Origin of the sequence: Escherichia sp. WS33, from assembly GCF_046486385.1 — a bacterium.
Lineage (GTDB): Bacteria > Pseudomonadota > Gammaproteobacteria > Enterobacterales > Enterobacteriaceae > ECMA0423.
The window spans coordinates 1-115,343 of the sequence record NZ_JBJQLJ010000014.1 but is presented as its reverse complement, the minus strand read 5'-3'; the positions used below and the strand labels follow the sequence as shown (position 1 = coordinate 115,343).

The 115,343-nt window shown below is 51.3% G+C and carries 108 protein-coding genes, 7 tRNA genes, 1 other RNA gene, 2 pseudogenes and 1 riboswitch (1 of these 119 running past the window's edge); of the genes and pseudogenes, 45 read left to right on the top strand and 73 right to left on the bottom strand.

Annotated features, from left to right (window positions below; genetic code table 11):
* A protein-coding gene (gene opgE, locus ACJHXA_RS13490; RefSeq protein WP_001054662.1) for a phosphoethanolamine transferase crosses the window boundary here: on the top strand, positions 1 to 525 show its 3' end. 1,059 nt of this gene lie to the left of the window's left edge; only the last 525 of its 1,584 coding nucleotides appear in the window; the start codon falls outside the window, past its left edge; it ends in the stop codon at positions 523 to 525.
* A gap of 48 nt (positions 526 to 573) precedes the next feature.
* Here opgE and ompX read toward each other — a convergent pair whose 3' ends face one another.
* Positions 574 to 1,089 carry an outer membrane protein OmpX gene (gene ompX, locus ACJHXA_RS13485; protein ID WP_001295296.1) on the bottom strand — a complete coding sequence of 172 codons (516 nt, stop codon included), beginning with the start codon at positions 1,087 to 1,089 and terminating at the stop codon, positions 574 to 576.
* A gap of 52 nt (positions 1,090 to 1,141) precedes the next feature.
* The gene (locus ACJHXA_RS13480) at positions 1,142 to 1,207 is read right to left on the bottom strand and encodes a protein YliM (protein WP_120795379.1); all 66 of its coding nucleotides are present in this window, start codon (positions 1,205 to 1,207) and stop codon (positions 1,142 to 1,144) included.
* Between the two features lie 234 nt (positions 1,208 to 1,441).
* Here ACJHXA_RS13480 and rhtA point away from each other — a divergent pair, with 234 nt between their 5' ends.
* The 6 genes from rhtA to ybiO all read left to right on the top strand — a co-directional run bounded on the left by rhtA (position 1,442) and on the right by ybiO (position 8,137).
* Complete coding sequence (rhtA, locus tag ACJHXA_RS13475; protein ID WP_001315365.1) at positions 1,442 to 2,329, top strand: threonine/homoserine exporter RhtA; 888 nt, start codon at positions 1,442 to 1,444, stop codon at positions 2,327 to 2,329.
* A 298-nt stretch (positions 2,330 to 2,627) separates the two neighbouring features.
* Complete coding sequence (gene dps, locus ACJHXA_RS13470) at positions 2,628 to 3,131, top strand: DNA starvation/stationary phase protection protein Dps (RefSeq protein WP_000100800.1); 504 nt, start codon at positions 2,628 to 2,630, stop codon at positions 3,129 to 3,131.
* Between the two features lie 403 nt (positions 3,132 to 3,534).
* Entirely contained in the window at positions 3,535 to 4,281 is a 747-nt protein-coding gene (gene glnH, locus ACJHXA_RS13465) for a glutamine ABC transporter substrate-binding protein GlnH (RefSeq protein ID WP_000843866.1), read from the top strand.
* A gap of 138 nt (positions 4,282 to 4,419) precedes the next feature.
* Positions 4,420 to 5,079 carry a glutamine ABC transporter permease GlnP gene (glnP, locus tag ACJHXA_RS13460; RefSeq protein WP_001159065.1) on the top strand — a complete coding sequence of 220 codons (660 nt, stop codon included), beginning with the start codon at positions 4,420 to 4,422 and terminating at the stop codon, positions 5,077 to 5,079.
* Positions 5,076 to 5,798 (top strand): glutamine ABC transporter ATP-binding protein GlnQ, encoded by a 723-nt coding sequence (gene glnQ / locus ACJHXA_RS13455; RefSeq protein WP_000569080.1) that lies wholly within the window; start codon positions 5,076 to 5,078, stop codon positions 5,796 to 5,798. The genes glnP and glnQ overlap by 4 nt, the downstream gene beginning before the upstream one ends.
* A gap of 116 nt (positions 5,799 to 5,914) precedes the next feature.
* A complete protein-coding gene (gene ybiO / locus ACJHXA_RS13450) occupies positions 5,915 to 8,137 on the top strand; it encodes a mechanosensitive channel protein (protein WP_001267250.1) in 2,223 nt (740 codons plus the stop codon).
* Here ybiO and rlmF read toward each other — a convergent pair.
* Complete coding sequence (rlmF, locus tag ACJHXA_RS13445) at positions 8,134 to 9,060, bottom strand: 23S rRNA (adenine(1618)-N(6))-methyltransferase RlmF (protein WP_001275941.1); 927 nt, start codon at positions 9,058 to 9,060, stop codon at positions 8,134 to 8,136. The genes ybiO and rlmF overlap by 4 nt on opposite strands.
* Positions 9,061 to 9,335: 275 nt before the next feature.
* Between rlmF and mcbA the strand changes: the two genes are divergently transcribed.
* The 5 genes from mcbA to ybiJ all read left to right on the top strand — a co-directional run bounded on the left by mcbA (position 9,336) and on the right by ybiJ (position 13,726).
* Entirely contained in the window at positions 9,336 to 9,596 is a 261-nt protein-coding gene (gene mcbA / locus ACJHXA_RS13440; RefSeq protein ID WP_000710619.1) for a DUF1471 family periplasmic protein McbA, read from the top strand.
* A gap of 263 nt (positions 9,597 to 9,859) precedes the next feature.
* Positions 9,860 to 12,142 (top strand): catecholate siderophore receptor Fiu, encoded by a 2,283-nt coding sequence (locus ACJHXA_RS13435; RefSeq protein WP_000430045.1) that lies wholly within the window; start codon positions 9,860 to 9,862, stop codon positions 12,140 to 12,142.
* A 41-nt stretch (positions 12,143 to 12,183) separates the two neighbouring features.
* A complete protein-coding gene (gene ybiX, locus ACJHXA_RS13430; protein WP_000990177.1) occupies positions 12,184 to 12,861 on the top strand; it encodes a PKHD-type hydroxylase YbiX in 678 nt (225 codons plus the stop codon).
* Between the two features lie 73 nt (positions 12,862 to 12,934).
* Positions 12,935 to 13,201, top strand: a complete 267-nt coding sequence (gene ybiI / locus ACJHXA_RS13425) for a C4-type zinc finger protein YbiI (protein ID WP_000146369.1) — start codon at positions 12,935 to 12,937, stop codon at positions 13,199 to 13,201.
* Between the two features lie 264 nt (positions 13,202 to 13,465).
* On the top strand, positions 13,466 to 13,726 hold the full coding sequence (gene ybiJ / locus ACJHXA_RS13420; protein WP_000849301.1) for a DUF1471 family protein YbiJ: 261 nt from the start codon (positions 13,466 to 13,468) through the stop codon (positions 13,724 to 13,726).
* Between the two features lie 102 nt (positions 13,727 to 13,828).
* Here ybiJ and ybiE read toward each other — a convergent pair whose 3' ends face one another.
* The 4 genes from ybiE to dinG all read right to left on the bottom strand — a co-directional run bounded on the left by ybiE (position 13,829) and on the right by dinG (position 18,320).
* Positions 13,829 to 13,888: a protein YbiE gene (ybiE, locus tag ACJHXA_RS13415; protein WP_211180490.1), complete on the bottom strand. Its 60-nt coding sequence runs from the start codon at positions 13,886 to 13,888 to the stop codon at positions 13,829 to 13,831.
* Positions 13,889 to 13,953: 65 nt separating this feature from the next.
* Positions 13,954 to 15,039 (bottom strand): hydroxycarboxylate dehydrogenase HcXB, encoded by a 1,086-nt coding sequence (gene hcxB / locus ACJHXA_RS13410; RefSeq protein ID WP_000443512.1) that lies wholly within the window; start codon positions 15,037 to 15,039, stop codon positions 13,954 to 13,956.
* Between the two features lie 140 nt (positions 15,040 to 15,179).
* Positions 15,180 to 16,142 carry a DNA-binding protein YbiB gene (gene ybiB, locus ACJHXA_RS13405; RefSeq protein WP_000386551.1) on the bottom strand — a complete coding sequence of 321 codons (963 nt, stop codon included), beginning with the start codon at positions 16,140 to 16,142 and terminating at the stop codon, positions 15,180 to 15,182.
* A gap of 27 nt (positions 16,143 to 16,169) precedes the next feature.
* On the bottom strand, positions 16,170 to 18,320 hold the full coding sequence (dinG, locus tag ACJHXA_RS13400; RefSeq protein WP_001307069.1) for an ATP-dependent DNA helicase DinG: 2,151 nt from the start codon (positions 18,318 to 18,320) through the stop codon (positions 16,170 to 16,172).
* A gap of 119 nt (positions 18,321 to 18,439) precedes the next feature.
* Between dinG and ybiA the strand changes: the two genes are divergently transcribed.
* Positions 18,440 to 18,922, top strand: coding sequence for an N-glycosidase YbiA (gene ybiA, locus ACJHXA_RS13395; RefSeq protein ID WP_001145128.1), 483 nt, complete (start codon positions 18,440 to 18,442; stop codon positions 18,920 to 18,922).
* Between the two features lie 231 nt (positions 18,923 to 19,153).
* On the opposite strand, the gene rhlE is transcribed toward ybiA, so the two are convergent.
* The gene (rhlE, locus tag ACJHXA_RS13390) at positions 19,154 to 20,518 is read right to left on the bottom strand and encodes an ATP-dependent RNA helicase RhlE (RefSeq protein ID WP_000007102.1); all 1,365 of its coding nucleotides are present in this window, start codon (positions 20,516 to 20,518) and stop codon (positions 19,154 to 19,156) included.
* Positions 20,519 to 20,746: 228 nt separating this feature from the next.
* Here rhlE and cecR point away from each other — a divergent pair, with 228 nt between their 5' ends.
* From cecR to ACJHXA_RS13365, 5 genes are read left to right on the top strand one after another with little or no spacing between them, the layout of a single operon-like run.
* Positions 20,747 to 21,418, top strand: a complete 672-nt coding sequence (gene cecR, locus ACJHXA_RS13385; RefSeq protein ID WP_001315358.1) for a DNA-binding transcriptional regulator CecR — start codon at positions 20,747 to 20,749, stop codon at positions 21,416 to 21,418.
* A 2-nt stretch (positions 21,419 to 21,420) separates the two neighbouring features.
* The gene (hlyD, locus tag ACJHXA_RS13380; RefSeq protein WP_000743444.1) at positions 21,421 to 22,416 is read left to right on the top strand and encodes a secretion protein HlyD; all 996 of its coding nucleotides are present in this window, start codon (positions 21,421 to 21,423) and stop codon (positions 22,414 to 22,416) included.
* Positions 22,409 to 24,145, top strand: a complete 1,737-nt coding sequence (locus ACJHXA_RS13375; RefSeq protein ID WP_000996092.1) for an ATP-binding cassette domain-containing protein — start codon at positions 22,409 to 22,411, stop codon at positions 24,143 to 24,145. Before hlyD ends, ACJHXA_RS13375 begins: the two co-directional genes overlap by 8 nt.
* Positions 24,138 to 25,271, top strand: coding sequence for an ABC transporter permease (locus tag ACJHXA_RS13370; RefSeq protein ID WP_000070131.1), 1,134 nt, complete (start codon positions 24,138 to 24,140; stop codon positions 25,269 to 25,271). The genes ACJHXA_RS13375 and ACJHXA_RS13370 overlap by 8 nt, the downstream gene beginning before the upstream one ends.
* A gap of 10 nt (positions 25,272 to 25,281) precedes the next feature.
* Positions 25,282 to 26,388, top strand: coding sequence for an ABC transporter permease (locus tag ACJHXA_RS13365; RefSeq protein ID WP_000469031.1), 1,107 nt, complete (start codon positions 25,282 to 25,284; stop codon positions 26,386 to 26,388).
* On the opposite strand, the gene ACJHXA_RS13360 is transcribed toward ACJHXA_RS13365, so the two are convergent.
* The gene (locus ACJHXA_RS13360; protein ID WP_000871982.1) at positions 26,350 to 26,760 is read right to left on the bottom strand and encodes a YbhQ family protein; all 411 of its coding nucleotides are present in this window, start codon (positions 26,758 to 26,760) and stop codon (positions 26,350 to 26,352) included. The genes ACJHXA_RS13365 and ACJHXA_RS13360 overlap by 39 nt on opposite strands.
* A 132-nt stretch (positions 26,761 to 26,892) precedes the next feature.
* Here ACJHXA_RS13360 and ACJHXA_RS13355 point away from each other — a divergent pair, with 132 nt between their 5' ends.
* From ACJHXA_RS13355 to ACJHXA_RS13345, 3 genes are read left to right on the top strand one after another with little or no spacing between them, the layout of a single operon-like run.
* Entirely contained in the window at positions 26,893 to 27,654 is a 762-nt protein-coding gene (locus ACJHXA_RS13355) for an endonuclease/exonuclease/phosphatase family protein (protein WP_001113351.1), read from the top strand.
* Entirely contained in the window at positions 27,651 to 28,898 is a 1,248-nt protein-coding gene (gene clsB / locus ACJHXA_RS13350) for a cardiolipin synthase ClsB (RefSeq protein ID WP_001532482.1), read from the top strand. Before ACJHXA_RS13355 ends, clsB begins: the two co-directional genes overlap by 4 nt.
* A complete protein-coding gene (locus ACJHXA_RS13345; protein WP_000045448.1) occupies positions 28,891 to 29,847 on the top strand; it encodes a YbhN family protein in 957 nt (318 codons plus the stop codon). Before clsB ends, ACJHXA_RS13345 begins: the two co-directional genes overlap by 8 nt.
* 35 nt (positions 29,848 to 29,882) lie before the next feature.
* On the opposite strand, the gene ACJHXA_RS13340 is transcribed toward ACJHXA_RS13345, so the two are convergent.
* From ACJHXA_RS13340 to moaA, 8 genes are all read right to left on the bottom strand, one after another.
* Positions 29,883 to 30,596 (bottom strand): Bax inhibitor-1/YccA family protein, encoded by a 714-nt coding sequence (locus ACJHXA_RS13340; RefSeq protein WP_001088641.1) that lies wholly within the window; start codon positions 30,594 to 30,596, stop codon positions 29,883 to 29,885.
* A 69-nt stretch (positions 30,597 to 30,665) separates the two neighbouring features.
* Positions 30,666 to 31,370 (bottom strand): Bax inhibitor-1 family protein, encoded by a 705-nt coding sequence (locus tag ACJHXA_RS13335; protein WP_001299026.1) that lies wholly within the window; start codon positions 31,368 to 31,370, stop codon positions 30,666 to 30,668.
* A gap of 144 nt (positions 31,371 to 31,514) precedes the next feature.
* Positions 31,515 to 32,219 (bottom strand): Bax inhibitor-1/YccA family protein, encoded by a 705-nt coding sequence (locus ACJHXA_RS13330; protein WP_000373624.1) that lies wholly within the window; start codon positions 32,217 to 32,219, stop codon positions 31,515 to 31,517.
* Between the two features lie 136 nt (positions 32,220 to 32,355).
* Positions 32,356 to 32,808: a molybdopterin synthase catalytic subunit MoaE gene (gene moaE, locus ACJHXA_RS13325; protein WP_000852287.1), complete on the bottom strand. Its 453-nt coding sequence runs from the start codon at positions 32,806 to 32,808 to the stop codon at positions 32,356 to 32,358.
* Position 32,809: 1 nt separating this feature from the next.
* Entirely contained in the window at positions 32,810 to 33,055 is a 246-nt protein-coding gene (gene moaD, locus ACJHXA_RS13320; protein WP_000598619.1) for a molybdopterin synthase sulfur carrier subunit, read from the bottom strand.
* Complete coding sequence (moaC, locus tag ACJHXA_RS13315; protein ID WP_000080885.1) at positions 33,048 to 33,533, bottom strand: cyclic pyranopterin monophosphate synthase MoaC; 486 nt, start codon at positions 33,531 to 33,533, stop codon at positions 33,048 to 33,050. Before moaC ends, moaD begins: the two co-directional genes overlap by 8 nt.
* Before the next feature lie 2 nt (positions 33,534 to 33,535).
* Complete coding sequence (gene moaB, locus ACJHXA_RS13310; RefSeq protein ID WP_000084639.1) at positions 33,536 to 34,048, bottom strand: molybdenum cofactor biosynthesis protein B; 513 nt, start codon at positions 34,046 to 34,048, stop codon at positions 33,536 to 33,538.
* A 21-nt stretch (positions 34,049 to 34,069) separates the two neighbouring features.
* A complete protein-coding gene (gene moaA, locus ACJHXA_RS13305; RefSeq protein ID WP_001315357.1) occupies positions 34,070 to 35,059 on the bottom strand; it encodes a GTP 3',8-cyclase MoaA in 990 nt (329 codons plus the stop codon).
* A riboswitch (molybdenum cofactor riboswitch) is annotated at positions 35,047 to 35,191 on the bottom strand. Its footprint overlaps the gene before it by 13 nt.
* Positions 35,192 to 35,455: 264 nt before the next feature.
* Here moaA and yvcK point away from each other — a divergent pair.
* Positions 35,456 to 36,364, top strand: coding sequence for a uridine diphosphate-N-acetylglucosamine-binding protein YvcK (gene yvcK, locus ACJHXA_RS13300; protein WP_001295302.1), 909 nt, complete (start codon positions 35,456 to 35,458; stop codon positions 36,362 to 36,364).
* Between the two features lie 191 nt (positions 36,365 to 36,555).
* Here yvcK and uvrB read toward each other — a convergent pair whose 3' ends face one another.
* From uvrB to bioB, 5 genes are all read right to left on the bottom strand, one after another.
* Entirely contained in the window at positions 36,556 to 38,577 is a 2,022-nt protein-coding gene (uvrB, locus tag ACJHXA_RS13295) for an excinuclease ABC subunit UvrB (RefSeq protein WP_000042533.1), read from the bottom strand.
* Positions 38,578 to 39,155: 578 nt separating this feature from the next.
* Complete coding sequence (gene bioD / locus ACJHXA_RS13290) at positions 39,156 to 39,833, bottom strand: dethiobiotin synthase (RefSeq protein ID WP_000044882.1); 678 nt, start codon at positions 39,831 to 39,833, stop codon at positions 39,156 to 39,158.
* Entirely contained in the window at positions 39,826 to 40,581 is a 756-nt protein-coding gene (gene bioC / locus ACJHXA_RS13285) for a malonyl-ACP O-methyltransferase BioC (protein WP_000246805.1), read from the bottom strand. The genes bioD and bioC overlap by 8 nt, the downstream gene beginning before the upstream one ends.
* Positions 40,568 to 41,722, bottom strand: coding sequence for an 8-amino-7-oxononanoate synthase (bioF, locus tag ACJHXA_RS13280; protein ID WP_000118822.1), 1,155 nt, complete (start codon positions 41,720 to 41,722; stop codon positions 40,568 to 40,570). Before bioF ends, bioC begins: the two co-directional genes overlap by 14 nt.
* On the bottom strand, positions 41,719 to 42,759 hold the full coding sequence (gene bioB / locus ACJHXA_RS13275; protein WP_000951213.1) for a biotin synthase BioB: 1,041 nt from the start codon (positions 42,757 to 42,759) through the stop codon (positions 41,719 to 41,721). Before bioB ends, bioF begins: the two co-directional genes overlap by 4 nt.
* A gap of 86 nt (positions 42,760 to 42,845) precedes the next feature.
* Between bioB and bioA the strand changes: the two genes are divergently transcribed.
* The 3 genes from bioA to ACJHXA_RS13260 all read left to right on the top strand — a co-directional run bounded on the left by bioA (position 42,846) and on the right by ACJHXA_RS13260 (position 46,105).
* Positions 42,846 to 44,135: an adenosylmethionine--8-amino-7-oxononanoate transaminase gene (gene bioA / locus ACJHXA_RS13270; RefSeq protein WP_001367048.1), complete on the top strand. Its 1,290-nt coding sequence runs from the start codon at positions 42,846 to 42,848 to the stop codon at positions 44,133 to 44,135.
* 58 nt (positions 44,136 to 44,193) lie between these two features.
* Entirely contained in the window at positions 44,194 to 44,670 is a 477-nt protein-coding gene (locus ACJHXA_RS13265; protein ID WP_000767389.1) for a kinase inhibitor, read from the top strand.
* Between the two features lie 151 nt (positions 44,671 to 44,821).
* Positions 44,822 to 46,105, top strand: coding sequence for a putative acyl-CoA thioester hydrolase (locus tag ACJHXA_RS13260; RefSeq protein ID WP_001091569.1), 1,284 nt, complete (start codon positions 44,822 to 44,824; stop codon positions 46,103 to 46,105).
* A 141-nt stretch (positions 46,106 to 46,246) separates the two neighbouring features.
* On the opposite strand, the gene ACJHXA_RS13255 is transcribed toward ACJHXA_RS13260, so the two are convergent.
* The 3 genes from ACJHXA_RS13255 to ACJHXA_RS13245 all read right to left on the bottom strand — a co-directional run bounded on the left by ACJHXA_RS13255 (position 46,247) and on the right by ACJHXA_RS13245 (position 51,252).
* Complete coding sequence (locus ACJHXA_RS13255) at positions 46,247 to 48,508, bottom strand: hydratase (RefSeq protein ID WP_000593936.1); 2,262 nt, start codon at positions 48,506 to 48,508, stop codon at positions 46,247 to 46,249.
* A 182-nt stretch (positions 48,509 to 48,690) separates the two neighbouring features.
* Entirely contained in the window at positions 48,691 to 50,124 is a 1,434-nt protein-coding gene (locus ACJHXA_RS13250; RefSeq protein WP_001036475.1) for an anion permease, read from the bottom strand.
* A gap of 75 nt (positions 50,125 to 50,199) precedes the next feature.
* Positions 50,200 to 51,252: a 4-oxalomesaconate tautomerase gene (locus ACJHXA_RS13245; protein ID WP_000723652.1), complete on the bottom strand. Its 1,053-nt coding sequence runs from the start codon at positions 51,250 to 51,252 to the stop codon at positions 50,200 to 50,202.
* A gap of 183 nt (positions 51,253 to 51,435) precedes the next feature.
* Between ACJHXA_RS13245 and ACJHXA_RS13240 the strand changes: the two genes are divergently transcribed.
* Positions 51,436 to 52,389 carry a LysR family transcriptional regulator gene (locus ACJHXA_RS13240; protein WP_000679973.1) on the top strand — a complete coding sequence of 318 codons (954 nt, stop codon included), beginning with the start codon at positions 51,436 to 51,438 and terminating at the stop codon, positions 52,387 to 52,389.
* Positions 52,390 to 52,429: 40 nt separating this feature from the next.
* On the opposite strand, the gene pgl is transcribed toward ACJHXA_RS13240, so the two are convergent.
* Positions 52,430 to 53,425 (bottom strand): 6-phosphogluconolactonase, encoded by a 996-nt coding sequence (gene pgl, locus ACJHXA_RS13235; RefSeq protein WP_000815435.1) that lies wholly within the window; start codon positions 53,423 to 53,425, stop codon positions 52,430 to 52,432.
* Positions 53,426 to 53,579: 154 nt separating this feature from the next.
* On the opposite strand from pgl, the gene ybhA reads away from it, so the two are divergent.
* Positions 53,580 to 54,398, top strand: coding sequence for a bifunctional pyridoxal phosphate/fructose-1,6-bisphosphate phosphatase (ybhA, locus tag ACJHXA_RS13230; RefSeq protein ID WP_000213425.1), 819 nt, complete (start codon positions 53,580 to 53,582; stop codon positions 54,396 to 54,398).
* Here ybhA and modC read toward each other — a convergent pair whose 3' ends face one another.
* From modC to acrZ, 4 genes are all read right to left on the bottom strand, one after another.
* Positions 54,399 to 55,457: a molybdenum ABC transporter ATP-binding protein ModC gene (modC, locus tag ACJHXA_RS13225; protein WP_000891683.1), complete on the bottom strand. Its 1,059-nt coding sequence runs from the start codon at positions 55,455 to 55,457 to the stop codon at positions 54,399 to 54,401.
* Positions 55,458 to 55,459: 2 nt separating this feature from the next.
* Positions 55,460 to 56,149: a molybdate ABC transporter permease subunit gene (gene modB, locus ACJHXA_RS13220; protein WP_000604034.1), complete on the bottom strand. Its 690-nt coding sequence runs from the start codon at positions 56,147 to 56,149 to the stop codon at positions 55,460 to 55,462.
* Complete coding sequence (modA, locus tag ACJHXA_RS13215; RefSeq protein ID WP_000101990.1) at positions 56,149 to 56,922, bottom strand: molybdate ABC transporter substrate-binding protein; 774 nt, start codon at positions 56,920 to 56,922, stop codon at positions 56,149 to 56,151. Before modA ends, modB begins: the two co-directional genes overlap by 1 nt.
* 166 nt (positions 56,923 to 57,088) lie before the next feature.
* Complete coding sequence (acrZ, locus tag ACJHXA_RS13210; RefSeq protein ID WP_000891515.1) at positions 57,089 to 57,238, bottom strand: multidrug efflux pump accessory protein AcrZ; 150 nt, start codon at positions 57,236 to 57,238, stop codon at positions 57,089 to 57,091.
* 128 nt (positions 57,239 to 57,366) lie between these two features.
* Between acrZ and modE the strand changes: the two genes are divergently transcribed.
* From modE to gpmA, 7 genes are all read left to right on the top strand, one after another.
* Positions 57,367 to 58,155, top strand: coding sequence for a molybdenum-dependent transcriptional regulator (gene modE, locus ACJHXA_RS13205; protein WP_001147439.1), 789 nt, complete (start codon positions 57,367 to 57,369; stop codon positions 58,153 to 58,155).
* A gap of 67 nt (positions 58,156 to 58,222) precedes the next feature.
* Entirely contained in the window at positions 58,223 to 59,695 is a 1,473-nt protein-coding gene (gene modF, locus ACJHXA_RS13200) for a molybdate ABC transporter ATP-binding protein ModF (protein WP_000096881.1), read from the top strand.
* Positions 59,696 to 59,955: 260 nt separating this feature from the next.
* Positions 59,956 to 60,972, top strand: a complete 1,017-nt coding sequence (gene galE, locus ACJHXA_RS13195) for a UDP-glucose 4-epimerase GalE (protein ID WP_001265438.1) — start codon at positions 59,956 to 59,958, stop codon at positions 60,970 to 60,972.
* Positions 60,973 to 60,981: 9 nt separating this feature from the next.
* The gene (gene galT, locus ACJHXA_RS13190; protein WP_000191530.1) at positions 60,982 to 62,028 is read left to right on the top strand and encodes a galactose-1-phosphate uridylyltransferase; all 1,047 of its coding nucleotides are present in this window, start codon (positions 60,982 to 60,984) and stop codon (positions 62,026 to 62,028) included.
* Positions 62,029 to 62,031: 3 nt separating this feature from the next.
* Positions 62,032 to 63,180, top strand: coding sequence for a galactokinase (gene galK, locus ACJHXA_RS13185; protein ID WP_000053415.1), 1,149 nt, complete (start codon positions 62,032 to 62,034; stop codon positions 63,178 to 63,180).
* Complete coding sequence (gene galM / locus ACJHXA_RS13180; RefSeq protein ID WP_000931389.1) at positions 63,174 to 64,214, top strand: galactose-1-epimerase; 1,041 nt, start codon at positions 63,174 to 63,176, stop codon at positions 64,212 to 64,214. The genes galK and galM overlap by 7 nt, the downstream gene beginning before the upstream one ends.
* Before the next feature lie 204 nt (positions 64,215 to 64,418).
* Complete coding sequence (gpmA, locus tag ACJHXA_RS13175) at positions 64,419 to 65,171, top strand: 2,3-diphosphoglycerate-dependent phosphoglycerate mutase (RefSeq protein ID WP_001295305.1); 753 nt, start codon at positions 64,419 to 64,421, stop codon at positions 65,169 to 65,171.
* A 157-nt stretch (positions 65,172 to 65,328) separates the two neighbouring features.
* Here the strand turns inward: gpmA and aroG are convergent, their stop codons facing one another.
* Entirely contained in the window at positions 65,329 to 66,381 is a 1,053-nt protein-coding gene (aroG, locus tag ACJHXA_RS13170) for a 3-deoxy-7-phosphoheptulonate synthase AroG (protein WP_001109196.1), read from the bottom strand.
* Between the two features lie 315 nt (positions 66,382 to 66,696).
* Here aroG and ACJHXA_RS13165 point away from each other — a divergent pair, with 315 nt between their 5' ends.
* Both ACJHXA_RS13165 and zitB read left to right on the top strand, forming a co-directional pair.
* Entirely contained in the window at positions 66,697 to 67,077 is a 381-nt protein-coding gene (locus ACJHXA_RS13165; RefSeq protein ID WP_000784351.1) for a YbgS-like family protein, read from the top strand.
* 113 nt (positions 67,078 to 67,190) lie between these two features.
* Complete coding sequence (gene zitB / locus ACJHXA_RS13160) at positions 67,191 to 68,132, top strand: CDF family zinc transporter ZitB (RefSeq protein ID WP_000951292.1); 942 nt, start codon at positions 67,191 to 67,193, stop codon at positions 68,130 to 68,132.
* Here the strand turns inward: zitB and pnuC are convergent.
* The 23 genes from pnuC to mngA form a co-directional block, all read right to left on the bottom strand.
* On the bottom strand, positions 68,129 to 68,848 hold the full coding sequence (pnuC, locus tag ACJHXA_RS13155) for a nicotinamide riboside transporter PnuC (RefSeq protein WP_000345410.1): 720 nt from the start codon (positions 68,846 to 68,848) through the stop codon (positions 68,129 to 68,131). The two genes, zitB and pnuC, sit on opposite strands and share 4 nt — an antisense overlap.
* 37 nt (positions 68,849 to 68,885) lie before the next feature.
* Complete coding sequence (gene nadA / locus ACJHXA_RS13150; protein ID WP_000115295.1) at positions 68,886 to 69,929, bottom strand: quinolinate synthase NadA; 1,044 nt, start codon at positions 69,927 to 69,929, stop codon at positions 68,886 to 68,888.
* Between the two features lie 248 nt (positions 69,930 to 70,177).
* Positions 70,178 to 70,303, bottom strand: a non-coding RNA gene (locus tag ACJHXA_RS13145) — RtT sRNA.
* Between the two features lie 30 nt (positions 70,304 to 70,333).
* Positions 70,334 to 70,409: transfer RNA gene (locus ACJHXA_RS13140), tRNA-Lys, on the bottom strand.
* 33 nt (positions 70,410 to 70,442) lie between these two features.
* A tRNA-Lys gene (locus tag ACJHXA_RS13135) sits at positions 70,443 to 70,518 on the bottom strand.
* A 146-nt stretch (positions 70,519 to 70,664) separates the two neighbouring features.
* Positions 70,665 to 70,740: transfer RNA gene (locus ACJHXA_RS13130), tRNA-Lys, on the bottom strand.
* Between the two features lie 3 nt (positions 70,741 to 70,743).
* Positions 70,744 to 70,819 (bottom strand) — tRNA-Val (locus tag ACJHXA_RS13125).
* 150 nt (positions 70,820 to 70,969) lie between these two features.
* A tRNA-Lys gene (locus ACJHXA_RS13120) sits at positions 70,970 to 71,045 on the bottom strand.
* 2 nt (positions 71,046 to 71,047) lie between these two features.
* Positions 71,048 to 71,123 (bottom strand) — tRNA-Val (locus tag ACJHXA_RS13115).
* Between the two features lie 35 nt (positions 71,124 to 71,158).
* A tRNA-Lys gene (locus ACJHXA_RS13110) sits at positions 71,159 to 71,234 on the bottom strand.
* Between the two features lie 164 nt (positions 71,235 to 71,398).
* Complete coding sequence (cpoB, locus tag ACJHXA_RS13105; RefSeq protein WP_000097580.1) at positions 71,399 to 72,190, bottom strand: cell division protein CpoB; 792 nt, start codon at positions 72,188 to 72,190, stop codon at positions 71,399 to 71,401.
* A gap of 9 nt (positions 72,191 to 72,199) precedes the next feature.
* Positions 72,200 to 72,721, bottom strand: coding sequence for a peptidoglycan-associated lipoprotein Pal (gene pal, locus ACJHXA_RS13100; protein ID WP_001295306.1), 522 nt, complete (start codon positions 72,719 to 72,721; stop codon positions 72,200 to 72,202).
* Between the two features lie 34 nt (positions 72,722 to 72,755).
* The gene (gene tolB / locus ACJHXA_RS13095) at positions 72,756 to 74,048 is read right to left on the bottom strand and encodes a Tol-Pal system beta propeller repeat protein TolB (RefSeq protein WP_001295307.1); all 1,293 of its coding nucleotides are present in this window, start codon (positions 74,046 to 74,048) and stop codon (positions 72,756 to 72,758) included.
* Between the two features lie 132 nt (positions 74,049 to 74,180).
* Positions 74,181 to 75,446 carry a cell envelope integrity protein TolA gene (gene tolA / locus ACJHXA_RS13090; protein WP_000030637.1) on the bottom strand — a complete coding sequence of 422 codons (1,266 nt, stop codon included), beginning with the start codon at positions 75,444 to 75,446 and terminating at the stop codon, positions 74,181 to 74,183.
* A gap of 64 nt (positions 75,447 to 75,510) precedes the next feature.
* Positions 75,511 to 75,939, bottom strand: a complete 429-nt coding sequence (tolR, locus tag ACJHXA_RS13085) for a colicin uptake protein TolR (protein WP_000090097.1) — start codon at positions 75,937 to 75,939, stop codon at positions 75,511 to 75,513.
* A 3-nt stretch (positions 75,940 to 75,942) separates the two neighbouring features.
* A complete protein-coding gene (gene tolQ, locus ACJHXA_RS13080) occupies positions 75,943 to 76,635 on the bottom strand; it encodes a Tol-Pal system protein TolQ (RefSeq protein ID WP_000131314.1) in 693 nt (230 codons plus the stop codon).
* Positions 76,632 to 77,036, bottom strand: a complete 405-nt coding sequence (gene ybgC / locus ACJHXA_RS13075) for a tol-pal system-associated acyl-CoA thioesterase (RefSeq protein ID WP_001098384.1) — start codon at positions 77,034 to 77,036, stop codon at positions 76,632 to 76,634. Before ybgC ends, tolQ begins: the two co-directional genes overlap by 4 nt.
* Before the next feature lie 149 nt (positions 77,037 to 77,185).
* Complete coding sequence (gene ybgE / locus ACJHXA_RS13070) at positions 77,186 to 77,479, bottom strand: cyd operon protein YbgE (protein ID WP_000034602.1); 294 nt, start codon at positions 77,477 to 77,479, stop codon at positions 77,186 to 77,188.
* Positions 77,479 to 77,592, bottom strand: coding sequence for a cytochrome bd-I oxidase subunit CydX (gene cydX / locus ACJHXA_RS13065; RefSeq protein WP_000270282.1), 114 nt, complete (start codon positions 77,590 to 77,592; stop codon positions 77,479 to 77,481). The genes ybgE and cydX overlap by 1 nt, the downstream gene beginning before the upstream one ends.
* 14 nt (positions 77,593 to 77,606) lie before the next feature.
* Positions 77,607 to 78,746 carry a cytochrome d ubiquinol oxidase subunit II gene (gene cydB / locus ACJHXA_RS13060; RefSeq protein WP_000568275.1) on the bottom strand — a complete coding sequence of 380 codons (1,140 nt, stop codon included), beginning with the start codon at positions 78,744 to 78,746 and terminating at the stop codon, positions 77,607 to 77,609.
* Between the two features lie 15 nt (positions 78,747 to 78,761).
* The gene (gene cydA / locus ACJHXA_RS13055) at positions 78,762 to 80,330 is read right to left on the bottom strand and encodes a cytochrome ubiquinol oxidase subunit I (RefSeq protein ID WP_000884361.1); all 1,569 of its coding nucleotides are present in this window, start codon (positions 80,328 to 80,330) and stop codon (positions 78,762 to 78,764) included.
* Between the two features lie 847 nt (positions 80,331 to 81,177).
* Positions 81,178 to 83,811 (bottom strand): mannosylglycerate hydrolase, encoded by a 2,634-nt coding sequence (mngB, locus tag ACJHXA_RS13050; RefSeq protein WP_000649001.1) that lies wholly within the window; start codon positions 83,809 to 83,811, stop codon positions 81,178 to 81,180.
* Positions 83,812 to 83,828: 17 nt separating this feature from the next.
* Positions 83,829 to 85,745: a PTS 2-O-a-mannosyl-D-glycerate transporter subunit IIABC gene (gene mngA, locus ACJHXA_RS13045; RefSeq protein WP_001054863.1), complete on the bottom strand. Its 1,917-nt coding sequence runs from the start codon at positions 85,743 to 85,745 to the stop codon at positions 83,829 to 83,831.
* Positions 85,746 to 85,913: 168 nt separating this feature from the next.
* On the opposite strand from mngA, the gene mngR reads away from it, so the two are divergent.
* On the top strand, positions 85,914 to 86,636 hold the full coding sequence (mngR, locus tag ACJHXA_RS13040; protein WP_000509897.1) for a mannosyl-D-glycerate transport/metabolism system transcriptional repressor MngR: 723 nt from the start codon (positions 85,914 to 85,916) through the stop codon (positions 86,634 to 86,636).
* A 103-nt stretch (positions 86,637 to 86,739) separates the two neighbouring features.
* Here the strand turns inward: mngR and sucD are convergent, their stop codons facing one another.
* From sucD to sdhC, 8 genes are all read right to left on the bottom strand, one after another.
* Positions 86,740 to 87,609, bottom strand: a complete 870-nt coding sequence (gene sucD / locus ACJHXA_RS13035; RefSeq protein WP_000025458.1) for a succinate--CoA ligase subunit alpha — start codon at positions 87,607 to 87,609, stop codon at positions 86,740 to 86,742.
* Positions 87,609 to 88,775 carry an ADP-forming succinate--CoA ligase subunit beta gene (sucC, locus tag ACJHXA_RS13030; RefSeq protein WP_001048602.1) on the bottom strand — a complete coding sequence of 389 codons (1,167 nt, stop codon included), beginning with the start codon at positions 88,773 to 88,775 and terminating at the stop codon, positions 87,609 to 87,611. Before sucC ends, sucD begins: the two co-directional genes overlap by 1 nt.
* Before the next feature lie 93 nt (positions 88,776 to 88,868).
* Complete coding sequence (odhB, locus tag ACJHXA_RS13025; RefSeq protein WP_000099834.1) at positions 88,869 to 90,086, bottom strand: 2-oxoglutarate dehydrogenase complex dihydrolipoyllysine-residue succinyltransferase; 1,218 nt, start codon at positions 90,084 to 90,086, stop codon at positions 88,869 to 88,871.
* Positions 90,087 to 90,100: 14 nt separating this feature from the next.
* Complete coding sequence (gene sucA / locus ACJHXA_RS13020) at positions 90,101 to 92,902, bottom strand: 2-oxoglutarate dehydrogenase E1 component (RefSeq protein ID WP_001181473.1); 2,802 nt, start codon at positions 92,900 to 92,902, stop codon at positions 90,101 to 90,103.
* 200 nt (positions 92,903 to 93,102) lie between these two features.
* Positions 93,103 to 93,819, bottom strand: a complete 717-nt coding sequence (gene sdhB, locus ACJHXA_RS13015) for a succinate dehydrogenase iron-sulfur subunit SdhB (RefSeq protein WP_001235263.1) — start codon at positions 93,817 to 93,819, stop codon at positions 93,103 to 93,105.
* A gap of 15 nt (positions 93,820 to 93,834) precedes the next feature.
* The gene (gene sdhA, locus ACJHXA_RS13010; protein ID WP_000775540.1) at positions 93,835 to 95,601 is read right to left on the bottom strand and encodes a succinate dehydrogenase flavoprotein subunit; all 1,767 of its coding nucleotides are present in this window, start codon (positions 95,599 to 95,601) and stop codon (positions 93,835 to 93,837) included.
* The gene (gene sdhD / locus ACJHXA_RS13005) at positions 95,601 to 95,948 is read right to left on the bottom strand and encodes a succinate dehydrogenase membrane anchor subunit (protein WP_000254365.1); all 348 of its coding nucleotides are present in this window, start codon (positions 95,946 to 95,948) and stop codon (positions 95,601 to 95,603) included. Before sdhD ends, sdhA begins: the two co-directional genes overlap by 1 nt.
* Complete coding sequence (sdhC, locus tag ACJHXA_RS13000; RefSeq protein ID WP_000263347.1) at positions 95,942 to 96,346, bottom strand: succinate dehydrogenase cytochrome b556 subunit; 405 nt, start codon at positions 96,344 to 96,346, stop codon at positions 95,942 to 95,944. Before sdhC ends, sdhD begins: the two co-directional genes overlap by 7 nt.
* Positions 96,347 to 96,726: 380 nt before the next feature.
* On the opposite strand from sdhC, the gene ACJHXA_RS12995 reads away from it, so the two are divergent.
* The 7 genes from ACJHXA_RS12995 to ACJHXA_RS12965 all read left to right on the top strand — a co-directional run bounded on the left by ACJHXA_RS12995 (position 96,727) and on the right by ACJHXA_RS12965 (position 104,792).
* A complete protein-coding gene (locus tag ACJHXA_RS12995) occupies positions 96,727 to 96,834 on the top strand; it encodes a hypothetical protein (RefSeq protein ID WP_001305582.1) in 108 nt (35 codons plus the stop codon).
* 205 nt (positions 96,835 to 97,039) lie between these two features.
* Positions 97,040 to 98,323, top strand: coding sequence for a citrate synthase (gltA, locus tag ACJHXA_RS12990; protein ID WP_000785834.1), 1,284 nt, complete (start codon positions 97,040 to 97,042; stop codon positions 98,321 to 98,323).
* A 390-nt stretch (positions 98,324 to 98,713) separates the two neighbouring features.
* Positions 98,714 to 99,280 (top strand): fimbrial protein, encoded by a 567-nt coding sequence (locus tag ACJHXA_RS12985; protein WP_000472422.1) that lies wholly within the window; start codon positions 98,714 to 98,716, stop codon positions 99,278 to 99,280.
* A 50-nt stretch (positions 99,281 to 99,330) separates the two neighbouring features.
* Positions 99,331 to 101,790: a fimbria/pilus outer membrane usher protein gene (locus ACJHXA_RS12980; RefSeq protein ID WP_001316936.1), complete on the top strand. Its 2,460-nt coding sequence runs from the start codon at positions 99,331 to 99,333 to the stop codon at positions 101,788 to 101,790.
* A 14-nt stretch (positions 101,791 to 101,804) separates the two neighbouring features.
* Positions 101,805 to 102,536: a molecular chaperone gene (locus tag ACJHXA_RS12975; protein WP_000143529.1), complete on the top strand. Its 732-nt coding sequence runs from the start codon at positions 101,805 to 101,807 to the stop codon at positions 102,534 to 102,536.
* Positions 102,533 to 103,594 carry a fimbrial protein gene (locus ACJHXA_RS12970; RefSeq protein WP_001272420.1) on the top strand — a complete coding sequence of 354 codons (1,062 nt, stop codon included), beginning with the start codon at positions 102,533 to 102,535 and terminating at the stop codon, positions 103,592 to 103,594. Before ACJHXA_RS12975 ends, ACJHXA_RS12970 begins: the two co-directional genes overlap by 4 nt.
* Positions 103,595 to 103,745: 151 nt before the next feature.
* A complete protein-coding gene (locus ACJHXA_RS12965; RefSeq protein WP_001297246.1) occupies positions 103,746 to 104,792 on the top strand; it encodes an AbrB family transcriptional regulator in 1,047 nt (348 codons plus the stop codon).
* On the opposite strand, the gene nei is transcribed toward ACJHXA_RS12965, so the two are convergent.
* Genes nei through ybgI form a run of 5 tightly spaced genes read right to left on the bottom strand, consistent with a single transcriptional unit; the run spans position 104,789 to position 108,688 of the window.
* Positions 104,789 to 105,580, bottom strand: a complete 792-nt coding sequence (gene nei / locus ACJHXA_RS12960) for an endonuclease VIII (protein ID WP_001114025.1) — start codon at positions 105,578 to 105,580, stop codon at positions 104,789 to 104,791. The two genes, ACJHXA_RS12965 and nei, sit on opposite strands and share 4 nt — an antisense overlap.
* A gap of 35 nt (positions 105,581 to 105,615) precedes the next feature.
* The gene (pxpA, locus tag ACJHXA_RS12955; protein WP_000687130.1) at positions 105,616 to 106,350 is read right to left on the bottom strand and encodes a 5-oxoprolinase subunit PxpA; all 735 of its coding nucleotides are present in this window, start codon (positions 106,348 to 106,350) and stop codon (positions 105,616 to 105,618) included.
* A complete protein-coding gene (pxpC, locus tag ACJHXA_RS12950; protein WP_000912716.1) occupies positions 106,340 to 107,272 on the bottom strand; it encodes a 5-oxoprolinase subunit PxpC in 933 nt (310 codons plus the stop codon). The genes pxpA and pxpC overlap by 11 nt, the downstream gene beginning before the upstream one ends.
* The gene (gene pxpB, locus ACJHXA_RS12945) at positions 107,266 to 107,922 is read right to left on the bottom strand and encodes a 5-oxoprolinase subunit PxpB (RefSeq protein ID WP_001188343.1); all 657 of its coding nucleotides are present in this window, start codon (positions 107,920 to 107,922) and stop codon (positions 107,266 to 107,268) included. Before pxpB ends, pxpC begins: the two co-directional genes overlap by 7 nt.
* Before the next feature lie 22 nt (positions 107,923 to 107,944).
* Entirely contained in the window at positions 107,945 to 108,688 is a 744-nt protein-coding gene (gene ybgI / locus ACJHXA_RS12940; protein WP_000798871.1) for a radiation resistance protein YbgI, read from the bottom strand.
* A 270-nt stretch (positions 108,689 to 108,958) separates the two neighbouring features.
* Here ybgI and dtpD point away from each other — a divergent pair, with 270 nt between their 5' ends.
* On the top strand, positions 108,959 to 110,440 hold the full coding sequence (gene dtpD, locus ACJHXA_RS12935) for a dipeptide permease DtpD (RefSeq protein ID WP_001032694.1): 1,482 nt from the start codon (positions 108,959 to 108,961) through the stop codon (positions 110,438 to 110,440).
* Between the two features lie 41 nt (positions 110,441 to 110,481).
* Here dtpD and phrB read toward each other — a convergent pair whose 3' ends face one another.
* From phrB to ACJHXA_RS12905, 6 genes and pseudogenes are all read right to left on the bottom strand, one after another.
* A complete protein-coding gene (gene phrB / locus ACJHXA_RS12930; protein WP_000207157.1) occupies positions 110,482 to 111,900 on the bottom strand; it encodes a deoxyribodipyrimidine photo-lyase in 1,419 nt (472 codons plus the stop codon).
* Positions 111,897 to 112,406 (bottom strand): YbgA family protein, encoded by a 510-nt coding sequence (locus tag ACJHXA_RS12925; protein ID WP_001076014.1) that lies wholly within the window; start codon positions 112,404 to 112,406, stop codon positions 111,897 to 111,899. The genes phrB and ACJHXA_RS12925 overlap by 4 nt, the downstream gene beginning before the upstream one ends.
* A 150-nt stretch (positions 112,407 to 112,556) precedes the next feature.
* A pseudogene (locus tag ACJHXA_RS12920) lies at positions 112,557 to 113,315 on the bottom strand (ISAs1 family transposase); the annotation flags it as partial.
* Between the two features lie 143 nt (positions 113,316 to 113,458).
* Positions 113,459 to 113,695, bottom strand: a pseudogene (locus ACJHXA_RS12915) (transposase family protein); the annotation flags it as partial.
* Between the two features lie 225 nt (positions 113,696 to 113,920).
* Complete coding sequence (gene ybfC, locus ACJHXA_RS12910) at positions 113,921 to 114,490, bottom strand: protein YbfC (protein WP_000832338.1); 570 nt, start codon at positions 114,488 to 114,490, stop codon at positions 113,921 to 113,923.
* Positions 114,487 to 115,343, bottom strand: an 857-nt coding sequence (locus ACJHXA_RS12905; RefSeq protein ID WP_001532430.1) for an RHS repeat-associated core domain-containing protein, incomplete at its 5' end; no start/stop codon positions are given. The genes ACJHXA_RS12905 and ybfC, both read right to left, overlap by 4 nt.

Genomic DNA, 115,343 nt, shown 5'->3' with positions numbered 1-115,343 from the left:
TCGCAACCGCAGCTGATTGTTCTACATCTGATGGGCTCACATCCGCAGGCCTGCGACAGGACACAAGGCAAATACGAAACCTTTGTGCAGTCGAAAGAAACGTCGTGCTATCTCTATACCATGACGCAAACGGACGATTTACTGCGCAAGCTGTACGATCAGTTACGCAACAGCGGCAGCAGCTTCTCGCTGGTTTACTTTTCTGACCACGGTCTGGCCTTTAAAGAGCGCGGCAAAGACGTGCAATACCTTGCCCATGATGATAAGTATCAGCAAAATTTCCAGGTGCCTTTTATGGTCATTTCCAGCGACGATAAAGCGCATCGGGTGATTAAAGCCCGCCGCTCAGCCAATGACTTCTTAGGTTTTTTCTCCCAGTGGACGGGAATTAAAGCGAAGGAAATTAACATCAAATACCCGTTTATATCTGAGAAGAAAGCCGGGTCGATATACATCACCAACTTCCAGTTACAGAAGGTGGATTACAACCATCTCGGAACCGATATTTTCGACCCGAAGCCTTAAAAACAAAAATCCGCCCCGAGAGGCGGATTTTTTATATCACCAAAGTGATTAGAAGCGGTAACCAACACCGGCAATCCAGGTGCCTACGTCAACGCTACGAATACGGCTCTGCTCGTAAGAGAAGTCCAGAGCAACGTTTTCCATCGGGTTGAACTGCAGACCAGCACCGTAGGAGAAACCGTAGTCGCTGGTGTCGTGTTTGTAGGTCGGGTATTCAGTGGTCTGGAATTTACCATAACCCACACCCACTACACCGTAGATGCTTGCCCAGTCGTTAATGCGGTAAGCCGGACCAGCAGTGATGCCGTAGTACTGGTTTTTGTTGTAGTCACCAGAGCTTGCAGTACGGCTTTTCTCGGTGTAAGTGAAAGAACCGATCACACCCAGCGGGCTGTTGTCTTCTTCATAGCGGTATTTCAGGTTGAAACCGCCCATTTTGTTCATTTGGCCCTGAGCGTCGCTCTGTGCGTAACCGCCAGTTACGGTAGAAGTCGCAGCTACGGAAGTACCTGCGGTGAAAGCCAGAACTGCGGCCAGTGCTGAAAGACATGCAATTTTTTTCATAACCACCTCAAATGTGATTCAAATAAGTCCTAAGTTTTAAATATATCAAAAATTAATGGGAAACTCTTCGCGATTTGTGATGTCTAACGGGCCATTTCATGTAACAGAACGTTTCCATACACCGCTATCCATCTAAATTTAAATCACTTTTTCAGAGAACTGCGTAAGTATTACGCATGTTTTCCCTGTCATTCATCCAGATTATTCCTAATCACCAGACTAATGATTCCATCAATCCTGGCGCATTTTAGTCAAAACGGGGGAAAATTTTTTCAACAAATGCTCAACCAGCATTGGGTATATCCAGTACACTCCACGCTTTACTTAAGTCTAGATATTTGTGGGAGAAAGGATGCCTGGTTCATTACGTAAAATGCCGGTCTGGTTACCAATAATCATATTGCTCGTTGCCATGGCGTCTATTCAGGGTGGAGCCTCGTTAGCTAAGTCACTTTTTCCTCTGGTGGGCGCACCGGGTGTCACTGCGCTGCGTCTGGCATTAGGAACGCTGATCCTCATCGCGTTCTTTAAGCCATGGCGACTGCGCTTTGCCAAAGAGCAACGGTTACCGCTGTTGTTTTACGGCGTTTCGCTGGGTGGGATGAATTATCTTTTTTATCTTTCTATTCAGACAGTACCGCTGGGTATTGCGGTGGCGCTGGAGTTCACCGGACCACTGGCGGTGGCGCTGTTCTCTTCTCGTCGCCCGGTAGATTTCGTCTGGGTTGTGCTGGCGGTTCTTGGTCTGTGGTTCCTGCTACCGCTGGGGCAAGACGTTTCCCATGTCGATTTAACCGGCAGTGCGCTGGCACTGGGGGCCGGGGCTTGTTGGGCTATTTACATTTTAAGTGGGCAACGCGCAGGAGCGGAACATGGCCCTGCGACGGTGGCAATTGGTTCGTTGATTGCAGCGTTAATTTTCGTGCCAATTGGAGCGCTTCAGGCTGGTGAAGCACTCTGGCACTGGTCGGTTATTCCATTGGGTCTGGCTGTCGCTATTCTCTCGACCGCTCTGCCTTATTCGCTGGAAATGATTGCCCTCACCCGTTTGCCAACACGGACATTTGGTACGCTGATGAGCATGGAACCGGCGCTGGCTGCCGTTTCCGGGATGATTTTCCTCGGAGAAACACTGACACCCATACAGCTGCTGGCGCTCGGCGCTATCATCGCCGCTTCAATGGGGTCTACGCTGACAGTACGCAAAGAGAGCAAAATAAAAGAATTAGACATTAATTAAATTTACATTTCTGCATGGTTATGCATAACCATGCAGAATTTCTCGCTACTTTTCCTCTACACCGTCTTTATATATCGAATTATGCAAAAGCATATTTATTCCGAAAATTCCTGGCGAGCAGATAAATAAGAATTGTTCTTATCAATATATCTAACTCATTGAATCTTTATTAGTTTTGTTTTTCACGCTTGTTACCACTATTAGTGTGATAGGAACAGCCAGAATAGCGGAACACATAGCCGGTGCTATACTTAGTCTCGTTAATTACTGGGACATAACATCAAGAGGATATGAAATTATGAGTACCGCTAAATTAGTTAAATCAAAAGCGACCAATCTGCTTTATACCCGCAACGATGTCTCCGACAGCGAGAAAAAAGCAACAGTAGAGTTGCTGAATCGCCAGGTTATCCAGTTTATTGATCTTTCTTTGATTACCAAACAAGCGCACTGGAACATGCGCGGCGCTAACTTCATTGCCGTACATGAAATGCTGGATGGCTTCCGCACCGCACTGATCGATCATCTGGATACCATGGCAGAACGTGCAGTGCAGCTGGGCGGTGTAGCTCTGGGGACCACTCAAGTTATCAACAGCAAAACCCCGCTGAAAAGTTACCCGCTGGACATCCACAACGTTCAGGATCACCTGAAAGAACTGGCTGACCGTTACGCAATCGTCGCTAATGACGTACGCAAAGCGATTGGCGAAGCGAAAGATGACGACACCGCAGATATCCTGACCGCCGCGTCTCGCGACCTGGATAAATTCCTGTGGTTTATCGAGTCTAACATCGAATAAATCCATCGCTGATGGTGCAGAACTTTAGTACCCGATAAAAGCGGCTTCCTGACAGGAGGCCGTTTTGTTTTGCAGCCCACCTCAACGCACTTATTTAGTGCATCCATCTGCTATCTCCAGCTGATTAAGTAAATTTTTTGTATCCACATCATCACACAATCGTTACATAAAGATTGTTTTTTCATCAGGTTTTACGCTAAATAATCACTGTGTTGAGTACACAATTTTAGCGCACCAGATTGGTGCCCCAGAATGGTGCATCTTCAGGGTATTGCCCTATAAATCGTGCATCACGTTTTTGCCGCATCTCGAAAAATCAAGGAGTTGCAAAACTGGCACGATTTTTTCATATATGTGAATGTCACGCAGGGGATCGTCCCGTGGATAGAAAAAAGGAAATGCTATGAAGTCTGTATTAAAAGTTTCACTGGCTGCACTGACCCTGGCTTTTGCGGTTTCTTCTCATGCCGCGGATAAAAAATTAGTTGTCGCGACGGATACCGCCTTCGTTCCGTTTGAATTTAAACAGGGCGATAAATATGTGGGCTTTGACGTTGATCTGTGGGCTGCCATCGCTAAAGAGCTGAAGCTGGATTACGAACTGAAGCCGATGGATTTCAGTGGGATCATTCCGGCACTGCAAACCAAAAACGTCGATCTGGCGCTGGCGGGCATTACCATCACCGACGAGCGTAAAAAAGCGATCGATTTCTCTGACGGCTACTACAAAAGCGGCCTGTTAGTGATGGTGAAAGCTAACAATAACGATGTGAAAAGCGTGAAAGATCTCGACGGGAAAGTGGTTGCTGTGAAGAGCGGTACTGGCTCCGTTGATTACGCGAAAGCAAACATCAAAACTAAAGATCTGCGTCAGTTCCCGAACATCGATAACGCCTATATGGAACTGGGCACCAACCGCGCAGACGCCGTTCTGCACGATACGCCAAACATTCTGTACTTCATCAAAACCGCCGGTAACGGTCAGTTCAAAGCGGTAGGTGACTCTCTGGAAGCGCAGCAATACGGTATTGCGTTCCCGAAAGGTAGCGACGAGCTGCGTGACAAAGTCAACGGCGCGTTGAAAACCCTGCGCGAGAACGGAACTTACAACGAAATCTACAAAAAATGGTTCGGTACTGAACCGAAATAATAACGCTACACCTGTAAAACGCACTGGCAGTTCCCTCTCCCCTATGGGGAGAGGATTAGGGTGAGGGGCGCAAACCCGCTCCGGGGCCATTAATTACCCTGAATTTGATTATTTACACCACGGTAACAGGAACAACATATGCAGTTTGACTGGAGTGCCATCTGGCCTGCCATTCCGCTTCTGATTGAAGGTGCCAAAATGACCCTGTGGATTTCGGTCCTCGGTCTGGCAGGCGGTCTGGTAATCGGATTGCTGGCAGGTTTTGCACGCACCTTCGGTGGTTGGATAGCCAACCACGTCGCGCTGGTCTTTATTGAAGTGATCCGCGGCACACCTATCGTCGTCCAGGTGATGTTTATCTATTTCGCCCTGCCGATGGCGTTTAACGACTTACGCATCGACCCATTTACTGCGGCGGTGGTCACCATCATGATCAACTCCGGCGCGTACATTGCGGAAATCACGCGTGGTGCGGTGCTGTCTATTCACAAAGGTTTTCGTGAAGCAGGACTGGCGCTCGGTCTTTCACGTTGGGAAACCATTCGCTACGTCATTTTACCGCTGGCACTGCGTCGTATGCTGCCGCCGCTGGGTAACCAGTGGATCATCAGCATTAAAGACACCTCGCTGTTTATTGTTATCGGCGTGGCGGAACTGACCCGTCAGGGGCAAGAAATTATTGCCGGTAACTTCCGCGCCCTTGAGATCTGGAGCGCCGTGGCGGTGTTCTATCTGATTATTACCCTGGTGCTGAGCTTTATTCTGCGTCGTCTGGAAAGAAGGATGAAAATCCTGTGATTGAATTTAAAAACGTCTCCAAGCATTTTGGTCCAACCCAGGTGCTGCACAATATCGATTTGAACATTGCTCAGGGCGAAGTCGTGGTGATTATCGGGCCGTCCGGTTCCGGTAAATCGACCCTGCTGCGCTGCATCAACAAACTGGAAGAAATCACCTCCGGCGATCTGATTGTCGATGGCCTGAAGGTTAACGATCCGAAAGTTGACGAGCGCCTGATTCGCCAGGAAGCGGGTATGGTGTTCCAGCAGTTTTACCTCTTCCCGCATCTGACGGCGCTGGAAAACGTCATGTTTGGTCCGCTACGCGTGCGTGGCGCGAACAAAGAAGAGGCGGAAAAACTGGCGCGTGAGCTGCTGGCGAAAGTCGGTCTGGCAGAACGTGCACATCACTACCCTTCCGAACTTTCTGGTGGTCAACAGCAGCGTGTGGCGATTGCCCGCGCGCTGGCGGTGAAGCCGAAAATGATGCTGTTTGATGAACCGACTTCCGCTCTTGACCCGGAACTGCGCCATGAAGTGCTGAAGGTTATGCAGGATCTGGCTGAAGAAGGGATGACGATGGTGATCGTGACCCACGAAATCGGTTTTGCCGAGAAAGTAGCTTCGCGGCTGATCTTTATCGACAAAGGCCGGATTGCGGAAGATGGCGATCCGCAGGTATTGATCAAGAACCCGCCGAGCCAGCGCTTGCAGGAATTTTTGCAGCACGTCTCTTAACTTCTCTGCCTCCCTTTCACCCGAAAGGGAGGCACACCAGATTCCTCTCATTTAAAATCGCCCCTCCCCCAGCATCTATACTTATCTTTTTGCTCTGTTTTCTCACTGGAGGAGTCATGCGGTGGATCCTGTTCATCCTCTTCTGCCTGCTGGGCGCACCTGCCCACGCGGTATCCATACCCGGCGTTACAACCACAACGACAACGGACTCAACGACTGAACCGGCCCCGGAACCGGATATCGAACAAAAAAAAGCGGCCTATGGCGCACTGGCGGATGTGCTGGATAACGACACCTCGCGTAAAGAATTGATCGACCAGTTGCGTACTGTCGCCGCGACGCCCCCTGCGGAACCGGTCCCGAAGATCGTGCCGCCGACGCTGGTTGAAGAGCAAACCGTGCTGCAAAAGGTCACCGAAGTCAGCCGCCATTATGGTGAAGCCCTTTCCGCCCGTTTCGGACAACTTTATCGCAATATCACCGGCTCCCCGCATAAGCCGTTTAATCCACAAACCTTCAGCAATGCGTTGACCCATTTTTCAATGTTAGCGGTATTAGTGTTTGGTTTTTACTGGCTGATTCGTCTGTGCGCACTGCCGCTGTATCGCAAAATGGGCCAGTGGGCGCGGCAAAAAAATCGCGAACGCAGCAACTGGCTGCAGCTTCCGGCGATGATTATCGGGGCGTTTATTATCGACCTACTGTTACTGGCACTGACATTGTTTGTCGGCCAGGTATTAAGCGACAACCTGAATGCGGGCAGTCGCACCATCGCTTTCCAACAAAGTTTGTTTCTCAACGCCTTTGCCCTGATTGAATTTTTCAAAGCCGTACTACGCCTGATTTTTTGCCCAAACGTGGCTGAACTGCGCCCGTTCACGATTCAGGACGAGAGCGCCCGTTACTGGAGTCGTCGCCTGAGCTGGTTAAGCAGTTTGATAGGTTATGGCCTGATTGTGGCCGTGCCGATTATCTCTAATCAGGTGAATGTACAGATAGGTGCGCTGGCGAACGTCATCATTATGCTGTGCATGACCGTCTGGGCGTTGTACCTGATCTTTCGTAATAAAAAAGAGATTACCCAGCATTTGCTCAACTTTGCGGAGCATTCGCTGGCCTTTTTCAGCCTGTTTATCCGCGCCTTTGCGCTGGTGTGGCACTGGCTGGCAAGCGCCTATTTTATCGTGCTGTTTTTCTTTTCGTTGTTCGATCCGGGCAACAGCCTGAAATTTATGATGGGTGCAACGGTGCGCAGCCTGGCGATTATTGGTATTGCAGCGTTTGTTTCCGGTATGTTTTCCCGCTGGCTGGCAAAAACCATCACTCTCTCGCCACATACTCAGCGTAACTATCCAGAGTTGCAAAAACGGCTGAATGGCTGGCTTTCGGCGGCGCTGAAAACGGCGCGTATTCTGACCGTCTGCGTGGCGGTAATGTTGCTGTTGAGCGCATGGGGATTGTTCGATTTCTGGAACTGGCTGCAAAACGGCGCGGGGCAGAAAACCGTAGATATCCTGATCCGTATCGCACTTATTCTTTTTTTCTCGGCGGTTGGCTGGACGGTGCTCGCCAGTTTGATCGAAAACCGGCTGGCTTCGGATATTCATGGCCGCCCGCTACCCAGCGCCCGTACGCGTACCCTGCTGACGCTGTTCCGTAACGCGCTGGCGGTGATTATCAGTACCATCACCATCATGATTGTGTTGTCGGAAATCGGCGTCAATATCGCGCCATTGCTGGCAGGTGCCGGGGCATTAGGTCTGGCTATCTCGTTTGGTTCGCAAACGCTGGTGAAAGATATTATCACCGGGGTATTTATTCAGTTTGAAAACGGCATGAACACTGGAGATTTGGTAACTATCGGGCCGTTGACCGGCACAGTGGAACGGATGTCGATTCGCTCCGTGGGCGTGCGCCAGGATACCGGGGCGTATCACATCATTCCGTGGTCTTCGATAACCACCTTTGCTAACTTCGTCCGCGGTATTGGTTCGGTAGTGGCAAACTACGATGTTGATCGCCATGAAGATGCTGATAAAGCCAATCAGGCACTGAAAGATGCGGTAGCGGAATTGATGGAAAACGAAGAAATTCGCGGGCTGATTATTGGTGAACCGAATTTTGCCGGGATTGTCGGCTTAAGCAATACCGCGTTTACACTGCGTGTTTCGTTCACCACGCTGCCACTCAAACAGTGGACGGTACGCTTTGCCCTCGACAGCCAGGTGAAAAAACATTTCGACCTGGCGGGCGTTCGCGCGCCAGTGCAGACTTATCAGGTGCTGCCTGCTCCGGGCGCGGCCCCGGCTGAACCGCCGCCGGGGGAGCCAACGCTTTAACGTTGGCGATTAACAAAACGGCGGCGCTGCTCGTCGTTCATAAAGGTCCAGGCAATAAAGCGACTCTGCTTTTGCCCCTGGGCCATCTCTTTTTTTACCACCTTCACCGCGCCCACGTCGGTCAGAGCACGATACAACGGCGGTAAGTTTTCACCACGAGATACCAGCGAGGTAAACCACATCACCTGCTTCGCGAAGCCTTTGCTCTCTTCAATCATCTTTTTGATAAAGGCGACTTCACCACCTTCACACCACAACTCCTGTTGCTGACCACCAAAGTTCAGTGCATCGTCTTTGTTCAGCCCCAGGTTACGGCGTTTACGCTCACTACCTGCCCGCGCTGCAGCGGCGGAATCGTGGAATGGCGGGTTACACAAGGTCGCGTCGTATTGCTCGTTTTTATGGATGATGCCGTTAAAAATTGCCCCACTCTCTTTTTGCCGACGCAGACGAATGGCGCGGTTAAGCCCCGGATTAGCACTGATAATCGCCTGCGCACTGCTTAACGCCTGGCTGCTGGTTTCACTACCGGTAAAACGCCAGCCATATTCATGTACGCCAATCAGCGGATAAATACAGTTCGCACCAACGCCGATATCCAGAATGCTGGCATTCGCTGGAATTGTTCCGCTTGCTTCAGCCAGTAAATCGGCAAGGTGATGAATATAATCCGCCCGGCCCGGTACTGGTGGGCAGAGAAAACCGTCGGGGATATCCCAGTTCGCTACGGCGTAAAAATGGGCCAGCAACGCCTTATTGAGCGCCTTCACCGCCAGCGGATTGGCAAAGTCTACGCTTTGCTCCCCGGCGGGTGTAAGCGTGAGGAATTGCCTGAGTTCAGGATTGACCTGACAAAGCGTGGCGAGATCGTAGCGGCTGTGATGACGGTTGCGCGGATGCAACCCCGGTTTCTGGGCGGACATAGCATTCTCCTTTAAGCAGCGGCGTAAGATACCCGCATAACGCGACAGGGTAAATATCTGGCTGCGTTTATCATTCCCCAAAACCTTAACATGGCTATGGTTTATGGCAATTCATCATAAAAATCAGCATTATGCATGTCATTGATTTGTCTTATTTTGTAAAAATATATCGTTCAAAAAATAAGCACATCTCTGTCAATTTTTTGCGTCATTTTCATCGCCCAGGCGACCTACACTTATCAGGCACTACCCGTTGTATTTATGAGGATGTCATTATGAAAAAGTGCCTCACACTACTGATTGCCACCGTCCTGAGCGGAATCTCTCTCACGGCTTATGCCGCGCAACCGATGAGTAACCTGGACAGCGGTCAGCTACGGCCCGCCGGTACCGTTTCGGCAACTGGCGCATCAAACCTAAGCGATCTGGAGGATAAACTGGCAGAAAAAGCGCGCGAGCAAGGCGCGAAAGGTTATGTCATTAATTCCGCAGGCGGAAATGACCAGATGTTCGGTACTGCAACCATCTACAAATAACCCCACCAACGTAACTGCATTCGCCTCTGGATGCAGTTTTCGCCTGTTTTGTAATCAAAAAACATCAAATATGAACGCAATGTAAATAAATGTATTTCTTTTTCGCGCAATGGGTGATAGAAAATCGCGCCAAGTGATAATGCTTATCAAAATTATTATCACTTGCACGAACACTATCACGAGATTAACAGTGGCATCGCATCCGCAGAGAGGCTTTCTCGTGGCAGTGAAAATTTCAACATATAAAAAAAGTCACCTGCAAAATGGAAAACAATCGCAATTTCCCTGCCAGACAATTTCATTCGCTCACGTTCTTTGCCGGTCTTTGTATTGGCATCACGCCTGTGGCTCAGGCACTCGCCGCCGAAGGGCAAACTAACGCGGATGACACGCTGGTTGTCGAAGCATCAACGCCTTCGCTTTATGCGCCACAACAATCTGCCGATCCGAAATTCTCGCGTCCGGTAGCGGATACTACCCGCACGATGACGGTGATTTCTGAACAAGTGATTAAAGATCAGGGCGCAACCAACCTTACCGACGCGCTCAAAAACGTCCCCGGCGTGGGTGCGTTTTTTGCGGGTGAGAACGGTAACTCCACCACTGGCGACGCCATTTATATGCGCGGTGCTGATACCTCTAACAGTATTTATATTGATGGCATTCGCGATATCGGCAGCGTCTCGCGCGACACCTTCAATACTGAGCAGGTCGAAGTGATTAAAGGGCCTTCCGGCACCGACTACGGGCGCAGCGCGCCGACGGGCTCGATCAATATGATCAGCAAGCAGCCGCGCAATGATTCCGGCATTGACGCCTCCGCCAGTATTGGCAGCGCCTGGTTCCGCCGCGGCACGCTGGACGTCAATCAGGTCATTGGTGATACCACTGCGGTGCGCCTGAATGTGATGGGCGAAAAAACGCACGATGCCGGACGCGACAAAGTCAAAAATGAGCGTTACGGCGTCGCCCCTTCTATCGCTTTTGGCCTTGGTACAGCGAATCGTTTGTATCTTAATTATCTGCATGTCACCCAGCACAACACGCCAGACGGCGGCATTCCGACCATCGGTTTGCCGGGTTATTCTGCCCCATCTGCGGGAACAGCGGCTCTGAATCATTCCGGAAAAGTTGATACTCATAACTTTTACGGCACGGATTCCGATTACGACGATTCGACCACCGACACCGCCACCATGCGTTTTGAGCACGACATCAACGATAACACCACCATTCGCAATACTACCCGTTGGTCGCGCGTAAAGCAGGATTACCTGATGACGGCGATTATGGGCGGGGCGTCGAATATTACTCAGCCCACCAGCGATGTGAATAGCTGGACCTGGTCACGCACGGCGAATACCAAAGATGTGAGTAATAAAATTCTCACCAACCAGACCAACCTGACCTCGACGTTCTATACCGGTTCTATCGGTCATGATGTCACTACCGGCGTGGAATTTACCCGTGAAACGCAGACTAACTACGGCGTTAATCCGGTGACGTTACCCGCGGTAAATATTTATCATCCTGACAGCAGCATTCATCCCGGCGGCCTGACGCGCAACGGCGCAAACGCCAATGGTCAGACGGATACCTTCGCAATTTACGCCTTCGATACGCTGCAAATCACCCGTGATTTTGAGCTGAACGGCGGGATCCGTCTGGATAATTATCATACTGAATATGACAGTGCCACCGCCTGCGGCGGCAGCGGACGCGGTGCCATCACCTGCCCAACTGGTGTGGCAAAAGGTTCTCCGGTCACCACCGTCGACACCGCCAAGTCGGGCAATCTGGTGAACTGGAAAGCCGGGGCGCTGTATCACCTGACGGAAAACGGTAATGTCTATATTAACTATGCCGTTTCCCAGCAGCCTCCGGGCGGCAACAACTTCGCCCTTGCGCAGTCTGGCAGCGGTAACAGTGCCAACCGCACCGATTTTAAACCGCAAAAAGCCAACACCAGCGAGATTGGCACCAAATGGCAGGTTCTGGATAAACGCCTGTTGCTCACCGCCGCGCTATTCCGTACTGATATCGAAAATGAAGTTGAGCAAAATGATGACGGAACTTACTCGCAATACGGTAAGAAACGTGTCGAAGGCTATGAGATATCCGTGGCCGGGAATATCACTCCCGCGTGGCAGGTGATTGGCGGCTATACCCAGCAAAAAGCAACCATCAAAAACGGCAAAGATGTTGCCCAGGATGGTTCCTCATCGCTGCCGTATACCCCGGAGCACGCCTTCACCTTATGGAGCCAGTATCAGGCAACCGATGATATCTCTGTTGGCGCGGGCGCACGCTATATCGGCAGTATGCATAAAGGTTCAGACGGCGCGGTGGGAACGCCAGCGTTTACCGAAGGTTACTGGGTCGCCGATGCCAAACTGGGGTATCGGGTTAATCGCAATCTCGACTTCCAGCTAAACGTTTACAACCTGTTTGATACCGATTACGTCGCCTCAATCAACAAGAGCGGCTACCGTTATCACCCGGGCGAGCCAAGAACCTTCTTGCTCACAGCCAATATGCATTTCTGATTCAGATGTGGGGCGCAGGCCCCACTTTTTGGAGAACTTGTATGATGTACCACATTCCCGGCGTGTTATCGCCACAGGACGTCGCCCGGTTTCGCGAACAACTGGAACAAGCCGAATGGGTGGATGGACGCGTCACCACCGGCGCACAAGGTGCGCAAGTTAAGAACAATCAACAGGTCGACACCCGCAGCACGTTATACGCCGCCCTGCAAAATGAGGTGCTGAACGCGGTTAACCAACATGCTTTATTCTTTGCCGCGGCCTTGCCGCGTACCCTTTCCACGCCGCTGTTTAATCGCTATCAGAACAATGAAACCTATGGTTTCCATGTGGATGGCGCAGTACGCAGCCATCCACAAAACGGCTGGATGCGTACTGACCTTTCTGCCACGCTGTTTTTAAGCGATCCACAAAGCTACGACGGCGGCGAACTGGTCGTTAATGACACCTTCGGACAACATCGGGTAAAACTCCCGGCAGGCGATCTCGTGTTGTATCCCTCCAGCAGCCTGCATTGCGTGACACCCGTAACCCGCGGCGTACGAGTGGCATCATTTATGTGGATCCAGTCGATGATCCGCGATGATAAAAAGCGCGCCATGCTGTTTGAACTGGACAACAATATTCAGTCGCTGAAAAGCCGCTACGGCGAAAGTGAAGAGATCCTGTCGCTGCTTAATCTTTATCATAATCTGCTGCGGGAATGGTCGGAGATCTGATGCTTGAACTGCCCGAGTTCGTCCCTGGATTAGCTACACTTAACTGTACAAGTATTGATATGGGGAGGTCGATATGGCATCCGGTTGGGCTAACGATGACGCCGTCAACGAACAGATCAACAGTACAATTGAAGATGCGATTTCCCGCGCTCGGGGTGAAATTCCGCGCGGCGAAAGCCTGGATGAATGTGAAGAGTGCGGTGCCCCCATCCCGCAGGCCCGTCGGGAAGCCATTCCTGGCGTGCGCTTATGTATTCATTGTCAGCAGGAGAAAGATTTACAAAAACCAGCTTATACAGGATATAATCGCAGAGGTTCGAAAGACAGCCAGTTACGTTAACTACAACTGGCGAGATGCATAGCGAGTATAATTTGTATTTTGCGTGGCATTCCGTGCCTTTAACGCTGCTGTGACTGCCACGCGGTATAAAACAAGTTCATAAGTACAACAAATAAATGGTTTATCAGTAGGTTAGATATCAATCAATTTATTTGAACAAGGCGGTCAATTCTCTTCGATTTTATCTCTCGTAAAAAAACGTGATACTCATCACATCGACGAAACAACGTCACTTATACAAAAATCACCTGCGAGAGATTAATTATGAAAACTATCAATACTGTTGTTGCTGCTATGGCTCTTTCAACTCTGTCATTTGGCGTGTTTGCCGCGGAACCGGTAACGGCATCCCAGGCACAGAACATGAATAAAATCGGCGTGGTTTCTGCCGATGGCGCATCCACCCTCGATGCCCTGGAAGCGAAACTGGCTGAGAAAGCCGCGGCAGCCGGTGCCAGTGGATACAGCATCACTTCCGCCACCAACAACAATAAATTAAGCGGTACTGCGGTAATTTATAAGTAATTCGTAGGACGGATAAGGCGTTTACGCCGCATCCGGCAACAGATGCCTGATGCGACGCTACCGCGTCTTATCAGGCCTACAAAATCCGAACCGTTGGACGGATCAGGCGTTTACGCTACGTCCAGCACAAGTATTTCCCTGTCTGTTTGCCGACAGACGCATATGCTCTAACCCTCATTGATCCTATATTACCCTTGTTTGCCCGTCCGTTACTGGACGGGCTTTTTTTAGCTGGCTAACTGCTGACAGAAAGCCTGCAACGTCTCTTCCGACATACCAATCTGCCGCGCCGCATCACAAATGGCCTGCCAGCTTCCCGCATCCAATGGAATCCCCTGCTCCTGCCGTTCGCGACGCGTGTTCACTTCCCACTCGCCCGGTAGCAAAATCGGCTTATCATCATCATGCGGCGAGGCTTTCACCCACTCGGCAAAGGCTTCGGTCTGCGCGCTACAATCCGGCGCGCCGAAGAGTTCCGGGTTGATGATGATAGTGGTCATGCAGTTAAGAATGGCATCGGGACTGGTTTGTAACGTTTCCTGATGCGTCGTTTTACCGCCGGAAAGCGCCCCGCCAAGAATTTCACACATCGCTGCAAGGGCGTAGCCTTTATGTTCGGCAAAGGTCAACAGCGAACCCAACGGCGACTCCTGCATTACCGCCGGATTGGTCGTCGGCACGCCGTTAACGTCAATCAGGCAACCTGGCGGCACGGGGACGCCTTTATGCCAGGCGACGCGGGTTTTGCCAAATGCAATGGCGCTGGTGGCGTAATCAAGCAACAGCGGGAAATTATCTTTACGAGGGAAAACCACACAGAACGGATTGGTGCCAAAGCGGCTGTCGCGACCGTGGAACGGCGCGACCATTGGAATACCGACCACGCTAACAAAGTGGATAGAGACAAACCCCGCCGCTGCACACTGCTCCGCCCAGTAACCGATACGGCCGATATGATGCGAGTTATGTAGCGCCACGGCGGCAATACCGTGCTGATGCGCTTTCTCAATCCCCAGCGCCATCGCTTCATGTGCCGCGACCTGACCAAATGCGCGATCGCCATCGAGCGTGACTGCCGCCCCCGCCTCTTTAACGATTTTGGCATGATGGTTAATTTGCAGATGCCCCTGACTCCAGGAACGCACATAGCTTGGGATCATGCCAATACCATGAGAATCATGCCCTGCCAGGTTTGCCGCGATTAAATGATCGGCCACTAATTTCGCTTCTTGTTCCTCGCTACCCATCTGACGAAATACAGCCTGAATAAAACTGTGCAGCGTCTGAGCATCAAAGCGATGACCACTTTCCATGGTTAACTCCTGTTTATGTTATGTGTTTGTTGTTTTTTTATGCTGCACGCCGGGCGTGGGAAGGTCAATAAAGATGCAGGAATTTCATATTGCGGTGGGGTAAAAGCCGGATGACATGGCTCATCCGGCTGAGAAAAGAATTAAAATGCCTGATTAACGCGCGCCAGGCCGTCGCTGATAGTTGCCGCTTCACCCGTAGCCACCAGGCAGCAAGCCATCTGGATTTTCAGCGATTCGGGAATCGGTTCGCTGCCAGCAAGGCAACGCTCAATCCACTGCGCCGTGGTTTCCGGATCTTTTGCTTGTGGCAGTAACTCGCTACCAGCAGTGTCCTGTTTTTCATACAGCACCCGCATCCCTTCACGGTCAATGAGATTGATCTGCGGGCAGCGCTGCGGATTAGCATACACTTCACCTTCAGTACCATGCATTAGTAGCGCCCGCCCGCCGATATCGCTAAAGAACTTCGCGACGCGTCCAATGTATTCCGGATGCGAAACGCTGGAAAGACGCAGCGCCTCACCTTCGGCAAATGGCGTCGCCAGTTTCGCCAGGGTATGTGCACTGTTACGCACGCCCATCCGCCAGCGCATCGCCAGTTGTTTTTCCAGCGGCGGGCAAAACGCGCCGACTGGCATAAACACCGGTTGATGTTCGTCGAGCTTCGCCTGCGCCTGCCCGCCGTGCAACGTTGGCGTAATACCCATCAATTCAAAAATGGTTTCAGTCAGCACGCGGGTTGGATCTTCGCTAACCCCGTGAACCACCACAGGAAAACCGAGTTTGTGCAGGAGAATCGCCAACAACGGCGTCAGGTTGGCCTGTTTACGCGCGCCGTTGTAACTGGGGATGACAATCGGCATCGGCTTGCCTGCAGGCGGCGTCAGCTTGATGGTGTGATTTTGCATGGCTTCGTAAAAGCCGAGCATCTCTGCTTCCCCTTCCCCTTTGATACGTAGCGCAATCAATACGCCGCCCAACTCAAGGTCAGGGACTTCACCATTGAGCATATGGGCATACAGACCGCGCGCAGTATCCCGGTCTAAATCGCGCGCGTGGTTTTTCCCGCGCCCGATCTCTTTAATGATTTTGCGATAGTCCATTTACGACTCCTTACCTGACTCACATCATTAACGCCGCCGACGGCGTGGGGATTTCGTTTTTTCTTTCTTTTTAACTATACCTTCAGGGACTTCCGGTTGCTCTATCGGAAATACCGGTAATGCATCCAGTAGTCGCTTGCCATAATTTTTGGTCAGCAAGCGTTTGTCGTAGATAACCACTTCGCCCCAGCAACCGTGGCTTCGAATCAGTCGCCCAACCTGCTGAATCAGGTTAAACGAGGCGCTCGGCAGGCTTTGCACCTCAAACGGATAGCGGTTGAGGCTTTTCAGCCATTCCCCTTCGGTGATCACCACCGGGCTGTCGATGGGCGGAAAAGCGATTTTGTGGATATGCACCTGGCTGAGCAGATCACCTTTCAAATCAAGCCCTTCGGCAAATGACTGTAAGCCCACCAGCACACTATGCTCACCGTTGGCAACGCGTTTGCGGTGCAGTTCAACTAAGCGATAACGCGGCTGATCGCCCTGCACCAGCAGCATCAGGCGTAAATCCGTCACATAGTCGAGAAAGCGCTGCATCGCCCGTCCGCTGGCAAACAGTACCAACATACCGAGATGTTTTTTGCTCTCCACCTGCTCACGGAAAAAGGCCGCCATTTCGGCAATATGCTGCTCTTCGTTGTCGATGGAAGGCTCAACGCGCATCCGGGGAATAACAATTTTGCCCTGTTCGCAGTGGTTAAAGGGGGAATCCAGCGCCACAAAACGGTCGCCCGCTTTCTCTTTCAGCCCGCTCATCTCCTGCAAACGCGAAAAACTGTTCAGCGAACGCAAGGTTGCGGAGGTGACAATAATGTGCGGAATACTGCGCCACAGCAGCCTTTCCAGCTGATCGCTGACACGTATCCCCACGCAGTGAAACCAGAGATGCAGCTGCCCTTCGCGCTCTTCCCGCGTCGCCCATTTGGTCACCGGCGCACCGGAAGATTGCGCCAGAGACGCCAGCCGCCAGAGTTTGCTTTGCGCCTCGAACATCCCCAACGCGCGGTTCATCTGCAAAATCAACCGATGCAGACGCACAATATCGTGGCTGCCGGTTTTCTCACTTAAATCGTTAAGAAATAACTCCGCCAGACCACGCAGCATCTCGGTGAGTTTTGCCAGCCGCTGGCAGATCTCCAGCACTTCATCAGGCAGTTCGCCCATCGCAAAACGGTGCTCTGCCTCCTGCCCGGCAGGCATGTAGAGATTGAGAATGTTGTTTAACGAGGCGATAAGCTCATACAACTCTTCACAATGCGCATTCAAACGTTCAGGGATCGCCAGCGGTGGGATGGTCTTCGGGCGAAACTGCTCCATGCAGGTAGCGACCAGTTTCGTGAACAAGTCCAGCTGTAGTCGATACCAGGGCGCGGTGATTTCGGCACTCATCTCCAGCGCATCCCGGGCCACATCTGGCAGGTGATGACCTTCGTCCAGCACCAGCAGCAGATTTTTCGGGTCAGGTAGTACGGCTTCGCTTTCCATCGCCGCCATCACCAGCGCATGGTTTGCCACCACCACTTCCGCTTCCTGAATCTCCCGACGAGCAACAAAAAACGGGCATTCACGATAGTAGTAACAGTTGCGGTTGAGGCAGCTGGCTTTGTCGGTACTTAAACGACGCCAGAGATCGTCATCTATAGCGATATCAGTATGATCGCGCAGACCATCCCATTTATAAGTGTCGAGATCGCCCTTCAGCTTCGCACAACGTTTTTGCTCTTCCTGATTATTTGGCGTCAGTTCGTCGTCAAGAAACGCCAGCAGATCCTGTTGCGTGGGCTCAGTGCTGGCGAGCGCCGTCAGATTACGCGGGCAAACGTAGCGCCCACGCCCAAAAGCGGCAGTGAATTTAAGATCGGGAATGATCTTTTTCAGCAGCGGTAAATCTTTGCTGTAAATCTGATCCTGCAACGCCACGTTGGCGGTACTCACCACCAGCGTTTTTTGCTCTTCGCGGGCAATGGCGATGCCGGGGATCAAATAGGAGAGCGTTTTCCCAACGCCGGTGGGGGCTTCAATCGCCAGATGCCGCCCTTCTTCTCCGGCCAGCGTTTTGGCGACGTCCGCAATCATCTGCCGCTGCGGCGCACGGGGAATAAAGTCGGGGATCTGTTCCTGAAGCGCCTTATACCAGGCGGCAATTTGCGCTTTAAGCGCGGCGGTTAATGCCATGAGAAAACCTGAAATACTGTATAAACAGCCAATATTGTGGCATTTTTCGGTTTTCAGGGGTAATGGTTTTTCTGTTTCTGGAAAGCGGCTCGCAATAACCACCAACATAATGCGGTTTAATGCCCGTTCGAGCACAAAGGATCCAACACGTCATGCAAGACACCATCATAAATTTCTACAGCACCAGCGATGACTACGGTGATTTTTCTAACTTTGCCGCCTGGCCCATCAAGGTTGACGGGAAAACCTGGCCCACCTCAGAACACTATTTTCAGGCACAAAAATTCCTTGATGAAAAATACCGCGAAGAGATCCGTCGGGTTTCTTCCCCTATGGTCGCCGCACGCATGGGGCGCGATCGTTCTAAGCCTCTGCGTAAAAACTGGGAGTCGGTCAAAGAACAGGTGATGCGAAAAGCACTTCGCGCTAAATTCGAACAGCATCCAGAACTGCGTGCGCTCTTGCTGGCAACCGCGCCCGCAAAACTGGTTGAGCATACGGAAAACGATGCTTACTGGGGAGACGGTGGTAATGGTAAGGGCAAGAATCGACTGGGCTACCTTTTAATGGAGTTGCGCGAACAATTGGCTATAGAGAAGTAACGTCTCGGTGGCTTATGGGCGGTAAAACAGATAAATTTTTTCCCGTGTTCTCAAATTGCTGACAAGTGCTTGTTGTGAAATGCCGGATGCGGCGTAAACGCCTTATCCGGCCTACAAAAGCATGCAAATTCAATATATTGCAGAGTTCACGTAGGCCTGATAAGCGTAGCGCATCAGGCAGTTTTGCGTTTGTTCATCAGCCTGATGCCGGGCATAGCCCGGCATAAAAGATTACTGCGCAGCGGTAGGTTTACGCGGACGGCGGCGACGTTGTTGTTCGCCTGCCGGTTTGGCATCGCCGAGGCGGCGAGACGGTTTTTCTGCAGGTTTCGCGCTTGCAGATTTTGCGCCACCTTCCCCACGGCGTGGTTGCTGTTGACCGCGACCACCACCTTGCCCACGACCGCCGCCGCCACGTTGCTGGCGACCGTTCTGGATCGGTTCGGCTTTGATTGACGGGTCCGGCTCATAGCCCGGAATCGCAATGCGCGGGATCTCTTTTTTCAGCAGTTTTTCGATATCACGCAGCAGTTTGTGTTCATCAACACACACCAACGACAACGCTTCTCCGGTGGCTGCGGCACGACCGGTACGCCCGATACGGTGGACATAATCTTCCGGTACGTTTGGCAGTTCATAGTTGACGACGTGCGGCAACTCTTCGATATCCAGACCGCGCGCAGCGATGTCAGTTGCCACCAGTACGCGAATGTCACCCGATTTAAAATCGGCCAGCGCACGGGTACGCGCACCTTGCGATTTATTACCGTGGATCGCCGCACTGCGGATGCCATCTTTATTGAGCTGTTCAGCCAGATGGTTAGCGCCATGTTTGGTACGGGTAAACACCAGCACCTGCTGCCAGTTCCCTTTGCCAATCATGTGCGACAACAGTTCCCGTTTACGTTTCTTATCGACAAAGTGAACGTGCTGTGTCACCTGATCAGACGCGGTATTGCGGCGTGCCACTTCGATTTCCAGCGGGTTGTGCAACAGTTTTTCCGCCAGGGCTTTAATATCGTCAGAGAAGGTCGCAGAGAACAGCAGGTTCTGGCGTTTCGCTGGCAGTTTTGTTAACACGCGACGGATATCGTGGATAAAGCCCATGTCGAGCATGCGGTCAGCTTCATCGAGGACGAGGATTTCAACCTGATCCAGCTTCACTGCATTTTGATGTTCCAGGTCCAGCAAACGTCCCGGTGTTGCCACCAGAACATCAACGCCGCCGCGCAGCTTCATCATTTGCGGGTTAATGCTGACACCGCCAAACACCACCAGCGAACGAATGTTCAAATATTTGCTGTAATCACGGACGTTTTCGCCAATCTGCGCAGCCAGTTCACGGGTCGGGGTAAGAATGAGCGCACGTACCGGACGACGCCCTTTGGCGTGCGGCTGGCGAGTGATCAGGTGTTGCAACAGCGGCAGCGTAAAGCCCGCTGTTTTACCGGTACCGGTCTGGGCGCTAGCCATCAGGTCGCGGCCTTCCAGCACCGCAGGGATCGCCTGCTGCTGAATAGGGGTGGGTTCACGGTAACCCTGCTCGGCAACGGCGCGCAGGATATCAGGGCTTAAACCCAAAGAATCGAAAGACATAACTACTCCGAACCGCCCCGACCGTTACCGGTGTAGTTTTCAGGGAGATACTGAAAAGGAAAATGACAAAAACCACAATGTCATGAGGGAGCGGAGTGTAGCAGTTTTTGTGACACAGCGCATAAATTATCCCTGTGACTGGCGTAGCCAAAATTCTTAGCCATACTGGACAACTCCCCTATGGAGTCATAATCTTAATCAATCATTTGATTAAGAATGGACTGTGCGATGAATAATCCTGCCATGACAATCAAGGGTGAACAGGCGAAAAAACAGCTGATTGCTGCCGCACTGGCGCAGTTTGGTGAATATGGAATGAACGCCACCACCCGCGAGATAGCCGCCCAGGCCGGGCAGAATATCGCTGCCATCACCTATTACTTCGGTTCGAAAGAAGATTTGTACCTCGCCTGCGCCCAATGGATTGCCGATTTCATTGGCGAGCAGTTTCGTCCGCACGCCGAAGAAGCCGAATGCTTGTTCGCACAACCACAGCCTGATCGCGCAGCTATCCGTGAACTGATCCTTCGCGCCTGCAGGAACATGATTAAGCTGCTCACCCAGGATGACACCGTCAACCTCAGCAAGTTTATCTCCCGTGAGCAGCTCTCTCCCACGGCAGCCTACCACCTGGTGCACGAACAGGTGATTAGTCCGCTACACAGCCACCTGACACGCCTGATTGCCGCCTGGACCGGCTGCGACGCCAACGATACCCGCATGATCCTTCACACCCATGCGTTGATTGGTGAGATTCTGGCGTTCCGTCTTGGCAAAGAAACCATTTTGTTACGTACCGGCTGGACCGCGTTCGATGAAGAAAAGACCGAACTGATCAACCAGACGGTGACCTGTCATATCGACCTGATTTTGCAAGGATTATCGCAAAGGAGTTTGTAGTGATGAAAAAACCTGTCGTGATCGGACTGGCGGTAGTGGTACTTGCCGCCGTGGTTGCCGGAGGCTACTGGTGGTATCAAAGCCGCCAGGATAACGGCCTGACGCTGTATGGCAACGTGGATATTCGTACGGTGAATCTTAGTTTCCGTGTTGGGGGGCGCGTTGAATCGCTGGCGGTGGACGAAGGTGATGCTATCAAAGCGGGCCAGGTGCTGGGCGAACTGGATCACAAGCCGTATGAGATTGCCCTGATGCAGGCGAAAGCGGGCGTCTCGGTGGCACAGGCGCAGTATGACCTGATGCTTGCCGGGTATCGCGATGAAGAAATCGCTCAGGCCGCCGCTGCGGTGAAACAGGCGCAAGCCGCCTATGACTATGCGCAGAACTTCTATAACCGCCAGCAAGGGTTGTGGAAAAGCCGCACTATTTCGGCAAATGACCTGGAAAATGCCCGCTCCTCGCGCGACCAGGCGCAGGCAACGCTGAAATCAGCACAGGATAAATTGCGTCAGTACCGTTCCGGTAACCGTGAACAGGACATCGCTCAGGCGAAAGCCAGCCTCGAACAGGCGCAGGCGCAACTGGCGCAGGCGGAGCTGAATTTACAAGACTCAACGTTGATAGCACCGTCTGATGGCACGCTGTTAACGCGCGCGGTGGAGCCAGGCACGGTTCTCAATGAAGGTGGCACGGTGTTTACCGTTTCACTAACGCGTCCGGTGTGGGTGCGCGCTTATGTTGATGAACGGAATCTTGACCAGGCCCAGCCGGGGCGCAAAGTGCTGCTTTATACCGATGGTCGCCCGGACAAGCCCTATCACGGGCAGATTGGTTTCGTTTCGCCGACTGCTGAATTTACCCCGAAAACCGTCGAAACGCCGGATCTGCGTACCGACCTCGTCTATCGCCTGCGTATTGTGGTGACCGACGCCGATGATGCGTTACGCCAGGGAATGCCAGTGACGGTACAATTCGGTGACGAGGCAGGACATGAATGATGCCGTTATCACGCTGAACGGCCTGGAAAAACGCTTTCCGGGCATGGACAAGCCCGCCGTCGCGCCGCTCGACTGTACCATTCACGCCGGTTATGTGACGGGGCTGGTGGGGCCGGATGGTGCAGGTAAAACCACGCTAATGCGGATGCTGGCGGGATTACTGAAACCCGACAGCGGCAATGCCACGGTGATTGGCTTTGATCCGATCAAAAACGACGGCGCGCTGCACGCCGTGCTCGGCTATATGCCGCAGAAATTTGGTCTGTATGAAGATCTGACGGTGATGGAGAACCTCAATCTGTACGCGGATTTGCGCAGCGTCACCGGCGAGGCACGTAAGCAAACTTTTGCTCGCCTGCTGGAGTTTACATCTCTTGGCCCGTTTACCGGACGCCTGGCGGGCAAGCTCTCCGGTGGGATGAAACAAAAACTCGGCCTGGCCTGTACCCTGGTGGGCGAACCGAAAGTGTTGCTGCTCGATGAACCCGGCGTCGGCGTTGACCCTATCTCACGGCGCGAACTGTGGCAGATGGTGCATGAGCTGGCGGGCGAAGGGATGTTAATCCTCTGGAGTACCTCGTATCTCGACGAAGCCGAGCAGTGCCGTGACGTGTTACTGATGAACGAAGGCGAGTTGCTGTATCAGGGAGAACCAAAAGCCCTGACACAAACCATGGCCGGACGCAGCTTTCTGATGACCAGTCCACACGAGGGCAACCGCAAACTGTTGCAACGCGCCTTGAAACTGCCGCAGGTCAGCGACGGCATGATTCAGGGGAAATCGGTACGTCTGATCCTCAAAAAAGAGGCCACACCAGACGATATTCGCCATGCCGACGGGATGCCGGAAATCAACATCAACGAAACTACGCCGCGTTTTGAAGATGCGTTTATTGATTTGCTGGGCGGTGCCGGAACCTCAGAATCGCCGCTGGGTGCAATATTGCATACGGTAGAAGGCACACCCGGCGAGACGGTGATCGAAGCGAAAGAACTGACCAAGAAATTTGGTGATTTTGCCGCCACCGATCACGTCAACTTTGCCGTTAAACGTGGGGAGATTTTTGGTTTGCTGGGGCCAAACGGCGCGGGTAAATCGACCACCTTTAAGATGATGTGCGGTTTGCTGGTGCCGACCTCTGGCCAGGCGCTGGTGCTGGGGATGGATCTGAAAGAGAGTTCCGGTAAAGCGCGCCAGCATCTCGGCTATATGGCGCAAAAATTTTCGCTCTACGGCAACCTGACGGTCGAACAGAATTTACGCTTTTTCTCTGGTGTGTATGGCTTACGCGGTCGGGCGCAGAACGAAAAAATCTCCCGTATGAGCGAGGCATTTGGCCTGAAAAGTATTGCCTCACACGCCACCGATGAACTGCCATTAGGTTTTAAACAGCGGCTGGCGCTGGCCTGTTCGCTGATGCATGAACCGGACATTCTGTTTCTCGACGAACCGACGTCCGGCGTTGATCCTCTCACCCGCCGTGAATTTTGGCTACATATCAACAGCATGGTAGAGAAAGGCGTCACGGTGATGGTCACCACCCACTTTATGGATGAAGCGGAATATTGCGACCGCATTGGCCTGGTGTACCGTGGGAAATTAATCGCCAGCGGCACGCCGGACGATTTGAAAGCACAGTCGGCTAACGATGAGCAACCCGATCCCACCATGGAGCAAGCCTTTATTCAGTTGATCCACGACTGGGATAAGGAGCATAGCAATGAGTAACCCGATCCTTTCCTGGCGTCGCGTGCGGGCGCTGTGCGTCAAAGAGACGCGGCAGATCGTTCGCGATCCGAGTAGCTGGCTGATTGCGGTAGTGATCCCGCTGTTGCTGCTGTTTATTTTTGGTTACGGCATTAACCTCGACTCCAGCAAGCTGCGGGTCGGGATTTTACTGGAACAGCGTAGCGAAGCGGCGCTGGATTTCACCCACACTATGACCGGTTCGCCCTACATCGACGCCACCATCAGCGATAACCGTCAGGAACTGATCGCCAAAATGCAGGCGGGGAAAATTCGCGGTCTGGTGGTTATTCCGGTGGATTTCGCCGAACAGATGGAGCGCGCCAACGCCACCGCACCGATTCAGGTGATCACCGACGGCAGTGAGCCGAATACCGCTAACTTTGTGCAGGGGTATGTCGAAGGGATCTGGCAGATCTGGCAAATGCAGCGAGCGGAGGACAACGGGCAGACTTTTGAACCGCTTATTGATGTACAAACCCGCTACTGGTTTAACCCGGCGGCGATTAGCCAGCACTTCATTATCCCCGGTGCGGTGACCATCATCATGACGGTCATCGGCGCGATTCTCACCTCGCTGGTGGTGGCGCGAGAATGGGAACGCGGCACCATGGAGGCTCTGCTCTCTACGGAGATTACCCGCACGGAGCTGCTGCTGTGTAAGCTGATCCCCTATTACTTTCTCGGGATGCTGGCGATGCTGCTGTGTATGCTGGTGTCGGTGTTTATTCTCGGCGTGCCGTATCGCGGGTCGCTGCTGATTCTGTTTTTTATCTCCAGCCTGTTTTTACTCAGTACCCTGGGGATGGGGCTGCTGATTTCCACGATTACCCGCAACCAGTTCAATGCCGCTCAGGTCGCCCTGAACGCCGCGTTCCTGCCGTCGATTATGCTCTCTGGCTTTATTTTTCAGATCGACAGTATGCCCGCGGTGATCCGCGCGGTGACGTACATTATTCCCGCTCGTTATTTCGTCAGCACCCTGCAAAGCCTGTTCCTCGCCGGGAATATTCCAGTGGTGCTGGTGGTAAACGTGCTGTTTTTGATCGCTTCGGCGGTGATGTTTATCGGCCTGACGTGGCTGAAAACCAAACGTCGGCTGGATTAGGGAGAAGAGCATGTTTCATCGCTTATGGACGTTAATCCGCAAAGAGTTGCAGTCGCTGCTGCGCGAACCGCAAACCCGCGCGATTCTGATTTTACCTGTGCTTATTCAGGTGATTCTGTTCCCGTTCGCCGCCACGCTGGAAGTGACTAACGCCACCATCGCCATCTACGATGAAGATAACGGCGAGCATTCGGTGGAGCTGACCCAACGTTTTGCCCGCGCCAGCGCCTTTACTCATGTGCTGCTGCTGAAAAGCCCACAGGAGATCCGCCCAACCATCGACACACAAAAGGCGTTACTACTGGTGCGTTTCCCGGCTGACTTCTCGCGCAAACTGGATACCTTCCAGACCGCGCCGTTGCAGTTGATCCTCGACGGGCGTAACTCCAACAGTGCGCAAATTGCCGCCAACTACCTGCAACAGATCGTCAAAAATTATCAGCAGGAGCTGCTGGAAGGAAAACCGAAACCTAACAACAGCGAGCTGGTGGTACGCAACTGGTATAACCCGAATCTTGACTACAAATGGTTTGTGGTGCCGTCGCTGATCGCCATGATCACCACTATCGGCGTAATGATCGTCACTTCACTTTCCGTCGCCCGCGAACGTGAACAAGGTACGCTCGATCAGCTACTGGTTTCGCCGCTCACCACCTGGCAGATCTTCATCGGCAAAGCCGTACCGGCGTTAATTGTCGCCACCTTCCAGGCCACCATTGTGCTGGCGATTGGTATCTGGGCGTATCAAATCCCCTTCGCCGGATCGCTGGCGCTGTTCTACTTTACGATGGTGATTTACGGTTTATCGCTGGTGGGATTCGGTCTGTTGATTTCATCACTCTGCTCGACACAACAGCAGGCGTTTATCGGCGTGTTTGTTTTTATGATGCCCGCCATTCTCCTTTCCGGTTACGTTTCTCCGGTGGAAAACATGCCAGTATGGCTGCAAAACCTGACGTGGATTAACCCTATTCGCCACTTTACGGACATTACCAAGCAGATTTATTTGAAGGATGCGAGTCTGGATATTGTGTGGAATAGTTTGTGGCCGCTACTGGTGATAACGGCCACGACAGGGTCAGCGGCGTACGCGATGTTTAGACGTAAGGTGATGTAACTTCTTATCTTTCGCCAGCAAAGACACTACCGCCGGGCCGGCAAGGATTGCCAGCCCTGCAATTGCCAGCAAAAAGTTGTTTTCCAGTACACGGGACAACAGCCACAGCACAATCAGCGCTGCGCCAAAATACCAGGTCGTGGTCAGCTCTTCCAGCACGTCTGCCACCTCACGCCAGCGTTGCTCGGGGTGGCGCTGAAACACCAACATCATCACTACCGTGACACAATACAGTGCGCATAATCCCACGCCGACGTGAACCAGAGTCTTACTCATCCAGCCCACCACCAGCAGCGCCACTACCAGTAAATGCAACATAATCTGCCAGCAACTTAGACCAGTTGCGACACGAACACGTTGTTGCCACTTCATGGCTTCTCTCCTGAAGAATTTATCTCTACTTACTCAGAGTACCGAACTTTACGGAAAATTCCGTAAGACCGCACCTTTTTGTGACGCCGACTACACTATTTCAATGAGATAAGAGGCAAAGACAGGAAAATTATGCCCGATCAAACACAACAATTTTCGTTCAAGGTGCTCACCATCAACATTCACAAAGGTTTTACCGCGTTTAACCGACGCTTCATTTTGCCGGAACTTCGCGACGCGGTGCGTACCGTCAGCGCCGATATTGTTTGCCTGCAGGAAGTGATGGGCGCGCACGAAGTTCATCCGCTGCATGTGGAAAACTGGCCCGATACCTCGCACTACGAGTTTCTCGCCGACACGATGTGGAGCGATTTTGCCTACGGTCGCAATGCCGTATACCCGGAAGGGCATCACGGCAACGCCGTACTGTCGCGTTATCCCATTGAACATTATGAGAATCGCGATGTTTCGGTCGATGGTGCGGAAAAGCGCGGCGTGCTCTACTGCCGCATTGTGCCACCGATGACCGGAAAAGCGATTCATGTGATGTGCGTACATCTGGGCCTGCGTGAGGCGCACCGTCAGGCGCAGCTTGCGATGCTCGCCGAATGGGTGAATGAGCTACCGGACGGCGAACCGGTATTGGTGGCGGGTGATTTCAATGACTGGCGGCAAAAAGCTAATCATCCGTTAAAAGTGCAGGCCGGACTGGATGAGATTTTTACCCGCGTCCACGGACGCCCGGCGCGCACGTTTCCGGTGCAATTTCCTCTACTACGACTGGACAGGATCTACGTCAAAAATGCCAGCGCCAGCGCGCCAACCGCGTTGCCGCTGCGGACATGGCGACACCTTTCTGATCATGCCCCTTTAAGTGCGGAGATTCATTTATGAAATGTAGCTGGCGCGAAGGCAATAAGATCCAGTTGCTGGAAAACGGCGAGCAATATTATCCCGCGGTGTTTAAGGCGATTGGCGAGGCACAAGAACGCATCATTCTTGAAACGTTTATCTGGTTTGAGGATGACGTCGGCAAACAGCTGCATGCGGCACTACTGGCAGCAGCGCAACGCGGGGTTAAAGCGGAAGTCTTGCTGGATGGCTACGGTTCGCCGGATCTCAGCGATGAGTTTGTCAATGAACTGACGGCAGCTGGCGTGGTATTTCGCTACTACGATCCCCGCCCTCGCCTTTTTGGTATGCGCACCAATGTGTTTCGCCGGATGCATCGCAAAATTGTGGTGATCGACGCGCGTATCGCCTTTATTGGCGGGCTGAATTACTCCGCCGAGCATATGTCCAGCTACGGTCCAGAGGCTAAACAGGATTACGCGGTACGCCTTGAAGGGCCGATTGTCGAAGATATTCTCCAGTTTGAGCTGGAAAACCTGCCTGGACAGAGCGCGGCACGACGCTGGTGGCGACGTCATCACAAAGCGGAAGAGAACCGCCAGCCGGGAGAAGCGCAGGTATTGCTGGTCTGGCGCGATAACGAAGAACATCGCGATGATATTGAACGTCACTATCTGAAAATGCTCACTCAGGCGCGGCGAGAAGTCATTATCGCCAACGCCTACTTCTTCCCCGGCTATCGATTTTTACACGCCTTGCGTAAAGCGGCACGGCGCGGGGTGCGGATCAAACTGATCATTCAGGGCGAACCGGATATGCCGATTGTCAGAGTCGGTGCGCGCTTGCTGTATAACTATCTGGTTAAAGGCGGCGTTCAGGTATTTGAGTACCGCCGCCGCCCGCTCCACGGCAAAGTGGCATTGATGGACGATCACTGGGCGACAGTAGGGTCCAGTAATCTCGATCCGCTCAGTTTGTCACTGAATCTCGAAGCAAATGTCATCATCCACGATCGTCATTTTAACCAGACGCTGCGCGATAATCTGAACGGCATTATTGCCGCAGATTGTCAGCAGGTCGATGAGACCATGCTGCCGAAACGCACCTGGTGGAACCTGACCAAAAGCGTGCTGGCGTTCCACTTTTTACGCCACTTCCCGGCGCTGGTTGGCTGGCTTCCGGCACACACACCACGTCTGGCGCAGGTTGATCCGCCCGCACAACCGACAATGGAAACGCAGGATCGGGTAGAAACTGAAAACACGGGGGTAAACCCTGATGAGTAAATCACACCCGCGCTGGCGCTTAGCAAAGAAGATCCTCACCTGGCTGTTTTTTATCGCGGTGATTGTGTTGCTGGTGGTCTACGCCAAAAAAGTGGACTGGGAAGAGGTCTGGAAGGTCATCCGCGACTACAATCGCGTTGCGCTGCTTAGTGCGGTCGGGCTGGTGGTCGTCAGCTATCTGATTTACGGCTGCTATGACCTGCTCGCCCGCTTTTACTGCGGTCACAAACTGGCGAAGCGCCAGGTGATGCTGGTGTCGTTTATCTGCTACGCCTTCAACCTGACGCTCAGTACCTGGGTCGGCGGCATTGGTATGCGCTATCGTTTGTACTCCCGACTAGGGTTACCGGGCAGCACTATTACGCGGATTTTCTCGCTCAGTATTACCACCAACTGGCTGGGCTATATTTTACTGGCAGGGATTATCTTTACCGCAGGCGTGGTGGAGTTGCCGGATCACTGGTATGTCGATCAAACTACGCTGCGTATTCTCGGCATTGGCTTACTGATGATTATCGCGGTTTATTTGTGGTTTTGCGCTTTCGCGAAGCACCGCCATATGACCATCAAAGGGCAAAAGCTGGTGCTGCCTTCATGGAAATTCGCCCTCGCTCAGATGCTGATTTCCAGCGTTAACTGGATGGTAATGGGGGCGATTATCTGGCTGTTACTTGGTCAAAGCGTGAACTATTTCTTTGTACTGGGCGTGTTACTGGTTAGTAGTATTGCTGGCGTCATCGTGCATATTCCGGCGGGGATCGGTGTGCTGGAAGCGGTGTTTATCGCACTACTGGCTGGGGAGCATACCTCGAAAGGGAGCATTATCGCCGCCCTGCTCGCTTATCGCGTCCTGTATTACTTTATCCCGCTGCTGCTGGCGCTGATCTGTTACCTGCTACTGGAAAGCCAGGCGAAGAAGCTACGGGCGAAAAATGAAGCGGCGATGTGAAGTTTAGTTAAGTTCTTTAGTATCTGCATTTACGACTAATGAAAAAAACGCGTATGCCTTTGCCAGACAAGCGTTATAGCTATCGCGGCAAGTATCCCAAAGAAGCCGATAAAATAGTAATAGAGTGTTAATGCACCTGTAACAGCGCAACGAACCGGACTCCACAACTCTTCACTATGGCATTTCCCCGCCAATTCAAGGAGCTTATTTCGTCCATGCGAGATAATGCCTGACCATAACACAATCATTAAGCAACTTATTACCCAAACGGGTCGTTCACTCATTAATGCGGCATTCATGATGATCACCAGGGCCAACCCTGTCAACGTCATCATAATGATAAAACGGTGAGAACCAGGATCAACATTAAATAATAAACCGGCCAGCATACTGATTAAAAACATCGCGCCCGCAGTGCTGAACACGACGATAATGGCAGGTACAGGAGCTAAACTTGCAACGACAATCGCCACCAAAGAGAGTAAAAACAGATATATTACGCCTGCGATGACGGCATTTATCTTGTTGATATCCTTACTTAAGCCATACATACAAACTAATAATAACCCTATGGCGACATACATTGTTGGTGAATCATATTTGGTTGCCGTAATTTCGAGATACTTAGCTCCCCAGGCCAGTCCTGCGGTTGCCACCAAACCTAAAGCGGTAATGAGCCATATGCTGTTTAATATCCTGGCTTCGTGCTGAAAATCATTAGTTATGTTATTTGCTGAGCGCGAATTCATTATTTTTATATCCTTAAGTTAAATATCATTATCTATTCCAATTAACGCAATAAAACTCGTCAATTCGCACTACCACACTAAACCATTAATAAATTCAAGAACTGTTACAGTAATTCTAAAGAGGACGCTTAAAATACTAAAATAGAGTGTTATTGCCCCAGGAACGATACAGCGAAGAGAACCTGAAATTTCAGAGGTGTCGGCAACACGGATCAAATCTTCCAGTGTTGTTGCTTCACAGGCAGCCGTAATGCCCCAGATAAAGACAGTCAAAATACTCGCTAACCACACGGAAAAACTGCTGGTAAGGATCAGGTTAACAACAAAAGCAATACTCAAACCACAGAAAATATATGAATATAACTGTCTGACTGGTGGGATAACCCTATTACTACAAGAGCAAATCAGCGCCATTGCGGCAAACATCCCTCCCGTAATTCCCATTACCGTCGCTATGCTCGAAAAGGTATAAAGGCTGGCGAAGAGAAAGCCAACAAGAAGGATTATTAGCAGATAGACCAGACATGCGCCTGATACATTCAGTCTTTTCAGGGCGTTGTTTAACCAGAGACCACCTATTATCAGCGCAGCCAAAGCGAAGACAAACGCACCTGGAGACTTTTGTGACGTAACCCAATGCAAATGCTGAAATATCCAGGCACAGCCTGCCGTAGCCCATACTCCAGCTGCTGTTAACCACCAAATGAGAAGCAGCATTTTGCTGAGCGAAGCACTTTTTTGCTGTAATTGAGTAGCAGTGGATTGTCTGTTCAAATGCGTTATCTGTCCCTGAAATTACGTAGTGGACATAGTCTGGCATTTGCCGCGATTCAGTTCTCATGTAAATGAGCGGAATAGTCTTTATAAAATCCGAAAAAAATCCCGGCTCCAGGCCGGGATCAGCAGGAAGAAGAGAATTTAACGGCGGTTGCCGAAGATCCGCAACAACATCAGGAACAGGTTGATGAAGTCCAGATACAAGGTTAACGCGCCAAGAATGGAATATTTGCGCAGGTTCGACGTGTCGCGGGTATCAATCTGCTCACCCATATTTTTCAGTTTCTGCGTGTCATACGCCGTCAATCCGACAAAGACAATCACGCCGATGTAGGTAACTGCCCACATCAATGCTTCGCTTTTCAACCAGAAGTTGACCAGCGATGCCAGCACAATGCCGATTAACGCCATAAACAGCATATTGCCAAAGCCACTTAAATCGCGCTTCGTGGTGTAACCGTACAGGCTCATTGCGCCGAACATCCCGGCAGTAACGACGAAAGTACTGGCGATAGAAGCAGCGGTATAGACAATGAATATACTGGAAAGCGTAAGACCCGTCAGCGCCGAATAAAGCATAAAGAGCATCGTCGTTACACCTGCGCTCAGCTTTTGAATCATCGCTGATAACACAATAACCAATGCTAATTGCGCGATGATCAGACCGATTAAAAAGACACGGTTAGTGAACAACAGCTCCATCACGGCCGCGGAATTAGCCGCATACCAGGCAACAAATGCGGTCAGCAACAAGCCAACGGTCATCCAACCATAGACTTGCGCCATATAAGTTTGCAAGCCAGCCCGGGGTTGTACGATTGAATCAGAACGTGGGAATCTGTCCATGACGATCTCCTGAAGATATAAGGAATATCTTAAGGATACTGCAAAATGATGAGGCTGTGCATCGACGCAGCGTAAACGTATGTACTGAGCGGTGAAATTGCCGGACGCAGCGGTGCCTTATCCGGCTAACAAAAAACTACCAGCGTTTTGCCGCCTGCTGATCGCTCTCCCGGGCTTCAACCCAGCGGTCGCCTTCCGGCGTGGCTTCGCGCTTCCAGAACGGTGCGCGGGTTTTGAGATAATCCATAATAAACTGCCCGGCTTCAAACGCACTGCTGCGATGCGCACTGGTGACACCGACAAAAACGATTTCATCGCCCGGCCATAATTCCCCGATGCGGTGAATCACAGTGACGCGCCCCAGCGGCCAGCGGTTACGCGCTTCATCAACAATTTCTGCCAGTGCTTTTTCAGTCATCCCCGGATAGTGTTCGAGGGTTAATGCTTTGACGCTGTCGCCCAGGTTATGGTTGCGCACCTTACCAGTAAAGGTGACTACCGCACCGTCTTCGTCACGCTCCGCCAGCCACGGGTACTCTTCTCCTACGCTGAACGGCTGCGGACCAACAACAATTTTGGTTTCTGCCATCTTAACCTCCGGTTACCGGCGGGAAGAAAGCTACTTCGTCGCCGTCAGTCAGCGGATGGTCAAAACTCACCAGCGTCTGGTTGACGGCAGCCAGTAATTTGCCATCTTCCAGCGCCAGCGCCCAGCGATCGCTCTGCGCAGCCATGTGCTGGCGTAACGCTTCAACAGTTGGGAAATCCGCAGCCACTTCGGTTGCATCTGTTCCCACCAACTCGCGCACCTGGGCGAAAAAAAGAACTTTAATCATCCGCTTCCACCTTAAAGTCACCCGACTTGCCGCCGCTCTTCGCCAGCAAACGTACCGGACCAATCACCATATCTTTTTGCACCGCTTTGCACATGTCATAAATGGTCAGCGCCGCCACGGAGGCCGCGGTTAATGCTTCCATTTCGACACCGGTTTTCCCGGTCAGGCGGCATAAGGTTTCTATACGCACCCGATTGTGCTCCGGCTCGGCCTGTAAATTGACTTCAACTTTGCTGAGCATCAGCGGATGACAGAGCGGGATCAGATCCCAGGTGCGTTTTGCCGCCTGAATACCGGCAATACGCGCAGTGGCAAATACGTCGCCTTTGTGGTGGCGACCATCAATAATCATCGCCAGCGTCTCGCTGCGCATGGTGACAAAGGCTTCCGCCCGCGCTTCACGCACGGTTTCCGCTTTGGCGGAGACATCCACCATGTGCGCTTCGCCAGCGGCGTTGATATGGGTCAGTTGCGACATACTTATTTCTTCAAATGTGGATGGAAATTACACGGACGCGTACGGGCATCCAGCTGCGGCGCGATGATATTTTCCCATGCGGTACGGCACGCTTTGGTCGAACCCGGCATGGCGAAAATCAGCGTTTTGTTGGCGACGCCCGCTACCGCACGAGATTGCAACGTGGAAGTGCCAATCTCTTCAAAAGACAACATCCGGAACACTTCACCAAAACCTTCAACTTCACGGTCGAACAACGGCAGCAATGCTTCGGGAGCCTGATCACCTTCCGTCAGGCCAGTACCACCCGTAATCAATACCACTTGTACATCGTCGCTGGCGATCCACGCAGATACCTGAGCGCGAATAGCGTAGCGGTTTTCTTTCACAATGGCTTTATCGACAACGTGATGGCCCGCTTCTTGCGCCGAATCGCGCAGATAGTGACCGGAGGTATCGTCTTCTTCACCGCGACGATTAGAAACCGTAAGAATAGCAATACGGGTCGGGATAAATTCAGTGCTTACCTGACTCATCTGATCTCTCCTTTTGACGTTTTAGCCGCCAATGTACGATAAGTTTTGCGTAATACCGGTGTTGTTTTGATGCAGGAAATGGGTCTGTTTCTTCTCCCGCAGCGCCGCTGAAATACGCGCTTCCAGCGCCTGTTGCTGGGTATCGTCTTCCAGCAGATCGCGCAGGTTAACGCCGCCTTCACCAAACAGGCAGAGATGGAGTTTACCAATGGAGGAAACGCGCAGGCGGTTGCAAGTGGCGCAGAAGTCTTTTTCATACGGCATGATAAGGCCAATCTCTCCGGCGTAATCTGGATGGCAAAAGACTTGCGCGGGACCGTCGCTGCGTTGACGTAATTGGTGGATCCAGCCGCGACGCAGTAGCTCGTCACGCAGAACCTGACCAGAGATGTGATGCTTACGGAAGAGCTCGCTGCCCTCGCCCGTTTCCATCAGTTCGATGAAACGCAGCTGGATAGGGCGATGCTGGATCCAGTTCAGAAAGGTGTCGAGCTGGTGATGATTAACATCACGCATCAGCACGGTATTGACTTTGACCTTCTCAAAACCGACCTCAAATGCAGCATCAATCCCCGCCATGACCTGGTTGAATTTATCCTGCCCGGTAATAGCGTGAAACTGGCGGGCGTCCAGACTGTCGACACTGACGTTAATGCCAGTAAGTCCCGCATCGCGCCAGTTCGCCACATCGCGTTCCAGACGGTAACCATTGGTGGTGACCGCAATCTGGCGGATAGCGTCGTTTTCCCGCACAGCGGCGATGATATCGGTAAAGTCGCGGCGTAAAGACGGCTCACCGCCTGTCAGGCGCACTTTTTCGGTGCCCAGACTGGCGAAGGCGCGCGTAACCCGGCGAATTTCATCGACGGTAAGAAAGCCTTTATTGGTGACGCCGCTCGGTTTGTAGCCATCCGGCAGGCAGTAGGTGCAACGAAAGTTACACACATCGGTAATCGACAGGCGCAAGTAGTAAAACTTACGCGCAAATGCATCAGTCAGTTGTGAAGCCATGTACACCTTTCCAGATACGGGAGGCGAAGTCATTTCTTCCTTCGCCCTGGTGGCAATCTTTACGAGCATTGTCACGGCCAAAGCACCGTATCAGTTGACCCAGGTGCAGAGGCTAGAGTGTTTAGTGGTTATGCCGATACTAGCGTGTAAATGAGATTTTTACCATCCACACTTTCGCTATGTAATCATGTATATAGCGTCATGATCGTGCTATTTCGCTACAGAATAAGGGAAAATGGCGGTTTTACTTTGATATACATCATCAGGGAGGCATAGCGTGCATCGTCCTTTAGAGGTAGAAGAAAATAGTTTGTATCCTCAATATTGGCAGGTTAATTGCTGTTTCCCCGCAATTTGCGCTACTGTAGCGCGGATAATCTGACTCCAGGAAACTATATGCGCAATCGTACGCTGGCTGATCTTGATCGTGTCGTTGCTCTCGGCGGAGGGCATGGACTGGGACGCGTTCTCTCATCACTTTCGTCTTTGGGTTCTCGTTTAACGGGTATCGTCACCACCACCGATAATGGTGGCTCGACGGGGCGTATTCGCCGTTCAGAAGGCGGCATTGCCTGGGGCGATATGCGCAACTGCCTCAACCAGCTGATAACGGAACCGAGCGTCGCCTCCGCGATGTTTGAATACCGTTTTGGTGGCAATGGCGAACTTTCCGGTCATAATCTCGGAAACTTGATGTTAAAGGCGCTGGATCACCTTAGCGTGCGGCCTCTGGAAGCCATCAATTTAATTCGTAATCTGCTGAAAGTGGATACGCATTTGATTCCAATGTCAGAGCATCCTGTTGATCTGATGGCGATTGACGATCAGGGGCATGAAGTTTACGGCGAGGTCAATATCGACCAGTTAACTACGCCGATTCAAGAGTTATTGTTAACGCCTAATGTACCCGCAACGCGTGAGGCGGTTCACGCTATCAATGAAGCGGATCTCATCATTATTGGGCCTGGCAGTTTTTATACCAGCCTGATGCCAATTCTGCTGCTGAAGGAAATCGCCCAGGCATTACGCCGCACGCCAGCGCCGATGGTTTATATCGGCAATCTGGGGCGTGAGTTGAGTTTACCTGCGGCTAATTTGAAGCTGGAAAGCAAGCTGGCAATTATGGAGCAGTATGTTGGTAAAAAGGTCATTGATGCGGTCATCGTCGGGCCAAAAGTGGATGTCTCGGCGGTGAAAGAGCGGATTGTAATCCAGGAGGTACTGGAGGCCAGCGATATTCCGTATCGTCATGACCGCCAGTTGTTACATAACGCGCTGGAAAAGGCGTTACAGGCTTTAGGTTAACGGAAATCCGAAGGAAAATTCCGGCTTCCTATTGAAGACAAAGTGCGCGTTGTTTATGCCGGATGCGGCGTGAACGCCTTATCCGGCCTACAAACCGCGCAAATTCAATATATTGCGGAGAAAATGTAGGCCTGATAAGCGTAGCGCATCAGGCTGTTTTCCGTTTGTCATCAGTCTTCTTCGCTATCCTGTTACGATGCCGCGATAAACAGCTCACGCAGCTGATGCAACTGGTCACGAATTTGCGCCGCTTCTTCGAACTCCAGATTCTGCGCGTGTTGCATCATCAACCCTTCCAGCTCATGGATTTTCTGCTGCAACGCTTTAGGCGACATATCCATCGGCACATTATCCGGCTCAACAATCGGTCGCGATTTTCCTCTGCCCTTCGCTTTGGTTTTAGCAATGTTCTGCCCCAACGCCAGGATATCGACCACTTTCTTGTTCAAGCCTTGCGGCGTAATGCCGTGTTCCTCGTTGTACTTCTGCTGTTTCTCGCGGCGACGTTCGGTTTCGCCAATCGCTTTCGCCATTGATGGGGTGATCTTATCGCCGTAGAGAATCGCTTTACCGTTAACGTTACGTGCCGCACGACCAATGGTCTGGATCAACGAACGTTCGGAACGCAGGAAGCCTTCTTTGTCAGCGTCGAGGATCGCCACCAGCGAAACTTCCGGCATATCCAGACCTTCACGCAGTAAGTTGATCCCTACCAATACGTCGAACTCACCCAGACGCAAGTCGCGGATAATCTCCATACGTTCGACGGTGTCGATATCTGAGTGAAGATAACGCACGCGCTCGCCATGTTCTTCGAGATATTCGGTAAGATCTTCCGCCATCCGCTTGGTCAGTGTGGTGACCAGTACGCGTTCGTTAATTGCCGCTCGCTGACGAATCTCCGAAAGAAGATCATCAACCTGTGTCGCCACCGGCCGCACTTCGATAATCGGGTCAAGCAATCCGGTTGGACGCACCACCTGATCCACCACATCGCCGCCGGATTTTTCCAGCTCGTAATTACCCGGCGTCGCCGAAACATAGATGGTTTGCGGCGCTAATGCTTCGAACTCTTCAAACTTAAGCGGACGGTTATCCAGCGCTGATGGCAGGCGGAAGCCGTACTCCACCAGTGTCTCTTTACGCGCCCGGTCACCGCGATACATGCCGCCAATTTGTGGAATGGTGACGTGAGATTCATCGACCACCAGCAGCCCATCAGCAGGGAGGTAATCAAACAGCGTCGGCGGTGGCTCACCCGGTCCACGACCGGAGAGGAAGCGCGAGTAGTTTTCAATCCCCGAACAGTAGCCCAGCTCGTTCATCATCTCCAGATCAAACTGGGTACGCTGGGTCAGCCGCTGCTCTTCCAGCAGTTTGTTGTTTTCCAACAGCACTTTGCGTCTGGCGGCCAGCTCTTCTTTGATCTCCTCCATCGCCTGTACGATGCGCTCGCGCGGTGTGACGTAGTGCGTTTTCGGGTAGATGGTAAAACGTGGAATAGTGGAAACAATCTGCCCGGTCAGCGGGTCAAATAACGACAATCGTTCCACTTCCTCGTCAAACAGTTCCACGCGAAGTGCAATGTCATCCGATTCTGCCGGGAAGATATCTATCACCTCGCCACGAACGCGGAAAGTACCACGCTGGAATGCTTGATCATTACGAGCGTATTGCAGCTCCGCCAGTCGGCGCAGAATCGCGCGCTGATCGATAATCATACCGACCGTGAGATGGAGCATCATCTTGAGATATAAATCAGGATCGCCCAGACCATAAATCGCGGAAACAGACGCCACCACAACCACATCACGCCGCTCCAGCATCGCTTTGGTGGCGGACAAACGCATCTGCTCAATATGTTCGTTAACCGAGGCATCTTTCTCAATGAAAGTGTCGGAACTCGGTACATAGGCTTCCGGCTGATAGTAGTCGTAGTAGGAAACGAAATATTCCACCGCGTTTTCCGGGAAGAACTCTTTCATTTCGCCATACAGCTGGGCCGCCAGCGTTTTGTTGGGCGCAAGTACCATGGTTGGGCGCTGAAGGTCAGCAATGACATTGGCAATGGTGAAGGTTTTCCCGGAGCCAGTCACGCCAAGTAACGTCTGGTGCGCCAGGCCATCTTCCAGCCCCTCTTCGAGACGTCGAATCGCCTCTGGCTGATCGCCAGAAGGTTTAAAAGCGGAATTCAGTTTGAACGGTTTACTCATGAGTCGCTACCTGAAGGAGTTGGGCGGGCAGGTATGTAATTTTACTCGTCGTACTTAATTATGCCAACAAATTATACTGGATAAAAAAACAGTTCATCACCATAATATTTCTGTTACAGCGTAAACTCCGCTGTCAATCATGAGCAAAATTTACTCTGTGGCGAGATAAAACTCCGGCCTTACCGGGTTATCCCCAAAGCAACGGCTTTTTTAACATTTGTCAAGATGAGTGATGACAGTTTTATGGCAAGAGATGCCTGTTCAGTGACTGCCATTGCATTTATCTAACCAGTTAAAAAATAAAAGATATTTCATTGAGCCGTCTTTAACGCCAATTCGCGTGCAAGCCGCGTATTCTCTCGCTTGCCTCGTGTTTTCTAACTCTAATACACATGGTTATCCACAGGAATAGTGGATAACTGTCTGCAGCCCCTATCCCCCGCCGCCTGGGCAATTCCCACATTCGCCGCATGATGCGGAAGTAAAATTTTTTTCGTGATTATTTTAGAATTTAATTGGTTAAATTGCAGTCAATCGAAGACGCAATCTCGCTCGCAATTTAACCAAATACAGGATGGCTACAACAAGGCAAGGTTTATGTACTTTCCAGTTGCCGCATTTTCTGGATTTTCTGCAAGCCAGGGGATCTCTCCCAGCAGCGGCGCGGGAATCATGCGGGTGAGCGTGGTCATATATTCAGCGTGACGTTTTCCAGGAGGCGTGACATCATTCGCCACCCAACCCGCCAGAGTCAGTCCGGCGTGTTGTATTGCCTGTGCAGTTAACATCGCGTGATTAATACAGCCAAGTTTCACACCAACTACCAGTATTACCGGCAGTTGTTCCTGTGTTACCCAATCTGCAAAAGTGAAAGTGTCAGAAAGCGGCGTAAACCAGCCGCCAGCGCCTTCCACTAACACCCAGTCAGCCTGTTGTTCAAGCGCGCGTAATCCGGCGCTCATTACCAATGATTCTATCGGCCTGCCCTCTTGCGCGCTGATGATGTGCGGCGAGGTGGGTTCTGCGAAGGTGTAAGGATTTACCGTTGCGTAATCCAGCTGCAGGCTGCTGTTGCGCTGTAACGCCAGCGCGTCGCTATTACGTAAGCCTTCCGGGGTCTTTTCACTGCCAGAGGCGACCGGTTTATAACCTGCCGTCCGGTAGCCTACTGCCTTTGCGGCTTGTAAAAGTGCACAACTGGCGACGGTTTTCCCCACTTCGGTATCCGTTCCGGTGACAAAATAACGTTTACTCACGAGCAATCACTCCCAAAAAAAGATGATACGTCAGAGGATATCGCCCCTGTTGTTGCGGCCAAGCCAGTTGCAATCGCTGCAACTGCGAACGCGTTAATATTCGCGGGTCGCGCCCTTCATGAAGATGCGTGGCACCAATGCCTTTCAGCGAACGCATGGCACTGAGCGCATCATCAAACCACAGCGTGATGGGCTGAATATGATGTTGATAATGCACGCCGTTCAGTGACTGTTCGATTTCATCTGGCGGTAAAAAGCGATTAGCATGCGGACGCTCGTCCACCGCCTGCCACGCCTGATGCAGTTCGGGTAACGATCCCTGCACCAGCGTGGTAAACGCCACCACGCCTCCGGGGCGCACCACCCGATACAGCTCGCGGAGTGCCGTGGATAAATTACCGCACCACTGCACTGCGAGATTGCTCCATGCAAGATCGAACGTCGCAGTCGCTAACGGCAGGGATTCGATATCTCCCGCCAGATAATGGTCTGCGGCATCCTTCTGGCGTGCCTGAACAAGCATTGGCGGCGAGAGATCTAAGGCCGTCACCTGCGCGTGACGTTCCCGCCAGTGGCGGCTCATCCAGCCAGGTCCACAACCCGCGTCCAGTACGTGGGTGTATTTACGCTGTGGGAGCATTGCCAGTAAGACGTCAGCACTCTGGCGCTGTAGATCTGCGTGTTGCTCATAGAGTGCGGCTGCCCGACCAAATGCCGCTGCAATGGCTTGTTTATTAACCGTTGCCATGCAGCACCTCCAGCAGACGGTCGATATCCTGCATTTCATGCGCTGCGGTTAGCGTTAAGCGCAGTCGCGCAGTACCAGCGGGTACGGTTGGCGGGCGAATCGCCGTGACCCAGCAGCCTTGCTGGCGCAGTTTTTCTGCCAGTTGTAACGCACGGCTGTTATCACCGACGATCAATGGCTGGATGGCGCTGCATGAATCAGCCAGCGTAAACGGCAAATCCTGTACTCCGGCACGAAAACGCGCAATGAGTGACACCAGTTTTTCGCGCCGTGCATCCCCCTCATCACGGCGAATGACCGCCAGTGACGCACGTAATGCCTGCGCCTGAGCGGGCGGCATACTGGTGCTGTAGATAAGGTGGCGGGCGAATTGCAGCAGATAATCCGCCACCGTACTGGAGCAAAGCACCGCAGCCCCACTGACGCCAAATCCTTTGCCAAAAGTCACCACCAGCAATTCTGGTTTTACCTTTTGCAGCCAGCAGCTGCCGCGCCCCTGCTCCCCGATAACGCCCGTGCCGTGGGCATCATCGACCATCAACCAGCCATTGTGCTGTTGCGTTACCTGCTGGATTTCCGCCAGTGGCGCAATATCGCCGTCCATGCTGAACACGCCTTCTGTCACCACCAGTTGCTGCCCCGGACAGGGGGAAGCAAGCAGTCGCGCCAGATGAGTGACATCGTTATGAACAAAACGGCGAAGCTGCGACGGGCTTAAACTGGCAGCCTCCAGCAATGAGGCATGGCTAAGCCGGTCAGCGACAATGCGGTCCTCTTTTGCCATCATCGCGGCAATGACCGCCTGATTAGCGGCAAAACCAGAGATAAATAGCAGTGCCCGCGAATAGCCCAGCCACTCGGCCAGTTCTTCTTCCAGCGCCTGATGCGCAACGCTATAACCGCTGACGTGACCGGAACCGCCGCTACCGATGCCAAATTGCTCCGCCCCCTGCTGCCAGGCACGGATAATTTGCGGATGATGGCTTAAACCTAAATAATCGTTACTGGAAAAGTTCAGATACTGGCGATCATCCGCCACCAGCCAGCGTCCGGCTCCTTGCGCCACTGGATAACGGCGACGCAGGGCATCGGCAGCACGCCGCGCATCGAGCGCCGCGTTGATTTTCTCCTGCCAGCTCATAATGCTGCCGCGTTGTAATATTCGTCGGTGTCCGGGGTCATCAGCGCCTGTTCAAGACGTTGCTGTTGTTCGTTATCCCCTGCCAGCACGGCAGTTTGCTGCGGATTTAGCCCCAGTTTGCGGAACAGTTGCAGGTCTTTATCTTCTTCCGGATTCGGCGTGGTCAGCAGTTTGCAACCGTAGAAAATCGAGTTTGCGCCTGCCATAAAGCACATCGCCTGAGTCTGTTCGTTCATCTGCTCGCGTCCGGCAGAAAGGCGCACGTAAGAGGTCGGCATCATGATCCGCGCGACCGCAATGGTGCGAATAAAATCAAAGGCATCGACATCATCGTTATCCGCCAGCGGCGTGCCTTTCACCTTCACCAGCATGTTGATTGGTACGCTTTCCGGCGGCGTCGGCAGGTTTGCCAGTTGCAGCAATAATCCGGCGCGATCTTTTACCGTTTCGCCTAAGCCCACAATGCCGCCAGAACAGACTTTGATCCCGGCATCGCGCACTTTTTCCAGCGTATCGAGGCGTTCCTGATAAGTGCGGGTGGTGATGATATTGCCGTAAAACTCCGGCGAGGTGTCGAGGTTGTGGTTGTAGTAATCCAGCCCGGCGTTCGCGAGGCGCTGCGCCTGAGATTCACTCAACGTGCCCAGCGTCATACACGCCTCCAGCCCCATCGCTTTTACCCCCTGCACCATTTGTTCCAGGTACGGCATATCGCGTTCGTGGGGATTCTTCCACGCCGCGCCCATACAGAAGCGCGTCGATCCTGCCGCTTTCGCTTTGCGCGCCGACTCCAGCACCTGTTCAACTTCCATCAACCGCTCGGCTTCCAGCCCGGTTTTGTAGCGCGAGCTTTGCGGGCAGTATTTGCAATCTTCCGGACAAGCTCCGGTCTTAATCGACAGCAACGTGCTGACCTGCACCTGACGTGGATCGAAATGCTGACGATGCACCTGCTGCGCTTCAAACAGCAGATCCAGCAACGGTTTTTCAAATAATTCTGTGACTTGCGACAATGTCCAGCGTGGGCGGTGAGCCATGGGGCTTCTCCAAAACGTGTTTTTTGTTGTTAATTCGGTGTAGACTTGTAAACCTAAATCTTTTCAATTTGGTTTACAAGTCGATTATGACAACGGACGATCTTGCCTTTGACCAACGCCATATCTGGCACCCATACACATCCATGACCTCCCCTCTGCCGGTTTATCCGGTCGCGAGCGCCGAAGGTTGCGAGCTAATTTTGTCTGACGGCAGACGCCTGGTTGACGGTATGTCGTCCTGGTGGGCGGCGATCCACGGCTATAATCACCCGCAGCTTAATGCGGCGATGAAGTCGCAAATTGATGCTATGTCGCATGTGATGTTTGGCGGTATCACCCATGCGCCCGCCATCGAGCTATGCCGCAAACTGGTGGCAATGACGCCGCAACCGCTGGAATGCGTTTTTCTCGCGGACTCCGGCTCCGTAGCGGTGGAAGTGGCGATGAAAATGGCGTTGCAGTACTGGCAGGCCAAAGGCGAAGCGCGCCACCGTTTTCTGACCTTCCGCAATGGTTATCATGGCGATACCTTTGGCGCGATGTCGGTGTGCGATCCGGACAACTCAATGCACAGCCTGTGGAAAGGCTATCTGCCAGAAAACTTGTTTGCTCCCGCCCCGCAAAGCCGCATGGATGGTGAATGGGATGAACGTGATATGGTTGGCTTTGCCCGCCTGATGGCGGCGCATCGTCATGAAATCGCGGCGGTGATCATTGAACCGATTGTCCAGGGCGCAGGTGGGATGCGCATGTACCATCCGGAATGGTTAAAACGAATCCGCAAAATGTGCGATCGCGAAGGTATCTTGCTGATTGCCGACGAGATCGCCACCGGATTTGGTCGTACCGGCAAACTGTTTGCCTGTGAACATGCAGAAATCGCGCCGGACATTTTGTGCCTCGGTAAAGCCTTAACCGGCGGCACAATGACCCTTTCCGCCACGCTCACCACGCGCGAGGTTGCGGAAACCATCAGTAACGGCGAAGCCGGTTGCTTTATGCATGGGCCAACTTTTATGGGCAATCCGCTGGCCTGCGCGGCAGCAAACGCCAGCCTGGCGATTCTCGAATCTGGCGACTGGCAGCAACAGGTGGCGGCTATTGAAGTACAGCTGCGCGAGCAACTTGCCCCCGCCCGTGATGCCGAAATGGTTGCCGATGTGCGCGTGCTGGGGGCAATCGGCGTAGTCGAAACCACTCGTCCGGTGAATATGGCGGCGCTGCAAAAATTCTTTGTCGAACAGGGTGTCTGGATCCGGCCTTTTGGCAAACTGATTTACCTGATGCCGCCCTATATTATTCTCCCGCAACAGTTGCAGCGTCTGACCGCAGCGGTTAACCGCGCGGTACAGGATGAAACATTTTTTTGCCAATAACGAGAAGTCCGCGTGAGGGTTTCTGGCTACACTTTCTGCAAACAAGAAAGGAGGGTTCATGAAACTCATCAGTAACGATCTGCGCGATGGCGATAAATTGCCGCATCGTCATGTCTTTAACGGCATGGGTTACGATGGCGATAATATTTCACCGCATCTGGCGTGGGATGATGTTCCTGCGGGAACGAAAAGTTTTGTTGTCACCTGCTACGACCCGGATGCGCCAACCGGCTCCGGCTGGTGGCACTGGGTAGTTGTTAACTTACCCGCTGATACCCGCGTATTACCGCAAGGGTTTGGCTCTGGTCTGGTAGCAATGCCAGACGGCGTTTTGCAGACGCGTACCGACTTTGGTAAAACCGGGTACGATGGCGCAGCACCGCCGAAAGGCGAAACTCATCGCTACATTTTTACCGTTCACGCGCTGGATATAGAACGTATTGATGTCGATGAAGGTGCCAGCGGCGCGATGGTCGGGTTTAACGTTCATTTCCACTCTCTGGCAAGCGCCTCGATTACTGCGATGTTTAGTTAATCACTCTGCCAGATGGCGCAATGCCATCTGGTATCACTTAAAGGTATTAAAAACAACTTTTTGTCTTTTTACCTTCCCGTTTCGCTCAAGTTAGTATAAAAAAGCAGGCTTCAACGGATTCATTTTTCTATTTCATAGCCCGGAGCAACCTGTGAACACATTTTCAGTTTCCCGTCTGGCGCTGGCATTGGCTTTTGGCGTGACGCTGACCGCCTGTAGCTCAACACCACCCGATCAACGTCCTTCTGATCAAACCGCGCCTGGTACCTCTTCTCGCCCGATTCTGTCGGCAAAAGAAGCGCAGAATTTCGATGCTCAACACTATTTTGCATCCCTGACACCAGGTGCTGCAGCGTGGAATCCTTCCCCGATTACCCTGCCTGCGCAACCTGACTTTGTTGTCGGCCCGGCGGGTACTCAAGGTGTAACGCATACCACGATTCAGGCGGCGGTAGATGCGGCAATTATCAAGCGCACTAACAAGCGCCAGTATATTGCCGTGATGCCTGGTGAGTATCAGGGAACGGTGTATGTCCCTGCTGCTCCGGGTGGAATTACTCTGTACGGTACAGGTGAAAAACCGATTGATGTGAAGATTGGGCTTTCCCTTGATGGGGGCATGAGCCCTGCCGACTGGCGTCACGACGTCAACCCGCGCGGCAAATATATGCCAGGTAAACCAGCGTGGTATATGTACGATAGCTGCCAGAGCAAACGCAGCGACAGTATCGGTGTTCTCTGCTCTGCGGTCTTCTGGTCACAAAACAATGGCCTGCAACTGCAAAATCTGACCATCGAAAACACGCTGGGCGATAGCGTAGATGCAGGTAACCATCCGGCGGTGGCACTGCGTACTGATGGTGACCAGGTACAGATTAACAACGTTAACATTCTCGGTCGTCAGAACACCTTCTTTGTCACCAACAGCGGTGTGCAGAACCGTCTGGAAACCAACCGTCAGCCGCGTACGCTGGTGACCAACAGCTACATTGAAGGGGATGTGGATATCGTTTCTGGTCGCGGCGCAGTGGTGTTCGATAACACCGAATTCCGCGTGGTGAACTCACGTACTCAGCAAGAAGCGTATGTGTTTGCACCGGCTACGCTGTCCAACATTTACTACGGTTTCCTCGCCGTAAACAGCCGTTTCAATGCTTTCGGTGATGGTGTGGCGCAACTGGGCCGCTCGCTGGATGTTGATGCCAATACCAACGGTCAGGTGGTGATCCGTGATAGCGCCATCAACGAAGGTTTTAACACGGCTAAACCGTGGGCCGATGCGGTGATCTCTAATCGTCCGTTTGCGGGTAATACCGGCAGCGTAGATGATAACGACGAAATACAGCGCAATCTGAATGACACTAACTACAACCGCATGTGGGAATACAATAACCGCGGCGTGGGTAGTAAAGTGGTTGCAGAGGCGAAGAAGTAAGAGCTATTAACTATTTGCCGGATGCGGCGTAAACGCCTTATCCGGCCTACAGATTCGATGCGATTCGTAGGTCGGATAAGATGCGCAAGCATCGCATCCGACAATAAGTGCCGAATGCGACCTACATTCACATGGCGCTTTTTACATCTGACGGTTTTTATTGAAGTTAATCAAACTACCCGCCTTGATAATCTCGCGCTCTTCAGCAGTCAGACTTTCCATATAGAGCGTAATTTCCGTTACCGGCGCATCTTCATGGATCACATAACCTTTAAACGTCGTACCCGGATTATCCAGCGCCGCTTTAATGCCAGGGATGTAAATGTAATCCCCCACTTCAAAGGTTGGCACTTCCGCCATCTGCAGCGGTAACATCCCCCAGTTGATGACGTTAGAACGGTAGCGTTTAGTCGCGTACTCTTCGGCAATATTCGCCAGACCGCCAATCACACGCTGGCAGCTCGCCGCCTGTTCACGCGCAGAACCATCGCCTGGTTTCACCGCATATACCATGCTGCCAATTTCAGTTTGCAGCGGATCAATATGCTCCTGACCAGCAATCTGCTTAATGCGCGCAAACACCTCTGTCAGCTCGCTGACATTCCCCGCCAGACGCTGATTTTCCAGCTCAGCAGTCGCTTTACTTCTGCCAACATAACCGGGATCGCGGCGTGACAGGGTAAACTCCGCCAGACCAATCGGATTTGAACGATAAGAAGAGGTTTCACCGGAAGGAATCAGTTCGTCGGTGGTGGTCACTTCGTCGAGGATCTTCGAGCACACTTTCAGGACGATATTGTCAGTCAGCGCACCCAATTCCGGCCAGTCTTTAATGTTCGGTCCGTAAATCAGCGGTTGCTGAGTTGCCCCTTTCACAAAGCCCTGATAAACACGGTTTTTATACGGCGTTACATCGAAGGCGTACTCCGGCACGTTGTCCCAGCAATCAAGTTCGCTGGCAGAGGTTAAATAGCCACCGTTTGCCGCAGTCGCAGCGATAGAACGAGCGTCCATCAACGCCACCGCTGACATCTGCCCATTAGCTGGCTTAGAGCCTTCGCGGTTCGGGAAGTTACGCGTGGTGTGGCGAATACTTAATCCGTTGTTGATTGGCGTATCGCCCGCGCCAAAGCATGGGCCGCAGAACGCGGTTCTGATGATTGCGCCTGCGCCAATCAAATCTGCTACCACACCTTTTTTGGCGAGATCCATAAACACCGGCTGTGATGACGGGTAAACTGCCAGCGAGAAGGTGTCATTGCCACAGGATTGACCGCGCAGTGCATTCGCCGCCGCGATGACGTTTTCGTAGTTACCGCCAGAACAGCCCGCGATAATCCCCTGCTGCACTTTCAGGCGACCATTTTCCACTTTATCCAGCAGCGAGAGTTTGGCTTTACCGTGCGCCACGCGTTCGGACTCAATTTCAATCTCACGCAGAATGTCGGTCAGGTTCTGGTTCAGTGTGTCGATTTCATACACGTTGCTCGGGTGGAACGGCAGCGCAATCATTGGTTTGATGGCGCTTAAATCAACGCTGATGCAGCCATCGTAGTACGCCATCGGTTGAGGGTTAAGCTGGCAGTAATCCTGGCCGCGACCGTGCAGCGCCAGCCAGTTATGCACTTCTTCATCAGTTTGCCAGACGGAGCTTAAACAGGTGGTTTCCGTGGTCATCACGTCAACGCTGTTACGGAAATCGGTAGAGAGCGCGCTAACGCCCGGTCCAACGAACTCCATGACTTTGTTTTTGACGTAACCGTTTTTGAACACCGCGCCAATGATAGCCAGCGCCACATCCTGCGGCCCCACATACGGCGCTGGTTTTCCGGTCAGATGCACCGCAACAACTCCCGGATAGTCGATATCCCAGGTGTCATTAAGCAGCTGTTTTACCAACTCACCACCGCCCTCACCGACTGCCATTGTCCCTAATGCACCGTAACGGGTGTGGCTGTCTGACCCGAGGATCATTTTGCCGCCGCCTGCCATCATCTCACGCATATATTGATGGATGACCGCAATATGCGGAGGCACAAAAATACCGCCATAACGCTGAGCTGCCGATAAACCAAAAACATGGTCATCACCGTTAATGGTGCCGCCGACGGCGCAGAGTGAGTTATGGCAGTTGGTCAGCACATACGGCAGCGGGAAACGTTCCATACCGGACGCTTTAGCGGTCTGTACAATACCAACAAAGGTAATATCGTGAGAGGCTAATGAATCAAACTTAATTTTAAGTTTATCCATATTTCCGGACGTATTATGCGAAGAGAGAATAGACCAGGCAATAGTGCCTTTTTTGGCTTCTTCTTTTTTAATTTCGCCGGTGAAATGTTCTTCAGCAATTATTTCGTTATTACTGGCGAGAAACACGCCTTTTTCAGATAACTTGATCATCAAATGCTCCAGATATCTGCGCACCGTGAAGTGCGCAGAAAGATAATAAATGGATATACTCTAAATAATTTGAGTTGCAGGAAGGCGACAAGCGAGTGAATCCCCAGGAGCTTACATAAGTAAGTGACTGGGGTGAGCGAACGCAGACGCAGCACATGCAACTTGAAGTATGACGAGAATATTTACAGCATGTTCCAGCCGATCAGCATATTCCACCACCACACGCCGAGGGTGATATGCACCAGGAAGGTTAATATCGTCAGTACCGCACCGACCAACCACCAGGATTTAATATCGTTATAACCCACGCCAAAGATGACCGGACCTGCCGCGCCGCCATAGTGAGTAACCATGCCGCCATAGGAGTTGGAGAACAACAGTGCCAGCGCGGTTAACATTAACGGTGCGCCGGAGACGTTCGCCAGCATGGCAAATACCGGTAACATAGCAACGATATAGGCACTACCGGAAGCGAAGAAATAACGCACGATAATGCTGAGGAAAATAATAACGAAGAAAGCAACGTTACCGTGACCATCAAATGCCAGGTTATTTTTAAAGACTTCAGCTAACCATTCGAAGAATTTAACTTTCGATAATAAGGAGCTTAATCCGATAATACCGCCGTACCAGATTAAGGTATTCCAGCCGCCTTTATTTTTAACCACGTCTTCCCAGGTAACGATACCCAGCAGCAGCATGGTCGCCATAACAACGATTGCCACAGTGGATTCATCAACCCCCAGAGACTTACTGAAAATCCAGCCCAGTAGCGCCAGCACAAAGACACCGAGCAGCATTTTTTCGCGGATTTTCATCGGTCCCAGTTCGGCAAGGCCCGCTTTAGCGATGGTTTTGTTATCCACCTTTTTAATTTCTGGTGGATACATGGTGTAAATTACCAGCGGGGTGACCAGCAGCATAATGATGCCCGGCAATCCGGCGGCCAGCGCCCATCCACCCCAGCTAATTTGCAGGTGCAGAATGTCGTTGATCATTTTCAGCGCCAGAATGTTCCCCGCCATTGCGGTAAAGAACATATAGCTGGTGGTTTTGGTGACCATGTAAATGGACATCATCAGGTAATGTCCGACACGACGCGGACTTTTTTCCGGTTCGGACCCCAAAGCCACCGCCACGCTGTTGATGATCGGTAACACAATGCCGCCCGCACGCGCGGTGTTAGACGGTGTTGCCGGAGCCAGTACCAGATCGAGGAATACCGTAACGTAACCCAGACCCAGCGTGGTGTTACCGATTTTACCAATCAGCAGATAGGCAATACGTTTACCTAAACCGGTGGTCACAAATGCGGCGCTTAAGGTAAACGCCGAGAACACCAGCCAGGTAGTACCTGAAGAGTAACCGCTTAATACGGCGGTGGTCTTAAACGCACCGTCGGATAAGTTACCGACCACCACCATTGAGGCAGCAACGGCAATTAACAGTACGACAGGTTCCGGGAAAGGCTTGATAACCAGACCCACAATGGCCGCCAGGTAAATACCAAAAAGCACCCACGCCAGTTCGCTTAATCCTGCCGGAGCTGGCATAAAACCAATAATACATGGGATCGCTAATATCAGAATTAGCTTCCATAACGATTTCTTATTCATTTAAAATCCTGTTCTTTCTGTATGACTCATACAGAAGTCCTTTATTGATTGTCCTTATCCTGACAACGAATTTTTTCAGGGAAGATAAACTTCACCGGAAAATATTTTTCTGGTCGTCCGAATAACAGATGCGCGTAACGTCGTGGCATCCTGACCTTCATTACTTAAATGAACGTCGAGCGCACCACTGGGGTGTTCAATATTGATATTGCCGTATCCTACAGAAGGGACGATTTGTCGGGTGACGGTGCCTTCCAATGCACAACTACTGGAAATAGCAATAGCACCGGTTATCGCCAGCGCGCGATGGCAAGAATGCGGCATAAAATAACGTACATTAATTGCCCCGCCTTTCTGCGCTGGAGAAATAAGCACAGGTTTAGGGATAACCATATTACTGACATCACCTAAGCCCATTGCTTTACCCGCTTGTAGACGGATAGATTCAATGCGTGCTAATAATGCTTTGTCGGCATCCAGTTCCGCCGGTAATTCATAACCTGTTTTTCCCAGATATTCAGCCGGAATAATGACGACTGGCATCGCCATATCGATACAGGTCACCGGGACATCGTCAAAATAATCAATCTGATTATCAGTCGGGAAGACTTTTCCGGTTTTGGTTCCGGCGGCATTCAGGAAAGTGAGCGCAACCGGTGCGGCAGTACCCGGTACGCCGTCAATTCTGGCGCTACCCTCGTACTCGACAACACCATTTGGCGTTTGCACATCAGCTTCGATGAACGTACCAGTATTGACGTTGCGGATACGTACGCGGGTAACTGGTGAAGTCGCTGCAATCAAACCATTTTCAATGGCGAATGCCCCAACACCAGACAGCATATTGCCACAATTAGGCGTGGTATCGACACGTTGCTCATGGACAATAACTTGAGCAAACAGATAATCGACATCAGCACGCGGATCGCTGGAACGGCTAATAATGGCGACTTTACTGGTCAGCGGATTACCGCCGCCAATACCGTCAATTTCCAGATCGTTACCGGAACCCATAATTGCCATCAATATTTTATCGCGCTGCGTTTGATCTTCGGGTAAATGTTCCGCTAACAAGAACGCGCCCCTCGAGGTTCCACCTCGCATCATCACGCAGGGTATTTTTTTCATAATAATGCCCTCAATTTAAAAACATAACTTATTGCGATATGGTTACATTAAGGGCAAAGCATCTCTAATGACTTTAGCTCAACGATTAATAACATTTTTTCATTAATTTAAGTTGGCTAAATGCAGTTAAAATTTTTAACGGCCAGCCACCCAAAATCGTCGCTTCCATTTTCCGGAGTAATAATGAAGCATGAATTATCAAGTATGAAGGCATTTGTCATACTGGCAGAGTCCAGTTCATTTAACAATGCCGCTAAATTACTCAATATTACGCAACCTGCATTAACGCGAAGAATAAAAAAGATGGAGGAAGATTTACATATTCAACTATTTGAGCGTACAACTCGCAAGGTTACGTTAACAAAAGCAGGGAAAAGGTTGCTCCCGGAGGCGCGGGAATTAATAAAGAAATTCGATGAAACGCTTTTTAATATTCGTGATATGAATGCTTATCATCGTGGTATGGTGACGTTAGCGTGTATTCCGACCGCAGTATTTTATTTTTTACCGCTGGCAATCGGTAAATTTAATGAGCTGTATCCCAATATTAAAGTGCGGATTCTGGAACAAGGCACGAATAATTGCATGGAATCGGTGCTGTGTAACGAATCAGACTTTGGCATAAACATGAACAACGTCACAAATTCATCCATTGATTTTACCCCACTGGTCAACGAGCCATTCGTGCTGGCCTGTCGGCGTGACCATCCATTGGCCAAAAAGCAGCTTGTAGAATGGCAGGAGTTAGTGGGTTACAAAATGATTGGCGTACGTTCCTCCAGCGGCAACCGATTGTTGATAGAACAACAGCTAGCCGACAAGCCCTGGAAGCTGGACTGGTTTTACGAAGTGCGTCATCTTTCGACGTCATTAGGACTAGTGGAGGCAGGACTGGGGATTTCGGCGCTTCCTGGTCTGGCAATGCCCCATGCGCCCTATTCTTCGATTATTGGTATCCCACTGGTGGAACCCGTTATACGTCGGACATTGGGGATTATTCGCCGCAAAGATGCCGTGCTTTCTCCGGCAGCTGAACGCTTTTTTGCCTTGCTGATTAATTTGTGGACTGACGATAAAGACAATTTGTGGACCAATATCGTCGAACGCCAGAGACATGCGTTACAGGAGATAAGTTAATACACCGGCGCAGGAGAGACTGCGCCGGTTAAATCAGCGGTTAGTGTGCGTTAACCACCACCCACATTGGTCCCTGCCCGACCGCATAACGGCCTTTTTCATGCAGTAGTCCCTGCTCGCCAACAATTTCGTATACCGAGATGTGGTGAGATTTTTGCCCGGCGGCAATCAGATACTTGCCGCTGTGATCAACATTGAAGCCGCGCGGCTGGGTTTCCGTTGGCTGGAAGCCTTCTTTACTCAACACGCTGCCATCTTCCGAAACGCTGAAAACGGTAATCAGGCTGGCGGTACGGTCGCAGGCGTATAAATGGCGACCATCCGGGGTGATATGAATATCAGCCGCCCAACGGGTGTCGGAGAAGTTTTCCGGCATCATATCCAGCGTCTGGACACATTCGATATTACCGTGCGGATCTTTCAGTTCCCAGACATCCACTGAGCTGTTTAACTCATTGACGCAATACGCATATTGTTCGTTTGGATGGAATACCATATGACGCGGGCCGGCCCCTTCAACGGTGGTCACTTCCGCAGGGTCCTGCGCCACGAGATGACCATCATCGCTGACCGTAAACAGGCAAATGCGATCCTGCTTTAATGCCGGAACCCACAGCGTACGGTTGTCCGGTGAGATATTGGCGGAATGGCAACCGTCCAGCCCCTCGACCACATCGACGACGCCCACTGGCAGGCCATCTTCCAGACGCGTTACGCTCACGTTACCCGCATTGTAAGAACCTACAAAGACAAACTGCCCCTGGTGATCGGTGGAAATATGCGTCGGACTACCCGGCAGCGCAGACTCTGCGGCAAAGGTCAGTGCGCCATCGTCCGGGGCAATACGATACGCCAGGACGCGAAACTCAGGGCGAACACCAACATAGAGATAACGTTTGTCCGGGCTGACCACCATCGGCTGCACCTGCCCCGGCACATCGACAACCTGTGTCAGCGTCAGTGCGCCTTCATGATTCAGGTTCCAGACGTGAATTTGCTGGCTCTCAGGGCTGGCGATATAAACTGTTTGCTTCATGAATGCTCCTTTGCATTTAGCAACTGACTGTAACAGCTAAAATTAGTCGCTTTTGGCGGTGAATGCTGAATTAAAACGCAGAATTTTGTCCGATAGTGGTATCGGTGTACCATTCGCGCAGACGAAAATTCTTAACCTTAATCTGGAATACGCCATGACCACACGCGTGATTGCTCTCGACTTAGACGGCACCTTATTGACCCCGAAAAAGACCCTGCTTCCTTCATCGATAGAAGCCCTGGCCCGCGCTCGCGAAGCAGGCTATCAATTAATCATCGTCACAGGTCGCCATCACGTCGCTATTCATCCTTTTTATCAGGCGCTGGCGCTGGATACACCTGCTATTTGCTGTAATGGCACCTATTTGTATGATTATCATGCAAAAACCGTGCTGGAAGCGGACCCAATGCCCGTTAATAAAGCCCTGCAACTCATTGAGATGCTGAATGAACACCACATTCACGGTCTGATGTATGTCGATGATGCAATGGTCTATGAGCACCCGACCGGGCATGTCATTCGCACGTCTAACTGGGCGCAAACCCTGCCGCCGGAACAGCGTCCGACTTTCACACAAGTCGCTTCTCTGGCTGAAACGGCGCAACAAGTTAACGCCGTATGGAAGTTCGCCCTGACGCACGATGACCTGCCGCAATTGCAGCATTTTGGTAAGCATGTCGAACATGAACTGGGACTGGAGTGTGAATGGTCCTGGCACGATCAGGTTGATATTGCACGCGGCGGCAACAGCAAAGGTAAACGTTTGACGAAATGGGTTGAGGCGCAAGGTTGGTCGATGGAAAACGTCGTGGCATTCGGCGATAACTTTAATGATATCAGTATGCTGGAAGCCGCTGGTACAGGCGTGGCGATGGGCAACGCCGATGACGCGGTAAAAGCGCGCGCCAACATTGTGATTGGTGATAACACCACCGACAGCATTGCCCAGTTCATTTATAGCCACCTGATTTAATCAGGCGGTTATCGACACACTTTTAATTTGCGCGTACAGCCACAGGCCAGGTTTGATCGCCAGTTCATCCCTGGCCCACGGGCTGATACGCGCCCACAGCGTTTTACCGCCGACTTCCAGCTCCACTTCCACCTGGCCGTTGTCGTCATAACTATTAACAACTTTTGCCCGCAATACGTTACGAATGCTGGTTTGCTGCGGCGGTTGTAAAACCAGAGAAACATCGGAAGCCTGAATGCGGATACGTAGCGCAGCTTGCAGCGGTTCGTCCAGCTTATTGACCCACAAATGCTGATCGCCCAGCGCCAGCGCAGTCATCGCGTAATGCGGATGATGCTCAAGTACCGTCACTTTCAGAATGCTACTTTGTTGCTCTTTCGGCAGCCACGGATTCATCACGCTACTACCCCAGACTTCTTCCAGCGCGCCAAAGGCTTTCACCTGACCGTTTTCCAGTACCATCACTCTGTCTGCCAGATGGAGGATCTCATCCAGCGAATGGCTGACATACAACATCGGAATGTTGATTTCCCGCGTCAGACGTTGCAGATAAGGCAACAGTTCGCGTTTACGCGGAATATCCAGTGACGCCAGCGGTTCATCCAGCAACAGCAATTCCGGAGCCGTCAGCAAAGCCCGACCAATCGCCACGCGCTGTTTTTCGCCTCCGGACAGGCTGCCCGGTAAACGGTCAAGCAACGGTTCAATGCCTAAAAGCGCCACCAGCTTATCGAACTGATCGACCATGCTTTTCGCCATGCCGTAGCGCAAATTGCCACGCACTTTGTAATGCGGGAACAGCCGTGCATCCTGAAAAACATAGCCAACGCGACGTTTTTCTGGCGTCAGGCAGATACCTTTTTCGGCATCATTTAGTACCCGACCATTGAGGACAATCCTCCCTTTTTGCGGGCGCGTCAGTCCACTGATGGCGTTAATCAGCGAAGTTTTTCCGGCACCGGAGACGCCAAAGATAGCAGTGATGCCATTGGCGGGCAGCGTTTCATTAATAGTCAGGCAATGGTTGCCCAAGGTCTGGGAAAAATTCAGTTCCAGCATGATTAGCGCCCCGCCCGTTCACGGCTGATTCTGGCCAGCCATTCTGAAATCAACAGGGAGATCATCGCCAGCGCAATAGAAATAATGCACAGTCTCGCTGCGCCACTTTCCCCGCCGGGGGTCTGAATCAGGGTATACATGGCAGAAGGAATGGTTCGCGTTTCACCAGGAATGTTCGACACAAAGGTGATGGTTGCGCCAAATTCACCGAGAGAACGAGCAAAAGCCAGTACCGTACCAACAATAATTCCCGGTAAGGTCAGCGGTAACGTGATAGTAAAGAAAACGCGCCAGCGCCCGGCCCCCAGTGTTCTTGCGGCCTGTTCCAGTTTGACATCAACCCCTTCCAGCGCCAGACGAATTGCCCGCACCATTAGCGGAAACGACATGACGGCGGCAGCGAGAACCGCGCCGCGCCAGCTAAAGGCGAAGGTAATACCAAACCAGTCATACAGACGTTCACCGATAAATCCGCGCCGTCCCATCGAAACTAATAATAAGTAACCGACGACCACGGGCGGTAACACCAGCGGTAGATGCAGTACGCTGTCGAGCAAAGCTTTGCCCGGAAACGTGCAACGCACCAGTAACCAGGCAAAAAAGATCCCAAACGGCAGGCTAAACAGCACAGCCAGGGAAGAAACTTTCAGGCTTAATAAAACTGCCTGCCATTCTGGATCGGTCAGTATCATTACTTGGTTGTAAATCCGTAACGTTTAAAGATTTCCGCAGCCTGCGGTCCCTTCAGATAATCATAAAATGCTTTCACTGTCGCATTGTTATGCCCTTCCACAACAGCAACCGGATATTCCACTTTTTTATGTGAATCTTCCGGGAAGGTGGCAACCACTTTTACCCCTTTGCTGGCAACTGCGTCAGAACCGTAAACAATGCCCAACGGCGCTTCATTGCGTTCGACCAACGCCAGCGCGCCACGAACATCTTCCGCCGGAGCCAGTTTCGGGGAGAGCGTATCCCATGCGCCCAGTTTTTGCAGTGCTTCTTTTGCATAAATGCCAGCAGGGACATGTTCCGGATCGCCAACCGCGAGGCGACCGCCATTCAGCAGCGAAGTCCAGTTAGTTTTGCTGTCGATGATGAAATCTTTCTGCTCGCTGGCTTTCGGTGCTACAACGACCAGGCTATTGCCGAGCAGTGTCTGACGCGTAGCTGTATCGATCGCTTTTTTATCAACTGCATAATCCATCCATTTCTGATCGGCAGAAATAAACAGATCCGCAGGCGCACCCGCTTCAATCTGACGGGCGAGAGTAGATGACGAAGCGAAAGAAGAAACCACATCCACGCCTTTCTCTTTTTTATACTGCGTAGCAATGTCCTGCATTGCGTTAGTCAGTGATGCGGCGGCGAACACCGTGATTTTCCCTTCATCTGCCAGTGCATTGCCAGCAACAGCGAAAGAGAGTGCCGCCCCGGCAAACAAGTTCAACCATTTACGAGCCATTGGTAACCCCTTAATGTAACGTTATGTAGGCGACAATATAACGACTAACTCGGAATTTTCCCAGCAGTTATTACTAACCTTTGTGAGGTAGATAAGAAAAAATATCGGCAGGAAAAGCAGGAAGTTGAGAAAAAGAAAATGCCCGACTAAGCGGGCATTCAGGGAATCAATGATTTTGTCCGGGCTGGTCTTTTTTACCAACACCAGAAAAGATGTTGAATACTTCACCAAGACCGTAAATCAGACCCAGGATGATGGCCATCACGACAGGTACCATGATTACGGCGAATACCAGACTTTTTAATAACTCTAACATGGTCAACTCCAGATATAGTCATGAGACTATTCTAACCGCTAAGCACAGAAAAGCACTCCCCTTTTGTGCGGTCAGCTTTGCGTGGCGTTCGTTTTCCGTCACAATAAGACTTTTGCCAGGACATTGTTATGCAGGCCGAAATCCTTCTCACCCTTAAGCTCCAACAAAAATTATTCGCCGACCCGCGCCGCATTTCGCTACTAAAACACATTGCGCTTTCCGGTTCCATTAGCCAGGGAGCGAAAGATGCCGGTATCAGCTATAAAAGCGCCTGGGATGCCATTAACGAGATGAATCAGTTAAGTGAGCATATTCTGGTCGAGCGCGCAACAGGCGGTAAAGGTGGCGGCGGCGCAGTACTGACCCGCTATGGTCAGCGACTGATTCAGCTCTATGACTTACTGGCGCAAATCCAGCAAAAAGCCTTTGATGTGTTAAGTGACGATGACGCCCTGCCGCTGAACAGCCTGCTGGCCGCGATCTCACGTTTTTCACTGCAAACCAGCGCCCGTAACCAGTGGTTCGGCACCATCACCGCCCGCGATCATGATGACGTTCAACAGCATGTTGATGTCTTACTGGCTGACGGAAAAACACGCCTGAAAGTCGCAATTACCGCACAAAGCGGCGCACGTCTGGGGCTGGATGAAGGCAAAGAAGTGTTGATATTGCTAAAAGCGCCGTGGGTAGGCATTACTCAGGACGAAGCGGTCGCACAAAACGCCGACAACCAATTACCGGGTATTATTAGTCATATTGAGCGCGGCGCAGAGCAGTGCGAAGTATTAATGGCGCTACCCGACGGGCAAACACTGTGCGCCACAGTGCCGGTTAATGAAGCGACTTCTCTTCAGCAAGGACAGAATGTCACGGCCTACTTTAATGCCGACAGCGTGATTATCGCCACGCTATGCTAAGCGTGTTGACAATTTGTTATGAAACACGTATCCCTGTCAGTAATCGCTGCACAAAATGGGATATAAAATGTCATCGTTGCAAATTTTGCAAGGCACGTTTCGTCTTAGCGACACAAAAACGCTGCAATTGCCTCAGCTAACGTTAAACGCGGGTGATAGTTGGGCGTTTGTCGGTTCGAATGGAAGTGGAAAGTCGGCGCTGGCCCGTGCGCTGGCGGGGGAACTTCCGCTTTTGAAAGGTGAACGGCAAAGCCAGTTTTCCCACATCACTCGTCTCTCCTTCGAGCAATTGCAAAAGCTCGTCAGCGACGAATGGCAGCGGAATAACACCGATATGCTCGGCCCTGGCGAAGATGACACCGGACGCACTACGGCTGAGATCATTCAGGATGAAGTTAAGGATGCACCGCGTTGCATGCAACTGGCGCAGCAGTTCGGTATTACCGCCCTCCTCGACCGACGCTTTAAATACCTTTCCACTGGCGAGACGCGAAAAACCCTGCTGTGTCAGGCGCTGATGTCGGAGCCTGACTTGTTGATTCTTGATGAGCCGTTCGATGGCCTGGATGTTGCCTCACGTCAGCAGCTGGCTGAGCGACTCGCCTCGTTACATCAGTCCGGTATTACTCTGGTACTGGTGCTCAATCGCTTCGATGAGATCCCGGAATTTGTCCAGTTTGCTGGCGTGCTGGCGGATTGTACGTTAGCGGAAACGGGCGCTAAAGAGGAACTGCTCCAGCAAGCACTCGTCGCGCAACTGGCGCATAGCGAACAGCTTGAAGGTGTGCAACTGCCGGAGCCGGATGAACCTTCAGCACGTCACGCCTTACCCACCAACGAACCGCGCATTGTGCTGAATAATGGCGTGGTTTCTTATAACGATCGCCCCATTCTTAATAACCTTAGCTGGCAGGTGAATCCTGGCGAGCACTGGCAAATTGTCGGGCCAAATGGTGCGGGAAAATCGACGTTATTAAGCCTGATTACTGGCGATCATCCGCAAGGTTACAGCAACGATTTGACGCTTTTCGGCCGACGTCGCGGCAGCGGCGAAACCATCTGGGATATCAAAAAGCATATCGGTTACGTCAGCAGTAGTTTGCATCTGGATTACCGGGTCAGCACTACCGTGCGTAATGTGATTCTTTCTGGCTATTTTGATTCGATTGGCATTTATCAGGCCGTTTCGGATCGCCAGCAAAAACTGGTGCAGCAGTGGCTGGATATTCTCGGCATTGATAAACGTACGGCTGACGCTCCGTTCCATAGTCTTTCCTGGGGACAGCAGCGTCTGGCGCTGATCGTCCGCGCACTGGTGAAACATCCGACGTTGCTTATTCTCGATGAACCACTACAGGGGCTTGATCCGCTCAATCGCCAGCTTATCCGCCGTTTTGTTGATGTGCTGATTAGCGAAGGTGAAACGCAATTGTTGTTTGTTTCGCACCACGCTGAAGATGCGCCTGCCTGTATTACCCATCGCCTTGAGTTCGTGCCGGACGGTGGACTCTATCGCTATGTGCTGACAAAAATATATTGAGTCGGTAGTGCTGACCTTGCCGGAGGCGGCCTAAGCGCCCTCTCCGGCCAACGGTTCGACGCATGCAGGCATGAAACCGCTTCTTTTTTCAGATAAAAAGCGCAATCATTCATAAACCCTCTGTTTTATAATCACTTAATCGCGCATAAAAAACGGCTAAATTCTTGTGTAAACGATTCCACTAATTTATTCCATGTCACACTTTTCGCATCTTTGTTATGCTATGGTTATTTCATACCATAAGCCTAATGGAGCGAATTATGAGAGTTCTGGTTACCGGTGGTAGCGGTTACATTGGAAGTCATACCTGTGTGCAATTACTGCAAAACGGTCATGATGTCATCATTCTTGATAACCTCTGTAACAGTAAGCGCAGCGTACTGCCTGTTATCGAGCGTTTAGGCGGCAAACATCCAACGTTTGTTGAAGGCGATATTCGTAACGAAGCGTTGATGACCGAGATACTGCACGATCACGCTATCGACACCGTGATCCACTTCGCCGGGCTGAAAGCCGTCGGCGAATCGGTACAAAAACCGCTGGAATATTACGACAACAATGTCAACGGCACTCTGCGCCTGATTAGCGCCATGCGCGCCGCTAACGTCAAAAACTTTATTTTTAGCTCCTCCGCCACCGTTTATGGCGATCAGCCCAAAATTCCATACGTTGAAAGCTTCCCGACCGGCACACCACAAAGCCCTTACGGCAAAAGCAAGCTGATGGTGGAACAGATCCTCACCGATCTGCAAAAAGCCCAGCCGGACTGGAGCATTGCCCTGCTGCGCTACTTCAACCCGGTTGGCGCGCATCCGTCGGGCGATATGGGCGAAGATCCGCAAGGCATTCCGAATAACCTGATGCCATACATCGCCCAGGTTGCTGTAGGCCGTCGCGACTCGCTGGCGATTTTTGGTAACGATTATCCGACCGAAGATGGTACTGGCGTACGCGATTACATCCACGTAATGGATCTGGCGGACGGTCACGTCGTGGCGATGGAAAAACTGGCGAACAAGCCAGGCGTACACATCTACAACCTCGGCGCTGGCGTAGGCAACAGCGTGCTGGACGTGGTTAATGCCTTCAGCAAAGCCTGCGGCAAACCGGTTAATTATCATTTTGCACCGCGTCGCGAGGGCGACCTTCCGGCCTACTGGGCGGACGCCAGCAAAGCCGACCGTGAACTGAACTGGCGCGTAACGCGCACACTCGATGAAATGGCGCAGGACACCTGGCACTGGCAGTCACGCCATCCACAGGGATATCCCGATTAAGGAACGACCATGACGCAATTTAATCCCGTTGATCATCCACATCGCCGCTACAACCCGCTCACCGGGCAATGGATTCTGGTTTCACCGCACCGCGCTAAGCGCCCCTGGCAGGGGGCGCAGGAAACGCCAGCCAAACAGGTGTTACCTGCGCACGATCCAGATTGCTTCCTCTGCGCAGGTAATGTGCGGGTGACAGGCGATAAAAACCCCGATTACACCAGGACTTACGTTTTCACTAATGACTTTGCGGCCTTGATGTCTGACACGCCAGATGCGCCAGAAAGCAACGATCCTTTGATGCGTTGCCAGAGCGCGCGCGGTACCAGCCGGGTGATCTGCTTTTCACCGGATCACAGTAAAACGTTGCCAGAACTGAGCGTTGCGGCATTGACGGAAATCGTCAAAACCTGGCAGGAGCAAACCGCAGAGCTGGGAAAAACGTACCCGTGGGTGCAGGTCTTTGAAAACAAAGGTGCGGCGATGGGCTGCTCTAACCCGCATCCGCACGGACAGATTTGGGCAAATAGCTTCCTGCCTAACGAAGCTGAGCGCGAAGACCGCCTGCAAAAAGAATATTTTGCCGAACAGAAATCACCAATGCTGGTGGATTATGTTCAGCGCGAGCTGGCAGACGGTAGCCGTACCGTTGTCGAAACCGAACACTGGTTAGCCGTTGTGCCTTACTGGGCTGCCTGGCCGTTCGAAACGCTACTGCTGCCCAAAGCCCACGTTTTGCGGATCACCGATTTGACCGACGCCCAGCGCAGCGATTTGGCGCTGGCGTTGAAAAAGCTGACCAGTCGTTATGACAACCTCTTCCAGTGTTCCTTCCCCTACTCTATGGGCTGGCACGGCGCACCATTTAATGGCGAAGAGAATCAACACTGGCAGCTGCACGCGCACTTTTATCCGCCTCTGTTGCGCTCCGCCACCGTACGTAAATTTATGGTTGGTTATGAAATGCTGGCAGAGACCCAGCGAGACCTGACCGCAGAACAGGCAGCAGAGCGTTTGCGCGCAGTCAGCGATATCCATTTTCGCGAATTCGGAGTGTAAGAAATGAGTCTGAAAGAAAAAACACAATCTCTGTTTGCCAACGCATTTGGCTACCCTGCCACTCACACCATTCAGGCGCCTGGCCGCGTGAATTTGATTGGTGAACACACCGACTACAACGACGGTTTCGTTCTGCCCTGCGCGATTGATTATCAAACCGTGATCAGTTGTGCACCACGCGATGACCGTAAAGTTCGCGTGATGGCAGCCGATTATGAAAATCAGCTCGACGAGTTTTCCCTCGATGCGCCCATTGTCGCACATGAAAACTATCAATGGGCTAACTACGTTCGTGGCGTGGTGAAACATCTGCAACTGCGTAACAACAGCTTCGGCGGCGTGGACATGGTGATCAGCGGCAATGTGCCGCAGGGTGCCGGGTTAAGTTCTTCCGCTTCACTGGAAGTCGCGGTCGGAACCGTATTGCAGCAGCTTTATCATCTGCCGCTGGACGGCGCACAAATCGCGCTTAACGGTCAGGAAGCAGAAAACCAGTTTGTTGGCTGTAACTGCGGGATCATGGATCAGCTAATTTCCGCACTCGGCAAGAAAGATCATGCCTTGCTGATTGACTGCCGCTCACTGGGGACTAAAGCAGTTTCCATGCCGAAAGGTGTGGCTGTCGTCATCATCAACAGTAACTTCAAACGTACCCTGGTTGGCAGCGAATACAACACCCGTCGTGAACAGTGCGAAACCGGTGCGCGTTTCTTCCAGCAGCCAGCTCTGCGCGATGTCACCATTGAAGAGTTCAACGCTGTTGCACATGAGCTGGACCCAATCGTGGCGAAACGCGTGCGTCATATCCTGACTGAAAACGCCCGCACCGTTGAAGCTGCCAGCGCGCTGGAGCAAGGCGACCTGAAACGTATGGGCGAGTTGATGGCGGAATCTCATGCCTCTATGCGCGATGATTTCGAAATCACCGTGCCGCAAATTGACACTCTGGTAGAAATCGTCAAAGCTGTGATTGGCGACAAAGGTGGCGTACGCATGACCGGCGGCGGATTTGGCGGCTGTATCGTCGCGCTGATCCCGGAAGAGCTGGTGCCTGCCGTACAGCAAGCTGTCGCTGAACAATATGAAGCAAAAACAGGTATTAAAGAGACTTTTTACGTTTGTAAACCATCACAAGGAGCAGGACAGTGCTGAACGAAACTCCCGCACTGGCACCCGATGGTCAGCCGTACCGACTGTTAACTTTGCGTAACAACGCAGGGATGGTAGTCACGCTGATGGACTGGGGTGCGACTTTACTTTCCGCCCGTATTCCGCTTTCCGATGGCAGCGTCCGCGAGGCGCTGCTCGGCTGTGCCAGCCCGGAATGCTATCAGGATCAGGCTGCGTTTCTGGGGGCCTCTATTGGTCGTTATGCCAACCGCATCGCCAATAGCCGTTATACCTTTGACGGTGAAACCGTGACGCTTTCGCCAAGTCAGGGCGTTAACCAGCTGCACGGCGGCCCGGAAGGGTTCGACAAACGTCGCTGGCAGATTGTGAACCAGAACGATCGTCAGGTGCTGTTTGCCCTGAGTTCAGATGATGGCGATCAGGGCTTCCCGGGTAATCTCGGCGCGACGGTGCAATATCGTCTGACCGACGATAACCGTATCTCTATTACTTATCGCGCCACAGTTGATAAACCTTGCCCGGTGAATATGACTAATCACGTCTATTTCAATCTTGACGGCGAGCAGTCTGACGTGCGCAATCACAAGTTGCAGATTCTGGCGGACGAATATCTGCCGGTTGATGAAGGCGGCATTCCGCACGACGGTCTGAAATCTGTCGCCGGAACGTCTTTTGATTTCCGTAGCGCCAAAATCATCGCCAGTGAGTTTCTTGCCGACGACGATCAGCGCAAAGTGAAAGGTTACGATCACGCATTCTTGTTACAGGCCAAAGGCGATGGCAAGAAAGTGGCGGCGCATGTCTGGTCAGCAGATGAAAAATTGCAGCTGAAGGTCTACACCACCGCTCCGGCTCTGCAATTCTACTCCGGCAACTTCCTCGGCGGCACGCCATCAAGAGGAACTGAACCTTACGCCGACTGGCAAGGCCTGGCACTGGAAAGCGAGTTTCTGCCGGACAGCCCAAACCACCCTGAATGGCCGCAACCGGACTGCTTCCTGCGTCCTGGCGAAGAGTATTCCAGCCTGACGGAATATCAGTTTATTGCTGAGTAGCACCTGAAGCCCTCGTAATGAGGGCTTTATCCTTATATTGCTCAAATCACCAGCAAACACCGACATATTTGCAACTCAATATTCACAACAACCTTACACTGCGACACTATTTTCGCTATGGTTATGCGTAAGCATTGCTGTTGCTTCGTCACGGCAATATAATGAGAATTATTATCATTAAAAAATGATTTGAGGAGTAAGTATATGGCTGTAACTAAGCTGGTTCTGGTTCGTCATGGCGAAAGTCAGTGGAACAAAGAAAACCGTTTCACCGGTTGGTACGACGTGGATCTGTCTGAGAAAGGCGTAAGCGAAGCAAAAGCAGCAGGTAAGCTGCTGAAAGAGGAAGGTTACAGCTTTGACTTTGCTTACACCTCTGTGCTGAAACGCGCTATCCATACCCTGTGGAATGTGCTGGACGAACTGGATCAGGCATGGCTGCCCGTTGAGAAATCCTGGAAACTGAACGAACGTCACTACGGTGCGTTGCAGGGTCTGAACAAAGCGGAAACTGCTGAAAAGTATGGCGACGAGCAGGTGAAACAGTGGCGTCGTGGTTTTGCAGTGACTCCGCCGGAACTGACTAAAGATGATGAGCGTTATCCGGGTCACGATCCGCGTTACGCGAAACTGAGCGAAAAAGAACTGCCGCTGACGGAAAGCCTGGCGCTGACCATTGACCGCGTGATCCCTTACTGGAATGAAACCATTCTGCCGCGTATGAAGAGCGGTGAGCGCGTGATCATCGCTGCACACGGTAACTCTTTACGTGCGCTGGTGAAATATCTTGATAACATGAGCGAAGAAGAGATTCTTGAGCTTAATATCCCGACTGGCGTGCCGCTGGTGTATGAGTTCGACGAGAATTTCAAACCGCTGAAACGCTATTATCTGGGTAATGCTGACGAGATCGCAGCGAAAGCAGCGGCGGTTGCAAACCAGGGTAAAGCGAAGTAAACGTCATTCGTTTAAAATGAGAAAGCCGACTGCAAGTGAGTCGGCTTTTTTGTTGCTAACAATGGAGCACATTGCCTGATGCGACGCTGCGCGACTTATCAGGCCTGTGGTGATTCATCGGATACGCCACTCTGACGGCGCATCCGACAATTAAACCTTACCCGCGACGCGCTTTTACTGCATTCGCCAGTTGACGTAACAGAGCATCGGTATCTTCCCAGCCGATGCAGGCATCGGTGATGCTCTTACCGTAGGCCAGCGGCTCCCCGCTCTCGAGGCTCTGATTGCCTTCCACCAGATGGCTTTCCACCATCACGCCAATAATGGCCTTTTCGCCACCGGCAATCTGCTGGCAAACGTCAGCACAAACATCCATCTGCTTTTTGAATTGTTTGGACGAGTTAGCATGGCTGAAATCGATCATCACCTGTGCTGGCAGGCCTGCTTTGTTCAGCCCTTCTTTCACTTCAGCAACGTGCTTCGCGCTGTAGTTAGGCTCTTTACCGCCGCGCAGAATGATATGGCAATCGCCGTTACCGCTGGTATTCACAATCGCCGAATGCCCCCATTTCGTTACGGACAGGAAGCAGTGCGGCGCACCGGCGGCATTAATGGCATCGATAGCCACTTTAATCGTACCGTCGGTGCCATTTTTGAAGCCGACCGGACAAGAAAGCCCTGATGCCAGTTCGCGGTGCACCTGCGATTCGGTGGTACGTGCGCCAATTGCGCCCCAGCTCATCAGGTCAGCGAGATATTGTGGGGTGATCATATCGAGAAACTCACCTGCCGCTGGCAGACCGCTGTCGTTAATATCAAGCAGCAATTTACGGGCTATACGCAGACCGTCGTTGATCTGGAAGCTATTATCCATATGCGGATCGTTAATCAGCCCTTTCCAGCCCACCGTGGTACGCGGCTTTTCAAAATAGACGCGCATTACGATTTCCAGCTCATCTTTCAGCTCTTCACGCAGCGCCAGCAAGCGAGTGGCATACTCTTTTGCCGCGACAGGATCATGAATTGAGCATGGGCCAATCACAACCAACAGGCGATCATCATTACCTTTCAGGATCTTATGGATCGCTTTTCGGGCATGGGCAACCGTATTCGCGGCATTTTCAGTAGCGGGGAATTTTTCCAGCAATGCGACAGGAGGAAGTAACTCTTTGATTTCTTTGATGCGTAAATCGTCGTTCTGATAATTCATGTCTGTTCCAGTGTTGCCATACTTATCTTAGTGAATGCAATACTTCCAATCTATATCTTCCGTCAGAATGTGTAAACGGGGTTTTACACTATGAACGGATTAATCCTGGAATTAGCAAGAAAAACGCCAGATTGTCGCGAAAAACGAGATCTCTCCTACAATTTCTAACTGTAACTCCTTTGTTTGTTAATTATTTCAAGATTCTCTGCTGCGTTTCATAACCTGGCTGAAATCTTAAACCAATGCCTTATATTCACCTGCAAATGCACTGTTGGAAGAGGTTATCCGACATAACGACCATAACAGGAGCATCCTATGAAAATGACAAAACTGGCCACATTATTTCTGACTGCCACTCTAAGCCTTGCCAGCGGTGCCGCACTGGCTGCCGATAGCGGAGCGCAAACTAATAACGGCCAGGCAAACGCCGCAGCTGATGCGGGCCAGGTAGCCCCTGACGCCCGTGAAAATGTCGCGCCAAATAACGTCGACAATAACGGGGTAAATACCGGTTCTGGTGGCACAATGCTGCATTCGGATGGTTCTTCAATGAACAATGACGGAATGACCAAAGATGAAGAGCACAAGAACACCATGTGCAAAGATGGTCGCTGTCCGGATATCAATAAAAAGGTACAAACCGGTGATGGCATCAATAATGATGTCGATACCAAAACCGACGGTACCACGCAGTAACCCTGCAAAATAGCCAATAATGGGAGAGCGGAGTCTCTCCCTTTTAATTTTTCACTTCTAAAAGCAGTATGATGTCATAAAGTTAAGTGAGAATAATTAAGGGATGACTCGTCATGGCGCACTCACACTCACACACGTCCTCACACCTGCCAGAAGATAATAATGCTCGTCGCTTGTTGTATGCTTTCGGCGTGACTGCCGGGTTTATGCTGGTAGAAGTCGTTGGTGGTTTTCTTTCTGGTTCTCTGGCATTGCTGGCCGATGCGGGTCATATGTTGACCGATACTGCCGCCCTGCTTTTCGCCCTACTCGCCGTGCAATTTTCACGTCGTCCTCCCACCATTCGCCACACTTTCGGTTGGCTAAGACTGACCACGCTCGCGGCGTTTGTGAATGCCATAGCCCTCGTGGTAATTACCATTTTGATTGTCTGGGAGGCGATAGAACGCTTCCGCACGCCGCGTCCGGTCGAGGGCGGCATGATGATGGCAATTGCCGTGGCTGGGTTGCTGGCAAATATACTTTCTTTCTGGTTACTTCATCACGGCAGCGAAGAGAAAAACCTCAACGTACGAGCAGCGGCACTGCATGTGCTCGGGGACCTGCTGGGTTCGGTTGGGGCTATTATTGCCGCGTTGATTATTATCTGGACTGGCTGGACACCTGCTGACCCCATTCTCTCGATACTGGTGTCGCTTCTGGTTCTGCGTAGCGCGTGGCGACTGTTGAAAGATAGCGTGAATGAATTACTTGAAGGTGCACCGGTATCGCTGGATATCGCTGAACTGAAGCGTCGTATGTGCCGGGAAATCCCGGAAGTCCGCAATGTGCACCATGTACATGTATGGATGGTAGGCGAGAAGCCGGTGATGACGTTGCATGTGCAGGTGATCCCGCCACACGATCACGATGCCTTGTTGGATCAGATCCAACACTACCTGATGGATCACTATCAGATTGAGCACGCCACCATTCAGATGGAATATCAACCTTGTCATGGGCCAGACTGCCACCTGAATGAAGGGGTGTCTGGCCATTCACATCATCACCATTAATGGGACAGCGCGCGTGAGCCTCTTTCACGTGCGCTGTTGATCCACATCCGGCTGCCGTTGAGCGCAATAAAGGTCAGGATGATGTACTCCAGAGACATGGCGTAAACGCCCTGAAGTGCAAAAATAACGACGCTAATCACGTTAATAATCACCCACAACAGCCAGTTTTCCACATACTTACGCGTCATCAGAATCATTGCCACGATAGATAACACCATCATGCATGAATCCCAGAACGGGAAAGCGTCCGGTTGCAGTTCAGGCATCACAACCTGTAATCCTAATGCTTGCATGATCATGACTGCCACGCGGGTCAAAAATGCAAACACCGGATTGATAAATACCGTCATCAGACCAATCGAAACAACGCAAACCGCCAACCAGCTGAGTGCCTTCGGCAATGGCAACCAGCGAATTTTCAACTCCGCCTCGTTCTGACTGGTTTGTCGCGACCACGCATACCAACCGTAAATATTCGCGGCAAAGAAAAACACCTGTAATAGCAGGCTGGCATACAGCTGAATCTGAAAGAAAATAATGCCAAACAAGGTGACGTTGATCAGGCCAAAGAAGTAGTTGCTGATCTTCTCCAGACTGGCAAGGCCAATACACAGCAACCCGGCGATCGTGCCTACCGCTTCGATCCATGAGAGATCATAACCGCCTGCCCCTATTGGTATATGTACCAGGATATTCTGCACACTAAAAAAATCCATCTTTCCCCCAAAGCGTAACGTTACGCCTTATTATTCGTTATCCACGTAGTGTAGCCGCAAAATCCAGCATACGATTGAGCGGCACCAGCGCCCTCTCTCGCAGCCTTTCATCAACATGAACCTCGTGATTGCTTCCTTCCTGTTCTAATGCCTCTGCGATGGACTGAAGGCCATTCATGGCCATCCACGGACAATGCGCGCAGCTGCGGCAGGTTGCACCCTCACCTGCGGTTGGTGCTTCCAGTAACTCTTTATCTGGCACTGCCTGCTGCATTTTGTAGAAAATGCCCCGATCGGTTGCCACGATAAGCCGCTGATGTGGCAATGTTTTCGCAGCAGCGATCAGTTGACTGGTGGAACCGACCGCATCCGCCATATCGACAATAGCTTGTGGTGATTCTGGATGCACCAGTATGGCAGCATCCGGGTATTCTTCTTGCAAGCGGGTTAACGCCTGAGTCTTAAATTCATCATGCACAATACAGGCACCCTGCCAGCATAGAATGTCTCCACCCGTCTGTTTTTGCACGTAACGCCCCAGATGTTTGTCGGGTGCCCAGATGATTTTTTCACCCAAACTATCAAGATGATCAATAAGTTCGACGGCAATGCTTGAAGTTACCACCCAATCTGCGCGCGCTTTTACCGCAGCAGAAGTGTTGGCGTAGACGACGACAGTACGATCGGGATGGGCATCGCAAAATGCGTTAAATTCTTCAACAGGGCAGCCGAGATCCAGTGAACATTCAGCCTGAAGTGTCGGCATCAGAATTGTTTTTTCCGGACTGAGAATTTTGGCGGTTTCTCCCATAAATCTCACCCCAGCGACTAACAAAGTAGAAGCGGGATGCTTTGCACCGAAGCGCGCCATTTCCAGAGAATCAGAAATACAGCCACCGGTTTCTTCTGCCAGTTGTTGAATTTCGGGATCGGTATAGTAGTGGGCAACCATCACCGCATTACGTTCTTTTAGCAGACGTTTTATCTTCTCGCGGTAATACGCTTTTTCATCAATGCTTAACGGCGTCGGCTTCGGGGGGAAAGGATAAATCGCCGTGTCTGGATCAAACATTACGCTCATCTTACCATCTCGTTTTACAGGCTTAACGTTAAAACCGACATTAGCGTAATATTCGCTGTTATCGGTGTAATTTGTTTTATATGCTAAACAAGATAGTCGAATGGTGGGGAAAAGTCACTCGAATTACGCCTAATTCCACCGACGTAGAGTTGCTTGCACAGTAAGCTCTGACGATGTCATCAGGTTTACAAAGTGAAATTGAGGATGCCTGAATAGCAAAAAAGCGCCTTTAGGGCGCTTTTTTACATTGGTGGGTCGTGCAGGATGACTCGCTTCGCTCGCCCTTCGGGCCGTCGCCGCGAGCGGCTCCGTTGTTTCGCTGCGCTCAACTCAAACCTGCTGCAGGTTCGAATCTTTGAGTATCGCAGATAGCAAAAAAGCGCCTTTAGGGCGCTTTTTTACATTGGTGGGTCGTGCAGGATTCGAACCTGCGACCAATTGATTAAAAGTCAACTGCTCTACCAACTGAGCTAACGACCCCTTGCGGGATTATGCTGCTTTAATCATTCAGGATGGTGGGTCGTGCAGGATTCGAACCTGCGACCAATTGATTAAAAGTCAACTGCTCTACCAACTGAGCTAACGACCCATACGGGTGTTACCTGAAAGATTTCTACTCGGGGCCAATCTTTAAGATTGGTGTGTCGTGCAGGATGACTCGCTTCGCTTGCCCTACGGGCCGTTGCTGGCGCAACGTTATCCTTCACGCTTAACATCTGAGTTTGATGTTAAAATTGGTGGGTCGTGCAGGATTCGAACCTGCGACCAATTGATTAAAAGTCAACTGCTCTACCAACTGAGCTAACGACCCGAGTGGTGGGTGATGACGGGATCGAACCGCCGACCCCCTCCTTGTAAGGGAGGTGCTCTCCCAGCTGAGCTAATCACCCGATACTGCGCTGGATACTACAAACTACTTCCACCGAACCCACCGTAATTAGTGGTGGGTCGTGCAGGATGACTCGCTTCGCTCGCCCTACGGGCCGTTGCTGACGCAACGTTATCCTACACGCTTAACATCTTGTCTTCGATGCTAAAACTGGTGGGTCGTGCAGGATTCGAACCTGCGACCAATTGATTAAAAGTCAACTGCTCTACCAACTGAGCTAACGACCCGGTGGTGGGTGATGACGGGATCGAACCGCCGACCCCCTCCTTGTAAGGGAGGTGCTCTCCCAGCTGAGCTAATCACCCAATACTACGCTGGATACTACAACTAACTATGTTAGTGGTGGGTCGTGCAGGATTCGAACCTGCGACCAATTGATTAAAAGTCAACTGCTCTACCAACTGAGCTAACGACCCACTTTTTCGTTGCTTTCGGTTTGTTTGATATCCCGTGGCAACGGCGGCATATATTACTGATTTCAGACTTGAGCGCAACAAAAATTTCGATGCAGATCACTCAACTGCTTATGATTCGCACGACACGACCAGAAATAATGCGACTTCTGGTCGTGTGTTATGCATTACATCGCGTTCAGACGTTTTTGTGCCTGTTTAGCGCCATCAGTACCAGGGTATTTACTGATAACCTGCTGGTATACGGCTTTCGCTTTTGCGGTGTCACCTTTGTCCTGCATGATGACGCCGACTTTAAACATCGCATCAGCAGCCTTTGGTGACTTCGGATAGTTTTTCACTACCGAAGCAAAATAGTACGCCGCATCATCTTTTTTACCCTTGTTGTAGTTTAACTGACCCAGCCAATAATTGGCGTTTGGCAGGTAAGTTGAATCAGGGTAATTTTTGATGAAATTCTGAAATGCCACCATTGCGTCATCCTGGCGGGATTTATCCTGCACCAGCGCAATAGCTGCATTGTAATCCGTGTTTGCATCGCCGCTTTTCACCGGCGCGCCAGCATTCGCAGTACCAGCATCAGCTGTCGGCGTCGTTGATGCCGCCGCACCGCTTTGATCGCTGCTGGTTGATTGCGCCGCTGCACCACCGCTGCTGAGGCTGTCGATCTGCAACAGGATCTGCTTTTGCCGCTCCACGACCTGATTCAGTTGATACTGATTTTCCTGAATCTGACCACGCAGGGAATCAATATCGGATTGATTATCAGAAAGTTGTTGCTGGAGTTGGGTTAAAAGCTGGCTGTGAGCATTAGAAATACGCTCAAGTTGAGTGACGCGGTCTTCGACCGAGCCTGAGCCGACACTACTGATTGGTGCCTGAGCAAAAGCGGCCCAGGGGGCCGCTATACCAACCAGTAACGACAGACTCAATAGTTGATGTCTGAAGTTACTGCTCATGCAATTCTCTTAGTAAACCAGTACCGCACGACGGTTTTTGGAGTATGCCGCTTCGTCATGACCCAGTACTGCAGGTTTTTCTTTACCGTAAGAAACGATGGAGATCTGGTCTGCAGAAACGCCTTTACCCTGCAGGTACATCTTAACGGCGTTCGCACGACGTTCACCCAGGGAGATGTTGTATTCCGGAGTACCACGTTCGTCCGCGTGACCTTCTACGGTGACTTTGTAAGACGGGTTGCTACGCAGGAAGTTTGCATGTGCATCCAGCATTTGAGCGAAGTCAGAACGGATATCGTACTTGTCCAGATCGAAGTAAACGATGTTGTTCTGCTGCAGCTGTTGCATTTGCAGACGAGCCTGCTCTTCGGAAGACATGTTGCCGTTGCCGCCGTTCGCATCCATACCAGTGCCGGCACCCAGCATGCCTTCGCTGCCGTCATTGCTGGCGTTCTTGTTGGAAGAACATGCCGCAATTGCCATAACAGGCAGAGCAATCATCAGCCCTTTCAGCACTTTGTTCAGTTGCATTTCAATGATTCCTTTACTATTCAATTAATTATTATCACAGATACGGCGACCAGGCAGGGAATTTGACCTGTCCATCAGTTGCCGGAAGACGCGCTTTGAAACGCCCATCTGTAGAAACCAAATTCAGCACGGATCCCATCCCCTGAGAAGAGCTGTAGATTACCATAGTGCCGTTAGGTGCCAGACTTGGCGTTTCATCCAGGAACGTGGACGACAGAACTTGTACGCCTCCCGTTGCCAGATCTTGTTTGGCAATGTGCTGCTGCCCACCATTGGAGCTGACCATTACCATAAATTTACCGTCGCTGCTGACATCCGCATCCTGGTTCTGCGAACCTTCCCAGGTAATACGTTGTGGCGCACCGCCGTTGATATTCACTTTATAAACCTGCGGACGACCGGCCTGGTCAGAAGTAAATGCCAGGTTCTGGCTATCCGGGAACCAGGTCGGTTCGGTATTGTTACTGCGACCATCAGTCACCTGGCGGATCTGACCAGAAGCCAAATCCATTACGTACAGGTTCAGACTACCGGTTTTCGACAAGGCGAATGCCAGTTTGCTGCCGTCTGGCGAGAATGCAGGTGCACCGTTGTGACGCGGGAATGAAGCCACCTGACGTACAGCGCCATTTGCCAGCGTCTGAATAACCAGCGCGGAACGACCGCTTTCGAAGGTCACATAAGCCAGTTTAGAACCGTCTGGTGACCACGCCGGAGACATCAGCGGCTGCGGTGAACGGTGAACGACAAACTGGTTGTAACCGTCATAGTCAGATACGCGCAGTTCATACGGGAACTGACCGCCGTTGGTCTGAACAACGTAGGCAATACGAGTACGGAACGCACCTTTAATGCCGGTCAGTTTTTCAAACACTTCATCACTGGCGGTATGACCAGCATAACGCAGCCACTGCTTGTTCACTTTGTACGAGTTCTGAGCAAGTACAGTACCCGGTGCGCCGCCAGTGTCAACAAGTTGATAAGCAACATTGTAAGAACCATCCGGATTCGGAGTGACCTGACCGACAACTACAGCGTCAATGCCCAGTGCGGACCATGCAGCTGGTTGTACTTCCTGCGCACTACCCGGCTGCTGTGGCAGACGAGCGCGATCTAACGGATTAAATTTACCGCTGTTACGCAAGTCAGCAGCAACGATGCCGCCAATATCTTCAGGTGCCGCACCAGGCCCCGCCCACTGGAAAGGAACAACACCAATAGGACGACCGGAATCTACACCGCTGTCGATCACAATGCGGACTTCAGCATGCAGAACTGATGCCCACAGTATGAGAAAACCAAATGCTACTCGTAATGCCTGCTTCATCATATCTCCCTTATCTGGACCGATGGCCCACGATAATTTAGCAGAATGTTAACAAACTAAAATACACAAAACTACCAGAACCCCGTGGCAACCGGTGCCTGATGTTGACCGTCCGAACAGTCAACATCGCGATTACGGTTTGAAGTCCAATGGCGCGTTTTTGAACACTTCATATACTGCCTGGCTTGGTGGTTTCGGGATCTTCGCAAGTTTAGCTGCTGCCAACGCAGCCTGACAAAGTGCGGGATCGCCACCTTCAGGTTTGATATCCAGTAACATACCATCGGGTGCCAGTTTTATGCGCAGCGTACAGGTTTTGCCTGCATAGGACGATGCGTCATAGAACTTACTTTCGATAGCAGATTTAATCTGCCCGGCATAGTTATTGATATCGGCCCCTGATGCGCCATTGTTTTTAGTATTACCACTCCCGGCAGGCGAAGCATTGTTCCCTTTCGCCCCTCCCCCCGTTTTCGGTGCATTCTTACCAGAGCTTAGCTCACCGAAAATATCATCTGCCTCTGCGGCCGCTTTTGCTGCAGCGGCTTTTTCAGCTGCAGCTTTTGCCGCTGCCGCTTTTTTGTCTGCGGCGGCTTTTTCTGCCGCTGCTTTCTTATCAGCTGCTGCCTTTTCAGCAGCCGCTTTTTCTGCTGCTTTTTTGTCGGCTGCAGCTTTCTCTGCTGCCGCTTTCTTATCAGCTGCAGCCTTTTCAGCAGCCGCTTTCTTCTCAGCTTCTGCTTTGGCTTTTTCAGCAGCTTCAGTTGCCGCTTTCTTTCTTGCTTCAGCTGCAGCTGCTTCTGCCGCTTCCGCTTTCTTCTTCAGTGCCGCAGCGGCTGCCTCGGCTTTTTTCTGCGCTTCGGCTGCGGCTTTGGCGGCTTCTGCTTCTGCTTTTTTCTTTGCGTCTGCAGCCGCTTTCTTCGCTGCTTCTTCCGCAGCTTTAGCATCTGCTTCGGCCTTCGCTTTAGCATCTGCCGCCGCTTTCGCTGCCGCCTCTTCAGCTTGCTTCTGCTTTAACTCGGCCTGTTTTGCGGCTTCTTCAGCCTGCTTTTTCTGCTCCTGAGCCGCTAACCGCTCTTTCTCAAGTTGCTTCAGGCGTTCCTGTTCAGCCGCTTGTTTCTCACGCAGTTCTTCAGCAGCCTGCTGTTCCTTCATCTTGCGCTGTTCATCAGAACGCTTCGCGCTTGATTCCTGGCTTTGCATGCGTTTGTACTGCTCAACTACCGCACCTGAATCAACCATGACAGCGTCGATGGACGAACCACCGCCGCCTCCGGCTGAAGCTTCTATATTCTCATCGAACGAACTCCAGATCAGCGCCGCAAATAAGATGACATGCAGCACTGCTGAAATAATTATCGCCCGCTTGAGCTTGTCGTTTTGTTCGGTTGCCTTTGACACTCTCGGTTTCCAAAAACTGTTCGCCTGTTACCCGCTCTCTTTCAAGCAAGGGAAACGCAGATGTTTAGATAGGCTGCGTCATTAAACCAACCGATTTCACACCCGCACTATGTAACAAGTTCAGTGCTTTAATTATTTCATCGTAAGGCACATCTTTTGCGCCACCGATCAGAAAGACCGTTTTCGGGTTGGCCTTGAAACGGCTGGACACTTCCGCCACCACCTGCTCTGGTGGTAAACGCTCCAGGCGATCTTTCTCAACCACCACGGTGTACTGACCAATACCAGACACTTCAACAATCACTGGCGGATTATCGTTACTGCTCACCGCCTGTGATTCAGTAGCGTCTGGCAGATCGACCTCCACGCTCTGGGTGATGATGGGCGCTGTCGCCATAAAGATCAGCAACAGCACCAGCAGTACGTCCAGCAACGGTACAATGTTGATTTCGGACTTGAGATCGCGACGACCTCGTCCACGCGCTCTGGCCATGGCTTACCCCTTGTTGCTCTCGCTAACGGTAAACGCCTGGCGGTGCAGAATCGCGGTAAACTCTTCCATAAAGTTGTCGTAATTCAGTTCCAGTTTGTTTACGCGCTGGTTGAGGCGGTTATAAGCCATTACCGCCGGAATTGCGGCGAACAGACCAATTGCAGTCGCAATCAACGCTTCTGCGATACCGGGCGCAACCATTTGCAGTGTTGCTTGTTTTACCGCCCCGAGGGCGATAAAGGCGTGCATGATCCCCCAGACCGTACCAAACAGACCAATATACGGGCTGATGGAGCCAACCGTACCGAGGAACGGAATGTGCGTTTCCAGATTTTCAAGTTCACGGTTCATGGAGATACGCATAGCACGCGACGCCCCTTCCACTACGGCTTCCGGCGCATGGCTATTGGCACGATGCAGGCGCACAAACTCTTTGAACCCGCTGTAAAAGATTTGTTCCGAACCAGTCAGATTATCCCGTTTCCCCTGGCTCTCTTGATAGAGGCGAGAGAGTTCGATTCCAGACCAGAATTTATCTTCAAACGCTTCGGCTTCGCGCGCCGCTGCGTTAAGAATACGGGTCCGCTGGATAATAATGGCCCAAGATGCGATTGAAAAACCAATCAAAATCAACATGATAAGTTTAACCAGAAGGCTAGCCTTCAGGAACAAATCAAGGATATTCATGTCAGTCACTGCTTAAACTCCGCGACAATAGACTTGGGAAGCGCACGAGGCTTCATTTTGAGTGGGTCAACGCAAACAACCAGAACCTCTGCTTCATTCAGCAAAGTATTCTCGGCGTTGACAATACGTTGCGTGAAAACCAAAGAGGTGCCACGCATTGATGTTATTTCAGTCTGTATTTCGAGCATATCGTCGAGCCGCGCAGGTGCGTAATATTCCACCGTCATTTTACGTACCACAAAGGCAACGCGTTCAGCCATCAGCGCCTGCTGACTGAAGTGATGATGACGCAGCATCTCTGTGCGTGCTCTTTCATAAAAAGCGACGTAACTGGCGTGGTACACCACACCACCGGCATCGGTATCTTCATAGTAGACGCGAACCGGCCATCGAAACAGCGTTGTATTCACTTTACATCCCGGTAATGCAACAAAAGTTAGAGCTTTTAAACGCTGCTACTATACGCGCGCGATTGAGGTTTGGGAATGAGGGCAAGTTAAGGGAGCGTAAAAATTTATGGGCCTGGAGCGGCCCATAATTTTTTAAAGAGAATTCTGATTTAAAAGAAGAAGAAAATCAGCCCGACAATGAGAACAATATCGGCAAGCAATGGGCAAAAAATCCCTTGCCAAAGAACCTTCTGCGGACGAAAGCCCACGCCGTGAATCACACCAGCACAGACGGCCCACATCAGCAATAAACCATGCCAGATTTCCAGTTCACTGGTCTTCGCGGCAAAACGAGATGGGTCCCAAAACATACATCCTGCTAACAGAAGCGCCATCACGAAGGAAAGCGCCCGCAGGGGGCGCTTGTCCATTACCGCATACAAAGTCGCGATAATCTTACTCATCAGATGTCTTCTTGACCGGCTTTGCCTGATTCGACGTGTTCAAGCGCCAGCGCGGTGATTACCCCAAACGAACAGGCAAGAAGCGTTCCCAGAATCCATGCGAAATACCACATTTTTAGCTCCTTACTTAGTACAGAGAGTGGGTGTTACGTTCAATATCTTCTTTGGTGATACGACCGAACATTTTCCAGTAACACCAGGCGGTGTAGAGCAGAATGATCGGTACCAGAACCACCGCAACCCAGGTCATGACGTTAAGCGTCAGCTGGCTGGAAGTTGCATCCCACATTGTCAGACTTGCGTTCATCATGGTGCTGGACGGCATCACAAACGGGAACATTGCGATACCGGCTGTCAGGATGATGCAGGCCAGCGTCAGGGAGGAGAACACAAACGCCCACGCGGCTTTATCCATACGTGCAGTCAGGATGGTCAGCAGCGGCAGAACCACACCCAGTGCCGGAATAGCCCACAGAATTGGCGTGTTGTTGAAGTTAACCAGCCATGCGCCAGCTTCACGAACCACTTCTTTATTCAGTGGGTTAGAGGCTGCGTAATGGTCCATTGTCGATTTCACGACATAACCATCGATACCGTACATCACCCATACGCCAGCCAGTGCGAAACAGACCAGTGTCACCAGCGCAGCCACCTGAGCCGTTGCACGGGTACGCAGGTGCAGTTCGCCCACGGTACGCATTTGCAGATAGGTTGCGCCCTGAGTAATGATCATCCCTACGCTCACCACGCCTGCCAGCAGGCCGAACGGGTTAAGCAACTGGAAGAAGTTACCGGTGTAGTACAGACGCAGATATTCATCAACGTTGAACGGTACGCCCTGCAACAGGTTACCGAACGCTACACCAATTACCAGCGGCGGAACGAAGCTACCAATGAAGATGCCCCAGTCCCACATGTTACGCCAGCGGGTTTCTTCAATCTTGGAGCGGTAGTCAAAACCGACCGGACGGAAGAACAAAGACGCCAGCACGAGGATCATCGCCACATAGAAGCCGGAGAACGCAGCGGCATAGACCATCGGCCAGGCAGCAAAGAGTGCGCCGCCCGCGGTGATCAGCCAAACCTGGTTACCGTCCCAGTGTGGTGCAATGGAGTTAATCATAATTCGACGCTCGGTGTCGTTACGACCGAGGAAACGGGTGAGCATGCCCACCCCCATGTCGAAACCGTCAGTGACTGCAAAACCAATCAGCAGAACGCCAACCAGCAGCCACCAGATAAAACGCAATACTTCATAATCGATCATTTGACGACTCCTGTCTTAGCGTGCCGGCTGAGTAGTCGTGGAAGACTGCTCAAAGTGATAGCGACCGGTTTTCAGGCTGCTTGGGCCGAGGCGTGCAAATTTGAACATTAAGAACAATTCTGCCACCAGGAACAGGGTATACAGGCCGCAAATCAGCACCATTGAGAAGATGAGATCGCCTGCGGTCAGTGACGAGTTCGCCACAGCTGTCGGCAGCACTTCACCGATAGCCCACGGTTGGCGGCCATATTCAGCCACGAACCAGCCCGCTTCTACAGCAATCCACGGCAGCGGAATACCGTACAGCGCGGCGCGCAGAAGCCATTTTTTCTCGCCAATGCGGTTGCGGATGACACTCCAGAAAGAGAGCGCGATGATTGCCAGAAGCAGGAAGCCACACGCCACCATGATACGGAACGCAAAGTACAGCGGCGCTACACGCGGGATGGAGTCTTTGGTTGCCTGTTGAATCTGCGCTTCAGTCGCATCAGCCACGTTTGGCGTATAGCGTTTCAGCAGCAGACCGTAACCGAGGTCTTTCTTCATGCTATTGAACTGGTCACGAACCGCCTGGTCGGTAGAACCAGAACGCAGTTGTTCGAGCAGAGAGTACGCCTTCATCCCGTTACGAATGCGTTCTTCATGCTGCACCATCAGCTCTTTCAGGCCGATAACCGGGGTATCCACGGAACGCGTTGCAATGATGCCCAGTGCGTAAGGGATCTGAATCGCAAATTTGTTCGTCTCCTCTTCCTGATCAGGAATGCCGAACAGAGTAAAGGCAGCAGGCGCAGGTTGCGTTTCCCACTCGGCTTCAATAGCAGCCAGTTTGGTTTTCTGCACGTCGCCCATTTCGTAGCCGGATTCATCACCCAGAACAATAACAGACAGAACAGCAGCCATACCGAAGCTGGCAGCGATAGCAAAGGAGCGTTTAGCGAAGGCGAAGTCACGACCTTTCAGCATATACCATGCGCTGATACCGAGGATGAACATCGCGCCAGTCACATAACCAGACGCTACAGTGTGAACGAATTTCACCTGAGCAACCGGGTTAAGCACCAGCTCGGAGAAGCTCACCATCTCCATACGCATAGTTTCAAAGTTGAAATCGGACGCGATTGGGTTTTGCATCCAGCCGTTCGCAACCAGAATCCACAGTGCGGACAGGTTTGAACCGAGCGCCACCAGCCAGGTGACACACATATGCTGAACTTTACCCAGACGATCCCAACCGAAGAAGAACAGACCTACAAAGGTGGATTCGAGGAAGAAGGCCATCAGACCTTCGATTGCCAGCGGCGCACCGAAGATATCCCCTACATAGTGGGAATAGTAAGACCAGTTAGTCCCGAACTGGAACTCCATGGTCAGACCGGTAGCCACACCCAGAGCGAAGTTGATACCAAACAACTTGCCCCAGAACTTGGTCATATCTTTATAAATCTGTTTGCCGGAGAGGACGTAGACCGTTTCCATAATGGCCAGCAGGAACGCCATACCGAGCGTCAGTGGCACAAAAAGGAAGTGGTACATCGCGGTCAAGGCAAACTGTAAGCGCGACAGTTCGACTATATCTAACATCATGACTCCTTGCTCATCGCATGAAGACTCCGAGAGTGAACCCCGTTAGAAAGGGTCACACGCATGCCCCAATAGAAATTTGTTTGAACACTTTCATCATACCATGTGAATGCACACAAAAACGGCGTAAAGAAAGGTTGCAAACATGTTAATAAAAACTCAAATTGATCCCACGTATATATTACGCCGCAAAATCCTTACAATAAACAGGTTTTTGTTGAAGCAAATTTGCATTTTTCGACGGTGATCAATTTATAGCTAAATTACCGCCTTTCAGCCAATTTGATCGAGAACAATTTATCTCTTTTTGATGCCCATTTCCAAGACTTATACATTGATAAATATCAATTCCTACAAATTATGTTAATCATGTTTCAATAAGGTAACTTTAGTGACATTTATGTTTAAAATGTGTGAGTTATAAGGCTGAAATTAGTTTCGGTTGGCAATTAAAGATAAAAAGAGACGAAGCAAAAACAGCACGGTTGACCTTAATTCTTTTTTTGGTCACTGGCTAATACGACGCAGAGTTTCAGGATTACTAATAAAGGCATAAATCCACCCCCGCCGATATTAACATTTAATTAACTTATAATTATATTATAATTAACTCACCCAGGGTTATTATTTTGTTAAAAATAAAGCCACATATACGTGGCTTGAGAGTGAAGATAAACGCAAAATTACCTGATGCGCTACGCTTGCCAGTGTCTACATCATCTCTGCAATATATTGAATTTGCCTGCTTTTGTAGACCGAATAAAGCGTTCATGCCGTATCCGGCATGAACAAAGCGCCCTTTGTCAACAATCTGGCCGCGCATATGTGGCTTCGGTTTGATTGCTATTCAGGCAAGCCGGTAACTGAACGTCCGTGACTGGCCGGGTAAAAAAGGCCCCGATAGATTTGAACCTTGATTTTCCTCGGTGGTAATGTGTTCATCCATCATCGTTTCTGAGCAAGAAATCACCTCGCGACTGAAAGCAACAGTCGCATCACAGGTTGCTGATTCAGCCGGATTAAACAGCCGTAAAATCACTTCTTGTCGGTCTTCAGCTTTCTTAAGTGCGCTTATCAGGCATCCCACTGGGGGCATTTTCAACAAACTATAACTTTCCGGCACGTTGAATCCGGCTTTGTTGAGCTTCATCGCATCCCATGGGATTTTGTTGTAACACTGTACTGGAGTCAGCCATGCTCGCGCCTGCTGAGCTACACCAGCGGCGGTTGGCGTACCGGTATAACTCAATAAACTTAGGCGACAAGAAAGCAGACCACGTAGTTGTGAGTCCGGGACTGGCATTTTAATTCCCGAAGGCCGCCCAGGCCTTAAAAGCAGATCTTCTTTCCCCAGTAAGCCCACGCCACGCAGCAACGTAATGGCAAAGGTTTTCTTCTCTTCACCGATGACTTCAAATTCACGTAACCCTTCGCTAAAGACAGCCATGCCGTTACGCCCTTCCTGTAAGGCAGCATAGTTGAGCATATTCCATACCGGAACCGGCGCTTCTTTCCAGCCTTCTTGCTGCCAGTTGTTCATTGCACTGTCGTTCACGGGGCGCGTTAGCGAACCAAACTGGGTATCTGCCAGAACACTGTCGGTGTTAAAAGGTGTAGGGACCAGGACGCGAAGACGATGATCGTCAGCCTGGTTATCAAGGTTGATATCCACATCAATGCGCCTGCTGTTATCACTCAAAGTGACAACCATTTCCACCCCTACTCTGCCAGTGGATTGTCTTGCGCTGCGTTCTTGCAGATTACGCGGCACCGCCATTTCATAACGGATAACAGCCCTGCTCTGCCAGGCTTCATGAATAATATCGCATTGCGGTTTCGCGTTCGCCGCGGTAATTACCCACTCTTCTTTTGCGGGTGAATAGTCATATTCATCACCATCATCAGAGCTTTCTTCAATTTGCAATACCCGGTCATAGCGCACACCGCTGTCTTTATCTACCAGTTGCAGAGAACCATCCTCATTGAGCGCAATCTGCCAGAAAGCATTTTCCAGAATCCCTTCAGCGTCACTTTTTGCCGCAATCACGTTGCCAGGCTGATTCGCTTCAATATAAAGCGTGCGATAGCCCATAGAAGGGACAATCTGGTTGATCTGGATGTCGAACTCCATAAAGGGATCATAATTGCCATAATGAACAATTTGCCGATCGATTAGGCCTGGATCGATCTCACGGGCATGGCGAATAAAATACGGCACAGGCTGGCCGCGATCGTCCCGCAAATTAAACTGGCTGGCGCGCAGGCGCACAGTGGTGTTGATCACTTCTTCACGCGGCCAGGGCATCAGGTTAAACAGGACGAGTTTGTCGGCGTCGCTCTGCGGCATGTTGTCGGCAATTTTGCGCATGTAGAAACGAATCAGATTATCCGCCATGTCTTCAGCCAGTTCGAAGCGGGCGACGATTTCGCGATGAACTTTGTCACTGCAACAACAACCGATACTGTCGTGGGCATGATTTTTTAAGATCTCTTTCCACATTTTCTCCAGCAAGCCGTGGTGGTATTCAAAACCCAACGTCCAGGCCAGTGTTGCCAGCGGTTCCAGCAGATTAACAATCTTATTTTCAATACGCGCGTGGGCAATTTTGATATCCATACGCGTAGAACCGATGGTGCGATGCACGCGCATATATTTGCCATCAATAAATTCCCCTTTCAGGGTTGCCAGACTTTCACGCTGCGCTTCAATCTGCTCGAATACCTCTTCAAAGCGGCTCATCACAAACTTTCGTTGAGGATAAATTTCGCGAAGTTTCTCCATCACTTCGAAGATATTTTGCTGCAATGGCATCTGGTCATGACCATTCGGCAATAAAATCTCTTTGGTTACAGACGCTTTTTCCAGCACGTCAAAATAACTGTCGAGGCGTTTGCGTAATCCGTTTTCGTCGGCAGGTAAGTACTTACCGATGGCATAACCCAACGGCAGCACCTGCGCCGTCACTTCGCTACCGTCACTGCTTTGCCATAAAAACTCGGTTTTATCAGTACCGTGGCGCTCCGAACATCCGCGCCAGAACATAGTGCGGGTAATGCCAAATCCATTGTAGATATGCGGCAGTTGCCCGGACATGCCAAAGGAATCCGGTAAATAACCTATTTTCATCGGCTCGCCAAACGCGAGGCAGTCACGCATTCCGTACATCAGATTACGGACGATGGATTCCGCAGAAACAATCGTGGTATCGGTCTGGGTATACCAGGGGCCGATAATCAACTTACCGGCTTCTACCTGTTTCTTCACGCGGTCTTTGTTTTCCGGTTTCACCGCGAAATAATCTTCGAGGATCGCCGTTTGCCCGTCGAGTACGTAATATTTGTATTCGTTGTCCTGTTCCAGTCGGCACAGGATCTCTTCCATATTATTGACCAGCAGAATGCGTGACTCTTCGGTGGTGAAATACCACTCCCGATCCCAATGCATATGCGGGGTGATGTGAACGCGAGATACCGCTTTCATCGTCGTTTCCTTTTTGTTTATGGCATTACGCCATCAGTCAGATAGTTGCCATGCTTAACCGCGTGACGCCGCCAGATCAGGAGAATTGCAGTCGAGATTGCAGCCCCCACCAATGCCGCACCAAACCAGCCAATTGCCGCCATAACACCGCCCGCGCCATTATCATGAAGTAAAAAGAGCGAGAAAATGCCGGCACCGGGTGTCGAAAGGCCGATATTCATCGCACCGACAATAGCGCCCGTTACCATAGAGCCCAGCACAAACGAACCAATAACCCGCAGCGGATCTTCAATCGCCATCGGGATCGCCCCTTCGGTAATACCTGCCAGCCCTAACAGCCAGGTGGATTTCCCGGTCTCAATTTCAAACTCTTTAAACAGGCGCGGTGCGAGCATCGTGGAAGCGGTTACGGTAAATGCCGAAACCATTTTGACGGAGGCGAAAATGGCATACGGGCCGTAAACGCCGTTCGCCATTGCGCCCAGGCAGAATGCATAAGCGGCTTTGTTCACTGGCCCTCCAAGGTCAAAGGAACACATAAAACCGAGAATGGCACCCAGCAACAGCGCGTTACTTCCTGACAGACCGTTCAGCCAGGCGGTAAGCGAGTTATTGATCCAGGCGACAGGTTCTCCCACCACAAACAGCATCAGACTGCCCGCTCCCAACGTACCGAGCACCGGGTAGAGATAAAAAGTCAGGAATCCATTGAATTTACTGCTAAGACGCAAGTGATTTTTCACCCAGCGCATCAAGTAACCGGCTATCAATCCGCCAACGACCGCGCCGAGAAACCCGGAGCCGATCATGTTGGCGGCAAGTCCAGCCGCAAAGCCTGGCGCTAACGCCGGTTTATCTGCCAGAGAATAGGCGGTATAGGCCGCGAGCACCGGTACCATCAAAATTCCGAGCAGCCCGCCGCCCAGCTTGCGGTACATCCACAGCCAGGAGTTTTCTTCATTAAACAGATCTTGTAGCCCGAAGATTTGCGACAGTAATACCGCGACCGCCAGCACCGTGCCCCCCGCGACAATCAACGGTACGGCAAAAGAGATTCCGCTCAACAGTGCCTGTTTCAGCTCCGTTTTGACACTTTTCACCGGTTGCGTATCTTGCTGTACGGTACGCGTCTCATCGCTACGCTTGAGGGTAAGCGCTTGTTGGATCAACGCTTCTGCATGGCGAATCGGCTCGGCAACAGGCACTGAAAGCGCGGGAATGCCATTAAAACGCTCACTCTCCTTGATGGCGACTTCAGCCGCAAAAATACAGGCGGTTGCACTATTGAGTTGATCCGCCGTTAAACGCCCTTCAATGCCGTTAGCGCCTTGTTTTTCAACGTAAACATTTACGCCGAGTTTGCGTCCGGCTTTTTCCAGATATTCCGCAGCCATATAGGTGTGAGCAATACCCGCCGGACAGGCCGTTACGCAGACGATAGTTGGCGCGTTGGAAAAAGAGGCAGAAGGTTGCGTGCCTCCCTTGTCATCCAGCGCCGAGAGCAACTCATCAGGCGTCGTCGCCGACTGTATACGCGCCCGAATCTCATCATCCGCCAGGCGCGTGGTCAGCGCTGTCAGCAGTTGCATATGCGTAGTACCCGCTTCATTGGGGGGAATCGCCAGCAGCACCACTAAATCAACCGCTTCCGGGCCATCAACGCCTTCCCACTGAAGCGGCTCGCTGAGTGTGGCGACCGCAAACGCCGCTTCTTTTACCGCAGCAGTTTTGCCATGCGGCACAGCCAACCCTTCACCTAAGGCGGTCGGGCCAAGGCTTTCACGGCGATACACTTCTTCCAGAAATTGCTCAGTACTGGAAATTTTCCCCAGAGCAGCAAGACGTTGAGTCAACGCGTGGATGGCCTCTTCACGGCTGGTAAAGCGCGCATTCAGACACAACGCATCGCGGTGGGTCAGAGTCGTCAGATTCATCATGATCCTCACTTGATCGTTTTTATAGTCGCGCCAGTGTGCCCGATAAAACAATACCATTATGTGATCAATTTCACTTGATTGAAATTATTTGTATTGTATTTATATTATTTACAGGATGAATTTATCGGGCATAATGGCTAAATTCGTATTAATGAGATACTAAAAATGGGACACAAGCCCTTATACCGGCAGATTGCCGATCGCATTCGTGAACAAATTGCGCGTGGCGAGCTTAAACCTGGCGATGCGTTACCTACCGAATCGGCATTACAAACAGAGTTTGGCGTCAGCCGGGTTACGGTGCGTCAGGCTTTGCGCCAGTTAGTCGAGCAACAGATCCTCGAAAGCATTCAGGGCAGCGGGACTTACGTCAAAGAAGAGCGGGTCAATTACGATATTTTTCAGTTAACCAGTTTTGATGAAAAACTGTCGGACCGTCACGTCGATACACACAGTGAAGTCCTGATATTTGAAGTGATTCCGGCTGACGATTTTCTTCAGCAACAGCTACAAATCACCGCGCAGGATCGTGTGTGGCATGTGAAGCGCGTGCGCTATCGCAAGCAAAAGCCAATGGCGCTGGAAGAAACCTGGATGCCGCTTGCGTTGTTCCCGGATCTCACCTGGCAGGTCATGGAAAATTCAAAATATCACTTTATTGAAGAAGTGAAGAAAATGGTTATCGATCGTAGCGAACAGGAAATCATTCCTCTGATGCCAACCGAAGAGATGAGCCGTCTGCTTAATATCAGCCAGGCAAAGCCGATTCTTGAAAAAGTATCGCGTGGATATTTAGTTGATGGTCGGGTGTTTGAATATAGCCGCAACGCTTTTAATACCGATGACTATAAATTTACCCTGATAGCGCAACGAAAATCATCGCGATAAGCACAAAAAAGGCCATCATACGATGGCCAACCATGTCGAAACCGACAGCCCTTCGCCATTCCTGTAGAGGGAAGCGGCGAGGGCTATTTCTTATTACAGATATTTATTTCAGAACAGTTTTCAGTGCTTCACCGATATCCGCCAGGCTGCGAACGGTTTTCACGCCTGCGGCTTCCAGAGCAGCAAATTTCTCATCCGCAGTCCCTTTCCCACCGGCAATGATGGCACCCGCGTGGCCCATACGTTTGCCTTTCGGCGCAGTCACACCAGCGATGTAACCCACAACTGGCTTGGTAACATGCTCTTTGATGTACGCTGCCGCTTCTTCTTCAGCGCTACCGCCGATCTCACCGATCATTACGATCGCTTCGGTCTGCGGATCTTTTTCGAACATTTCGAGAATGTCGATAAAGTTAGAGCCAGGGATCGGGTCACCGCCGATACCAACACAGGTCGACTGACCGAAACCGTAATCCGTGGTCTGTTTAACCGCTTCATAGGTCAGTGTACCGGAACGGGAAACGATACCCACTTTACCCGGTTTGTGAATGTGACCCGGCTGGATACCGATTTTGCATTCACCCGGAGTGATAACGCCCGGGCAGTTCGGGCCGATCATACGAACGCCGGCTTCGTCCAGTTTCACTTTCACAGTCAGCATATCCAGCGTCGGGATGCCTTCAGTGATGGTGATAATCAGTTTGATGCCTGCATCAATAGCTTCCAGAATGGAGTCTTTGCAGAACGGTGCTGGTACGTAGATAACAGAAGCGGTAGCGCCAGTAGCAGCAACAGCTTCACGCACGGTGTTGAACACCGGCAGGCCGAGGTGGGTAGTACCGCCTTTACCTGGGGTTACGCCGCCAACCATTTTAGTGCCGTATGCAATGGCCTGTTCTGAGTGGAAAGTCCCCTGGCTACCAGTAAAGCCCTGGCAGATAACCTTGGTGTTTTTATCAATTAAAATGGACATTATTTCCCCTCCACTGCGGCAACAACCTGCTGAGCTGCATCCGTCAGACCTTTTGCTGCAATAATATTCAGGCCGCTGTCAGCCAGTTTCTTCGCGCCGAGTTCGGCGTTGTTACCTTCCAGACGTACCACGACCGGTACGTTAACACCCACTTCTGCTACCGCGCCGATGATACCGTCAGCGATCAGGTCGCAACGAACGATACCGCCGAAGATGTTAACCAGAACGGCTTTCACTTTGTCGTCAGAGAGGATGATTTTGAACGCTTCGGTTACACGTTCTTTGGTTGCGCCGCCGCCAACGTCAAGGAAGTTAGCCGGTTCGCCGCCGTGCAGTTTAACGATGTCCATCGTACCCATCGCCAGACCTGCGCCGTTAACCATACAACCGATGTTACCGTCCAGCGCAACGTAGTTCAGTTCCCACTGTGCAGCCTGTGCTTCACGCGGATCTTCCTGCGACTGGTCACGCATTTCGCGCAGATCAGGCTGGCGGAACAGTGCGTTGCCGTCAGCGCCCAGTTTGCCGTCGAGGCAAATCAGATCGCCCTGTTTGGTGATGACCAGCGGGTTGATTTCGATCAACGCCAGGTCGCGCTCCAGGAAAATGGTCGCCAGGCCCATGAAGATTTTGGTGAACTGCTGAACCAGTTTACCTTCCAGACCCAGTTTGAACGCCAGCTCGCGTCCCTGATACGGCATCGGGCCTGTCAGCGGATCAAGCGCAACTTTATGGATCAGGTGCGGAGTTTCTTCCGCCACTTTTTCGATTTCCACGCCGCCTTCGGTGGAGGCCATAAAGACCACGCGACGGGAACTACGGTCTACAACGGCACCGAGATACAGCTCTTTAGCGATATCGGTCGCTGCTTCAACCAGAATCTGGTTAACCGGTTGGCCATTGGCATCTGTTTGATACGTTACCAGACGCTTGCCGAGCCAGTTTTCTGCAAAAGCACGGATGTCTTCTTTGCTGTTTACAACTTTCACACCGCCCGCTTTACCGCGGCCACCAGCGTGAACCTGACATTTCACTACCCACGGGCCGGCACCGATTTTTGAAGCGGCTTCTTCTGCTTCGCGCGGAGTAGTACAGGCATAACCCACCGGTGCTGGTAAGCCATAGCGGGCAAAAAGTTGTTTTGCCTGATATTCATGTAAGTTCATGTGTTCTGTCCATCCTTCAGTAATCGTTATCTTTTAAACCGTAGACCGACACCCTATCCACGTCGGTCTACAGTGCAGGTGAAGCTTAAACTACTACACGTCCAGCAGCAGACGCGTCGGATCTTCCAGCAACTCTTTGATCGTTACCAGGAAGCCCACGGATTCGCGACCATCGATCAGACGGTGATCGTAGGACAGCGCCAGGTACATCATCGGCAGGATCTCAACCTGACCATTCACCGCCATCGGACGATCTTTGATAGCGTGCATACCCAGAATTGCGCTCTGCGGCGGGTTGATGATCGGCGTAGACATCAGGGAACCGAACACACCACCGTTGGTGATGGTGAAGTTACCACCGGTCAGATCTTCAACGGTCAGCTTGCCGTCACGGCCTTTGACTGCCAGCTCTTTGATTTTCTTCTCGATGTCTGCCATGCCGAGGGTATCGACATCACGCAGTACCGGTGTCACCAGGCCGCGCGGCGTAGAAACCGCCATGCTGACGTCGAAATAGTTGTGGTAAACCACGTCATCGCCGTCGATAGACGCGTTCACTTCCGGGTAACGTTTCAGGGCTTCAACCACCGCTTTCACGTAGAAGGACATAAAGCCCAGACGGATGCCGTGGCGTTTTTCAAACGCTTCACCGTACTGCTTACGCAGATCCATAATCGGCTTCATGTTGACTTCGTTGAACGTGGTCAGCATGGCGGTGGAGTTTTTCGCTTCCAGCAGACGCTCTGCCACACGCTTACGCAGGCGAGTCATCGGGACACGTTTTTCACTACGTGCAGCCAGAGCCGGTTGCGCCGCCGGATCAGCCGCTGCCGGAGCAGACTCTTTCGCCGGGGCTTTCGCCAGATGTTTTTCCACATCTTCACGAGTCAGACGACCACCCACACCGGTGCCTTTAATGGCGCTGGCGTCGAGATTGTGTTCAGCCAGCAGGCGACGGATCGCCGGGCTTAACGCATCGTTGTTTTGCTCTTCCAGAGACGCCTGCTGGCGTTGCGCCGGAGTGGACGCTTTCTCTTCAGATTTGGCGCTGGTTTCTTTACCGGCGCTGTTGCCTTCACGCAGGCGACCAAGGATCTGACGAGACGTTACCGTTGTACCTTCATCTTCCAGAACCGCATCCAGAATGCCGTCTGCTGATGCCGGTACTTCCAGTACCACTTTGTCAGTTTCGATTTCTACCAGCACTTCATCACGTACGACTGCGTCGCCGGGTTTTTTATGCCAGGTTGCGACGGTGGCATCGGCTACGGATTCAGGCAGGTCAGGGACCAGAATATCTACGCTACTCATTGTGTATCCTTTATTTATTCGACGTTCAGCGCGTCATTAACCAGATCTTGTTGCTGTTTCTGGTGAACGGACATATACCCTACCGCCGGAGAGGCGGAGGCCGGGCGGCCTGCATAACGCAGAGAAGCCCCAAACGGAATCACTTCACGGAAATGATGCTGGCTGCAGTACCATGCGCCCTGGTTGAGCGGCTCTTCCTGGCACCAGACAAAATCCTTGACGTGAGCAAACTGCTGCAACACTTCCTGCATCGCTTTATGCGGGAACGGGTAGAGTTGCTCGATACGCACAATGGCGACATCGTGTTGATTGTTCTTACGACGCTGTTCCAGCAGGTCGTAATAAACCTTACCAGAACACATTACTACGCGCTTCACGCCCTTCGGATCAAGCTCGTCGATTTCACCGATGGCTGGCAGGAAGGTGCCGTTCGCCAGTTCTTCGAGGCTGGAAACCGCCAGCGGATGACGCAGCAGGGATTTCGGCGACATCACGACCAGCGGACGACGCATCCCGCGCAGCGCCTGACGACGCAGCATGTGGTAAACCTGTGCCGGGGTAGACGGTACGCAAACCTGCATGTTTTGCTCAGCACAAAGTTGCAGATAACGTTCCAGACGCGCGGAGGAGTGCTCCGGCCCCTGCCCTTCGTAACCGTGCGGCAGCAACATCACCAGACCACACATCCGGCCCCATTTCTGCTCGCCAGAGGAGATGAACTGGTCGATAACCACCTGCGCACCGTTGGCGAAGTCACCGAACTGCGCTTCCCAGATGGTCAGGGTGCGTGGTTCTGCGGTGGCATAACCGTATTCAAACGCCAGCACTGCTTCTTCAGACAGTACGGAGTCCCAAACACGGAACGCGCCCTGGCCGTTATGGATGTGTTGCAGCGGCGTGTAAGTGGAACCGTTAGACTGGTTGTGGATCACCGCGTGGCGGTGGAAGAAGGTACCGCGACCGGAGTCTTCACCCGACAGGCGAACCGGAATGCCTTCGTCAACCAGCGTGGCGTAAGCGAGGTTTTCCGCGCCGCCCCAGTCGAACAGTTTCTCACCGGCAGCCATCGCCTGGCGATCGCCATAAATCTTGGCAACGCGAGACTGCATTTCAACCGCTTCCGGCACCGTGCTGATGCGTTTAGCCAGTTCCTGCAGGCGCTTCATCTCAACTTTGTTCGGGTACTCTTCGTCCCATTCGTGGTTGAGGTACGGCGACCAGGTGAAAGAGTGCATGTTCATCGGACGCCACTCTGCTACCACGCAATCGCCAGCATCCAGCGCATCGCGGTACAGGTTAACCATCTCGGTGGCATCTTCCAGCGTCGCCACTTTTTCCTGCTCCAGCTTGTCAGCGTAGATTTTGCGCGGTGTCGGATGTTTTTTGATTTTCTGATACATCAGCGGCTGGGTTGCGCTCGGCTCGTCGGCTTCGTTGTGGCCGTGACGGCGGTAGCATACCAGGTCGATGAAGACATCACGTTTAAAGGTGTTACGGAAATCGAGCGCCAGACGGGTCACAAAGGCAACGGCTTCCGGATCGTCCGCGTTAACGTGGAAAATCGGTGCCTGAACCATCTTGCCGATATCAGTACAGTACGGCGTAGAACGGGCATCCAGCGGATTAGAGGTGGTGAAACCAACCTGGTTGTTGATAACGATACGTACCGTACCGCCAACTTCATAACCACGCGCTTTCGACATGTTCAGGGTTTCCTGAACCACGCCCTGTCCGGTCACTGCGGCGTCACCGTGGATGGTAATTGGCAGCACTTTGTTGCTGCTCGGCTCATCAAGTCTGTCCAGACGGGCACGAACAGAGCCGATAACGACCGGGCTTACAATCTCAAGGTGAGACGGGTTAAACGCCAGCGCCAGGTGCACCAAGCCGCCATCGGTCTGGAAGTCAGACGAGAAGCCCATGTGGTATTTCACGTCACCCGTGCCGAGGTGTTCTTTATGTTTACCGGCAAACTCGTCGAACAAGTCTTGCGGTTTTTTACCCAGCACGTTCACCAACACGTTCAGACGACCACGGTGCGCCATCCCGAGAACCACTTCCCGGGTGCCGCTGTTGCCAGCGTGGCGGATCATCTCTTTAAGCATCGGGATTAACGCGTCACCGCCTTCCAGCGAGAAGCGTTTTGCGCCAGGGAATTTTGCGCCGAGGTAACGTTCAAGGCCTTCAGCGGCGGTCAGTTCGCTTAAGAAGCGTTTTTTCTCTTCGCTATTGAAAGTCGCGCGACCAGACTCGATACGCTGTTGGATCCAGCGTTTTTCTTCGGTGCTGGTAATGTGCATATACTCGGCACCAATCGGGCCGCAGTAGGTTTGCTTGAGGGCTTCCAGCAGCTCGCCGAGTTTCATGGTTTCTTTGCCGCTGGCAAATGAACCGACGTTGAAGGTCTCCTGGAAGTCTGCTTCGGTCAGATCGTGGAAAGACGGATCCAGATCGGCCACTTTATCTTGCTGCCACAGTCCCAGCGGATCGAGATTCGCATGCTGGTGACCACGGAAGCGGTATGCGTTAATGAGCTGCAGGACTTTAACCTGCTTTACATTGGTGTCAGGGTCGGAGATCGTTGAAGAGTAACGTGAAGCGTCTTTCGCCAGGCGGCGGAAATATTCACGCGTTTGAGAGTGGAATTGATCCGGTTTGACTCCCGTACCAGGTAACTGCTGGAACGTCGAACGCCAGTTAGCGTCAACCGAGTCAGGATCGGTTAAGAAGTCTTCATAGAGCTGTTCTATCCAGCTCTGGTTTGCGCCAGAGAGGTAAGAAGAGTCCAACCAGGCTTTCAAAGCGCTGTTCTGCATCGTGATCCCTTAAGCATCTTTTTTATGCTTACTTCGCCGTGGATACTACCACGCACAGTTATGTGCGTGCCGGGGTTCACTTGCGAGCTCTTGTCTACGTAGTGGCTCGCGAAGGAACCTTTAAAAACTGTCTTAGTGTCAGGGGCAGTTTTTAAAGATTTCCTGAATAGCCGGGGGATTTCCCCGGCATCAACATTTAATTACGCATTACGTTGCAACAACATCGACTTGATATGGCCGATGGCGCGCGTCGGGTTCAGCCCCTTCGGACATACACTGACGCAGTTCATGATGCTGTGACAGCGGAATACACTGAATGCATCGCTCAAACCGTCGAGGCGGCTGTCAGTCTCGGTATCACGGCTATCGATCAGGAAACGATATGCCGCTAACAAGCCTGCCGGGCCGATAAACTTATCGGGATTCCACCAGAAAGACGGACAAGAGGTTGAACAACATGCGCAGAGAATACATTCATACAGCCCGTCGAGTTTTTCGCGCTGCTCTGGCATCTGTAAATGCTCGCGAGCTGGCGGATTTTGTCCATTATTCAACAGGTAAGGCTTAATTTTCTCATATTGCGCATAGAATTGTCCCATGTCTACCACCAAATCGCGGATCACCGGTAAACCTGGCAGCGGGCGAATCACAATCTTCTTGCCCGGCTGGTTGAGTGCCGAAATCGGGGTAATACAGGCCAGACCATTCTTGCCGTTCATGTTCAGACCGTCGGAACCGCACACACCTTCACGGCAGGAGCGGCGGAACGACAGGCTGGGATCTTTCTCTTTCAGCTGGATAAGCGCATCCAGCAACATCATGTCGCGACCTTCTTCCGCTTCCAGGGTGTAATCCTGCATACGCGGAGCATCATCAACATCCGGGTTATAGCGATAAATTGAAAACTCGAGTCTCATTTTCCTGTCTCCGCATTAGTAAGTACGAATCTTCGGCGGGAATGCCGGGCGCAGTTTCGGTTCCATGTTGACGCTTCGGCGCGTCATGGATTCCGACTCTGGCAGATACAGGGAGTGGCACAGCCAGTTTTCATCATCACGATCCGGGAAGTCGAAGCGGCTATGCGCGCCACGGCTTTCGGTACGGAAGTTGGCAGAAACAGCCGTTGCATACGCCGTTTCCATCAGGTTATCCAGTTCCAGGCACTCAACGCGCTGGGTGTTGAACTCGCTGGAAGTGTCATCCAGACGGGCATTTTTCAGACGCTCGCGGATAACTTTCAACTGCTCAAGCCCTTTCGCCATCGCATCACCTTCACGGAAGACCGAGAAGTTATGCTGCATACATTCTTGCAGCGCTTTACGAATCGCCACCGGATCTTCACCGTTACGATTATTGTTCCAGCGGTTCAGACGATCCAGAGATGCTTCAACATCAGACTCGCTGGCATCGCGCAATGCGCCCTGCTCGGCGATAGACTCTTGCAGATGCAGACCCGCTGCGCGACCAAAGACCACCAGGTCCAGCAGCGAGTTGCCGCCCAGACGGTTAGCGCCGTGTACCGATACACAAGCGATTTCACCAACGGCAAACAGCCCCGGAACAACCACATCTTCGCCTTTCTCGTTCACCGTCAGCGCCTGACCGGTCACTTTGGTCGGAATACCACCCATCATGTAGTGACAGGTTGGGATAACCGGAATCGGCTCTTTCACCGGATCAACGTGAGCGAAGGTACGGGAGAGTTCCAGAATACCCGGCAGACGGGATTCGAGAACTTCTTTACCCAGGTGGTCGAGTTTCAGTTTCGCATGTGGCCCCCACGGACCATCACAGCCGCGACCTTCACGGATTTCAATCATGATGGAACGCGCCACCACGTCACGGCCCGCCAGGTCTTTGGCGTTCGGCGCATAACGCTCCATAAAGCGTTCGCCATGTTTGTTCAGCAGATAACCGCCTTCACCACGGCAACCTTCGGTGACCAGTACGCCCGCACCGGCAATACCGGTCGGGTGGAACTGCCACATTTCCATATCCTGCACCGGTACGCCTGCGCGGATAGCCATGCCGACGCCGTCGCCAGTGTTAATGTGGGCGTTAGTGGTGGACTGATAAATACGCCCTGCCCCGCCAGTCGCCAGCACGGTAGCGCGGGCTTTGAAATAAACCACTTCACCGGTTTCGATGCACAGTGCGGTACAACCCACCACCGCGCCATCCTGGTTTTTCACCAGATCCAGCGCATACCACTCGGAGAAAATGGTGGTGTGGTTTTTCAGGTTCTGCTGATAAAGCGTGTGCAACAGTGCGTGACCGGTACGGTCAGCCGCCGCCGCAGTGCGTGCCGCCTGCTCGCCGCCGAAGTTTTTCGACTGACCGCCAAACGGACGTTGATAGATACGACCATCATCAAGACGCGAGAACGGCAGGCCCATGTGTTCGAGTTCCAGAATCGCTTCCGGCCCGGTTTTACACATATATTCAATCGCGTCCTGGTCACCGATATAGTCCGACCCTTTTACGGTGTCGTACATATGCCATTCCCAGTTATCTTCATGGGTATTACCCAGCGCAACGGTAATGCCGCCTTGCGCAGAAACGGTATGGGAACGGGTCGGGAAGACTTTAGAGAGCAGCGCACAGGTCTGGCCGCTCTGGGAAATTTGCAGCGCCGCGCGCATACCTGCGCCACCGGCACCAATCACAACTGCATCAAATTCTCTGACTGGCAATTTCATCACACACCCCACACCACAACGAATCCATAAATCACGTAAACCACCAGTGCAACGACAATCACCAGTTGCAGCATCAGGCGCAATGCCAGCGGTTTAACGTAGTCGGTCAACACCTGCCACATGCCGATCCAGGCATGAATCAAGATAGAAAACAGCGCCAGCAGGGTGAACACTTTGGTGAACGCAGAGGCGAAGAAACCGATCCAGACTTCATATGTCAGTTCGCCACTGGTGGCGAAAAAACCGACCATATAAATGATGTAGAGCGTCAGGACGATAGCGGTAGCGCGAACGAGGATGAAATCATGTACGCCATTGCGTCCTAATGCGGAGGCGTTGCTTACCATACGAGGACTCCTGCGAGAAGTGAAAGCACGACAGTAATAACAAAGGAGATTTTGGCGGAGCGTTTACCCGCTTCGAATGTTTCTTCCAGATAGCCAAAATCCATCATCATGTGGCGAATACCTACGACGACGTGATACGCCAGAGCGGTAAGGATGCCCCACATGATAAATTTGACGAAGAAGCTGCCCATAATCGCGGAAGCTTGCTCGAAACCTTCAGGGGAAGAGAGGCTGGTACCCAGAAGCCACAGCAGGATGCCCACTGCAACAAAGGTGATCACACCGGAAACGCGATGGAGAATGGACGCTATCGCCGTGATGGGGAACCGGATGGTCTGTAGGTCCAGATTAACAGGTCTTTGTTTTTTCACATTTCTTATCATGAATAACGCCCACATGCTGTTCTTATTATTCCCTGGGGACTACGGGCACAGAGGTTAACTTTCTGTTACCTGGAGACGTCGGGATTTCCTTCCTCCGGTCTGCTTGCGGGTCAGACAGCGTCCTTTCTATAACTGCGCGTCATGCAAAACACTGCTTCCAGATGCGAAAACGACACGTTACAACGCTGGGTGGCTCGGGATTGCAGGGTGTTCCGGAGACCTGGCGGCAGTATAGGCTGTTCACAAAATCATTACAATTAACCTACATATAGTTTGTCGGGTTTTATCCTGAACAGTGATCCAGGTCACGATAACAACATTTATTTAATTTTTAATCATCTAATTTGACAATCATTCAACAAAGTTGTTACAAACATTACCAGGAAAAGCATATAATGCGTAAAAGTTATGAAGTCGGTATTTCACCTAAGATTAACTTATGTAACAGTGTGGAAGTATTGACCAATTCATTCGGGACAGTTATTAGTGGTAGACAAGTTTAATAATTCGGATTGCTAAGTACTTGATTCGCCATTTATTCGTCATCAATGGATCCTTTACCTGCAAGCGCCCAGAGCTCTGTACCCAGGTTTTCCCCTCTTTCACAGAGCGGCGAGCCAAATAACAAACGGGTAAAGCCAGGTTGATGTGCGAAGGCAAATTTAAGTTCCGGCAGTCTTACGTAATAAGGCGCTAAGGAGACCTTAAATGGCTGATACAAAAGCAAAACTCACCCTCAACGGGGACACAGCTGTTGAACTGGATGTGCTGAAAGGCACGCTGGGTCAAGATGTTATTGATATCCGTACTCTCGGTTCAAAAGGTGTGTTCACCTTTGACCCAGGCTTCACTTCAACCGCATCCTGCGAATCTAAAATTACTTTTATTGATGGTGATGAAGGTATTTTGCTGCACCGCGGTTTCCCGATCGATCAGCTGGCGACCGATTCTAACTACCTGGAAGTTTGTTACATCCTGCTGAATGGTGAAAAACCGACTCAGGAACAGTATGACGAATTTAAAACTACGGTGACCCGTCATACCATGATCCACGAGCAGATTACCCGTCTGTTCCACGCTTTCCGTCGCGACTCACATCCAATGGCAGTCATGTGTGGTATTACCGGCGCGCTGGCGGCGTTCTATCACGACTCGCTGGATGTTAACAATCCTCGTCATCGTGAAATTGCCGCGTTCCGCCTGCTGTCGAAAATGCCGACCATGGCCGCGATGTGTTACAAGTATTCCATTGGTCAGCCATTTGTTTATCCGCGCAACGATCTCTCCTATGCCGGTAACTTCCTGAATATGATGTTCTCCACGCCGTGCGAACCGTATGAAGTTAATCCGATTCTGGAACGTGCTATGGACCGTATTCTGATCCTGCACGCTGACCATGAACAGAACGCCTCTACCTCCACCGTGCGTACCGCTGGCTCTTCGGGTGCGAACCCGTTTGCCTGTATCGCAGCAGGTATTGCTTCACTGTGGGGACCTGCGCACGGTGGTGCTAACGAAGCGGCGCTGAAAATGCTGGAAGAAATTAGCTCCGTTAAACACATTCCGGAATTTGTTCGTCGTGCGAAAGATAAAAATGATTCTTTCCGCCTGATGGGCTTCGGTCACCGCGTGTACAAAAATTACGACCCGCGCGCCACCGTAATGCGTGAAACCTGCCATGAAGTTCTGAAAGAGCTGGGCACCAAAGATGACCTGCTGGAAGTGGCTATGGAGCTGGAAAACATCGCGCTGAACGACCCGTACTTTATCGAGAAGAAACTGTACCCGAACGTCGATTTCTACTCTGGTATCATCCTGAAAGCGATGGGTATTCCGTCTTCCATGTTCACCGTCATTTTCGCAATGGCACGTACCGTTGGCTGGATCGCCCACTGGAGCGAAATGCACAGTGACGGTATGAAGATTGCCCGTCCGCGTCAGCTGTATACAGGATATGAAAAACGCGACTTTAAAAGCGATATCAAGCGTTAATGGTTGATTGCTAAGTTGTAAATATTTTAACCCGCCGTTCAAATGGCGGGTTAATTTTTATATGCCTAAACACAAAAAATTGTAAAAATAAAATCCACTATCGGACATTCATATATTCTAAAAAAAAATATATCGGTATAAATTATAAACAAATCGATGATTTTTAATCATCTATCTTCCTCTCAGTTACATGAATAAACCACCAAATATAGCGCACCCCTATAATTTCCAATACGTTATTCATCAAACATTTAATTCATACCATCAATTAATTACTTTTACATTTAATAAAATTAATAATATTTTTAAGAAAAACTAAAAACATTCGACAATCAAATAAGATATTCTTGCACCGATATACTTTTTTCTTTTCTGTTAAAGGACTCCGTTATGTTTAAAGGACAAAAAACATTGGCCGCACTGGCCGTATCTCTGCTGTTCACAGCACCTGTTTATGCGGCTGATGAAGGATCCGGTGAAATTCACTTTAAAGGTGAAGTTATTGAAGCACCGTGTGAAATACATCAGGATGATATTGATAAAGAGGTTGAACTCGGTCAGGTGACCACCAGCCACATTAATCAGTCACATCACAGCGATGCCGTTGCTGTCGACCTGCGCTTAGTCAACTGTGATCTGGAAAACTCCAGCAACGGTTCCGGTGGCAAGATTTCTAAAGTTGCAGTCACCTTTGATAGCTCAGCGAAAACCACCGGCGCAGATCCGATTCTCAACAACACCAGCACGGGTGAAGCCACCGGCGTCGGCGTACGTTTAATGAATAAAGATCAAAGCAATATCGTTTTAGGCACCGCTACTCCAGATATCGACCTGGCTCCGACCTCCAGCGAACAAACGCTGAATTTCTTTGCCTGGATGGAACAAATTGATCAGGCTACACCTGTAACGCCAGGCGCAGTTACGGCGAATGCAACCTACGTGCTGGATTATAAATAAGTATTACTTTGGCGGCGCTATCGCCGCCTTTCATAAAATATTTATCAGGTATGGACACCGTGAATATTTATCGACTCTCTTTTGTATCCTGCCTGGTCGTGGCGATGCCTTGCGCATTGGCGGTCGAATTCAACCTTAATGTTCTCGATAAATCAATGCGCGACCGCATTGATATTTCATTATTAAAGGAAAAAGGAGTCATTGCTCCCGGTGAGTATTTTGTTAGCGTTGCGGTAAATAATAACCAAATCAGTAACGGGCAAAAGATTAACTGGCACAAAAATGACGATAAAACCATTCCGTGCATCAATGATTTACTGGTCGATAAATTTGGCTTAAAACCTGAAGTCCGTCAGTCGTTACCATTGATAAATCAGTGCGTCGATTTTAGCTCCCGACCTGAAATGCTCTTCAATTTCGATCAAGCCAATCAGCAACTAAATATCACCATTCCGCAAGCCTGGCTGGCGTGGCACTCAGAAAACTGGACCCCACCCTCCACATGGAAAGAAGGTGTCGCCGGTGTCCTGATGGATTACAACTTGTTTGCCAGCAGCTACCGCCCACAGGATGGCAGCAGCAGCACTAATCTTAACGCCTATGGAACAGCCGGAATCAACACGGGGGCATGGCGCTTACGCAGTGATTATCAGTTGAATCAGACTGATAGCGATGATAACCATGAACAGTCAGGCGAAATATCACGTACCTATCTTTTTCGCCCGTTACCGCAATTAGGTTCAAAATTAACCCTCGGCGAAACGGATTTTAGTTCCAATATTTTCGACGGTTTTTCTTATACCGGCGCGGCACTGGCAAGTGACGATCGAATGTTGCCATGGGAACTACGCGGCTACGCCCCACAAATTAGCGGTATTGCACAGACCAATGCCACGGTGACGATCAGTCAATCAGGCCGCGTCATTTACCAGAAAAAAGTCCCACCAGGCCCATTTATCATTGACGACCTTAATCAGTCTGTTCAGGGCACACTGGATGTCAAAGTGACGGAAGAAGATGGTCGGGTGAACAATTTCCAGGTTTCGGCAGCATCGACGCCCTTCCTGACTCGTCAGGGACAGGTTCGCTATAAACTGGCCGCGGGTCAGCCACGGCCCTCCATGTCACATCAAACTGAAAATGAAACCTTTTTTAGCAATGAAGTTTCCTGGGGGATGCTGTCAAACACCTCGCTGTACGGCGGCCTGCTGCTTTCTGGTGATGACTACCATTCTGCCGCAATAGGTATCGGGCAAAATATGCTGTGGCTTGGCGCGCTGTCGTTTGATGTCACGTGGGCCAGTAGTCACTTTGATACTCAGCAGGACGAGCGGGGCTTAAGCTACCGTTTTAATTACAGCAAACAAGTGGATGCCACCAACAGCACGATTTCCCTCGCCGCTTATCGTTTCTCCGATCGTCATTTTCACAGCTACGCCAACTATCTGGATCACAAATACAACGACAGCGATGCGCAGGACGAAAAACAGACGATCAGCTTATCTGTGGGCCAACCGATTACCCCACTAAACCTCAATCTTTACGCCAACCTGCTACATCAAACCTGGTGGAATGCAGACGCCTCCACGACCGCCAACATCACGGCAGGTTTTAATGTTGATATTGGTGACTGGAGAGATATCTCTATTTCGACGTCATTCAATACAACCCATTACGAAGATAAAGATCGCGACAACCAGATTTACCTGTCGATTTCGCTCCCCTTCGGTAACGGTGGTCGGGTTGGCTATGACATGCAAAACAGTAGCCACAGCACCACACACCGCATGTCGTGGAACGATACGCTGGATGAACGTAATAGCTGGGGCATGTCTGCCGGACTGCAATCCGACCGTCCGGACAATGGAGCCCAGGTGAGCGGTAACTATCAGCACCTGAGTTCAGCGGGTGAGTGGGATATTTCTGGTACCTATGCCGCCAATGATTACAGTTCCGTCAGCAGCAGCTGGAGCGGTTCTTTCACCGCAACCCAATATGGTGCAGCGTTTCATCGCCGCAGCTCCACCAATGAACCACGCCTGATGGTCAGCACCGATGGCGTGGCAGATATTCCGGTTCAGGGCAATCTCGACTACACCAACCATTTTGGCATTGCGGTGGTGCCGTTGATTTCCAGTTACCAGCCTTCCACCGTGGCGGTGAACATGAATGACTTACCCGACGGCGTAACAGTTGCAGAAAACGTTATCAAAGAAACGTGGATTGAAGGCGCGATAGGTTACAAATCACTGGCTTCCCGTTCCGGTAAAGACGTTAACGTCATCATTCGCAACGCCAGCGGTCAGTTTCCTCCCCTCGGAGCGGATATCCGCCAGGATGACAGCGGCATTAGCGTGGGGATGGTTGGCGAGGAAGGACATGCCTGGTTAAGCGGAGTCGCTGAAAATCAAAAGTTTACCGTGGTCTGGGGTGATAGCCAGCATTGCTCGCTCCATCTTCCTGAACATATGGAAGACACCGCAAATCGCCTGATTTTACCTTGTCATTAATTAAGGAAATGAAAATGACATTTATGAAAGGACTACCCCTTTTGTTGTTGGTTGCCAGTCTGTGCAGCCACGCTGCACTACAACCCGATCGCACTCGTATTGTGTTTAACGCTAATGATAAAGCTACCAGTCTGCGGGTGGATAATCGTAGCGATAAACTCCCCTACCTCGCTTATTCCTGGCTCGAAAATGAAAAAGGGGAGAAAAGCGATGATCTTCTGGTCGCCCTGCCGCCGATACAACGTCTGGAACCGAAAGCAACAACGCAGGTACGGATAGTAAAGCAAGCCTCGACCACAAAATTACCGGGCGATCGCGAAACGCTATTTTTCTACAATATGCGTGAAATTCCTCCCGCCCCGGAAAAAAACAGCGACCATGCCGTTCTGCAAGTCGCCATTCAGAGTCGTATCAAGGTGTTCTGGCGACCGGCTGCATTACGCAAGAAAGCAGGAGAAAAGGTCGAACTGCAGTTACAGGTCAGCCAGCAGGGCAACCAACTGACACTGAAAAATCCTACCGCGTATTATCTGACCATTGCCTACCTGGGACGAAATGAAAAAGGCGTTCTCCCCGGCTTCAAAACCGTGATGGTTGCGCCTTTTAGTACGGTCAACACAAACACCGGAAATTATAGCGGCAGCCAGTTTTATCTCGGTTATATGGATGATTACGGCGCGTTACGCATGACGACGCTCAACTGCAGCGGACAATGCCATTTACAAGCCGTGGAGGCGAAGAAATGAGTGCTGGCAAGGGAGTGTTGCTCGTCATCTGTCTGTTATTTCTGCCGTTGAAGTCTGCGCTTGCCCTGAACTGCTACTTTGGTTCATCCGGTGGCTCGGTAGAAAAATCAGAAGCGATTCAACCTTTTGCTGTACCAGGCAATGCCAAACTCGGCGATAAGATTTGGGAATCTGACGATATTAAAATTCCCGTCTATTGTGACAACAATACCAACGGCAATTTTGAAAGTGAGCATGTTTATGCCTGGGTAAACCCCTACCCGGGGGTGCAGGATCGCTATTATCAACTCGGCGTAACTTACAATGGCGTTGATTATGACGCCAACCAGGGAAAAAGCCGCATCGACACTAACCAGTGTATTGACAGTAAGAACATTGACATTTATACCCCTGAGCAGATTATCGCGATGGGATGGCAGAACAAAATTTGCTCGGGTGATCCCGCTAATATTCACATGTCGCGTACCTTTCTCGCTCGCATGCGGTTATACGTCAAAATACGAGAAATGCCGCCGCATGATTATCAAAGTACGCTTAGCGACTATATCGTCGTGCAATTTGACGGTGCCGGTAGCGTTAACGAAGACCCTACTGCCCAAAACCTGAAATATCATATTACTGGTCTGGAAAACATTCGCGTGCTGGATTGCAGCGTCAATTTTTCCATTTCACCGGAAACACAGGTGATTGATTTTGGTAAATTTAATTTGCTGGATATTCGTCGCCACACAATGTCGAAAACATTCAGTATTAAGACGACAAAATCACAAAATGACCAATGCACCGACGGATTTAAAGTCAGTTCCTCCTTTTATACCGAAGAAACGTTGGTTGAAGAAGATAAAGCATTGTTGATTGGTAATGGTCTGAAGCTACGTTTGCTGGATGAAAACGCCTCGCCTTATACCTTCAATAAATATGCTGAATACGCCGATTTCACCAGCGATATGCTGATCTACGAAAAAACCTATACGGCTGAACTTTCGTCCATTGCAGGCACCCCCATCGAGGCTGGCCCCTTCGATACAGTGGTGCTTTTTAAGATTAACTATAACTGATTTGCCATGATGCCCTTTGCAGCCGGAAAGGGCATCTCTTTCAGAAAATTGCTGATTTTCCCCTTTTCCTTGATTGCTGTTATTTTTTCCTGGCCCGGCTTTCTTTATGCTGTATCGATACACCAAAGAGAAAATAATGAGGGAGCGAAGGATGCCAGTTTTGCAGTGGGGAATGTTATGTGTGCTATCACTTCTCCTTTCTATTGGTTTCCTCGCGGTACATCTCCCGGCGGCGCTATTACTTGGGCCGATGATCGCCGGGATCATCTTCAGTATGCGCGGAATTACTCTGCAACTTCCCCGCTCCGCTTTTCTCGCCGCGCAGGCCATTCTTGGCTGCATGATTGCGCAAAACCTCACTGGTTCGATTCTCACCACGCTGGCCGCCAACTGGCCGATCGTGCTTGCTATTTTACTGGTGACGCTGCTTTCCAGCGCCATCGTGGGTTGGTTATTGGTGCGCTATAGCTCACTGCCTGGAAATACCGGTGCCTGGGGTTCTTCTCCAGGCGGCGCAGCGGCAATGGTCGCTATGGCGCAAGATTACGGCGCAGATATTCGCCTGGTGGCGTTTATGCAATATCTGCGAGTGCTGTTCGTCGCGGGGGCCGCTGTTCTGGTCACCCGCATGATGCTGGGTGATAACGCTGAAGCGGTTAACCAGCAAATCGTCTGGTTCCCGCCAGTGAGCATTAATCTCCTGCTTACGATTTTGCTCGCAGTCGTTGCCGGTACGGCGGGATGCATGCTGCGTCTTCCTTCCGGCACGATGCTCATCCCGATGCTGGCGGGCGCAGTGCTCCAGTCTGGTCAGCTCATCACCATCGAACTACCGGAATGGCTGCTGGCGATGGCGTATATGGCAATTGGCTGGCGGATTGGTCTTGGTTTCGATAAACAAATCTTACTGCGGGCACTACGCCCGCTACCGCAAATCCTGCTGTCGATTTTTGCTCTGCTGGCTATTTGTGCGGGTATGGCGTGGGGGCTGACCCGGTTTATGCACATTGATTTTATGACTGCCTACCTCGCCACCAGTCCCGGCGGGCTTGATACCGTGGCGGTCATCGCCGCAGGGAGCAATGCCGATATGGCGCTTATTATGGCGATGCAAACCCTGCGCCTGTTCAGTATTTTGCTGACGGGGCCAGCCATTGCGCGGTTTATTTCAACCTATGCGCCGAAGCGGTCGGCCTAGTGCTGGCAGCCTGGACACCAGTAAAACGGGCGCGAGGACAACGTGGTTTTCTCAATGATGCCGCCACAGCGTTCGCACAGTTCGCCATCACGATGAAAAACCTTAAAGCGAAACAGCGCCCCATGATGCTTATTCTCATCCACCTGCCCCCGCGTAGCGTAAGAAAACCGAGGAATCTCCAGTAACGCGTGTGCGAGTGCATCCAGTTGCGCCGCATTGAGATCTTTCGCTTTATGATTTCCAGTCAACCCAACCTGCCAGAGGATCTCCACCCGCAAATAATTGCCAAGCCCAGCCAGAAACGCCTGATCGAGCAGTAATCCTGCAAACTGACGGTTACGAAAGCGCGGTGACAATAACCGTTCCTTTACCACCTCCGGCGTCAGATTCGGATCCAGCACATCGGGACCAACGCGTTGTAAAAACGGATGCGTGGTCAGTTGTTCCGGCCTCAACATCTCAATATCCGAGGCGCTATAAAGCAGAATGGTTTTGTCAGCCGTTTGCAGTTTTACCCGCAATACTCGCGTGGTCTGCGGCTCTTCGCCGGTATCAACCACGCGCCAGACGCCGTAAAGCTGATTATGGCTGTAGAGCGTTAAGTCGTTGGAAAAATGAGTTAACAACGCCTTACCACGCGTTTCCACATGGGTAACGTGTTGACCGATAAGTTGTGATTGATAAGTTTTTAACTGCGGGAAGGCAAACCAGACATCAGTTAGTGGTTTGCCTTTGATCGCCGCCTCCAGGTTATCCGCTGCACGGCGGATCTCCGGGCCTTCAGGCATGGTGATATCCTTTTTTCATTCTTTATTAATCGGGGTTATGCTGCGACAACAATCTCCTTTTCGGCAAATGTAGAGCGTAGTCGGCGGGCGAACGCCAGTGCGTGCTCGCCGTCGCCATGCAGGCAGACTGTTTGCGCCGTGACCGTTGCCCATTCGCCGGTGATACTTTTGACTCTGCCGTGTTGCACCATCTCTAGCGTTTGCGCCAGCGCCTGTTCTTCGTTTTCAATCAACGCGCCTGGCTGACTTCGCGGCACCAGCGAGCCGTCAGCCTGATAACCGCGATCGGCAAACACTTCCTCGCGCGTTGTCAGGCCATATTGCTTGCCTGCACGAATCAGCTCGCTTCCTGCCAGCCCAACGAGAATCAATGCCGGATCGCAAGCGTATACCGCTCTGGCGATGGCGTCTGCCAGTTGTGCTTCTTTCGCCGCCTGGTTGTACAACATGCCGTGCGGTTTGACATGACGCATTACGCCGCCTTGCGCACGGGCAATCGTTGCCAGCGCGCCAATTTGATACAGCGTCTGGGCGTAAACGGTTTCTGGCGGCAACTGCATGGCGCTGCGACCAAAATTTTCCCTGTCGGGAAAACTCGGGTGAGCGCCAATTGCAACACCATTTTTTATTGCTTCACGCACGCAAGCCTGCATGGTTTGCGCATCGCCTGCATGAAATCCACAGGCAATATTGGCAGAGGAAACCAGCGTTAATAGCTCTGCGTCGCTGGCGCAGCCTTCGCCCAGATCGGCGTTCAGGTCAATTTTCATTGTGCAGCCGCCACGCTAATTGTTCAAAATAACGTTGCTGATCTTGCCGCGCTTTCAGTGCCTCTTCCAGTGAACACTGGACAAAATGAATCGGCTGACCGAGCGGAATTTGCGCAAGATGGTACATATCAGCCTCAATGATGCAGGCAATACGCGGGTAACCACCGGTGGTCTGTGCGTCGTTCATCAACACAATCGGCTGCCCGTTATGTGGCACCTGCACCACGCCCGGTAACAAACCGTGAGATAACAGTTCGCGATCGGTGGTGCGTTTTAAAATTTGCCCCTGTAAGCGATAGCCCATGCGGTTACTTTGCGAGCTAAGCTGCCAGGGCGAACGCCAGAATGCATCCTGCGAGGCACGATCGAACTCATGATATTCCGGCCCCGGCAAGGCGCGAATGCGGTTGCCCCACAGCAGCTGTTTAACGCCCTGCGCTTCCATAAAATCACGCTTCGCTTTGCCAATCGGGAGTCGGTCACCATCCTTCAGTAAACGGCCTTCCAGCCCGCCAATCCCCACTTTGAGATCGGTGCTGCATGACCCCATTACCGGCGGAACATCAATACCACCCGCGACCGCCAGATAACTGCGCATCCCGTGCTGCGGGCGTTTAAGCGTTAAACGCTGGCCTGCTTTCATCGGCAATCGCCAGCCGGTCCAGACGGCATTATCATCCAGCCGCGCTTCGCAACCGGCACCCGTCAGAGCAAACCACCCATCAGTTTCGAACTCAACAGTTAACTGACCGAGCGTGATCTCCAGCGCGGGGGCATTGGCGTCATTACCCACCAGTAGGTTAGCAATGCGTAACGCGGGCATATCCAGTGCGCCGCAGTGGCTGATACCCGACTGGCGAAAACCGTGACGACCGCCATCCTGCACAGTGGTATACATGCCCGCACGAATAATCTTCAGCATACTCCCTCCTTCTGCGGTACAAAGCGCACGCTGTCTCCCGGACGTAATAAGATGGGTTCGTCACGCGCCGGATCAAACAGGCTGAGTGAGGTATGACCAATCAACTGCCAGCCACCCGGCGTTGCCAGCGGATAAACACCAGTCTGCGGCCCGCCGATCCCGACAGAACCTGCCGGAACGAGTAAGCGCGGTTCAGCGCGCCGTGGCGTGTGTAGTTGTTCCGGCAAACTCCCGAGATACGGGAAGCCCGGTTGAAAACCTAAAAACCAGACCACGTATTCCACGGAGGAGTGCAATTCAACAACCTGTTTTTCGCTCAACCCGCAATGCGCCGCGACCACCGCCAAATCCGGTCCGCCTGCACCACCGTAAACCACCGGAATTTCAATAAAGCGAGACTCAGGTTCCAGGGCCTCGCTCTCCTCCCACCAGCGTTGCAAACGCTCTATGGCATCCAGCGCCAGCGACTCAGGATTACGCAAAATCACCGTAATATTGTTCATGCCGGGAATGGCTTCAACCACATTCGGCATATCCACCAGACGCTGCGCCAGTCGCCAGATCCGTTTCTGGCTAGCCAGCGTCACCGGCGGTTCCAGTTCCAGCACTACCGCCGTTTCACCTATCAGATAACAACGCGCTCGTTGCACTTTCGATCCCTCTGATTATTCGTTATGCAGGATTAGGAATATCAATAAAGGTCACATCAAGATCGGTATTTTCATTCAGCCACTCGCTCAATGCGCGAATACCACCACGTTCAGTGGCATGGTGACCTGCAGCATAAAAATGCAATCCCTGCTCGCGGGCTGAATGAATGGTCTGTTCAGAAACTTCGCCAGTAATAAAAGCATCCACGCCAAAACGCGCGGCGCTATCGATAAAACTTTGCCCGCCGCCCGTGCACCAGGCGACGCGCTGGACCACCTCAGGTCCGGTATCGCCACACCATAACGGCTTACGTCCCAGACGCGCTTCAATCCAGGAGGCTAGTTCCAGTCCCGGCACAGGCATGGTCAGCTCTCCCCACGGCACCAACGGCTCAATTTCGCCCATGACCGTGATCCCCAGTAACGCCGCCAGCTGTGCGTTATTGCCCAGCTCAGGATGTGCGTCAAGCGGCAAATGCCAGCCATACAGGTTGATATCATTCGCCAGCAACGTTTTTAAACGGTTACGCTTCATTCCGCGAATGACCGGAGACTCTCCTTTCCAGAAGTAGCCATGATGCACAATGACCGCATCCGCGCCCAGACGCACTGCCTCATCGAGCAAAGCCTGGCTGGCGGTGACACCGGTAACAATTTTTTGCACCGTCTCTTTGCCTTCCACCTGCAAACCATTCGGCGCGTAATCACTAATCGCCGCGCTGTTCAGTTTTTCGTTAATCAGTTGTTCCAGTTCGGTGTTTTTCATCTTCGCGCCTTCCGTATTCTGATAGCTACACCGTTAACATAGCGTTACCTCGCCAGTTCGTCGATAGCCAATCTTTTGACATATTAAGAAACAAACCCGACGCCAAAAGACGCAAATTGTTTATATCATCACGCTTCAGCTAATGTATATTTATGCAATCAGACAGCATATTGCATAAATAATCAGATCTGTATCAAAGTTTTAACTTTAAGGAAACACAAGCACGCCGCGCAACTATTACGTGACGTTGCCGTCAATTGTGGAATTATTATGAATAAACACGCATCACAGCCGCGCGCTATTTACTATGTCGTTGCGCTGCAAATCTGGGAATATTTTAGCTTTTACGGCATGCGTGCCCTGCTGATTCTCTATCTCACCAATCAACTAAAATACAACGATACTCACGCCTACGAGTTATTTAGCGCCTACTGTTCGCTGGTGTATGTCACGCCAATCCTCGGTGGCTTTTTGGCGGATAAAGTTCTCGGCAATCGCATGGCGGTGATGCTGGGGGCGTTATTGATGGCGATCGGTCATGTGGTGTTGGGTGCCAGTGAGATCCATCCGTCATTCCTCTATCTGTCCCTGGCGATAATCGTTTGTGGCTATGGTCTGTTTAAATCCAATGTCAGTTGCCTGCTCGGCGAGCTGTATGAGCCAACCGATCCGCGTCGTGATGGCGGTTTCTCGCTGATGTATGCGGCGGGTAACGTGGGGTCTATTATCGCACCTATCGCCTGTGGTTACGCCCAGGAAGAGTACAGCTGGGCGATGGGCTTTGGCCTGGCGGCGGTTGGCATGATCGCGGGTCTGGTCATTTTCTTATGTGGCAATCGTCATTTCACTCATACCCGCGGCGTTAATAAAAAAGTACTGCGTGCGACAAACTTTCTCCTGCCTAACTGGGGATGGCTGCTGGTTCTGCTGGTGGCAACGCCTGCGCTGATTACCGTATTGTTCTGGAAAGAGTGGTCGGTATACGCCTTAATTGTCGCGACTATTATTGGCCTGGGTGTACTGGCAAAAATTTATCGCAAAGCAGAAAACCAGAAACAGCGTAAGGAGCTGGGGCTGATTGTGACGCTCACCTTCTTCAGTATGTTGTTCTGGGCCTTCGCACAACAGGGCGGCAGCTCGATTAGCCTTTATATCGACCGCTTCGTTAACCGCGATATGTTTGGTTATACCGTTCCGACTGCTATGTTCCAGTCGATTAATGCCTTCGCAGTTATGCTGTGCGGTGTGTTCCTGGCGTGGGTGGTTAAAGAAAGCGTCGCAGGTAATCGTACCGTGCGCATCTGGGGAAAATTTGCTCTTGGTCTCGGCCTGATGAGCGCCGGGTTCTGCATTCTGACCTTAAGCGCCCGCTGGTCCGCAATGTATGGTCACTCTTCTCTGCCACTGATGGTATTAGGCCTGGCGGTGATGGGCTTTGCGGAACTGTTTATCGACCCGGTTGCCATGTCGCAAATTACGCGCATTGAAATTCCGGGCGTGACCGGCGTATTAACCGGCATCTACATGCTGCTTTCTGGCGCGATCGCGAACTATCTGGCGGGCGTGATTGCCGATCAGACATCGCAGGCTTCGTTTGATGCTTCCGGGGCGATCAACTACTCCATCAATGCATATATTGAAGTATTTGATCAAATTACCTGGGGCGCACTGGCGTGTGTAGGACTGGTACTGATGATTTGGCTGTATCAGGCGCTGAAATTCAGAAACCGCGCGCTGGCGCTGGAGTCATAATAGGCCAGCACCATACCTGATAAAACGCTCGCTGCGTTTTATCAGGCTCCTTTCCTCGCTTCTTCGTACGCTGCCAGCGTTCGCAGCCTTGCCTCTTTGTGATCAACTATCGGTTGCGGATAATCCAGCTTCACACCTGCTTTCTGCGCCCACTTCCACGGCTCATGCACCGCTTTCCCTGGTACATCGCGCAGCTCCGGTAACCATCGACGAATAAACTCGCCCTCACGGTCAAATTTCTCGCCCTGAGTTATCGGATTGAAAATACGAAAATACGGCGCAGCATCAGTACCCGTAGAAGCCGCCCACTGCCAGCCACCGTTATTAGCTGCCAAATCACCATCAATCAGCTGCGACATGAAATATCGCTCGCCTTCGCGCCAGTCGATCAACAAATCTTTCACCAGAAAACTGGCTGTAATCATCCGTAGCCGGTTATGCATCCAGCCAGTGCTGTTAAGCTGACGCATAGCGGCATCAACAATCGGGTATCCCGTTTTGCCTTTCTGCCAGGCCTGTAAATGTGCGGGATTGCTTTGCCACTGCACACGATCCGTCCAGGCAATAAATGGACGATGTTTACACAACGAGGGGTAATACGTCATCAGATGACGGTAGAACTCGCGCCAGATCAGCTCACTAAGCCAGACACTACCGGCCCCACCGTCCAGCGCCTGCGGCTGTTCAGCCAACAAGCGATGCAAGCACTGGCGAGGCGATAACCCGCCCGTTGCCAGGCTGGCCGACAAACGGCTGGTGCCTTCCACTGCCGGAAAATCTCGTTGTTGCTCATAATCTCCGGCACCGTTCTGGCAAAACTGGCGTAATTGCGCAATCGCCGCTTTTTCTTCCACCGGAAAATGCGCAGTATCGAAAGACTGACGAGGATAATTCAGCGTAATGGATGGCGAGGGCTCTATCGATCCGCTACTACGAACTTTTGGTGCAGCGACGCACTCCGGCATCCCTTCCCGCAGCCGTTTCAGCCAGGCATTCTTAAAAGGCGTAAAGACTTTGTACATCTCGTGATTGCCGGTCATCACCGCGCCAGGCGGCAGGATCACGCTGTCATCAAATCCTTCACACACCACGTTACGCAGCGCTCTTTCAACTTCCACATCCCGCGCCCGCTCATTCACTTCATACTGATAGTTATAAAACAGGTGGGTAACGCTGTTTTCCGCGCACACCTGTTTAACTATTTCGACACTGGCGACAAAGTCATCCACTTCACGGAACAATAAAGGAATACCTTTTTCCGCAAGCGCTATTTGTAGCCCATTCAGTTGAGCATTGATAAGTTCAGCCTGACGCGGCGACATGTTATGCGTCTCCCACTGGCGTGGTGTAGCGATATACAGCGCCAGCACGCGTGCAGACGAATTGCGGCAGGCGGCAGCAAGCGCGAGATTATCATGCAGACGTAAATCCTGGCGAAACCAGACCAGATGGGTAGTCATAAAACTCCTGAATGGCGCAAGTTAATCACACGCGGCCAAAGTTCGAAATAACGCTGCCCTGAAAGCCAGGCGTCAGGATAAAGCGCCATATAGTGTTTGATACGCATCAGCGGCGCAAGAAGCGGTTGCTCGCCACGGCGATAACTGTCGATAAGCGCAGCCAGCTGCTGGCGTTCTGTGGAATCAATATGTGGGCGAAAATAACCCTGAACGTGCATCAAAACGTTGGTGTGATCGCGCGTGTTGGCGGGGTGAGAAAGTAAAACGATTACGCGTTGGCGGTACTGGTTGTAATAGTCATCCAGATTTTGCCACCGATGAATATCAGCCACAAACGGGCCAAGTTTGCGGTATTCCGGCTGAGAATGCGCCAGAAAGACGAGTTTATAGCGGCTGTGATAATCGAGAAGCGCCCCGCGCGTTAAGCCATGTTCTTTCAGTCGATATAACTCATGAAGCGCGAAGATACGGATTAGGGTGCTGTCATCAAATCGTTGCTGATTCATTACTGCTCCTGAACGGTTTACAGGAGTAAGTGTAGACGTTGAGAAATGATATTTGTGAAGTTAATCCTGTTGTAGCAGGACAAATTTACGAAAGCCTGCTCCCCGCAAGGACTGACGTCAGGTAGTTTCTAACCATAGCTGCCCTTTCTATTCAAACGTGAAATCAATAAGCTCATCAGGGACATCGCAAACAATATGAAGACGGGTTTCTTCTCTGCCGTGACTCTTTTCACTAATTGCGTAACTGTCATGCTCTGGATTATTTAATTCTTTCAGCGGAAATTTTTCCTCAAAGGCTTTATTTAGCCGCCCCTGGTTTCCTTTTACCGCGAATAAATAATCACCTCCCTGTTTTTGTATCTTCTCTGCAATATCTTTCTGGCAACCCATCGCATCAGTTGTGATGATTTTTCCTTTAATATCCAGCATGTTAAGAAGTTCTGGGATAGCTGTAATCTCATTGGATTTCTTATCCGTCTTGATCTGTCCGATGACCAGACTGTGCATTGTTGAGAACGCACTAATGACATGAATCGCTCCCCTGCGGCGACTCTTGTCATAAGAGTGCCGGAGCGTTTTTCCATCAATTGCAATGACGTCTTTATCATCTGAAGAATGGCAGTCACGCATCCAGTTAATAAAGCACTCGTGAAATTTTGCAGGACTGATACAGGATACAACTCTGGCAATGGTATCGTGAACAGGAATACCATTTTCAAAATCACCATATTGCTTCAAGAAATCGAGATGTATTTCCCCGAAATCCTCTATATCTTCCCAACTTTCTGCACCAGAAATAACGGCAAAAATAGTCAATAGTAGGATGCCTGACAATTTATGCTCTACTTTCCAGGCTTATCTGTAATCGGGAATAATAGAAATATGTTCCATCAATTTTTTAAGTTCCATTTGTTCACCTTATTTATGTAAGGAGTATTTGATCATGTATAAGCTATGAAAAACAGCTTTAGGTAATAAGGAATATCTCAATTTTTAAACATAAAATGCGAATTATTTAGTACAAAAAAGTAGCGTTACGTGATCTTTCCCTGGGATACAACTCTGGCAATGGTATCGTGAACAGGAATACCATTTTCAAAATCACCATATTGCTTCAAAAAATCGAGATGTGTTTCCCCGAAATCCTCTATATCTTCCCAACCTTCTGCACCAGAAATAACGGCACAAATAGTCAACAGTAGAATATCTGACAATTTATGCACCACTTTCCAGGCTTATCTGTAATCGGGGGTAATAGAAATATGTTCCATCAATTTTTTAAGTTCCATTTGTTCACCTTATTTATGTAAGGAGTATTTGATCATGTATAAGCTATGAAAAACAGCTTTAGACAATAAGTAGTATCTCAATTGTTGAACTTAAAATTCGAATTATTTAGTACAAAAAAGTAGCGTTACGTGATCTTTCCCTGCAAATGGAACGCAAAATAAACACCTATTCCATGAGTTATATAATTTTTCACAATGATTAATTTGTTTTCTCAGGAAGAGATTTTATTTCTCTTCACTACGAATTAGTTCATGCTGTATCTTTATTAAACATTCGTAAGACTCATTTTTGTTCGGGAGATGTGCTGTCATTCGAGCATAAGTTGGTTTCTCATCTTTAAAATATTTTACCATGATTGAATTATCAAGGACTGCCAACAACTGAACTGGATCACTGCTCTTTTTTTGATAGATACCCGCTCTTATATAACTTCTAAACCGATCGCCGAGAAACGCCGTTTTTTCTGCTGTATTTATCAACTCCTGCAACGTTCCTTTGATGGCATGATTTTCATTAAGGCGTAGTGACCCGACGCGAATTAAGAGTCTCGCCCCGCTTGGTGTGAATTTATTATTTTTACATGTACCCAGTTCTGTTTGCCAATAATACTCACCGATGTCCTCATTCTGATACCATCTCCACATGGCTTTATTATTTAAGACAGGAAACGCGGAAAAAATAGTACCCTTAGCGAAAATAGTAAAACAATCATGATCTTTAGCTTGTATTTCGCAATCAGCTATAACACCAAAACTAACAAATATCATCAGCAAAAAGAACAAAACTCTTTTCATTTTCTTATTCCTCTCGATGTTCTCTGTTTCATTTTAGCTAAAATTTCACCCAAATCATCTATCCCTGCTGTTGCTGGCCCATCGGGTTTATTAATGTCTGGGAATAAATAGGGTTCTGCACAAGTATATCCTGGTGGTAATTGAGTTGTTGGCCAATTTGTCTGTGGCAGGTAATCACTTGCTGTCTTTGTATCCATCCCTGGATACTGGGAATCATCCTGTGGCGTACAAGTCAGATTTGGTTTTACCCACTTCCTGCAATACAGTGTGTAGTCGTAAGGGCTTAATACTCTGAAGAATGTTTTGAAAACATTAGGCGCACTACTGGCCTGGTCAATAGGATATGGCAGTCTTAATTGTTTCGCTATGTCCGGCAATTTACTTGGATCGGGCGTAGGCGGTTTGTTGGGTCTCGCTCCATATCCGCCATTATTTAAGTGTCCATATTTTGATGCCAGTCCCATTGAATCTATATACTGAACCGGATTCAGCGGATACTGATAAAAATTCCATCCCCCCTTCAGCCCAATCGGATCCTGAGTGATATACCTCCCCTGCAGCGGGTCATAATAGCGGTGGCGGTTGTAATACAGGCCGGACTCCTCATCATACTGCTGCCCCGGCAGGCGGATAAGCTGCTGCAGCTGATGCGGGTTCTCTTCATTCAGCAGGTTGCCCCATTCATCGTATTCTGCGCACCATTCTGTTGCCCCTTCCGTGCTGACAAGCGCCAGCGGCAGGCCGCGATGGTCGCAGTGGTACAGGTGGATTTTTCGCGCCGGCGTGTACACCGGGTCCATCTGGTTTTGCATCTGCTCCACGGTCAGGCCGCACGATGCCAGCCAGCGGCGGC

Excerpts from the sequence above, each read along its gene's own strand:
- ybiJ (WP_000849301.1), top strand. The coding sequence starts at position 13,466 with ATGAAAACTATCAATACTGTTGTTGCTGCTATGGCTCTTTCAACTCTG.
- zitB (WP_000951292.1), top strand. The coding sequence starts at position 67,191 with ATGGCGCACTCACACTCACACACGTCCTCACACCTGCCAGAAGATAAT.
- rhlE (WP_000007102.1), bottom strand. The coding sequence starts at position 20,518 with ATGTCTTTCGATTCTTTGGGTTTAAGCCCTGATATCCTGCGCGCCGTT.
- ACJHXA_RS13245 (WP_000723652.1), bottom strand. The coding sequence starts at position 51,252 with ATGAAAAAAATACCCTGCGTGATGATGCGAGGTGGAACCTCGAGGGGC.
- yvcK (WP_001295302.1), top strand. The coding sequence starts at position 35,456 with ATGCGCAATCGTACGCTGGCTGATCTTGATCGTGTCGTTGCTCTCGGC.
- galE (WP_001265438.1), top strand. The coding sequence starts at position 59,956 with ATGAGAGTTCTGGTTACCGGTGGTAGCGGTTACATTGGAAGTCATACC.
- phrB (WP_000207157.1), bottom strand. The coding sequence starts at position 111,900 with ATGACTACCCATCTGGTCTGGTTTCGCCAGGATTTACGTCTGCATGAT.
- pxpA (WP_000687130.1), bottom strand. The coding sequence starts at position 106,350 with ATGAAAATTGACCTGAACGCCGATCTGGGCGAAGGCTGCGCCAGCGAC.
- ACJHXA_RS13360 (WP_000871982.1), bottom strand. The coding sequence starts at position 26,760 with ATGAAGTGGCAACAACGTGTTCGTGTCGCAACTGGTCTAAGTTGCTGG.
- ybiB (WP_000386551.1), bottom strand. The coding sequence starts at position 16,142 with ATGGACTATCGCAAAATCATTAAAGAGATCGGGCGCGGGAAAAACCAC.
- cpoB (WP_000097580.1), bottom strand. The coding sequence starts at position 72,190 with ATGAGCAGTAACTTCAGACATCAACTATTGAGTCTGTCGTTACTGGTT.
- moaC (WP_000080885.1), bottom strand. The coding sequence starts at position 33,533 with ATGTCGCAACTGACCCATATCAACGCCGCTGGCGAAGCGCACATGGTG.
- ACJHXA_RS13375 (WP_000996092.1), top strand. The coding sequence starts at position 22,409 with ATGAATGATGCCGTTATCACGCTGAACGGCCTGGAAAAACGCTTTCCG.
- nadA (WP_000115295.1), bottom strand. The coding sequence starts at position 69,929 with ATGAGCGTAATGTTTGATCCAGACACGGCGATTTATCCTTTCCCCCCG.
- mngA (WP_001054863.1), bottom strand. The coding sequence starts at position 85,745 with ATGAATCTGACGACTCTGACCCACCGCGATGCGTTGTGTCTGAATGCG.
- ACJHXA_RS13435 (WP_000430045.1), top strand. The coding sequence starts at position 9,860 with ATGGAAAACAATCGCAATTTCCCTGCCAGACAATTTCATTCGCTCACG.
- ACJHXA_RS12995 (WP_001305582.1), top strand. The coding sequence starts at position 96,727 with ATGCGTAAAAGTTATGAAGTCGGTATTTCACCTAAGATTAACTTATGT.
- sdhD (WP_000254365.1), bottom strand. The coding sequence starts at position 95,948 with ATGGTAAGCAACGCCTCCGCATTAGGACGCAATGGCGTACATGATTTC.
- dps (WP_000100800.1), top strand. The coding sequence starts at position 2,628 with ATGAGTACCGCTAAATTAGTTAAATCAAAAGCGACCAATCTGCTTTAT.
- ACJHXA_RS13365 (WP_000469031.1), top strand. The coding sequence starts at position 25,282 with ATGTTTCATCGCTTATGGACGTTAATCCGCAAAGAGTTGCAGTCGCTG.
- ybiX (WP_000990177.1), top strand. The coding sequence starts at position 12,184 with ATGATGTACCACATTCCCGGCGTGTTATCGCCACAGGACGTCGCCCGG.
- dinG (WP_001307069.1), bottom strand. The coding sequence starts at position 18,320 with ATGGCATTAACCGCCGCGCTTAAAGCGCAAATTGCCGCCTGGTATAAG.
- ACJHXA_RS13165 (WP_000784351.1), top strand. The coding sequence starts at position 66,697 with ATGAAAATGACAAAACTGGCCACATTATTTCTGACTGCCACTCTAAGC.
- bioC (WP_000246805.1), bottom strand. The coding sequence starts at position 40,581 with ATGGCAACGGTTAATAAACAAGCCATTGCAGCGGCATTTGGTCGGGCA.
- bioA (WP_001367048.1), top strand. The coding sequence starts at position 42,846 with ATGACAACGGACGATCTTGCCTTTGACCAACGCCATATCTGGCACCCA.
- aroG (WP_001109196.1), bottom strand. The coding sequence starts at position 66,381 with ATGAATTATCAGAACGACGATTTACGCATCAAAGAAATCAAAGAGTTA.
- ACJHXA_RS13330 (WP_000373624.1), bottom strand. The coding sequence starts at position 32,219 with ATGGACAGATTCCCACGTTCTGATTCAATCGTACAACCCCGGGCTGGC.
- uvrB (WP_000042533.1), bottom strand. The coding sequence starts at position 38,577 with ATGAGTAAACCGTTCAAACTGAATTCCGCTTTTAAACCTTCTGGCGAT.
- sdhA (WP_000775540.1), bottom strand. The coding sequence starts at position 95,601 with ATGAAATTGCCAGTCAGAGAATTTGATGCAGTTGTGATTGGTGCCGGT.
- modA (WP_000101990.1), bottom strand. The coding sequence starts at position 56,922 with ATGGCTCGTAAATGGTTGAACTTGTTTGCCGGGGCGGCACTCTCTTTC.
- ybiA (WP_001145128.1), top strand. The coding sequence starts at position 18,440 with ATGCCCGTTCGAGCACAAAGGATCCAACACGTCATGCAAGACACCATC.
- pnuC (WP_000345410.1), bottom strand. The coding sequence starts at position 68,848 with ATGGATTTTTTTAGTGTGCAGAATATCCTGGTACATATACCAATAGGG.
- pxpC (WP_000912716.1), bottom strand. The coding sequence starts at position 107,272 with ATGCTGAAGATTATTCGTGCGGGCATGTATACCACTGTGCAGGATGGC.
- cydX (WP_000270282.1), bottom strand. The coding sequence starts at position 77,592 with ATGTGGTATTTCGCATGGATTCTGGGAACGCTTCTTGCCTGTTCGTTT.
- modE (WP_001147439.1), top strand. The coding sequence starts at position 57,367 with ATGCAGGCCGAAATCCTTCTCACCCTTAAGCTCCAACAAAAATTATTC.
- gpmA (WP_001295305.1), top strand. The coding sequence starts at position 64,419 with ATGGCTGTAACTAAGCTGGTTCTGGTTCGTCATGGCGAAAGTCAGTGG.
- cydB (WP_000568275.1), bottom strand. The coding sequence starts at position 78,746 with ATGATCGATTATGAAGTATTGCGTTTTATCTGGTGGCTGCTGGTTGGC.
- ompX (WP_001295296.1), bottom strand. The coding sequence starts at position 1,089 with ATGAAAAAAATTGCATGTCTTTCAGCACTGGCCGCAGTTCTGGCTTTC.
- ybgE (WP_000034602.1), bottom strand. The coding sequence starts at position 77,479 with ATGAGTAAGATTATCGCGACTTTGTATGCGGTAATGGACAAGCGCCCC.
- moaB (WP_000084639.1), bottom strand. The coding sequence starts at position 34,048 with ATGAGTCAGGTAAGCACTGAATTTATCCCGACCCGTATTGCTATTCTT.
- cydA (WP_000884361.1), bottom strand. The coding sequence starts at position 80,330 with ATGTTAGATATAGTCGAACTGTCGCGCTTACAGTTTGCCTTGACCGCG.
- sucA (WP_001181473.1), bottom strand. The coding sequence starts at position 92,902 with ATGCAGAACAGCGCTTTGAAAGCCTGGTTGGACTCTTCTTACCTCTCT.
- sdhC (WP_000263347.1), bottom strand. The coding sequence starts at position 96,346 with ATGTGGGCGTTATTCATGATAAGAAATGTGAAAAAACAAAGACCTGTT.
- gltA (WP_000785834.1), top strand. The coding sequence starts at position 97,040 with ATGGCTGATACAAAAGCAAAACTCACCCTCAACGGGGACACAGCTGTT.
- modC (WP_000891683.1), bottom strand. The coding sequence starts at position 55,457 with ATGCTGGAACTGAATTTTTCCCAGACCTTGGGCAACCATTGCCTGACT.
- ACJHXA_RS13265 (WP_000767389.1), top strand. The coding sequence starts at position 44,194 with ATGAAACTCATCAGTAACGATCTGCGCGATGGCGATAAATTGCCGCAT.
- ybgI (WP_000798871.1), bottom strand. The coding sequence starts at position 108,688 with ATGAAAAACACCGAACTGGAACAACTGATTAACGAAAAACTGAACAGC.
- modB (WP_000604034.1), bottom strand. The coding sequence starts at position 56,149 with ATGATACTGACCGATCCAGAATGGCAGGCAGTTTTATTAAGCCTGAAA.
- hlyD (WP_000743444.1), top strand. The coding sequence starts at position 21,421 with ATGAAAAAACCTGTCGTGATCGGACTGGCGGTAGTGGTACTTGCCGCC.
- ACJHXA_RS13355 (WP_001113351.1), top strand. The coding sequence starts at position 26,893 with ATGCCCGATCAAACACAACAATTTTCGTTCAAGGTGCTCACCATCAAC.
- moaA (WP_001315357.1), bottom strand. The coding sequence starts at position 35,059 with ATGGCTTCACAACTGACTGATGCATTTGCGCGTAAGTTTTACTACTTG.
- mngB (WP_000649001.1), bottom strand. The coding sequence starts at position 83,811 with ATGAAAGCGGTATCTCGCGTTCACATCACCCCGCATATGCATTGGGAT.
- ACJHXA_RS12925 (WP_001076014.1), bottom strand. The coding sequence starts at position 112,406 with ATGAATCAGCAACGATTTGATGACAGCACCCTAATCCGTATCTTCGCG.
- ACJHXA_RS13345 (WP_000045448.1), top strand. The coding sequence starts at position 28,891 with ATGAGTAAATCACACCCGCGCTGGCGCTTAGCAAAGAAGATCCTCACC.
- mcbA (WP_000710619.1), top strand. The coding sequence starts at position 9,336 with ATGAAAAAGTGCCTCACACTACTGATTGCCACCGTCCTGAGCGGAATC.
- ACJHXA_RS13340 (WP_001088641.1), bottom strand. The coding sequence starts at position 30,596 with ATGAATTCGCGCTCAGCAAATAACATAACTAATGATTTTCAGCACGAA.
- nei (WP_001114025.1), bottom strand. The coding sequence starts at position 105,580 with ATGCCTGAAGGCCCGGAGATCCGCCGTGCAGCGGATAACCTGGAGGCG.
- pal (WP_001295306.1), bottom strand. The coding sequence starts at position 72,721 with ATGCAACTGAACAAAGTGCTGAAAGGGCTGATGATTGCTCTGCCTGTT.
- modF (WP_000096881.1), top strand. The coding sequence starts at position 58,223 with ATGTCATCGTTGCAAATTTTGCAAGGCACGTTTCGTCTTAGCGACACA.
- moaE (WP_000852287.1), bottom strand. The coding sequence starts at position 32,808 with ATGGCAGAAACCAAAATTGTTGTTGGTCCGCAGCCGTTCAGCGTAGGA.
- ACJHXA_RS12985 (WP_000472422.1), top strand. The coding sequence starts at position 98,714 with ATGTTTAAAGGACAAAAAACATTGGCCGCACTGGCCGTATCTCTGCTG.
- sucC (WP_001048602.1), bottom strand. The coding sequence starts at position 88,775 with ATGAACTTACATGAATATCAGGCAAAACAACTTTTTGCCCGCTATGGC.
- ACJHXA_RS13255 (WP_000593936.1), bottom strand. The coding sequence starts at position 48,508 with ATGATCAAGTTATCTGAAAAAGGCGTGTTTCTCGCCAGTAATAACGAA.
- ybfC (WP_000832338.1), bottom strand. The coding sequence starts at position 114,490 with ATGAAAAGAGTTTTGTTCTTTTTGCTGATGATATTTGTTAGTTTTGGT.
- galK (WP_000053415.1), top strand. The coding sequence starts at position 62,032 with ATGAGTCTGAAAGAAAAAACACAATCTCTGTTTGCCAACGCATTTGGC.
- bioB (WP_000951213.1), bottom strand. The coding sequence starts at position 42,759 with ATGGCTCACCGCCCACGCTGGACATTGTCGCAAGTCACAGAATTATTT.
- dtpD (WP_001032694.1), top strand. The coding sequence starts at position 108,959 with ATGAATAAACACGCATCACAGCCGCGCGCTATTTACTATGTCGTTGCG.
- ACJHXA_RS12975 (WP_000143529.1), top strand. The coding sequence starts at position 101,805 with ATGACATTTATGAAAGGACTACCCCTTTTGTTGTTGGTTGCCAGTCTG.
- hcxB (WP_000443512.1), bottom strand. The coding sequence starts at position 15,039 with ATGGAAAGTGGTCATCGCTTTGATGCTCAGACGCTGCACAGTTTTATT.
- acrZ (WP_000891515.1), bottom strand. The coding sequence starts at position 57,238 with ATGTTAGAGTTATTAAAAAGTCTGGTATTCGCCGTAATCATGGTACCT.
- clsB (WP_001532482.1), top strand. The coding sequence starts at position 27,651 with ATGAAATGTAGCTGGCGCGAAGGCAATAAGATCCAGTTGCTGGAAAAC.
- tolR (WP_000090097.1), bottom strand. The coding sequence starts at position 75,939 with ATGGCCAGAGCGCGTGGACGAGGTCGTCGCGATCTCAAGTCCGAAATC.
- ybiO (WP_001267250.1), top strand. The coding sequence starts at position 5,915 with ATGCGGTGGATCCTGTTCATCCTCTTCTGCCTGCTGGGCGCACCTGCC.
- ACJHXA_RS13370 (WP_000070131.1), top strand. The coding sequence starts at position 24,138 with ATGAGTAACCCGATCCTTTCCTGGCGTCGCGTGCGGGCGCTGTGCGTC.
- sucD (WP_000025458.1), bottom strand. The coding sequence starts at position 87,609 with ATGTCCATTTTAATTGATAAAAACACCAAGGTTATCTGCCAGGGCTTT.
- galT (WP_000191530.1), top strand. The coding sequence starts at position 60,982 with ATGACGCAATTTAATCCCGTTGATCATCCACATCGCCGCTACAACCCG.
- glnP (WP_001159065.1), top strand. The coding sequence starts at position 4,420 with ATGCAGTTTGACTGGAGTGCCATCTGGCCTGCCATTCCGCTTCTGATT.
- moaD (WP_000598619.1), bottom strand. The coding sequence starts at position 33,055 with ATGATTAAAGTTCTTTTTTTCGCCCAGGTGCGCGAGTTGGTGGGAACA.
- ybiI (WP_000146369.1), top strand. The coding sequence starts at position 12,935 with ATGGCATCCGGTTGGGCTAACGATGACGCCGTCAACGAACAGATCAAC.
- rhtA (WP_001315365.1), top strand. The coding sequence starts at position 1,442 with ATGCCTGGTTCATTACGTAAAATGCCGGTCTGGTTACCAATAATCATA.
- mngR (WP_000509897.1), top strand. The coding sequence starts at position 85,914 with ATGGGACACAAGCCCTTATACCGGCAGATTGCCGATCGCATTCGTGAA.
- ACJHXA_RS12965 (WP_001297246.1), top strand. The coding sequence starts at position 103,746 with ATGCCAGTTTTGCAGTGGGGAATGTTATGTGTGCTATCACTTCTCCTT.
- tolB (WP_001295307.1), bottom strand. The coding sequence starts at position 74,048 with ATGAAGCAGGCATTACGAGTAGCATTTGGTTTTCTCATACTGTGGGCA.
- pgl (WP_000815435.1), bottom strand. The coding sequence starts at position 53,425 with ATGAAGCAAACAGTTTATATCGCCAGCCCTGAGAGCCAGCAAATTCAC.
- rlmF (WP_001275941.1), bottom strand. The coding sequence starts at position 9,060 with ATGTCCGCCCAGAAACCGGGGTTGCATCCGCGCAACCGTCATCACAGC.
- sdhB (WP_001235263.1), bottom strand. The coding sequence starts at position 93,819 with ATGAGACTCGAGTTTTCAATTTATCGCTATAACCCGGATGTTGATGAT.
- ACJHXA_RS12980 (WP_001316936.1), top strand. The coding sequence starts at position 99,331 with ATGGACACCGTGAATATTTATCGACTCTCTTTTGTATCCTGCCTGGTC.
- ACJHXA_RS13250 (WP_001036475.1), bottom strand. The coding sequence starts at position 50,124 with ATGAATAAGAAATCGTTATGGAAGCTAATTCTGATATTAGCGATCCCA.
- bioF (WP_000118822.1), bottom strand. The coding sequence starts at position 41,722 with ATGAGCTGGCAGGAGAAAATCAACGCGGCGCTCGATGCGCGGCGTGCT.
- ACJHXA_RS12970 (WP_001272420.1), top strand. The coding sequence starts at position 102,533 with ATGAGTGCTGGCAAGGGAGTGTTGCTCGTCATCTGTCTGTTATTTCTG.
- glnH (WP_000843866.1), top strand. The coding sequence starts at position 3,535 with ATGAAGTCTGTATTAAAAGTTTCACTGGCTGCACTGACCCTGGCTTTT.
- odhB (WP_000099834.1), bottom strand. The coding sequence starts at position 90,086 with ATGAGTAGCGTAGATATTCTGGTCCCTGACCTGCCTGAATCCGTAGCC.
- ACJHXA_RS13240 (WP_000679973.1), top strand. The coding sequence starts at position 51,436 with ATGAAGCATGAATTATCAAGTATGAAGGCATTTGTCATACTGGCAGAG.
- ybhA (WP_000213425.1), top strand. The coding sequence starts at position 53,580 with ATGACCACACGCGTGATTGCTCTCGACTTAGACGGCACCTTATTGACC.
- cecR (WP_001315358.1), top strand. The coding sequence starts at position 20,747 with ATGAATAATCCTGCCATGACAATCAAGGGTGAACAGGCGAAAAAACAG.